Source organism: Devosia sp. (assembly GCF_028290435.1).
Taxonomy (GTDB): Bacteria; Pseudomonadota; Alphaproteobacteria; order Rhizobiales; family Devosiaceae; genus Devosia.
On sequence record NZ_JAQGJV010000027.1, the window covers coordinates 1 to 115,343 of the forward strand.

Consider the following 115,343-nt stretch of genomic DNA (forward strand, 5'->3'; position numbering starts at 1 on the left):
TGGCGCGGCGGCGCAGATTTTCGTCGGCGTCAAACTGCGGCAGGGCGAGGCCGAAAAGCAGGCCATTATCGCCATGCTGCAGGCCAATGGCCATGCGGTGCTCGACATGAGCGACAACGAACTGGCCAAACTGCATGTGCGCTACATGGTGGGCGGACGCGCCAGCCATCTGGGGGACGAGCTGGTCTATCGCTTCCAGTTCCCCGAGCGGCCGGGGGCGCTGCTCAAATTCCTTGAGGGGCTGCGGAACGACTGGAACATCTCGCTGTTTCACTATCGCAACCACGGAGCAGACTATGGCCGCGTTTTGGCCGGCATCCAGGTGCCACAAGCCAATAGGGGGCAATTTCACGAGTATCTTGAAGCTCTCGGCTATCCCTATTGGGATGAGACGCAAAACCCGGCCTACCGGCTATTTCTGGACAGTGACGACGTTTAAAAATGCGTCCTAATTCCGATGTATTGCTGAAACCGAAGCAATTCATGTTCCGTTCAGGACGCCAGAGATAATCGAGCCTCACCTTATTGCATCGGTCTCACCGACTGGTCATCAGTTCGCCGCAACGCGACCGTTTTATAAATTGCCTGCCCCCGACAACAACAACACAAGAATGCCGGAGACGACGATGAAGTCCTTCAAGATTACCCGCCTTGCCCTGCTCGCCAGCGTCGCGAGCGTTGCCCTGCTGCAGCCAGCCTTCGCGCTCGATGCGCAGGCCTTCGTCGATCGTATCCAGGCCGTCTGGGGCCCGCTTGGCTATGAATTCACCCTCAATGATCCCCAGCTCGACGGCGACACCATCACGGTGGAAAACGCAACCATCGGTATCAAGGGTGCCGAAGGCGCCACCGAGCCGACCAGCTTCACCACCTCGCTGACCTTCAGCGGCGTCAAGGAAACCAGCGATGGCGGCTACACGGCCGATACCGTCGCGCTGCCCGACGTCGAATCCGACATGGAAGATGCTGGCGTCAAGGGCCATGTGTCGCTGAGCGATATCAAGTTGACCGGCTTCTACCTGCCGGGCGGCGATACCGTGACGCCGATCCAGTTGCTGCAGCTGGTCGGCGCGATCTCGACCGGCCCGCTTTCGGTCACCCGCAATGGCGAAGAAGTCATCGGCATCGAATCGATGGAATCGGGCTCGACGTTCGAGCCGGCGCAGGGCAGTGCCGACCTGACCAGCCTGAGCTCGACCCTGGCGATCAACGGCATCACCGCTGACCTCTCCACCGTCAAGGAAGAAGATGCGCAGGCGGGCGCCGTCATCGAGGGCCTTGGCCTGACCAATATCGCGGGTGATGTCACCGGCTCGTTCAACTGGTCGATGGCCGATGGCCATATGAGCGTCGATCAGTTCTTGTTCGATTTCGCCGATGTGGGCGCCGTGGACCTGACGTTCGACCTGACCGGCCTGACCCCCGCCCTGCTGACCAAGCTGCAGGAAGCCAACAAGGCTGTCGAAGCCGCTGGCGATCCGACAAGCGAAGCCGCGCAGGCGGCCCAGGCCATGATGGGCATGGAACTGCTGCAGGGCCTGTCGATCGGTGGCGCCAACCTGCGCTATGACGATGCGTCGCTGGCCGGCAAGGCACTCGAATTCTTCGCCAAGGCGCAGGGCATCGACAAGGCCCAGATGGTCGAAGGCCTCAAAGCCATGGTGCCGCAGATGATCGCCGGCATGGGCATTCCCGAGCTGGTCGACCTGGTGGCGCCGCCGGTCTCGACCTTCCTCGATGACCCGAAGAGCCTGGAAGTCGATGTCGCTCCGGCCTCGCCGACGAGCCTGCTGGTGCTGATGGCGGCCGCCTCCAACCCGGCCAGCCTGATCACCGCGCTGGGCGTGACGGTCACCGCCAACGAAGAAGCAAACAACGATTAATCCCCTTGGCGGCGCGCCCCGGCGCGCCGCCATCCTCTTTGCCTTGTCGTACTTGTCAGATGAAACGGCGCGCGTTTTCTGCTAGACTCACGCCATGAATGACCTCACGCCACCGCTTCCCCGTAGCCTGCGCCATGTGACCGACTGGGTGTTCGATCTCGACAACACCCTCTATCCACGCAGCTGCAACCTGTTCGCGCAGATCGACCTGCGCATCACCAATTACGTGATGGACCTGACGCAACTGGACTTCGCCGAAGCCCGGGCGCTGCAGAAAATCTATTACCGCGATTTCGGCACCACGCTGAACGGGCTGATGCAGGCGCACAAGGTCGATCCCGACCACTTCCTCAATACCGTGCACGCCATCGACTATTCACCGGTCGATGCGCATCCAGACCTGGTGGAGGCGATCCGCGCCCTGCCCGGCCGCAAGTTCATCCTGACCAATGGCGATGTGGGCCACGCGCGGGCCGTGCTGAAGCGGCTGGGCGGCAACGAGCTGTTCGAGCATGTCTATGATATTCGGGCCATGACCTATGTGCCCAAGCCGCATCGCGAGGCCTATGACGGTTTTTTCAAGGCGCACGATATCGATCCGAATTATGCGGTGATGTTCGACGACCTGGAAAAGAACCTGCTGGTGCCACACGAAGTGGGCATGAGCACGGTGCAGGTGGTGGCGGGCGAGGACTTTGCCCATGAGCAGGTGGATGCGTGGGAGCTGGGGCGCGGTGGTGCGGCCGCGCATGTGCATCACGTGACCGAGGATTTGGCGCAGTTTTTGCGGGCGTTGCCGTAGAGTTTGTTCACCTCACCCTCGGGGAGAGGTGAACAACGCGCTCACATACTGTTATAATGCAAAATGTTCCCGTCCGGGTCCTTGAGCCAGACCATCTTGAAGTCGCCGGCGACGTGGATATCGCCCTTCAACTCCATGCCGGGATAGTGCTCGAAACTCACGCCCTTGGCCTTGAGATCGGCGGTGATGGCTTCGACTTCGTCGCCGACGCCCCAGACCACCGCATTGGCCTGGTTGGTGCCGGCGAAATCGGATTTGTAGACCACGAGCGTCGTAGCGCCGGTCTTGAACTGCATGACATTGTCGTCGCCACTGATCCTGGCCAGTCCCAGCACGCTTTCATAAAAATGGCGGGCGCGGGCCATATCGGTCACCGCGACGATGGCGGAGGAAGCTTTGTCCTTGAGCATGATCGTTCCCTTTGCGTTGACGAGACCAGACAAACGCCCCGCCGCCGCCAAAGTTCAGGCCGCGGCTTTACAGGGTTTGACCCAGCAAGTATTAGCGCTAAACTCGGACACGGGTAGACGATCGGAAACAGCATGGGCAAAGCGATCGTACGGCTCAAGGATATCGCCGACAAGACCGGGTTTTCAACCAATACGGTGTCGCTGGCGCTGCGCGAAAGTCCGCGCATTCCTGCACCGACCCGCGTGCTGATCCAGCAAGCGGCGGCCGAGCTGCATTACCTGCCCAACCAGATCGCCAAATCGCTGGTGAGCCGTCAGACCATGACCATTGGCCTGGTGCTGACCGATATCACCAACCCGACGCTGACCCATGCCGCCCAGGCGATCGAACTAGCGCTGGCGGCGCGCGGCTATGGCACGCTGTTCGCCACCTCCAACAATACGCTGGAAGAGGAAATCCGCACCGTCGAGATGTTCCGCTCGCGCCAGGTCGACGGCATGCTGATTTATCCGACCAGCCATCGCCAGCTCGACCATATCCGCCCGCTGCGGCGGGCCAATTATCCGGTGGTGTTGCTGGTGGCCGATCCCGATGCGGGGATTGACGCCGTCTGTGTCGACGAGCGGCGCGGGGCGTGGAAGGCAGTGCGCCACCTGATCGAAATGGGTCATCGGCGCATCGGGCTCGTCGACAGTGCCGCCCGGCATGGCAATAGCGAAAAGCGCGAAGGCTATCTCAAGGCACTGACCGAGGCCGGACTTGATTATGACAGCAAATTAGCCGCCGATCCTTCCGGCCACACGTCAAAGCATGGCAGCGCGGGGATGGATGAACTGATGAGCCGCAAGACCGGCGCGACAGCGGTGTTTTGCACCAATGACTCGTTGGCCATCGGCGCGCTGGACTGGTGTCGCCGGCACGGTGTGGCAGTGCCGCGGGACATGGCGATCATGGGCTTTGACGATATCGAGTACGCGGCCTTTGCCGGCGTGCCACTGTCCAGCGTGCGCTATGCGACGCGCGAGGTCTCCGAAATGGCGGTGGAGCGCTTGATGGAACTGATCGCCGCCAAGGACGCACTGCCTCAGGCCCGGGTCAGCCTGATCGACCCGGACCTCATCATTCGCGACAGCACACGGCTGGGCGCGTAGTCGTTTCTAAACCGCGGCCCTCTGGCCGCCTCTACCAAGGATACCAATCATGGAATATCGCCGTTTGGGCAAATCGGGCCTCAAGGTCAGCGAAGTTTCGCTCGGCTCGTGGGTCACGTTTTCAAAGCAGGTCGACGAGAGCAAGGCGCTCAAGCTGATGACCACAGCTTACGACGCGGGCGTCAATTTCTTCGACAATGCCGAAGGCTATGAAGCCGGCGCTTCGGAAGCGCTGATGGGCGCGGCGCTGGAAAAGCTGGGCTTTTCGCGCGACAGCTACGCTGTGTCCTCGAAGGTGTTCTGGGGCGGCGAGAAGCCGACGCAGAAGGGCCTGAGCCGCAAGCACGTGACCGAGGCGGCGCATGCAGCGCTGAAGCGGTTGCGGGTGGATTATCTCGATCTCTATTTCTGCCATCGGCCGGATATCGACACGCCGATCGAGGAAACCGTCTGGGCGATGCACAACCTGATCACCCAGGGCAAGGTGTTGTATTGGGGCACGTCGGAATGGACAGCGCAGCAGCTGACCGAAGCCTGGGCCGTTGCCCGCCGCGAGCACCTGACGCCGCCGACCATGGAGCAGCCGCAATATAACCTGTTCGTGCGCGAAAAGGTCGAAGCCGACTATCTGCCGCTCTATGAAATGGGCCTGGGCACCACCATCTGGTCGCCGCTCGCTTCGGGCGTGCTGACCGGCAAGTACAATGACGGCATCCCCGAGGATAGCCGCATGAACCTGCCCGGCTACGAATGGCTGAAGAAGGAATGGGAGAGCGACGCCGGCAAGGCGAAGCTCGAAAAGGTCAAGGCCCTGGCCAAGCTCGCCAAGGAAGTCGGCCTGCCGATCCATCACCTGGCGCTGCTGTGGTGCCTCAAGAACCCGCATGTATCGACGGTCATCCTGGGGGCTTCCAAGAAGAGCCAGTTGGAAGACAATCTGGATGCGCTCAAGTCCAAGGACAAGCTGACGCCAGAAGTGATCACGGCGATCGAGGCGATCGTGGACAACAAGCCGGCGGCACCGCAGCGGTATTAAGGCCTGGCGTCCAGACGGGCGGTTCCATCGTCCCCTCCCCCCTGAGGGGAGGGCAAGGGTGGGGGGACTATCCGCATGAGTCGCGCCACTCTTGAACGAGCCTCCCCCACCCCTAGCCCCTCCCCTCAAGGGGGAGGGGAATCTGCCCGGTGGCAGTTCTGAATCACCACCCCTATATTCCCATCAATGACCTCCACCGACTCCCCCCGCCGCGGCCCGCCCCCCTCCTCCGAATCCACCGGCAGCTTTCGCGAGCAGTTGGAGAACCTGCGTCACCTCGGCCGGCTCGTTGCCCAGATCTGGCGCACCAGCCGTTGGCTGACGGGGCTGAGCATCGGGCTGCGCCTGATCCGGGCGCTGCAGCCGGTGGTGATGCTCTATGTGGGCAAGCTGATCATCGATGAAGTGGTGCGGCTGACCGGACAGCCGGCGGCGGGGAGCGATTTCGCACAATGGTGGGCCAGTGGAGAATTGACCCGCATTGCCGAACTGCTGGCGATCGAATTTGTGCTGGTGATCGGCACCGACCTGCTCAACCGCTTCACCTCGCTGGTGGATTCGATCCTGGGGGAATTGCATTCCAACACCGTCAGCGTGGAGTTGATGCAGCACGCTGCAAGGCTGGACCTGCGCCATTTCGAATCGGCCGAGTATCAGGACCGGCTGGAGCGGGCGCGGCGGCAGGCGGCCGGGCGCAGTGGGCTGTTGGCGCAATTGCTGGGCCAGGCGCAGGACATGATCACCGTGGTGACGCTGGCGGCGGGGCTGTTCTTTTATGCGCCGTGGCTGATCCTGCTGTTGCCGCTGTCGTTCGTGCCGGCGATCTGGGGCGAGACGCGGTTCAACACGCTCTCCTATTATCTATCGCGCGGCCGCACGCCGGAGCGGCGGCAGCTCGAATATATCCGCCAGATTGGCGCCAGCGCCGAGACGGCCAAGGAGATCAAGCTGTTCGGGCTGGGCGCGTTCCTGGTCGAGCGGTTTCAGACACTGGCGCAGACGATCTTCCTCGAAAACCGGAAGCTCGCCATCGATCGCTCGGTCTGGGGAGCGCTGTTCTCGTCGATTTCGACGCTGACATATTATGGGGCGTATGGGTTCATCGTCTGGAGGACGATTGCGGGGGAGTTCACCATCGGTGACCTGGCGTTTCTGTCGGGGTCGTTCCTGCGGCTGAATGGGCTGTTCCAGAAAATCCTCTTGGGCTTTACCCAGATTGCCGGGCAGTCGCTGTATCTGGATGACCTTTTCTCGTTCTTTGAAATCCAGCCGACGATTTTGCCGCCGGAGCATCCCAAGCCGTTTCCCAAGCCGATCCGGCAGGGCATCGTCTTCGACAATGTCGGCTTCCGCTATCCGGAGACGGACAATTGGGCCATTCGGGGGCTGAGTTTTACGCTGCGGGCGAACGAGACCCTGGCGCTGGTGGGAGAGAATGGGGCGGGCAAGACCACCATCGTCAAGCTGTTGACCCGCCTTTACGACCCTGACGAGGGCCGCATCACCGTCGATGGGATCGACCTGCGCGACATGCTCATCGAGGACATTCACGCCCATATCGGGGTGATTTTTCAGGATTTCATTCGCTACAGCCTGACCGCTGCGGAGAATATCGGCGTCGGCCGGATCGAGGACAGCACCGATATGCCGCGGATTGAGGATTCGGCCGAGCGGAGCCTGGCCGATGCCGTGATTGCCAAGCTGCCGTTGAAGTACGAGCAGCCGTTGGGGCGCCTGTTCAACAAGGGGCGGGATTTGTCCGGGGGCGAGTGGCAGAAGGTGGCGATTGGGCGCGCCTATATGCGCGACGCCGATCTGATCATTCTGGATGAGCCGACGGCGGCGCTGGATGCCAAGGCGGAGGCGGAAGTGTTTGCGCGGTTCAAGAGCCTGGCTACGGCCAAGACGGCGGTCATCATCTCGCACCGGTTTTCGACGGTGCGAATGGCGGATCGGATTTTGGTGCTGGAGAATGGCAAGATTTTGGAGGCCGGCTCGCACGAAGAGCTGCTGGCGCTGAGCGGGCGCTATGCGGAGCTATTTGAGTTGCAGGCGGCGGGGTATCGCTAGAACACCTTGCCTTCCTTAAGGTGGGTGGTGGTGCCGTTGAGGTAGTAATCGCCGACGACGCGGGCCTTGTGCAGGAGCGGATTGTGGTTGAGCACGGTGCGGATGTTGCGCCAGTGGCGATCGAAATTGTACTTGCGCGAGGTGGCCGAACCGCCGCCGATTTCGAACATGCGTTCGGCGCTGCGGGGGCCAAGCGCGCCCAGCACGAGTTGCGTGCGGGCGGTGGTCAAAGCGCTGGCGACCAGCGAGGCTTCGATGGCAGCCTCGTCACCGGTGGCGAAGGTGGCTACGGTGTGGTCGAGCGCCTTGGCGCTTTCGATCAGCAGCGCATCGATGGCCAGGGAATTGGCGGCGATTTCGCCGATGATCTGCTGCACGAAATGATCTTCGCGCGCGGTGGCGGCCGGACTGTGGGCGGCGGCGCGACCCTGCTTGCGCACGTATTCGATAGCGTCGGAGAGCACATTGCGCACGGCCCCGGCTGCGGCGGCGGCAAGATGGAGTTGGCGCAGGGTCGAGGTGTGGCGGCCGACCAGGTTTTCCATGCTGCGCTTGCCCACTTCGCGCGGAAAGACTTCGACATTGTCGAGGATGACGCCGCCGCTGGCGGTGAGGCGCTGACCCATGCCATCCCAGTCGTCGAGAATCTGGATGCCCTTGCGGTCGACCGGCAGCAGGACGTGGGTGAAGTCGCCGTTGTCGTCCATGGCGCTGAAGGACACATAATCGGCAAAGGCGCTGCCGGTGGCGTACCACTTGCGGCCATTGAGACGGTAGACGTCGCCATCGCGGGTCAGCGTGGTGGTCACCTGCCCGGGCTTGGCGGTGCCCTGTTCGGTATGGGCGCCGGCAAACAGCTTGCCCTCGATTACGCGCTCGAGCGAGCCCTCGTCGCGCTCCGACGGACCATTGAGCACCAGGGCTTCGACATAGTTGAAGTGCGAGCGCAGCGCGTGGGCGACGTTGCAATCGGCGGCGCCGAGCGTGGCGATCAGCTCGATATAGTCGGCAACCGAGCCGCCGGGGCCGCCCATTGATATTGGGACGCGCAGGGCGCCGAGACCCGACTCCTTGAACAGCCGAAACGCCTCGAACGGCAGTTCGCGATCGAGGTCGCGCTGCGATGCGCCCTTGGCGATTTCGGCGGCGAGGGCCGGCACGCGGGCCAACAGCGTTGCCAGATCGGGCGAGCGCTGCGTTTCGGGAACGAGCTTGGTGGCAGTTGCGGTCATGGCACTCATCGCTGCTGAAAAGGAGCCGGCCGCATCCAGGAAGGAAACGCGGCCGGCAGGGGTGTTTTAGGAGGCGAGGTAAATATCGGCGCCGTTATAGCCAAAGCCCTCGGCGCCCAGCGTGTGGTTGACCACGCGCTTGTCGAAGATGACGAAGCTGTCGGGGGCGACCAGGTCCAGCGCCGGCAGATCGGTGACCACCTGCTTCTGGAAATCGACGAACAGCGCGAAGCGCTTCTTGGGATCGGGCTCGACCGCAGCGGCTTCCAGCAGTCGATCGGTCTCGGCACTTTCGTAATGGGCGCCATTGGAGAAGGGCACGCCCGGCTTGAAGTTCTTGGACCAGTAGAGGCGTTGGATGCCCACAGTCGGATCGAACAGGTTGCTCATGCCTTCGAGCGCGATATCGAAATCGCGGTCGGTATAGACGCGCTTGACGAAGGTGGCGAAATCCTGCGTGCGCACCGTGGTCTTGATGCCGACCTTGTTGAGCGCCTGGGCGATGTATTCGGCCGATTGCTTATAGGCGCCAGTGGGCTGGGTCGGATCGATATTGAGCTCGAAGCGGACGCCGCCATCGCCGCGCGGAAAGCCAGCTTCGTCGAGCAGGGCTTCGGCCTTGGCCGGATCGAATTCGTATTTGGGCAGGTCATCGCTAAAGAAGGCCGCAAGTCCCGGCGACACCGGGCCGTTCAGCGCCTTGGCGTGGCCCAGATAAATGGTGTTGACGATGAAATTGCGATCGATGGCGTAGGCGATGGCCTGGCGCACCTTAGCGTTGGCCAAGTATTTGTTTTCGAAGTTGAATTCGGCGCGGGTGATCGAATTGGTATAGGTGAAGCCGCGGGTTTCGAAGCCCAAAGCCGGATTGGCTTCCAGCCGGTCGAAATCCGTATAGGGGATATTGATGCCCACCGAGAGCAGCACTTCGCCGGTTTCGATGCTGGCGACGGCGGCGGCCGGATCGCCAATGAAGCGGACCACCAGCTTGTCGAGATAGGGTTTTGGCGCGTCCCAATAGTTGGGGTTGCGCTCATAGAGCACATAGCTGCCGCGCACCCATTCCTTGAACACGAAGGGCCCGGTGCCGATCGGGGCGACGTTGTGCGGATTTTCCGCGATCTTGGTGCCCTCATAGAGATGCTTGGGCACAATGGGGGATTCCGAGCTCGCCAGCGCGGTCAGCAGGTAAGGCGAGGGCTTGTCGAGCAGCAACTCGATTTCGTGCGCGCCCAGCACATTGATCGAGCTGACCTGGGCGAAGGTGGCGCGGCCACGCGGATGGTTTTCCTTGAGCGTCTGGATCGAGAAGGCGACGTCCTCGGCGGTGAAATCGGTGCCGTCGTGGAATTTGACCCCTTCGCGCAGCTTGAACCAGTAGCGCAGGCCGTCCTCGGCCACTTTCCATTCGGTGGCCAGCAGCGGCTTGGGGGTGAAATCGAAATCGTAGGTGAGCAGGCCTTCATTGGTCTTGCTGGATACGTAGACGGCGGCGCCGGCGGTGTGGGCGATCAGCACCAACACAGGCGGCTCGGTGCCGATATTGACGGTGAGCGTGCCGCCCTGCTTGGGCTCGGCACCAAAGCTGATGCCGGGCAGAGTACTGGCCAGGGCGATAACAGCGGTGGACAGCAGGAAGGCGCGGCGCGTTGGCGCCAGAACGCCGCGAGGGTGAGTGATCATGCGAAAAGTCCTCGGTGATGCGGCGGCGCGGACGTGAGGTCCCGATGCACGCTGAATGTGTCGAGCCGGTTCAAACCAACCCTCGGGCATCACCTTACGAAAGCATACTAATCTTATCGAGATACTGGATTTCAAAGCTGGACTGGCTGTTGAAACGCCGGTGCGTGCTTTGGGGCAATCGAGGCATAAATTCTTGCGCCGGTGGAAAGAGAAGCTTGCCCGCGCAAATTCATTCCAAAAAGAGGGTTGGACCGGGCAGTGCTGCCCGGTCCAACAGGGTCGATCAGGCGACGCGCTGCTGGCGGGTCAGCGGGATGATCGCGGCTTCGGGCGCGGCCGAGCGGGCGACGCGGCCTTCGACCGGATGGCCCGGATCGGTGAAGCCGGGCGTCGAGGGATGGCCAGTCGCCACGAGGCTATCGACAAGGGCTTCGTCATCGGCATCGAGCTTGATGTCGAGGGCGCGAAGGTTGCTGTCCCACTGCTCTTCAGTGCGAGGGCCGGCGATGGCGGAGGTGATCAACTTGTTGTTGAGCACCCAGGCTAGCGCGAACTCGCCGGGGGCGATGCCCTTGGCTTGCGCATGGGCGGCGACTTGCTTGGCGATGGCGATGGATTCCTCGCGGAATTCCACGTCGTGCATGCGCTTGTCGCCACGGCCGGCGCGGGTATCGGCAGCGGGCGTCTCGCCCACATTGTATTTGCCGGTCAGAATGCCGCGGGCCAGCGGGCTATAGGAGACATTGCCCAGGCCATTAGCGACGGCGGCGGGAAGCTGCTCGGCCTCGGCAGTGCGGTTGACGATATTGTAGAGCGGCTGGCTGGCCACCGGGCGATCAATGCCGAGCTGGTCGGCGAGATGGGCCACCTCGCTGATGCGCCAGCCGCGGAAGTTGGAGACGCCGAAATAGCGCAGCTTGCCGGCCTTGATCAGATCGGCAATGGCGCGCACCGGCTCTTCCAGCGACGCATCGAACACGGCACGGTGGAAATAGATGATGTCGATATAGTCGGTCTTGAGATTGCGCAGGCTGTTTTCGACCGTCTCGTAGACCCACTTGCGCGAGTAGCCGCCCTTATTGGGCAACGCGCTGCGGGAGTTGACGAACTTGGTGGCCACGACCCAATCGTCGCGATGGGCCTTGATGCCCTGGCCGACGACCTGCTCGGACTTGCCATCGTGATAGACGTCGGCGGTGTCGATGAAGTTGATGCCCTGATCGCGCGCCTTGTCGATGATGCGGAAGGCCACGTCGTCGGGCGTCTGGTTGCCGAACATCATGCTGCCCAGGGTGATGGGGGACACCTTGAGCGCGCTGCGCCCCAGATAGCGATAATCGACCATTATTGTTCTCCGTAAGTTGGTCGTGGAATTAGAGTGCCGCAGCGTGGAGCTGGGGTCGCGGGGCCAGGGGGCGGCCGCCTTTGTCATTGGCCGCGGCGATCAGGGCGCGGGTATAATCGGTCTTTGGCGAGCGCCAGATGGTGCGGTGATCGCTCTCTTCGACGATGCGGGCATCCTTCATCACGATCACCCGGTCCGAGATATATTGCACCACGGCCAGGTCATGGGAAATGAACAGATAGGATAGTCCGAGGCTGGTTTTGAGGTCGACCAGAAGGTTGAGGATCTGCGCCTGGATCGAGACGTCCAGCGCCGAAACCGGCTCGTCGCAGATGACCAGCGAGGGCCGCAGGATCAGCGCGCGGGCGATGCCGATGCGCTGGCGCTGGCCGCCGGAGAATTCGTGGGGATAGCGATCGGCCACCAAGCTGGGCAGGCGTACATGCTCGAAGGTTTCCGCCAGCCGCTGCCGGCGTTCGGCGGGGTTGGACACGCCATGCACGATCAGCGGCGCTTCGAGGATTTCACGGAGGGTCTTGCGCGGATTGAGCGCGCCGAACGGGTCCTGGAAAATCATCTGCAGGTCGCGGCGTACCGGCTGCAATTGCTGCGGGCCAAGCCGGGAAATGTCGCGGCCCTGGAAGACGATGCTGCCTTCCTGGGCGTTGACCAGCCGCATGATCGCCTTGGACAGGGTGGACTTGCCGCTGCCGCTTTCGCCCACGATGCCGAGCGTTTCGCCCTTGGCCAGGCTGAGCGAGGCGCCATCGAGCGCCTTGCTGGCTTTGGAGCCTCCTTGGTAAGTCACGGATAGGTCCTTGACCACGAGCAGTTGTTCCCGGTCGGTGGCGGGAGTGGGCAGTGAGCGACGCTCGGGCTGGCGGACATCGTAGATATTGCGGCCATCGGGGCTGCGGGCGACCTTCACTTCGGCCAGGGTCTGGGCGGTGTAGTGCACTTCCTCGTCCAGCCGGATCGAGGCCTGGGTCAGGCCCTTGGTATAGGGGTGCCGTTCGGGCGCATAGAGGTCGGCGGTAGCCAGCTCTTCCAGCTTGTCGCCGTGATACATGACGACGACGCGGTCGCTCCAGCGCGACACGAGGCCGAGGTCGTGCGTGATGAGCAGCAGGCCCATCGAGAGCTTGCGGCGCAATTCATCGAGCAGTTCGAGGATTTGGGCCTGAATGGTGGCGTCGAGCGCGGTGGTCGGCTCGTCGGCGATCAGCAGCTTGGGTTTGCAGGCCACCGCAATGGCGATCATCACGCGCTGGCGCTGGCCGCCCGATAGCTGGTGCGGATAGTCATCGACGCGCTGGGCCGGGTCGGGAATTTTCACCAGATCGAGCAGTTCGATGGCGCGCTGCCGGGCCGCCTTGCGCGACAGCTTTTCGTGCAGGCGCAGCACTTCCACGATCTGGGCGCCGATGGTGGCCACGGGGTTGAGCGAGGTCATCGGCTCCTGGAAGATCATGGCGATGTCGCGGCCACGGACGGCGCGCATTTGCCGGTCCTTGAGGTCCAGCAGGTTGGTGCCCTCGAAGCGGATACTGCCGTTGGGAATGCGCGCATTGCGCGGCAGCAGGCGCATCAGCGCCAAGGCGCTCAGCGACTTACCGGAGCCCGATTCCCCCACCACTGCCACGGTCTCGCCGCGGTCGATGGAAAAGCTCAGGTGCTTGACCGGATCGGAGGTGCCGAAGCGGATGGTGAGGTCTTCGACTTCAAGCAGGCGATGACCGTTGCCCGGCGCGGGCGTGAAGGCGGCTGGAGTGGCGATCGCGTTCATGACCGTTCCTCGGAAAAGCGGGGATTGAGGGCGTCGTTGAGGCCGTCGCCGATCAGGTTGAGGGCCAGCACGGTGAAAACGATGGCGAGGCCTGGCAGCAGGGTCAGATACCAGGCGGTGCGGACCAGTTCGCGACCGCTGCCGATCATGGAGCCCCAGCTCACGACGTTCGGATCGCCCAGGCCCATGAAGCTGAGCGCCGATTCCATCAGGATGGCCGAGGCCACCATGACCGAGGCGGTCACGATCAATGGCGGCAAGGCATTGGGCAGGATTTCCTGGAAGATGATGCGGGCGCGGCCAAAGCCCAGGCTGCGCGCGGCCATGACGTAATCCTTGGCGCGAATGGCGCGGAATTCGGCACGGGTCAGGCGGGCCACCATGGGCCAGCTGACGATCGCAATGGCCACGGTGACGGTGAGCGCTGAGGGCTGGGCGATGGCGACGAGCACCACCAGCAGCACGAAATTGGGAAGGGTCTGGAAGATTTCGATGATGCGGACCAGCACGTCATCGACCCAGCCGCCGAAATAACCGGCGACCGCACCGACCGTCACGCCAACGGTCAGACCAAGGGCAGTTGCAGCAAGACCGACGAACAGAGAGATACGTGAACCGTGCACAATGCCCGACAGAACATCACGGCCCATGGCATCGGTGCCAAGGGGATAGGCCCAATCCTGACCGGGCCAGAGGAAGGGCGTCGCCACCATACCCAGTGGGTCGCCGGGCGAGATCAGCGGGGCAAACACCGCCATCAGGATCATGATGGAGAGGAAAGTGACGCCGAACAGCGCATTGGGATTGCTGAAGAAGATGCGCAGTTCGCGGCGACCGGGCGGCACTGTCACCGCAGTGGTCAGCGTTGTGCGGGCGTCGGGCGCGCGCACATTGTGCCACTCGGGCGGAGCGCTGGTTTCGGGTCGGGCGGCACCCTGTCGTGCTCCCGCCAGGGCAATGGCCGGCGCGTTGAGGTCGGTGGTGGACATCAGAGCTCTCCAATGCGGGGATCAAGCCAGGTCTGCAGGATATCGACGACCGCATTGGCCAGAATGACCAGCAAGGACGAGAGCAGCAGGATGCCCAGCAGCACGGTGTAATCGCGGCCCATCACGGCCTCGAAGGCGAGCCGGCCGAGACCGGGCCAGCTATAGACAGTCTCCACGACCACGGCGCCGCCCAGCATGCCGCCGACATGCATGCCGGCCATGGTGGTGATGGGGATGAGCGCATTGCGGAGGATATGCTTGACGGTCACGACCGCCGGCGACAGGCCCTTGGCATAGGCGGTGCGCACGAAATCCTGGTTGCGCACTTCGAGCATGGCGGCGCGCGTCAGGCGGGCGTAGATGGCGACGTAGAACAGCGCCAGGGACGTGGCGGGCAGCACCATGTAGCGGGCCTTATCGACGATGCCAGCCCAGCCGCTGAGGTCCGAGCCGATGGTGCCATTGCCGCCGCTGGGCAGCCAGCCGAGGGTAACCGAGAACAGCACGATCAGCATCAGCCCGATCCAGAAGCCCGGGACCGAATAGAACAGCAGCGAGAAGATCGAAATCAGCCGATCCGGCAGGCGGCCGGCAAAGGCCGCCATCAGCGAGCCCAGGGTCAGGCCGATTAGCAGCGCGATGGCCAGCGCCATGGCCATCAGGGTCAGCGTGCCGGGCAGGCGCTGGCCGATCAGATCGGACACTTGCATGCTGTAGCGCGGCGAAAAGCCGAGGCTGAAATGGACGAGGTTGTTGAGATAGGCCAGCAATTGATCGAGCATCGGTAGGTTGAGGCCGAAGCGCGAGCGCATCGCGGCCATGGTCTCTTCGGTGGCCGAACCGGCCTCGCCCGCCATCACGTCAGCGGCGTCGCCGGGGGCCAGCTGCAGCAGGAAGAAATTGAGGATGACGATGCCGATGACGGTCGGGATCGCCTGCAAGACGGTGCGCCGCAGCGCTCGGGCTATCCTGGGCAGACTGGACATAGGCTCGTCTTTCGAATGAGCGGCGGGGCGCCGCCGCGATCCGCCGGACATGTGCTGGGTGGCCCGGGTGATCTCGTAAATTAATGTTGACTAAATTTATAGTGTTTGTCAAACGTGATGGAGCAATTTGATCTCGTCATCCGCCTGTTTCAGGATTTTCAATTCCAGAACGAGCCAAAAAGATGAATCAAAAGCAAGTTTTATCTAATCCGTCGCCTCTTGAGCAATAATGCTCCAAGGCCGATGGGCGGGTTGGAAAACGGTTTTGGCATGCAGAGGAGACGGACGATGACGCTTCAGAACAGCATTTCGGAAATCTGGTATACGCGCTGCCCGGTGCCGACCCCGGTGGGGTTGGCAGTGCAGCTCGGCTATCTGGACGAGACCTTTGCCAAGGAGGGCATCGCGCTCAAGTCGATCATCGATAGCCAGGACCGCGCCATCCGGACCAGCCATTTCGACCACCACCTGAGCTATTCGTTCCGCCATGGCGGCAATGTGCCCCCCATTCGGGCGCGCTCGGACGGCAAGACCACGCGGCTAGTGGGCATCACCTGGACTGACGAGTTCCAGGCGATCATCACCCTGCCCGGCAGCGGCATCAAAACCACGCGTGACGTGGTCGGGCGCCGTTTCGGCATCGCCCGCCGGCCAGCCGGGATTATCGATTTCATGGCGGCCACGGCGCTCAAAGGCTTGGTCTCGGCGCTATCGCTGGAAGGGCTCAGCCACAAACAGGTCGAGATCGTCGATATTGCGCTGACCGATAGCGTGCTCGACGGACGCGAGGGGCCGCAGCTTTATGGCCTGCGCAACCGGCAGGCCTATGGGCCGGAAATCGCAGCGCTGCTGGCCGGCACGGTCGACGCCATTTTCGTCAAGGGCACGGCGGGCATCACTGTCGCCAACCTGTTCGCCACCCATACCGTGGCCGAGTTCGGCTTCCATCCCGATCCGAAAATCCGCATCAACTCCGGTTCGCCCCGCGTTCTGACGGTCGACGAGCGGTTGGCCGAGGATCGTCCGGACCTGGTCAGCAAGCTGATTGCTACGCTGCAGCGCGCCAGCGACTGGGCCGTGGCGCATCCCGATGACGTTCGCCGTTTCGTCGCCAAGGAAGTGGGGGCATCGGAGGAAGTCGTCGCCGCGGCTAATGGGCCGAACCTGCACCATCATTTGGGCATCGGGCTGGAGCCGGAACTGGTAGCGGCGATCGGCCACTACAAGGATTTCCTCTATGAATGGGGCTTCCTCGAGCAGAACTTCGATCTGGATGCCTGGGTCGATCGGCGGCCCTATGACGCGCTGAACCAGCGCGCGGTGGCCTGAGCGATTTACGGCCGCAAACGAAATCGGCCGGGCTTGTGCCCGGCCGATCGTACTTCAGAGGTGAGTGAGGCTTACTTCACTTCGCCGATCGACCAGAAGAAGGTCTCGCCCGAAGAGTCGTCCACACCGTCATTGTCGGTGATGACGAAACCGGTGCCGGCAGCGTCGATGGCGAAGCTTTCGACCTTGTCGGCGATGTAGCCATTGTTGGTGGCCAGGTCCGGAACCAGATCACGTACCAGCTCCTTGGCGACGACAGGCAGTTCGCCATCAAGGGAAGCGCCCTTCAGGTCGGACAGCTTGACGCGGTAGATCGCCTTGAGCTTGGCCTTGAGCGAAGCCTGGTTGTCGCGTTCCACGATATAGGCGTAGTCGCCGTGCACGGTGATTTCCGACAGGCCATTCCAGGTGCCTTCGGCCGGAGCTTCGAGCGGGTAGTGGACCGCCGAGAATTCCTTGGCGGCAATGTTGTAGCCGATCAGCTTGACCTGGCCCTTGGCGTCGTCAGCCCATTCGCGCTGCATCGCAACCCACAGGGTGGCTTCGTCGCCAGTGCCCACTAGCGCGATGCCTTCCGAACCGAAGCGGACGGCACCAGCCATCAGCGCGGCCGGGAACGGCACTTCTTCCAGGATCGCGCCATCGGCGTCGACATGGAACAGGGCCTGGGGGGTCAGCTTGGCAGCATCGCCCTCGGAAGCCAGCCAGAAGCCGCCTTCACCGTCCAGCGTGATGCCTTCCAGATCGAGCTTCTGGGCGGGGTTGCCGCCGCGGGTGACGACGGTCTTCTTGACGATGCGGGCCGGCTTGGCGGTGGCATCGATCTCGTAGATGGCCGGGGCGTTGGTCAGCACGCTGTCGGACACGGCGTAGAGAATGCCGGGCTTTTCGGCATCGGCAACGGCGCCGGAGATGGCGGCCCAGCCGATCGGGTGGCCGTCGGCGTCGAGATCGGAGACGAGCTGGGGATAGGCGGCGGTGCCTTCAGCCAGTTCATATAGCATGACGTGGGAGCCGGCGAGGCCATCGGCGCGCAGATCGTTTTCATTGGCGGTGACCAGCAGGTTGCGCGACGGGATGGCGATCAGGCCTTCAGGACCAATGCCCGAAGCAACGGACTGCAGGTATTCGGGAGCCGCGCCGGTATCCTTGTAGATGGCGATCAAGGAAGAGCGTTCCTCGGCAACGAAGATGTATTGAGTGCCGCCGATGGTGGCGACCTCCAGGCCCTCGGGCTCGACGCCCTTCTTGTTGCGCTTGTCGGGATAGTGGCCCATCTGGGCAGCCATGACGTCGAGCGTATTGCCCGAGTCCCAGTTCACCGAACCATCGCGATTGAAGATGGTGAAGCCGCGCGAGCCGCCGTTCCAGTCGCCCTCATTGGCGACGACGAGGCGGTCGGCGTCGAGCCACTTGATGGCGTCGGGTTCGCGCAGCAAGTCGTCCTTCTTGCCGGTGAAGACGATCTGGCCGTCATTCTTGGTGTCAATGCCCTCGACCGAAGTCGAGCCGGCAGTGAAGCCGCCGGTGACGGTGCCGGTCTTGGCGTCGACAATGGCGATCCAGTTGTTTTCCTGCAGCGTGACGGCGACTTCGTCATTGTCGTTGAAGGCGACGAATTCGACTTCAGCATCTTCCGGAGCAATATCGGACAGGCCGGTCAGCTCGACGCGCTTGATGCCGTCTTCGGTGACCTTGCCGTCGGCCAGGGTCACGAGGACCAGGTAGCCCGAAGGCATCTGCGGGATGGCGCCGTCATTGACGCTCTCGTCACGCTCGTTTTCGATGGCGATGGCCAGGATGGTGTCGGCCTTGTTGTGGGCGATCGAGTCGGGCTGGCCGCCGAGCTGGAATTCACCATCGACGGTCTTGGTGGCGATATCGACCACGACAAGCTTGCCGGACTGGTCGACGAAATCCTTGCTTGTGTTGACGGCCACGTAGGCCTTGGCGCCGATCACGGTCACAGAAGTGGGCTCGCCGCCCATATCCATGTAGCCGGCCGGCTTGGGCGCCTTGGCGTCGGTCACGTCAACGAAGCCGATGCCGCCGTTCGGGCTATCGGAATAGATCAGCATCATGCCGTCATCAGTGGCGGTGATGATTTCGGAAGAGGTGGCTTCGGCGTCGGGCGCGTTGAGCTCGACGGGGAAGCTGGCAATACGGTTGAACACCGGCGCGGCAAAAGCGGGCACGGCAGTCGAGCTGAGCAATGCGGCCGTCAGGACGACGGAGAGATTTTTAATGAGCATGATAAGGCCCCCAGGATCGGTATGAACCGGCCCCGAATACGGACGCAAGAAAACCGGGGGATGACAGCAGCGTGACAGAAAGATGACAATGCCGAAGGGGTGAAACGGCCGCAGGCGGTCAGTCGAGGAACACCGTGACGTCGTCGGAGCGGCCCTCGGAATCCACCACCGAGAGGGTCACGTAGCCGGGGCCATCCGGTTTCCAGGCATTCTGGCGGGCGAAGGCGGAGCGGCCGAACGGCGCCCCGTTGGCGAAGAAGGTGAAGGGCGGCACGCCGTTGCGCACCTTGACGATGAGAGAGAGATCCGCGCCCGAGGCAATGCCCAGATCGACATCGACGCCATCGGTGGGGAAGGCGATTTCGGGGGCGGCGTCGCGATTGACCATATTGTCATCGGGATGGCGGAAGCGCTTGAGCGGGGCGGGCAATTGCGAATTGGAGGCGACCAGCACACCGGCTGGCGCTGCGCGCAGGGGCACTGCCGGCGTGCCGAGGCGGTCGAAGGCCTCGAACAGCACGGGGGCGGCGGCGGTGATGCCGGAAATACCGGGGACGGGTTCACCATCAGGGCGGCCGACCCAGACGCCGATGACGGTCTTGCCGTCATAGCCGATGGCCCAGGCATCACGGTAGCCATAGGAGGTGCCGGTCTTGTAGGCGATGCGACCGGGGGAGCCATTGAGCGGCGGCGGCACGTCGGCGAGAATATCGGAGACGTACCAGGCCGCAGCCGGATCGAGCACCAGGGCCGCATTGGCGGGCTCTGTGACGCGCGGCTTGACGCCGTCATTGAGCATGACCGGCGAGCCGCCGCGAGCGATGGCGGCGTAGATGGAGACGAGATCGCGCAGCGTGACGCCGACGCCGCCCAGGCCGATGGCGAGGCCCGGGGCCGTATTGTCCGGCAGCAGCGGGTTGGCGTTGGCGCGCTTGATGCGCGAGACCAGACGGGCGGTGCCGACGGCGTCGAGCACCACGATGGCGGGGATATTGAGGGACTCGCTGAGGGCCTGGCGGATTGTGACGGTGCCCCGGCTGAAGCCGTCGAAATTGACCGGGACATAGCCGCCGAAGGCGGTGGGGCGATCCTCAATCAGGCTTTCGGGATGAGCTAGGCCCAGTTCGAACGCCAGCCCGTAGATCAGCGGCTTGAGGGTCGAGCCGGGCGAGCGCACGGCTGAAGTCATGTCGACATAGCCGTGGCTCTGTTCAGCGAAGAGGCCGGCCGAGCCGACTGAGGCCAGGATATTGCCGCTTGCCTGATCTGCCACGACGATGGCCACCGAGACTTTGGGGCCGAGTTGGGTTGCCCGCCCTGCCCCGAGCCGCTCCAGCGCGGATTGCAGGCGGCGATCGACGGTGAGTTCGATGCGCCGCGCGGTTGGCTGAGCCACGACCGCCTCCTGCGCCATGTGGGCGGCGAGCATGGGAAAAGGCTTCCGCGCAGTGGGGATAGGCTCGCGCTTGGCGGCGTCCGCCTCTTCCTGGGCAAGGGCGCCTTTCCTGACCAGTCGGTCGAGCACGCGATTGCGGCCGGCTTCCGCGGCCTTGGGATCGCGATCGGGACGGCGCGCTTCGGGAGATTGCGGCAGCGCCACCAGCAGGGCGGACTCCGCCGTGGTAAGGCGCGTCGGCTCCTTGCCGAAATAGGTGAGGCTGGCGGCGCGAATGCCCTCGATATTGCCGCCATAGGGGGCCAGCGTCAGATAGAGCGTGAGGATCTGTTCCTTGGTCAGGTGATGTGCAAGCGCGTCGGCATGCACCAGTTGGCGCACTTTGCCCCAGAGATTGCGTGTCGGTTCGCCCTCGATCAGCCGCGCCACTTGCATGGTGAGGGTGGAGCCGCCCGACACCACATGGCCGCCCGCACCGGCGAACTGGCCGACGGCGCGCAGCATGGCGGACCATTCGATACCGTCATTGGTCTCGAAATTCTGGTCCTCATAGGCGATCAGCATATCGATGAAATGCCGGTCGACCTGCGCCACTGTCACGGGCAGACGCCAGCGCCCGTCGGTGGTGGTGAAGGGGCGCAACAAATCGCCCTGGCGATCCACCACGGCGGTCGAGACGGGGATGGTGGCAATATCGGGGGTCGGCGGAAGCGCTGAACGGAGGTCGCGGATGACGCCGAGGCCGTACCAGGCGCCTCCCGCGCCCAGGCACAGCAGCACGATCAGGCCGGCGGCGAGCAGCCGCCAGATTGGCAGTTTACGCCGGGGCTCGGGGATGAGCTCCGGCGTCGGTTCGATGGCTGTCGCCGCGTCGGTCATGGGCCGGTCGCGGAGATCTCGATGCTGCCCGCCGCGGTATTGGCGCGCAGGTCAGGACGATACATGTCCTCGACCGTCGCGCCGGGGAGCACGAAGGTTCCCGGCGCGGTGGCCCGCACCATGTAGGCGACCTTGAAGGGCGCCTGATCGGTGCCGTACTGGAAGGCGGCGACGAACTGGTCGGTCCGCGACTCCACGTGGCTAGGCTGATCCAGTGCCGGGAGCCAGCTGAGATCGCCAACGCCGGATGCGGACAGGTCGGGGTTTTCGATTTCGAAGCCGGCCGGCAGCGGGTCGGCGACCACATATTGGCCGGAGCCGGTGGTCGAGGCCCGCATGGTCAACACCACGACGAAGCGATCGTTCTGGCTGACCGGGCTGGTCCCAATATCGAAGGCGGTGCCATCGGGCTGGAAGAACTCCCGACGGATGGTGAAGCCTTCGCTGCTGGCTTCCGGCGGAACTGCCGGGATGCCGGTTACGGAGACCTTCGCCTGCGTGGCCTCGGCGCCGTTGTTGACGATGGTCACGGCGGTGCCGCCGTCGAAGTGCTCCTGATCGAAGCGCTGGTAGACAGAGCCGGTCAGGTCCTTACCATCGACGGTGATGGCGCTATCGGCGGTATTCTGGGCGACGGCGGCCGCGGCAACCAGGGTCCAGGCGTCTTCCTGGGTGGAGGTATAGCGGGCGAGGTCTCGCGCCTTGGCGAGGCTTGCCGTCAGGACGGCGATGTCGACGCCCTCCGGCTTGAACTCCGACGCCAGCGCCAGGACGGCGGCGGTGTCGCGCATGCGGCTACCGTAATCGGTGCGGTAGACGTTCTTGGCTTCGGGCTCCTTGAGGGCTTCGACGGCAGCCTGGAAGGCAGTCGCCGCGCGGGTGCCGTCACCATAGAGAGCGAGGGCAGCGCCAAGCTGGGCCTTGGCCAAGGGTGAGCCGAAGGCATCGAGGCGAGCTTCAAGATAGTAACGCAGATCGCCGATGGCGGCACGGCCGGCGCGGGCCATGTCGTAGAGCGCATAGGCCACGTCCTGGCCGCCATTGTCGAAATCGGCGGCGTAGGAGACTTGGTTGCCCAGATTGTCCAGTGCCATGTTCATCGCGAGGTCCGGCACCACATAGCCTGCCGCACGGGCCCGGAGCAGGAAGTCGGTGACGTAGGAGTCCAGCCACAGATCGGAGGTGCTCAGCGGACCCCAGAGGCCGAAACCGCCGGTTGAAGTCTGGTTGGACAGCAGCGAGGTGATGGCATCCTTGAGGCGCTGATCCAGCTCGGCATCGGTGCCCATCTGGATCATCTGCGCCACCTCGTTGAGGTAGAGCAGCGGGATGGCGCGGCTGGTGATCTGCTCGGAGCACCCATAGGGGTAGCGATCGAGCGCCAGCAGCAGTTCGGGAATATCGAGGCGGGCAACCGGCCCGATCCCGAGGGTCATGGATGCCGAATGATCGACGAGGCCGGCGAAGTAGCTGCCGTCGATGGTGACGGTGGCGCCCGGCTCGATGGTCAGCAGCTTGCTGGTGGTCCACGGGCCGCTGGCGGCACGCACACCCAGGGTCAGGTCCTTGACGGTGGCCTTGCCCTCTGGGTCGGTGACGGTCAGCGTCAGCTTCTGGTCGCCGATGGCGGTGCCGGTCAGTCCCAGATTAAGGGACGTGCGGGCGCCGGCGGCGAGATCGACGCTGGTTTCGGCGGCGTCGGTGGAGAGACCTTCGCCGGTGGTCAGGGCAACCTTATAGGCGCCGGCGGGGCCCGAGATATTGTTGATCTCGACCAGCAGGCGCGATGTATCGTCCAGCCGCAGGAAGCGCGGCGGGCTCATGTTGATGACGACCGGATCGCGGACGATGACGTCGGCGGAGCTATGGCCCACCGCATCGGCAGACCAGGCCATGGCCATGACCCGCACGGTGCCCGAGAAGTCCGGCATGTCGAAGCTGACGGTCGCGGTGCCGTCGGCGCCGACTTCCACGATGCCCGAATGCAGAGCAACGAGGACCGAGGTGGGCGGGGGCGTACCGAGACGCGCGGCAGCACCGTCACCGCCGGAGCGCAATGCGCCCGGCAGGCCCTGGGTGGGGTCGATCAACGAGCCGTAAAGATCGCGGACATCCATGCCGAGTTGGCGCTGGCCGAAATACCAGCCATCCGGATCGGGAGTCTGGAAATTGGTCAGGTTGAGAATGCCTAGGTCGACGGCGGCCACGGCCACATAAGCCTTCTGGCCGGCGGTGGCATTGGGGAGGCTGACCTTGACGGTGAAGGGCTGGCGCGGCAGCGACACTTTTGGCACGTCGAGATTGACGGTCAGCTTGGCATCGCCGGGATCAACATCCGCATAGGCCAGGCCCAGCGCGCGGGCCGGCATGCGCTTTTCGGCGACGCTGGCGGGGCGGTAGAGAATGGCGGTCACGTAAGCGCCGGGGCCCCAGTCAGCAGTGACGGGGAGGTCGATGGAGGCGCCTTCAGCCGGAACCGGGACGGCCTTCATGTCGATGATGCGGTCATCGACCACCATCACCAGCACGGTGCCGGCAAACTGCGGATCGAGACGCAGCACGGCGGTGTCGCCGGCCTTGTAGCTCGTCTTGTCGAGCGCGACCTTGAGGGTGTCGGGCGTGTCCGAACCGGCTTCGGGATAATAATAGCCGGCGTAGAATTCGTAGCTGGTCGAGGTCGCGTTCTCGCCGGTGCTCTCGATTTCAAGGCGGTAGAGGCCGTAATTGACGGCGGCGCCAACGGTGACGGGACCACTGGCCAAGGTGTCGACCGAGCCATTGGCCACTTCGCGGGTCGTGGTGATGGATTCCCACTTCCAGGTGCTGCCGTCGCGATACCACTGGTAGGTGCTGTCGACGCGCGACAGGGTCCAGTTGAGGTCGGTATTGTCGATGGTTTCGCCGCCCGGGCCCACGGAGATGACGTCGAAGCTGGCCTGGCTGCCATCGGCAATGCCATTGCCGTCCGCAAACTGCGGCTTGACGCCGATGCGGTTGACGGTGGCGAGGACCGGACGAGACAGCGTGCGCTCGACCGTGCGGCCATTGGTATCAACCAGACGCATGATGACCTGGGCTTCCAGCGGACGCGTGGTCACGCCGGGATCGGGCAGTGTCACGTCGGCGACGACATTGCCGCTTTCATCGGTGACGCCGACTTCGCCCAGGGGCTCGCGGCTGGTTTCGATAGTGTCGTCGAGACGGCCGAAGGTATAGCCGGGATAGTCCTTGAGGGTCGTGACCGGACGCAGCACGGCATCGGCTTCGACGGACAGGTTGGGGGCGGTGGCGCCGTAGAGATATTTGGCGGCGACGTTGATCGGGTTCGGCTCGCCGATCTGCATCGGTGCGTCGGGCGCGGAGATTTCGAAGGCCAGGCGCTCGGGCTCGAAGTCCTCGACGAGGAAGGTGGTGCTGGTCAGCGCCTCGGCTTTTGGATCGGCGTAAAGACGCAGGGTCCAGGCGCCGCGCATGGCATCTGCGACCATGGGCAGGGCGGCGAAGTAGCCGCCGGCGCCGCTATCCTTGAGCAGTTCGGTGGAAGCCAGGACGCCATCGGGACGCTCGACTTGCAGGGTCAGCGGCAGGTCGAGTACCGCCTTGGCGTGCACATCACGCAGCAGCGCGGTGAGGAACACGGTTTCGCCGGGGCGATAGACGCCGCGTTCGGTGGTGGCGAAGGCATCGAGCGGACCCGGCGATGGACGGCCCTCGACACCGCGATCGGTCAAGTCGAACGCGGTCTTGGACATGTCGAGGAAGGCGTAGTCGCCCTCGGTCGTTTCGGCGACCAGCAATTGCGGGGCGCGGCCGCCGGTGCCACGGGCGAGGCCGGGCGCAAACACTGCCTGGCCATCGGCATCGGTGGTGGTTTCGCCCAGGATTTCGTTGTTGACTGCCACGAGGCGGACCTTGGAGCCGACGATCGGCTCGGCGGTGCTCAGCGAGCGCACGAAGGCGTGCACGCCGTCATCGCCCGAAATGGTGGTCAGGCCCATATCGGTGACGATGAACCACTGGGTGGCGAGATCGTCATAGTCTTCGTCGCTGTTGGCGGCGGCCTTGGTGACCTTGCCGGTCACCACATAGGCGCCGGGCGCGATATCGGTCAGCGCTTCGCTCACCGGAATGGCCGTGGTGGTCAATTCGTTCGGCTTGCCCTGGGCCAGGTCGATCTGGCCGGTCCAGATTTGCTCGCCATACTCATTGGCGACGTCGCTGGCCGAATAGCCGCTGAGCGAGCCGGCGAAAATGCCGTTGCGCACGGCAGTGGCGATGGAGCGATCGCCGATGCGGTAGATGGTGATATCGGCGCTTGCGGCATTGACCGAAGTGATCGGCAGGCCGCCGCCGAGACCGGCAGGCATCACATAGGCATTGTTGGCGAAGGCCACGAAGGGCGAGCGGTCCGGGATATAAACATTGAGCACCACGTCCTTGCGGAGGCTCTCATTATCGGCCGACGGCAGGCCGGCACGGACCTTGATATTGTAGCGGCCGCCATGTTCCAGGCCCTGGATACAGATCTGGCTTTCTGCGGTTTCCACCGCGATCTTGGGCGCGTTCTCGACGGTGATATAGCTCGACAGGTCCGTGTTGCTGGTGGGCAGCGGATCGGAGAACACCATGCAGACGCGCGGCGTGGTGGCTTCTGCATCGACTTCGTTGGAGGTGATGCGGAAGCCGTGTTCGGCCACGACTTTGTCGAGATGGGCATCGAGTTCAGCATCGGGCGCCAGGGCCAGACGCGCGCGATAGGTGGCGATGGCTTCGCGCCACATCTGCGCATATTCGAGGCCATGCGCGACGGCGGCGAGAGCGGGCGTCCGCTCCTCGAGGGTCTGGGACTGCAGGAACGCGTTGAGCGCCGCCGACAGGCCGAGTTGGCCGAGATCGGAGCTATTATCGCCTTCGGGCTGGCCGGCAACGGCATCGGCCTGGGTCAGCGCAACCGTTGCCAGCTTTAGCCACACGGCGGGATCATTGTCGTTGACGCCAAGCGCCTGGCGATAGGCCAGCAGGGCCGCGGCGGTGTTGGCGTCCTCGGCGGCCTGATCACCGGCGGCCAGCAGATCGGCGTAAGTGGTCTTGGGGGGCGCCGGGTCGGACTGCGGCAGTGACTGGGCGAAGCTGCGCGCGCTATCGATCACACTCTGCGCGGGGAACGGCAATTCGGACTGGCGCGCCGCGGCGGTAACAGCGGGGATCGGCGACCGGTCGACCCGGCCGGATGTGGCCTTGGCAAACGCCGTCTCGGGACCGACGTCGCCCTTGAGGAAGCACCAATTGGTTTGTTCGTTGAACGTGAAGGCGCGGCAGATGCGATCATCCTTGCACCCGCTCTGGCAGGCATCGAGATCGACGTCCTTGAGGATGGAATAGTCGAAGCCGGGCAGATCGGTGCCCTTCATCAGCGATATTTTTTGAGCAGCGGCGGGAGCCGTCAGGGCCAAGGCGAGGAAAAAAGCCGCACAAAGCCACACGGCGAACGCGAATAGACGCTGCATATCTAACCCCTAGCAAAGCCCCCCGGCTCCTGCGCGCACCATATGGGTCCGACAGCGAGCGGTAAAGGTGTCGTATTACATGCTAATTGTCCCGGGTTGACGACGGCGGTCGGTGCAGGCTCGTTCGGACGAAGGGTGCCGATCACTTTGGGTGCTGCGGTGCCTTGGAACTGTCGGTCTGCGTTCATCGGCGCAATGCTAGTGGGGCTCCCAACGGAGGAGCCGAGATGCGCAGAGCTGGCCTGATCACGTTATCGTTGATGGTATTGAGCCTGCCTTTATGGGCGCAGGCATCGAACGGACAGGAGAAACTGCCCGCGGGCCTCAAGGTCGGCGACAGCCTGGCCTGGGGCTGGGATATCTTCAAGGACTGCACGTCGCAGGTCTTTGCCCTCGACGAGGCCACCGCCCTCGCGATCGAAAAGGACGGGCTCAGCGCCTTCGCCACCATGAGCGGCCCGATCGAGAGCAGCGAGTGGCGCTATGCGCCATGGCAGCAGACGCCGGTGGATTCGGATGCGCAGGCAGACTGGAGCGTGGACGGCTATGTCTGGGGTGGCCTCGCCTGCGGGCTGAGCGCGGAGTGGCAGGCCAAGAGCGCCCACATCGGCACAGAGCCGGGTGCCTATTACAGCTTCGGGCGCGGCGTGCTGCTGCTGGTTGATCCCGGCCAGCGCCTCGTGGTGTTTACACAGCGCGACTCGCTGCACTAGGTGGCGACCGGGCCGTATCGGAACAGTTAGCGGCAAATGCGATGCTTTCGGTCGTGGAACCGCTTCCCTTCCAATTCGTTAACACCATGCAGGTTTGCCCTGCGACCTCCAACTCGTCTTATATTGAGCGATGACCCTGGCCCATGCACACGGCCGGGGTCCCTTCGCATCATCCATGCGGCAGCGCCTATCTGCGTTCGACTATCCAAAAGCGCTGTCCATCGGCGTGGCGCGCGGCGTCCAGGGCCTTCTGGGCATCTGTATACAAATCCCGGCCATTTCCAGACCCAAACACGGCCCCGCCGACGGCGACCTCAAGTTGGGTTATGCCGTCCTGCGTCCAGAACAGCGTATCATCCACGGAATCGCAAATGCGCTGGGCAATCGCGTCCGCCACGGGCTGTGGAGCCCCGCGCAACAGGACCGCAAAGCGGTAACCTTCGACATGGCCCACCAGATCGTCGAACCGCACGGCCTGGCGGATAGCCTGAGCCAGGAGCATCAAAGCCTCATCGGAGGTGTCGGGATTGCCAGAGGTGAGACCATCCGCGCGGTCCGTCATATCTATCAACAACAGGGCGCCGGGCCGCAGCGCCTGCTCGGCCGCCATCATGGCCATGAAACGTTCGCCGCGCAGGGCGCCGGTAAGCGGATCAAGGTCGCCCGGCTGAATGGCGATGGCCGCGGGGCGCTCATTCTGGCGCCGGTCAGCGCGGTCGTTCCGCCGACCTGTCAGTGCCGCCAGCCAATCTTTGAATGTGCCCATCATGTGCCCCTAATTGTTATGCCGCCAGGATGCCATGCAGGTCTCAATCATCGTTGATGAGGCTGTGTGCAATTTTATCAATCACCTAGAAAACAGGATGCGGCATAGCGACACAAAATCCCATAAAATTTTATCGAATTTGTATATCTATAATATACTACGCCGCTTTATGAAGTTTTATGGCGCCATGGATAGTCTCCTGCAAGTAATCAGGAGGCAAAAATGCTCAGAAGAGCAATACTTGTTTTGGCGGCAACCGCAGGGCTCTTTTCCATTGTCCCGGTCACCTCCAGCTTCGGCCGCAACCCCGATATCGGTGGTTTTCAGCTGACCAGCACAGGTGGCATGCCAAGCGTAACCCGCGTGGCCGTCGCCAGCGCGGCGCGGGCTGCCAGCCTGTTTGCAACTCCATCAGTGATTTCAGCACCGACCATCGACCTGGGCGTTTTCGGCTCGGTCGCCATCTCTGCCGCCCGTCTTCCGGCCGCGGAAAAATGGCAGCACGTGTCGCAAGTCGACTTCAGGGCCATGTTCGGGCCCGACTGCGCAAGCAGCGGCCTTGCAGGGTGCAATACCCGCTTTGCCAACACGCTGCGCAGCGTTGCCGGTCAGGCTGATGGCCTAGCCGAAGTGGCGATGCTCAATCTGGTCAATCGGTCGGTCAACGGGGCCATGAAATATCGCGAGGACACCGCGCTGTGGGGCGTTGGCGATTATTGGGCCACGCCATCGGAAATCGCCCGCAAAGGGGCCGGTGACTGCGAGGACTTCGCCATCGCAAAGTTCTGGCTCCTGCGCAGCCTTGGCGTCCCGGCGGACCAGTTGCAACTTGTCGTGCTGCAGGATACGCGCCGGCAGTTGTTCCACGCGGTTCTGGTCGCTCATATGGCGGGCGGCAGCTATGTGCTTGATAATGTCACCAGCCGGCTGAGCCTGGACACGGCCTATGGGCAATACCAGCCCATCATGAGCTTTTCGGCCGGTCGCAATTACATTCACGGCTTTAGCGGCAGCAATACCGCCATGGCAGCAATGCCCAAGGATCTGTCCTCGGTGTCGCCCGGCGAGGGTCTCTGAAAGCGAAACGGCCCGCTCGTGAGCGGGCCGTTGTGCAATTTTGTAGTGAAGCTAGATGATTGGCTGGATATGGGCCAGATCGTCGGCGATTTTGATGTCGACATGGCCGACAGTGCTTGGTTCGATCGTCGCGACAAGCTCCCAACCGCTGCCCGTGCCCCTATCAACCGAGATCGTGTTGTTGGCAGCATTGACCTGGACGTGATTGGCCTTCTGGTCGTTGGCAATCCCGCTCAGCAAGTCGGAAAGATCGACCACATCCTGTCCGAAGACATAGTCCTTGATGGTGTCGGAGTTGGCGGCACCAGCCTCGCTAAACACGAAGGTGTCGTTGCCGGTACCACCGGTGAGGGTGTCGTGACCCAGACCGCCCCACAGGATGTCGTCGCCCTCATTACCAGTCAGGATGTCGTTGCCGCCGCCACCGATGAGCAAGTCATTGCCTTGGCCGCCCGACAGGGTATCGGCAAGATTGCCGCCGAACAGCACGTCGTTTCCGTTGCCGCCCGAACGCGTATTGGAGGCACCCAACTCGCCAGCAAGAAAATCATTCCCACCAGTGCTGCTGTTGTTGCTGGTACCGATCTGATAGTCGCCGGTACCCAGATTGTATCCTTTGTAGGTCGCCCCATCGAAGTTGATGAGTTCAACACGGTCGTCGGTGGCCTTGAAGTGATCTTGGACCGTGATGGACTGGTCGTTGAACTCGATGACCAGGCTACCCTTGTTATTGCCGACAACATTGTCATAGGCGGTGAGTGAGGTGAGTTCCTTGCCGGCCGCAGCGATGACGATCCTATCAGTGCCGCTGCCTTCGTTGATGGTGTCGTGGCCGTCGGTCAGGCCAAAGACATAAGTGTCGTTGCCACTATCGTCCGTGAGCAGATCGTCGCCGGCCCCACCGTAGATCTTGTCGTCGCCACTGCCGGCATAGATTTTGTCGTTGCCGGCATCGCCGTAGAGGACGTCATTGCCGGACTGGCCGTAGATAATGTCGTTACCGGCACCACCCAGAACGATATCGTCTTGGGAGCCGGCATCAATGTAATCGTCGCCGTCTTCGCCGAGGATCACATCGTCGCCGTCTTCGCCATAGATCAGGTCGCCGCCAGCGCCGCCAGCCACGAAGTCGCTTTGCGAGCCGCCATTCAGATAGTCATCGCCGGCCCCGCCATAGAGAGCGTCCTGGTTCTGGTTGCCTTCAATCTGGTTGTTACCAGCATTGCCAATCAGCACATCGACACCAGATTGGCCAAACAACGCTTGGCCTCCATTTTGACCGGGCAGGATCATCTCGTTGTCGCGCTCGTTGCCGAATGTCGTTGAAGTGGCATTATCCGCCAGGGCTGTCAGGGCGACATAGGTGAACGCGGTGGTTCCGTTGGGCGCGGTCGCTATGACCTTGATGATATAAGCGTCAGCATCGCTCGGGCTTGGGTTGCCGGTGATGACGTTCCCATTCCGGCTCAGCCAGCTCCACTTGCCATTGAGTTGGTTGCCGCTCGTTGTGTCCTCGTCCACCCGCACCTTCTCGAACGAGTAGGTGGTACCGGGAGCAGTGCCAACAAACAGCGTCGCCATATCGAGGGTGATGGAGGTCGGCTTGCCAGCCGGTGCCGCGTTGTTTGAGAACGCATAGAACGCGCTCGAATTCGCTATGCCAACCGGACCTTCCTGGATGTCCTTCACCGCGATGGCGAAGTCGGAGGTGCTGATGCCGCCGTGGCCGTCGGAGGCCTGGACGGTAATAGTGTGCTGGGTGGTCGTCTCATAGTCGAGCACGGCGCCAGCCTTGACGGTGACGACACCGGTGTTTTGATCGATGGTGAACCGACCGTTGGCATCGTTGGTGAGGCTGTAGGTTACGGTGGCGTCGTCGACGTCGGTAGAGTGGGCCGTCAGGCCAACAACTGTCCCTGCCGTAGCGTTTTCCGCCACTTCATTGAGGGCATTATTGGTATCGACGGGCGCACTTGGCGCGTCGTTGACTGGCGTGACCGTCAGATTGACGGTCGTTACAGCGGTAGAAATCACCCCGTCGTTCGCCTTGTAGGTGAAGCTATCCGGGCCATTGTAGTTCGCTGACGGCGTGTAGGTGAACGTGCCATCGGGGTTCAACGCCAGAGTGCCGTGCGCGGGGCCAGAGACGAGGATCGCCGACAGAATACTATCCGGATCCGTGTCGTTGGCCAAAACGCCGCCGGCGTTCGCCGTCAACACCTGATCTTCGGCCACAGTATAACTGTCGGCCAACGCGATTGGCGCGTCGTTGACCGGGGTCACATTGACAATGAATGGCTGCGGAACGGGCGCCGAGCCATCCTGGTTGCCATCTTCGACCGCTACGGAGAAGCCGGCGTTACCCTCGGAGCCGTTGTGCACGAAGGTGATGAAGCCGCTGGCCAGTTCGGTTGCGGTGAAGGAGGTCGCTGGCGTGCCGTTGTTGCGGATTTCGCCGCCATTGAGCGCCGAAACCCGGAACACGATGGCGGACGCAGTATTGTCGGGATCGGTGAAGCCCAGTGCGGCAGTCGTCAGAGTGACCACACCACCTTCAACGACCGTGCTGCTGAGCGAGCCGGCCAGAGCGGGCGCGTCATTGAGCGGGATGACCTTGATGTCGACGATCTGCGCAGCGCTGTTGTCATGGCCATCGTTGACGATGACTTCGACACTATGGCCGGTCGCAGCGGGATTGTCGTTGCCGTTGAGGTAAGTCACGCCGCGAAGGATCGTCTGATAGGTCGCAACCGACGCCGTTCCGGTGACCGTCAGGACGCCCAACGCTGAATTATAGGTGACAGTAAGACCGGTAGCAGCAGCCTGGGCTTGCGGGTTCAGCGAGAGCGCCTCATCGACGCCATTGGGGCGACCGGTGAACCTGACCGTCAACGAATTCAACGTCGAGGAGTCTACGTCCGAGAGCGTTGCGGCATTCAGGATATACTGCGGCAGCTGCTCGACGGCGGTTGCGCTGGCATTGTTGCCGGCATCCGCTCCGTTCAGGTCAACGACGGGAGCGTCGTTGACCGGGGTCACATCGATGACGAAGGGCTTTGGGATCGGCACCGAGCCGTCCTGGTTGCCGTCTTCCACCGCCACGGAGAAGCCAGCCAGGCTGGGTTCGGAGCCGTTATGCACGAAGGTGATGATACCGCTGGCAAGTTCGGCTGCCGTGAAGGAAGTCGCCGGCACGCCATTATTGCGGACTTCGCCACCGTTGAGCGCCGTGATGCGGAACACGACGCCGGACGGCGTATTGTCCGGATCGGTGTAGCCCAGCTCGGCGACCGTCAGAGTGACCATACCACCTTCGACGACCGTGCTGTGCAGCGTGCCGCCGAGTACGGGTGCGTCGTTGAGCGGAATGACCTTGATGTCGACGGTGTGCGAGACGCTGTTGTCGAGGCCATCGTTGACGATGACTTCCACGCTATGGCCGGTCACGGTAGGATCGTCGCTATTGTTGACGTAACTCACGCCGCGCAGGATCGTCTGGTAGGTGCTGGCGGATGCAGCACCAGTGATCCTCAACGAACCCAGCGCGGGATCGTACGTCACCGTGAGGCCGGCAGCGGCGGCCTGAGCCGCCGGGTTCAGCGAAAGCACCTCTAATGTGCCATCAGGACGGCCAACGAACCTGACCGTCATTGAGGCCATTTGCGACGAGTCGACATCCGAGAGGGTTGCGGCGGTCAGGATGTATTGCGGGAACTGCTCCACTGCCGTCGCGCTGGCATTGCTGCCGGCGTCCACCCCGTTCAAGTCCACGACCGGCAGGTCATTGGTGCCGATCAGCTTGATCTCGACATCGTGGCTAACATTGCCGCCGTGCCCGTCTGACACCTGGATGGTGTACTTGATGACGGCTTGGGCGCCGGCAGAGAGGAAGTTGAACGCTTCGCTGCCAGAGTTGAAGTTCCAGGCGATATCACCGGACGTGTGGGTGCCATCGATGACGGGACCCGCCCCGATGCTGAAGAAGGCCTTCAGCTGTGCGTCGGTGAAGTTGGCGCCGAGCCCGGTCGCGGTGGCGCCGGTCACGGTTGCGCTCACCACGTCCTTGACGTCGACGTCGATCACGCTGAGCGTGCCATCGGCCTGAAGTCCGGCATTGGTCTCGTTGAGGACAACATGGTCGACATCGCCAGCATCGACGCTGACAACTGGGGTGTCGTTCGTGCCGACTAGCGTGACGGTGATGAGGCGATCGGCAAACGTGCCATGGCCGTCGCTAACGCGAACGGTGAAGGTCTCGATCTTGGTCTCACCGGCCTGCAGCGGATTCAGGGCCGCGTCGCTGACGCTATACAGCCAGGTCACGAAACCATTGCCGTCGCCGGCGGTTTCCTCGCTGACATTGGCAACCAGGCTCCCCAGATAGCCCGCATTGGCGCCCGGAGTGACGCTCACGCTGTGGGTGTCGCCCTGGTCGTCATAAATCCAGAAGCCACCGCCATTGTAGCCGGCATGGCCCACAGGCGCGTCGAACTCGGTGCGGATCGCGGCCGAGCCAGCGTTCGGCAGTCCTTCGGCATATTCGGTGATCGTGCCGCTATCGGGGAAGCCGATGGAGGTGCTGACCTGATCGTTCTGACCGTTGATTGTCAGCTGATAAAGGCCGGTCTTGCTGTCGCCGTCCTGGTCGGTGACCGTATAGGGAATGGTGATCGTGGCGATTTCACCCTGGCTGAGGCCATCGAAGCCCCAACCCGGATTGACGTGGAGCTGACCGGTCACGGGGTCGACCGTGATGGTCGGCTGACCCAGAACGGTGCCGGTCGGTGTGGTGATGACAACGGTCGCAGGATTGACGCTCACGCTGCCGGGACCATCTGCGCCAAAGCTGAAGTGAGCGCCCAGATTGATGGTCGCCGTGCCATTTTCGTCGATCGAACCGCTGATCAGTGGCAGATCGACAGCGCCGGTCGGCGCAAAGCCGATATCGGCGAGATATGTGCCGGTTGAATCGGCGGTGCCCACTTCCTTGAAGGTCAGCACCCCATTGCCATGTGCGTCAGGCAGCAGGCCGCCGATCGTGACGGCGCTCATCGTGCCGGTCACCAGAACCGAAGAGTTCTGAACAAGCTGGCCGTTCCAATATACTTCAAGCTTGGACGATGCCGGGTCCGGAGAACCCATCGCGAAGGTCAAGGTATAGGGCTGACCAACCGTCAGGCCCGAAAGGGCCTGTGAGATGGCGGTGTTGCCTGGGGAAGATCCCAGATCGACCATGCGACCGCCGGCAGGAGCGTGCATGCCGAGATAGCCATCCTGGACAAATTCCAGCTGTACATTGCTCTGCGCAGGCTCGGTGCCGGTGATCTTCCAGCCGACCGCTTCGGTCGCAAAGCCACCGCCCCAGCCAGCACCCGTCCAAGTGCCATCAGCGAAATCGCCATTCGTCAGCAGGTTGAAATCACCGACCGGCGCGCTCAGCGTTGGCACATCGTCGGTCACATTGACGGTGAACGCGCGATCCACATAGTCGCCATCACCGTCATAGACGCGGGCTGTCAGGTTGATCGCCAGCGTATCGCTGCCCGGCGCGTGATCCAGGTTCTGATACAGGGTGGCAACAAAGCTGCCGGGATGAAGAACGCCAACTATGAATACTGGTTGGTCGGCAGTTTCGCCATGCTTGAAGGCGACAATTTCCTGATCGACGCCATTGGTGGCGCGCACAATATAGTCGAGCGCAACGCCATCCGAGGTCAGACCCTGGGGCAGGATGTAGTGGCCCTGGGCATCCTTGGCAATTTCGACATGCGTGTTCTTGTCATCGGCGTTGAGATCAACATGGAGGTTGCCGAACGTCGAACTCACATAAGGCAAGCCGCCTTCCGCCAGAGTGCCGGTGTCGGACTGTCCAACCAGTTCAGGAACAGTGTCTGTCACATCGACGGTGAATGCGCGGTCGACGTAGTCGCCATCGCCGTCAAAGACGCGTGCGGTCAGGTTGATTGCCAGCGTGTTGCTGCCCGGCGCGTGATCCAGGTTTTGGAACAGTGTCGCGGCAAAGTTGCCGGGGTGGACGACAGCCACGATGAACACCGGGCGGTCGACGCCTTCGCCTTGCTTGAAGGCGACGATCTCCTGATCGCCCCCGTTGGTGGTGCGCACGAAGTATTCTAGCGGCACACCGTCGGAGCTCAGGCCCTGCGGCAGGATGTAGTTGCCCTGGGCGTCCTTGGCGATTTCGACATGGGTATTCTTGTCATCGGCATTGATGTCGACGTTGAGACTGCCGTGGATCGAGCTAACCTGTGGCAGTAGGCTTTCGGTAATCGTGCCAGGATCGGCTCCGCCGGCCAGTAATACCGGGACGCTGTCCTTGATATTGACCGAGAAGGTGCCGGTGGCGGTGTCATTGTCCGCGTCGGTGGCCTGAAAGCCGAAGCTCAGCAGCTTGTCGTTGCTGCCGGGGGCATGATCGATATTGTCCTTGAGGACGAAAGAATAAGTACCGTCGCTATTGAGGGTCACGGTGAAGACGTCCCGCGCGCCAGCCGAAGCGGTGAGCACATTGCCGACGACGGTGTAGGCGATTTGCGCGCCGTTGGAGGTCAGGCCGTTTACGGTGCCACTCTGGGTCGTGAACACCAAGCCATCGGCCTTGGCGCCGTCAGCGCCCCAATGGATGTTCAGTGATGCGTTGGCTGGCGTCTGCGGAATGAAGGTGTTCGCGAAGGCGTCCGAGGTAACTTCGCTGACATTCAACTGTGCGATCGGCCCGATTTCCGGGCTGTCGTCGATGACGCGGACGACGAAGTTGCCGGTCCCTTGATCGCCATCGCCATCACGGGCGGTGAAGTTGAACTTCAGCGACAGCACATCTTCGTTATTCGCGCCACTGGCCGCGATGGGATGATCGAGAGTGCCCAGCAGCTTGAAGGTGTAGGAGCCGCTGGTCAACAGGCTGGACTGATCCGATAGCGTGACGCTGAACACGGGCTGGCCGCCAGCCGAGGCAGTGATCACAGTGCCATTGGCCGACAGGGTATAAACCAGCGGCTGGCCATGCGAGGTGAGCGCGACCGCACTATTACCGCTGGTTGCGCTGACGAGGCCCGCAACTTCAGGCGCAGTCAGAACGCGTGACGCGCCGTTGCCCGAGGCAAAGACCACCGAGCGGTCGCCCATGACCTGGGTGCCGTTGTAGCCGCCGTTGACGGCGCTGTTGCCGTTGTCATTGCCCCAGGAAATATTGAGCGAAGCGCCGATCTCGCTACCGATCGGGCCAAGATTGGCGATGACGCCGTCCACTTCTACATTAAGCGGGCTGGCATCGTTATTGCCATGCGGCAATGCTTCTTCCTCGACATAGCGCACGCCTATCGAGCCCACGCTCAAGTGATCGTCGAGCACGTTGACGATAAAGGAAGACGAAGCTGTATCGCCATCAGCATCCGTGGCGATGAAGCCGAAGTCGAGCGCCTTAGTGTCGGTGCCCACGGCGTGATCGATATTGCCATAGAGGCGGAACGTATAGGTGCCAGTACCGGTATCGCTCAGCGACACGGTAAAGACAGTTTCGCCACCAGCCGAAGCAGTCAGCACAGTGTGGTCGGCGTTGTAGCTGTACACAACAGCCTTGCCGTCCGACGTCAGATCAACCGGTGCCACCAAGTTGCCAAAGGCAACGCTGCGATTGGCGGTGCCGCTGTTGTTGTCATCGGCATTCCAGTCGACGTTGAGCTTGCCGGGCTGCACCAACGACTGACTCCCGTCCGGGGAGAGTTCGTCCAGGAAAAAGGGCAGGTCTTGCTCGGAGATGGTTTCGGTTTCCGTAGTTCCAATCGTCGGCACCGAGTCGATCACGTTGACCTTGAAGGTCCCCGTGGCAAAATCGCCGTCCCCGTCGGTCGCCTGGAAGCCGAACGACAGTTCCTTGGTATTGCTGCCCGGAGCGTGATCGATATTGTCCTTGAGGACGAAGGAATACGTGCCGTCGCTATTGAGGGTGACGGTGAAGACCTGGCGAGCACCGGCAGAGGCGGTAAGCACATTGCCAGCGACGGTGTAGGCGATTTGCGTGCCATTGGACGTCAGACCGTTTACCGCGCCGCTGGTGTTGGTGAACACCAGGCCATCGGTCTTGGCGCCGTCGGCACCCCAATGGATGTTCAGCGACACATGGGCGGGCATCTGCGTGAGGAATGTGTTCTGGACGCTGTCCGAGGTAACTTCGCCAACGTTCAACTGTGCGACCGACCCGATTACCGGGCTGTCATCGATGACGCGGACGGTGAAATTGCCGGTGCCCTGATCGCCATCGCCATCCCGAGCGGTGAAGTTGAATTTCAGCGACAGGACGTCCTCATTGTTCGCGCCGCTGGCCGCGACAGGATGATCGAGAGTGCCCAGCAGCTTGAAGTCGTAGGATCCATTAGACTGGTCTGAGAGCGTGACGCTGAACACGTCGTGACCGCCAGCCGAAGCGGTGATCACAGTACCATTGGCCGACAGGGTGTAAACCAGCGGTTGACCATGCGAGGTGAGCGTGGCCGCACCATTGCCGCCCGTTGCGCTGACCAAGCTGGCGACTTCAGGCGCAGTCAGGACGCGTGCAGCACCACTGCCCGAGGCAAAGACGACTGAGCGGTCGCCCATGACCTGAGTGCCGTTGTAGCCGCCGTTGACCGCACTATTGAAATTGTCATTGCCCCAGGAAATATTGAGCGAGGCGCCAATCTGGCTGCCGATCAGGCCGCCATTTGCGAGCACGCCGGACAGTTCTACGCCAAGCGGGCTAGCATCTTCGTTGCCATGCGGCAGTGCTTCTTCCTCGACATAGCGGACGCCTACCGAGCCCAGGCTCAACTGATCGTCGAGCAGGTTGACGGTGAACGAGGACGAGGCGGTATCGCCGTCGGCGTCGGTAGCGACAAAGCCGAAGCTCAGCGCCTTGGTATCGGTGCCCACAGCGTGATCGATATTGCCGTAGAGGCGGAACGTGTAGGTGCCGGTACCAGTATCGCTCAGCGAGACGGTGAAGACAGTTTCGCCACCGGCCGTTGCCGTCAGCACGGTGTGGTCGGCATTGTAGGTATAAACGACGGCCTTGCCGTCCGATGTCAGGTCAACCGGCGCAACGAGGCTGCCAAAGTTGACGCTGCGATTGGCAGTGCCGCTATTGTTGTCATCGGCATTCCAATCGACGTTGAGCTTGCCGGGCTGTACGAGCGAATTGGCCCCGTCCGGGAACAGTTCGTGCAGGCCGAAATAGGGCAGGTTCTGCTCGGCAACGGTTTCGGTTTCGGTGGTGCCGATGGTCGGCACCGAATCGATCACATTGACCTTGAAGGTGCCGGTGGCAAAGTCGCCGTCCCCATCAGTCGCCTTGAAGCCGAACGACAGTTCCTTGGTATCGCTACCCGGAGCGTGATCGATATTGTCCTTTAGAACGAAGGAATAGGTGCCGTCGTTATTGAGGGTGACGGTGAAGACCTGGCGTGCACCGGCCGAGGCGGTCAGCACATTGCCGGCGACGGTGTAGGCGATCGACTCCCCGTTGGAGGACAAGCCGCTCACGGCACCGCTCGTGTTGGTGAACACCAGGCCATCAGTCTTGGCGCCATCGGCACCCCACTGGATGTTCAGCGAGACCTTATCGGGCATTTGCGCGAGAAATGCATTCTGGACGCTGTCCGAAGTGAGCTCGCGGACATCCAGCGGGGCAACCGAACCGACTACCGGGCTGTCGTCGATGACGCGGACGGTGAAATTGCCGACGCCCTGATCGCCGTCGCCATCGCGGGCGGTAAAGTTGAACTTCAGCGACAGGACATCTTCGTTATTCGCGCCGCTGGCCGCGACGGGATGATCGAGCGTGCCCAGCAGCTTGAAGGTGTAAGAGCCGCTAGACTGATCCGAGAGCGTGACGCTGAACACGCTCTGACCACCAGCCGATGCGGTGAGCACGGTGCCATTGGCCGACAGGGTATAGACCAGTGGCTGGCCGTGCGAGGTGAGCGTGGCCGGACCATTGCCGCCCGTTGCGCTGACCAAGCCAGCAACTTCAGGCGCAGTCAGAACGCGTGCAGCGCCGTTGCCCGAGGTGAAGACGACCGAACGGTCACCCATGACCTGGGCGCCGTTGAAGCCGCCATTGACGGCGCTGTTGAAGTTGTCATTGCCCCACGAAATATTGAGCGAAGCGCCAATCTGGCCGCTGATGCCGAGAACACCGCTGAAGAGATTGGCGACGACGCCCTCCACTTCCACGCCAAGCGGGCTGGCGTCTTCATTGCCATGTGGCAAGGCCTCTTCCTCGACATATCGTACACCGACGGTGCCCAGGCTCAACTGGTCGTCCAGCAGGTTGACGGTGAAGGAGGATGAGGCGGTGTCGCCATCGGCGTCAGTGGCGACAAAGCCGAAGTCCAACGCCTTGGTATCGGTGCCCACTGCGTGGTCTATATTGCCATGGAGGCTAAATGTATAAGTGCCGGTGCCGGTATCGCTCAGCGACACGGTGAAGACGGTTTCGCCGCCCGCCGTTGCCGTCAGCACGGTGTGTTCGGCGTTATAGGTATAGACGACGGCCTTGCCGTCAGAGGTCAGGTCGACCGGCGCCACCAAGTTGTCAAAGGCGACGCTGCGATTGGCGGCTATGCCGCTATTATTATCATCGGCGTTCCAGTCGATGTTGAGGTTGCCCGGCTGCACCAACGATTGACTGCCGTCAGGGACCTCGTGTGAGCCGAAGGGCAGGTTGTGCTCGGAAACGGTTTCGGTTTCGGTGGCGCCAATTGTCGGGACCGAGTCGATCACGTTAACCTTGAAGGTCCCCGTTGCGAAATCACCGTCCCCGTCGGTTGCCTTGAAGGCGAACGACAGTTCCTTGGTATCGCTGCCCGGAGCGTGATCGATATTGTCCTTGAGGACGAAGGAATACGTTCCGTCGCTGTTGAGGGTGACGGTGAAGACCTGGCGGTCGCCGGCCGATGCGGTCAGCACATTGCCGGCGACAGTGTAGGCGATTTGCGCGCCGTTGGACGTTAGCCCGCTCACGGCGCCGCTGCCGGTGGTGAACTCCAGACCGTCGGCCTTGGCGCCATCGGCACCCCAATGGACGTTCAGCGATACCTTTTCGGGCATCTGCGTGAGGAATGCGTTCTGGACGCTGTCCGAAGTGACTTCGCCAACGTTCAACTGGCCAATCGGCCCAATCTCCGGGCTGTCGTCTTCGACGATGATGCTGATGGCCGTCGAGGCGCTACCGCCCCGGCCGTCAGTGGCGGTGATGGGCAGGTCAAAGCGGAGTTCGTTTTCCCCGGCGCCAGCAGGATGATCGACCGGCCCGGAAAGGGTGACGGTGAACGCGCCGGAGCCATTGGTGACAACGGCCTGGATTACCAGGGTGTCGCCGGCCCAGCCGGACAGGGTCGTCGTGCCAACGCCGGTCCAGGTCAGGGTGACGCCATGCGAGGTGACGGGCGAGGTCGGCTGGCCAAAACTGAAGGCCAGCGGATCGCCGTTGGGATCGGAGGCATTCAGATTACCGGAATAGACGTAGTCGTTGGTGGTATCGGCATTGCCATCCAGATCGGGATTGCCACCCGCCAGCCCTTCCTCGGAAAGGCGAGCTTCAGTGATCGAGAAGGCAAACCGCGGCGCCAGGTTGTTGTCGAAGCTTTCTTCGTCAGTGGTCTCGGTCGTCGGCAGGTCGGTGCCGTCGAGCAGGCCGCCATAGGTGAACGCCGAGCCGATATCGCCAGCCGGCTGCACTTCGAAATTGCCGCCGGAGCTTGGCGGGCCATTTCCGGCGGGGCCGGCCGCGGTCTGGATGTCACTTGCGGCGAACAATGCTGCCACGGTGAGGGGCGGGATTTCCACGCTGCCCAGCACAATGGTCAGGCCTTCGATAGCACCGTTCGGCACCACCACAACCGATCCATCAGGCTGCACGAATTCAAGATTGGCACCGTTCATGCGGGGCGCATCAATACTTGTGCCCTCGGGCAAAGTCAGTACCGAGCCCTCGCCAACTTCAACCACCAGGCTTGCCTGGTTTTGCACGGGCGCGGCGTCCGGGGGCGTTGCGTCGGTCGCGGTGTTCGCGCCCGTATCCGCCTGAGCCACCAGGATTTCGGCGATCGGCAACGAATTGGTATCCGATGCGGTATCGACGACGAAATCAGAGTTTGAATCGGAACGTTCGGTCATGGTGGCCCCCAGCAGTCTGGTTAATGCTCAATTAACCGAGACTTATACGGGGACGCCAAACCGGCAGCAAATTCCAAATACTGCCAAAGCATAACCCCGTATGGCATTTAGGGGTAAGCTTGGCTTAACCTTAATCGAGAAGCATAACGGCATATGCTGCATGCATTACGCAGGTCAGCGGCCGGTGACGATCTCGTAGCTGCGTGACTGCACGAGGCCCAGGGCGCCAAAAGTAAAGGGGCCAGTAAAGCCGGTGAAACCGAGATCGCTTTGCAGTGTCTTGCTGCTGAACGCTTCGGCGCCTGCCATCTGGTCCAGCACCGCCGCCATCACGACCAGATCGTAGACCACGGCACTGGCCAGGGTTGGCGTGGCGTTGTAGGCGGCCCGAAAACGCGTGACGAAAGCGGTGATGCCGGCGCGCGGCAGCGAGGGATACCAAGAGGTACGGACGGCAGGCGGCAGAGGCTCGGCCAGGGTCCAGCCGGCATTGCCGACGATGGCGATGCCGGCCATCGTGGCGGGATCGGCGAGGGCGATCAGTTCCGCAGCCCGTTGTGGGTCAACTGCGAAAACCAACGCATCGACCTTGCCGGCGGCAAGGGCGGCCGCAAGCTCTGCCTGGAATGCTCCGGGCTTGGCTGCGTCGATGCGGACAACCGCAATAGTTTGCGTGGAGGCAATGTCGGCGACGGCTGTCGCGAAACTGGCGCTGTCTAACCCGGCGCCAGCCACAATACCGAGCCTGCCATAGCCGAGCCTTTTGGCCTCGGTGATGAGGGCAGCGGCCTCCTCCCGGGGCGCGAGACCCGCGCCGTATAACAGGCTTGCGGTGTCGCTGAGCGACGCCAGGGCGATCGTAGGCACCTTACGCGGCGCCATCGCCTTGGCTAGGCCAGCGAGCGCCCGAACCTCGTTGCCGCCGATTGTCAGGCGAACATTGGCCGCCTGGAATGCCTGGGCATCTTTGGCCGCACCGTCGGCCTGCGGACGAATGACCACGCTGACAGGATGCTTGGTAATGGACTGGGCCGCCAGCTTGGCGGCCAGCGCGGTCGAATCTGCAGCGCCGCCGGACCGGTTCAGCGGCTCGGCAAAACTCAATACGCCGATGACCAGTTGGCCGGTGCCGACGGTTTCGGCAACCATCGGGGGCTGGACAGTTGGCGCGGGTGCCAGCCCGACCTGTTGCATGGTGGAGCAGGCGGTGAGCAGCGCTGCCAGGGTCATCGCCTGGCCCAGAATCACCAGGCGGCGCAGCATTGGGGAGGATTTCACGCCAGGATATAGCCGAGGATGACGCTCGCCGGCGCCGGCGGGACCAGCAGCAATCGTGCCGTCGTGCGCCGATCGCGATTGCCGAAGCGAATGGAAATGCCGCACTCGGTCGTCCCCCCTGAAACCAGTTCGTCAAATAGCGCTTCGAGCGGGCGCTCCAATGACAGTTGCGCCGCATCGACGGGCGTTGCGCCGCTGATGGCGCCGCCGACCGAGCGCAGATAGCGCAGAAATTCGGCATTGGCCTGAACCAGCCGCTTGCGCCGGTCGAGCGCAAAGGAGGGTGCGGGGCCGGCCTGCAACAGGCTGATCATGGTGCCGGCATTGGCCAATGGCAGCAGGCGCTGCAGCTCTTCCATCAGCAGGTCCACGGTGGCGCTGCGGATTGCGCCGGTGGCGTTGATGTCCTGCTCGTTTGCTTCTTCGAGGATTTTGGCAACAAAGCGCGACCGCTTTTGGCCGGCGCCAGCGCTCAGCATGCTCAAGGCATTCCAGAACACCTGCTCCAGCCGAACGCCCTTGCGGCCGCCAGGCGTGGTGAGGGTGCGAAATTCGGGGCGGGTCAGTTGAGCAAGCCTGCTACCGCTCTCGGCAGTGTCGTCATTCTCGGCGACCAAGCGCGCGCTATCGCTCACTCAGTGCCTCCAGCCGGGTCTTGTTGATGGGCTTGAGCAGGTACTGCAAAATCGTCCGCTTGCCGGTGAGGATATCGACGCTGGTGACCATGCCGGGCAGCACCGGCAGTTCGCGGCCTCGATATTGCAGCACGGCCTTATCGGCACGGATCTGGACGAGGTAATAGGTTTCGCGGGTGTTGGGATCGACGATGCTGTCGGCCGACACGTTGGTGACTTCGCCGGTCAGCCCGCCAAAAATGGAAAAGTCATAGGCCGTCAGCTTGATGCGCGCCTGCTGCCCGGGAAGGATGAAGGCCACGTCGGAGGGCTTGAGATGGGCCTCGACCAGCAGGGTGTCGGATATCGGCACGATATCGAGCAGGCGGGTGCCCGCGGCCACGACGCCACCAATGGTGTTGACCTCGATGCTGTTGACCACGCCATCCACCGGAGAGCGAATATCGGTGCGCATCACCCGGTCCTCGGCGCCGCGCAGCTGCTGCTGGGCACTGGCGAGTTCGGCGCGGCGCACGGTCAATTCCGCCAGCGCATCCTGACGGAACTGCAGCGTCACCTGGTCGACCTGGAGCTGGGCTTCCTTCAGCGCGGCATCAAGCCGTGCCTTGGATTCGTTGGCGCCGGCGATCTGGCCGGACAGATCGCTGACTTCGCTCTGCATGCTCAGATAGGTGGTTTGCGCAACGAGACCCTTCTGGGCTAGCGGTCCCATCAAGTCTAGGCGCTGCTGTGCCAAGGCAAGATTGCCGCTGAGCCGGTTCTGATTGGCGTTGACCTCACCAAGTTCGCGGCTGCGCTGCTCGACGCGCTGGATCAGCACGTCCTTGCCCTGCGTCAGACTGGCGGCGCGGGTGGTCAACAACTGGATTTCGCTGTCGCAGATTTCCGGCGCCGACGACACTATTTCCGCGGGGCAGATAAACGCGCCAGCGTCCTGCGCCTGGCTTTCCACGGCCAGACGGGTGGTTTGCGCGAGCAACGCCAGGACCCGGGCCTGCACTTCGCCCGCACTCGAGGCCGTATTGGTATCGTCGAGCTGGATCAGTTGCTGACCCTTGCTCACCCGCTCGCCCGAGCGGACCAGGATATCGGTGACAACACCGGCTTCCGCGCTCTGGATGATCTGCGACTTGCCCGAAGGAATGACGCGGCCTTCGGCCCGGCTGATCTCGTCAATCTCGGCCCAGGAGGCCCAGGTCAGCGCAACGATGAAGAACACGCCGATGATGACGACGACGTAAAGCCACCCCTTGGGGGGCGGCTGGGTGCTGAGGAGATTGTGGCCCTGATGCCGCGCGGTGGTGGAAAATGGAGCGTTCATGCCGCACCCCCGCGCGCCTTGAGATGGTTCAGCACATCATCGCGCGGACCATCAGCGACGATACGACCGTTATCGAGCACGATCAGGCGGCTGACGAGCGACAGCACGCTATAGCGATGGGTTGCCACCAGTACGGTCTGGTCGGGGGTCAGGCTGGCCTCGAGATTGGCGATGAGTTGCCGTTCCGTCGCCAGGTCCATGGAGCTGGATGGCTCATCGAGGAACAGTATCTTGGGTTCAACCAGCATGGTGCGAGCCAGGGCGATGGCTTGGCGCTGGCCGCCGGAGAGCAGGATGCCGCGTTCGCCGACCTGCATGTCATAGCCCTGCGGATGGCGCGAGACGAAGTCTTCGACGCCCGCCCGTTGTGCTGCCTGCAGCATGCGCTGCTCACTGGCGCTGGGGTCACCCATCAGGATGTTCTCGCGCACACTGCCGTTGAACAGTTCGGGATCTTGCAGCACCAGGCCGACGCCACGCCGCAGGTCGGCGGGGTGGTACTGCGCGATATCGGCGCCGTCGATCAGGATTTCGCCTTCGCTGGGGGTGTGGAAGCCGACAAGCAGGCGTCCCAAAGTCGTCTTGCCCGAGCCGATGCGGCCGATGATGCCAATTTTCTCGCCAGCCGTTGCGGTAAAGCTGATGCCGTCCAGCACGTAGCTTTTGCTGCCGGGATAGGCGAAGCGCACCTTGTTGAGGACAATACGGCCCTGGTTGACGCTGCGGGCGGAGAACCCGTCCTTGGCGCTGCGCTCGTCGGGCATCTGCATGATGGCGCCGATTGTGCGATAGGCTTCCATGGTGCTGCGCGTGCGCAGCAGCATCGAGGAAATCATGGAAATCGGCGCGATCAGCCGGTTCGACAACATCATCGCCGCAACGATGGCGCCCATGGTGATATTGCCGGCGGCCGCCATGAAGGTACCGCCGATGATGATGCCGGTCATCGACAACTGTGTCAGCGTCGAGGTGACGTTGGTCGAGATCGACTGCAGCCATTTGATGGTATTCTGGGTGTCGGACGAGGCCAGCACCGTCGCCTCCCAGCGGCGCAGCATTTGACCTTCGGCGCGCGAGGCCTTGACCGATTGCGAGCCCGTCAGCGCCTCGACCAGAATTGAATTGCGGGCCGAAGACTCCTTGAGCGCCGACGATACAGCGCGGCCGGATAGCCAGCCGATAGCCAACGTAAAGGCGATGGAAATAACGCCGGCAATCAGCGGGAACAGCACCAGCCATCCCACCAGCAAGGTGATCACATAGGCGAAAATGCCCAGAAACAGCAGGTCGACGAACATGACCAGCGTGCTCGAGGCCAGAAAATCGCGCAGGATTTCATACTGGGCGATGCGATTGACGAAAGCGCCCGTCGAGGCGGGGCGAGCGTCCATCGTCGTATTGAGCACGCGATCGAACAACAGCGACGACAGCCGGAAATCGATGCTGCGGCCAACATGGTCGATGATCGCCCCGCGCGCCAATTTGAGCGCGATATCAAAGATCAACACCAGCAGCAGGCCCAGAGCCAGCACCCAGAGGGTGGAGATCGCCGCGTTTGGCAGCACGCGATCGTAGACGTTGAGGGTGAAAATCGGGAACGCGATGGCAAAGATGTTGATGAATGTCGCGGCGGCCAGCACATAGGCAATACTGCGCCCATGGCCCTTGAAAGCGGACCACAGCCAATGCCCGGACCGGGCAAAGCGCATGCCGGAATTCTCCTGCACCATTTCGTAATTGGGCGTCAGGACCAGCAGGGCCCTCGGCTCCTTGCTGCGCAGGGTCTTGGCGTCGACGATCCGTTCCTCGCCGCGCGAGGCGTCGTAGCAGCGATAGGCCTTGCGCCCTTCCCGCCCCAGGCAGATCAGGAAACGGCCATCGGCACCCTGCATGATGGCGGGCATCTCATAATCCGCCAATCCATGCAGCGACCGCGTCACGCTCGCGGTGACCACGCCAATCCGCGCCATGGCGGGGGCGATCAGTTCCGGCGTCATCCGGTCATTGTTAAGCGGTAGGCCGGCCGTCAGGAACGAACGCGAGTCAGGCTTGCGCCAGAGGCGGGCAAGATACTGAATCGCCGCAAGGATTTGATCGCTGCCCTGGGGTGGGGCTTCCGGCGCCTCGGCGCCCGGCTTGCCCAATTGGGCTTGCGGCAACCCTGCGTCGCCCTCCAAACTGTCGTCAAACTTCATCTCAAAAACACGAGCCCCCCGGGCCGCCCCATACCACACGCCGCTGGGCAAACAACGCGGGATTTAGGATCTCGCCGCGCCACAGCATTAGCACCCGGCAGCAAACCAATCGCGGATAGTATTGCGTTACGGTAAACTGCTGGAGCGCCAGTCAACAATTGAGCCCGGCACCAGTGCCGAGCCCATTCGCGACGTCATTCGCAGCTTGCGGCCCGTCATCGCATCGCAATATCGAACGGCGCTACGGCTTCCGGCCGTAGCGTAGGCTCAATTGACGAAAGACGTCAGGTCGAGCGGCTTGCGCTCGGGCTCGGTGCCATCCCAGGTTTCAACCTTGAGCGCATCGCGCGCATAGGCACCAGCCTGCTTGGGCGCTTCAAGGCCCATAAAGCTGAGCAGATGGCCCGTCGCCGCCATCAGCCGGTATTCGGCAAAATTGACGCCGAAGGCCGAGGTTTCCTGCAAAATCTGAACGTTCACGCGGGTGTTCTGGGCGTCAAGCACATCGAGGAGCGAACGGTCACCGACACCGAACTGCTCGCGATACGCAGAAATCAACTTGGCCGAGGCATCGAGCTGATCACGATAGGTCGCATAGAGCGTTCCCTGGGTCTGCAAACGCAGCCAGGACGTACGCACGGCCTCTTCGACTTCGCGGAAAGCCTGATCCTGAGCATAGATCGCTTCGGACTGGCGGCGCACCTGCTCCTGCACCTGGGCGTCCTTGACGCCACCATCAAAGATGTTCCAGCGCAGCGACAAACGCCCACTCAGGTCCTGGGTGACTTCTTCGGTGCCACCGACATCAAATCCGGTCGAGGCGCGTGCCTCAAACTGCAGCTTTGGACCAAAGGCGCCTTGTGCCTGGGAGACCAGGGCCGCCGACGCGTCGATATCCGCATTGGCGATACGAACCATCGGATTGTTGACGCGCGCGCTTTCGATCGCGGCCACAAGCGTTTTTGGCAGCGATCCACCAACGCGCGGCGGCATCGCAACGGTGTCGGGACGCGTGCCGACAAACAGATCAAACTCGATGCGGGCAGCTTCAAGCTCGACGGCCGCTTCAGTCAAGCGAGCGCGGGCCGCAGCCATGCGCTCGATAACCTGAAAGCGATCGGCCTCAGTCAACTGGCCGCTTTCGATGCTGCTGGAAACGTCCTGCAGCATGGATTCGTGGAAGCCCACATTCTGCTGATTGAGCGCGACAATGCGCTGCTGCAGCAGGACCTGATAGTAAACGCGGGCGATCTGCAATGCGATGAATTCGCTGCGCTCGAGCACGCGGAACGACGCCCCATCGATACGGGCCGCCTGGCGCGACACTTCGGCGTCGCGGAACCCACCGTCCAAAAGATCAAAAGTCGCCACAAGCGCGACCTGGGAGGGATACAGCGCGCTGTCGTCGATCCCTGCGGCGCGACGCGACGGGCTGCTCAGCAATTGAGCACCGGTCGAGGCTTCAAGATCAACGCGCGGCGCATACAAACCGAGGGCCTGGCGCAACTCAAATTCGGTTGCCTCCCGGTTCTGGATTGCCTGCCCGATTTCAGGATTGGATTCGAGAGCAAGCTGCGTGGCGTCTCGCAGCGACATGGCCGACACCGGCACAATAAGCGCGGTGGACAGTGCAGTCCCCAGCGCCAACAGGCGCAAGAAATTCGAAAACATATGGCCCCCAAGCCTATTCAAAATCTACACAGAGAGTACCCGCAAAATACTGCGGACAGGCACGTCTCGTTCGTTGTCGGACCAAACAGCGGCGATGGAGCGCGTCCTGCACCCAGCACCAATTCAGCATCAGCAACGTCATCTCACAGGTTTCACACGCCATCCCGCATGCGAAATCAGTCTAGTTCATATCGTGAGGACAAAAAGAACTGCCGGAAATACGTAGTCTGAAATTGCCGGTCACTGTCACGCAGCGCCTCAGACTCCTTCAGAATCGATACCAGCCGCTATGTCTCCCCCCCACAACAACCAGCGCCGCTTTTTACTGACAACCCGCGCAGCATACAAGTAGAGCCGTCAGCATGCCACGCTTCTATCCACCAAAGGGTAAATTTGCAACAATTGGGCTATACGGATAGCTCGAAAGAGGCACCGCCGCCGCTGACACGGTTACCCGAATGCGTTCAGGCGGCAAAAGTGCGATGGGTGGAGGCGCGGAAATGGGCCTCGATCGCCGCGACGGCGCCCTCAACGTCCCGAGTCTCAAGGCACCTGATCACTTCAAGATGCTCGTCGATGGTCTTGAGCAGAGCGCTGCGGAAGCCCGGGCGGCGATGCACCTGCTGGGCCATGCGAATATTCTCCTGCACGCGATCGTGGGTATCGAGGATGGCGCGGTTGCCCAGCGCCTCGACGATCTCGCGGTGCATGCGCATGTCCAGCCGGGTGAAGCGAAGCAGCGATACCTCGAACGGGCCGCCCTCAGTGAGGTTGAGGCGGGCCTCCTCGTGGCTCTCGCGCATATTGGCGAGCCACTCTTCGGTGACGGTGTCGCCGAAGCTGCGTAGCGCGAACACCTCGATCATGATGCGGAACTGGTAGTTTTCACGAATGAACGCCACCTCCGGATAGACGATCCGGATTCCCGTGCGCGGCTTGATCTCGACCAGCCCGAACTCCTCGAGCAGGACCAGCGTTTCGCGCAGCGGCGACAGCGATAGGCCAAGCAGATCGCACAGCTCGTTCTGCGTCACCACCATGCCCGCTTGTAGCGTGCCGGCCTGCATCGCCTTGCGGAAGCGGCGGTATCCATCATTGTCTTGGCGGGCGTCGGACATCTTTACCTGCGAGGCGATATTGCGGTCTCAGCCTTTGGTATATCTGATGGCAATTTAGAAATCTCACGAAAATGCTAGCATACAAAGGAATTTTGAAACTCAACGGACGCGCGAGAAGCGCAATTCGCCAATCCGTCCGGGCAATTATCCACAGACCCGCTTGACGTGAGATATTATTAGACCGCAATGATATCTCAACGGAGGAAAGCCTATGCGATCGATAGCGCGCTGCGCTTTTTGGGGCCTCTAGATGGCCGAAGTCGAACTCAACAATGTCAGCAAGTCGTTCGGCCCGGTCAGCGTCATCGAGGGCGCCGACCTGACCATCGAAAAGGGTGAGTTCGTGGTGTTTGTCGGCGCCTCGGGCTCCGGCAAGTCGACGCTGCTGCGCATGATCGCGGGCCTCGAGACGGTCAGCGGCGGCGAGATAAGGATCGACGGCAAGGACGTAACGTTCGATGAGCCGGCCGACCGCGGCATTGCCATGGTCTTCCAGTCCTATGCGCTCTACCCGCACATGAATGTCTACGACAACATCGCCTTCAACCTGAAGCTTGCACGGGTTGGCCGCGAGGAGACCGACAAGCGGGTCAAGGAGGCGGCGCGCATCCTGCGGCTTGAGCCATTGCTGAGCCGGTCGCCTGCGCAATTGTCCGGTGGGCAGCGCCAGCGCGTCGCCATCGGCCGCGCCATTGTGCGCAATCCAAAGGTGTTCCTGTTCGACGAGCCGCTATCGAACCTCGATGCGGCGCTGCGAGTGCAGATGCGGCTCGAAATCGAGCGGCTGCACCGCGAACTGGGCACCACCATGGTCTATGTCACTCATGACCAGGTCGAAGCCATGACGCTGGCCGACCGGATCGTGGCGCTCGACAACGGCCGCATCCAGCAGGTCGGGCCACCGCTCGAACTCTATGCCAGGCCCAACAACCTGTTCGTCGCCGGCTTCATCGGCTCACCCAAGATGAACCTGATGGCTGGACGGGTTCTGGAGAAAACAGGCGGCCAGGCGGTTGTAGAACTTGCCGCCAATGCAACACCCCGGCTCGGACTCGCCCTGGCCGACGCCGCCATCGGCGATGCGCTCACGCTCGGCGTGCGGCCCGAAATGCTGGCGATCATGGCGACGGATACGAGCGTGCCAAACGGCATGGCCGTCCTGCCCGCCAAAGTCGAGTCCATTGAGCGGCTCGGCAATATCACCTTTGCGTATCTGGATGCGGGGACGTCCGAGATGCTCACCATGCAGGTGATGGGGCATTCCGATCTCGAGCCGGGAGACACGGTTCGCGTCGGGATCAGGACGCCAGATGTGCATGTTTTCAACGCCGCCGGCGCAGTCATGACGTCGGCAACACAGCGATAACCGGCAAAGTCCGGACATGAGGAGGAGAGACTGATGCATGGTTTTAGGGCCGCCGCACTTATGGGCGGGATGATGCTGGGGGCGACGGCGGGCGTTGCGAGCGCGCAGGATGCGGTGACGCTCAATGTCTGGTCGGACACACCGCGCCTGACGATGTTCGATCTCTATGACAAGACGCACGACGCCGTCACGCTCAACGTCACCACGGTGGCGCCGGCCGACCTGATCGCCAAGATTCAGTTAGCGCTGCAGGCCAAGAGCGAAATCCCGGACGTGATCTTCATGTCCGATATTGGCTACACGGCCCAGCTCTCCACCCGCCGGTCCAACTACCTGCTCGACCTGACCGACAAGGTGCCGCAGGCGCTGCAGGACGAGTTCTACCCCAATGGCAATTCGCCCTGCCACGTCAATGGCAAGCTGCTGTGCCTGCGCAATGACCTCGCGCACATGATCGTCTGGTACGACAAGAGCGCCATGGAGGCGCTGGGCAAGCCCATTCCTACCACTTGGGAAGAGTTCCAGGCGCTTGGCGCCGAGCTTGGCCCGCAGGGCTATGTGCTGGGCAGCGGCGTCGAGTCGGCGGTCCTGCAAAGCTATCTCGTGTCTGACGGATGCGATCTGGTGATGCCGGTCGAGGGCAAGCCGGATACGGTCAAGATCGATCTGACGACCGAAAAGTGCTTGAAGCCGGCGCGCATGGTGGACACCATGATTGCCAATGGGAGCCTGTCCAAGGTCGGCACGTTCGAGCCCGATTTCGTCAACCTCGCCAAGACCGGCAAGGTGCCGCTGATGGTGGGGCCGACATGGTTCGGCGAATATGTCATCAAGCCGACCTACGAACTGCCCGCCGGCAAGCTTGTCGCGGCACTGCCCCTCAAGTGGGACGACCAGAGCCAGCCGCTGACCTGGAGCTGGGGTGGCGGCACCTATGGGGGCTGGAAAGATACCGCTCATCCGTCTGAAGTCGTCGATCTCATCACCTGGATGGCCACCGATGTGGCCAACCAGACCGCGGCGGTGACGCTGCCCGCCCATCGTCCCTCGGCTGAAGCCTGGGGCGCCCGGCTCAAGGCCGACTCCTACTATGCCAGCCCCGATGTGTTCGACGTCGAAGTGGCCGCCGCAGCATTCAGCCATCCCGGTTACACCAGCCTGCGCTTCGTCGTCGCCGACGCTATCGCCAAGGTTGTGGTGCAAGGGTTGAGCGGCGGCGGCACGGTGGAAGGTTCCCTGCCCGCGCTGCAGGCCGAGCTGACCAACCTCGCCAAGCTCAACGGCTACACCGTCGAGTGAGCCAACCACGGGCCGGATGCGCTTTGGCGTTTCCGGCCGCGACGGCAGCAGGGTTTTCATGAGCGCTACGGCGATGACATCAGACGGAAGGCTTGCGGCCAGCGAGCGCGCCCGCAAGGAAAAGCAGAAGGCGCGGCGCGATACCCGCATGTCCTATCTGCTGCTGGCGCCCTATCTGCTGCTGCTCGCCATGTTCGGACTGTTCCCGATCGCCTATGCGTTCGGCCTCAGCTTCTTCGACACCATCGAAATGGTGTTCTGGGGGGTGACGAACTACCAGTTCGTCTTCAACGATTTCCGAGTGCCGGCCAGCGTGCTCAACGTGCTCGGCTTCGTCGGTATCTGGGTCGCCATGACGGTGATCGGGGTCGCGACCTTATCGCTGATGCTCGACAGCGTTGGACGGCGAACCGCCAATGCCTTGCGTACGGTGTATTTCCTTCCCGGCGCGGTGACCTCATCGGCCATAGTCGTGCTGTGGCTATTCGTGCTCGACCCCTCGGTAAGCCCGTTCCAGCCGGTGCTGCACGGGCTGGGCTGGGGCACGCGGGCCCAGGTCATTTCCGGCGTCGGGCTGGCCGGAATTTTTGCCATCATGGCGTATTTCTCGAGTTCCGGCGGCTGGATCGTGGTGTTCGGCGGGGCGCTGTCGAGCCTGCCGGTCGAAGTGATGGAGGCCGCACGGATCGATGGGGCCAACCGGTTCCAACTGGCGCTGCGCATCAAGCTGCCGCTGATCTGGCGCTCACTGGTGCTGATGGCGATCCTGTCGCTGGCGGGCGGGCTGCAGTTGTTCGTCGAGCCGCAATTGATGGGTTTGGCTGGCCCGCAGTTTGCTCAAAACGACTGGTCGCTCAACCAGATGGCGTTCCAATACGCCTTCCGCATGGGCGATTTTGGCGCTTCGGCGGCGCTGAGCACCATGTTGGTCGGCGCGTCCATCGCCATCGCCCTGGTGATCGTCTTCGCCACCAAATTCTACAAGATCGATTGAGGGCAGTATGAGCACGAGAACCGCCCCCATCCGCCTCAACCTTGGCCGCTTCGTCGTCTATGCGACGCTGGCCTTCGCCGTGTGTTTTTACGGCATTCCGTTGCTGTGGCTGTTCATCGCGGGTACGCGCTCGGAGGCGTCGCTGCTCAGCGATCCGCCATTTGCGCTGGGCACCTGGAAGGCGTTCACCCGCACCTGGAATAACCTCACCAGCTACAACAATTTCCAGATCGTCAGCTGGGCGACCAATTCGCTGATCTATTCGGTTGGCGGGGTGCTGCTGTCGCTCGTGGCCTCGATCCCCGGCGGCTATGCGCTGGCGCTGTCGGAGTTTCGCGGACGCAAGCTGATCCTGCTGCTGACGCTGATCGCCATGATCACGCCCAGCACAGCGGTGGTGCTGCCCATATTTCTCGAGATGAACCTGCTGGGCCTGAGCAATACCTACGCGGGCATGATCCTGGCCTCGGGGTTCTTCCCCTTCGGCGTCTACCTGACCTACGTCTATTTCTCGAGCTCGCTGCCGAAGGGCGTGATGGATTCCGCCCGGGTCGATGGCTGCAATCGCTTCCAGCTGTTCACCCGCATCGCGCTGCCTCTGGCGCGGCCGATCATTGCGCTCGTGGCGTTCTTCAGTTTCCTCGCCATCTGGTCGAACTACTTTTTGGCCTTCGTGCTGCTCAGCGACGACAAGCTCTACAACCTGCCGGTTGGGCTGACGGCGCTGGTGAGCGGCTCTGGGGCGCTCAGCAACCTGCCGTCCAATGACGTGCCGATCAAGAAGCCCGAAGTGGTGCTGGCCGCCATTTTGGTCGTACTGCCGGTGCTGCTGATTTTCATGGCGGCGCAACGCTTCGTGCGCTCCGGCATGCTGTCGGGCGCGGAAAAAGGTTAGCGGCCGGCGCGGTCGCAATAGTCATACTGACGGAGGATGCAATGAAGATCACGGGGTTCACGGGTTGGCTGGTCGAGACCGAGCCGGGGCCGAAATTCATCTGGCGCGATGGCCTGCCCGGCTCGCATGGTGACATTCCGCGTGGCACCAAGCCGCGCAAGGCGGTGATCCGCATGGAAACCGATAGCGGGCTCGTGGGCGCCATCGAGGTGGGACGCGGCGATGCCGTGATCGACCTGGTGCGGCGGCGCTACAACTGGTTCATCGGCGAAAATCCGCTGCTGACCGAGCGGATGTGGAACCTGATGTGGGAAATCGACCGCATCGAGGAAGTTCATATGCGCTCGCTCGGCATGCTCGACATGCTGTGCTGGGACGTCAAATCGCAGCAGGCCAAGATGCCGATCTACCAGATGCTGGGCGGCCATGACCGCGTGGTACCGGCCTATGCGTCGACCGTCACCTGGCCGACGATGGACGAGTACGAACGCTACATCAAGATGAGCCGGGACCTCGGTTTCACGGCGTTCAAGCTTCATGCCTGGGGCGACGTGAAGCGCGACATCGCGCTCTCGACCAATTTGCGCAAATGGGTTGGACCCGATGCCGACCTGATGTTCGACGGCTCGGCGGGCTGGGACTATGTCGAGGCGCTGGAGTTCGGCAAGGCGATCCAGGATCTCGGTTTCCTCTGGTACGAGGAGCCGATGCGCGAGTTCTATCTCGGCTCATATGCCAAGCTTTGCGACAAGCTCGATATTCCGATCCTGGCGGCCGAAACCTCCGATGGCGTGCATTGGAACATGGCGAGCTGGATCGAGGCCAAGGCGCTCGACATGACCCGCGTCTCCACCTTCTACAAAGGCGGCTTCACCGGGGCGATGAAGATCGCGCACATGTCGGAAAGCTTTGGCATGCGGGCCCAGGTGCACGGCATGGGGCTGGAAAATGCCCAGCTTTGCGCCGCCATCTCCAACAACGACTATTACGAACAGCTGATCATGAACGAGGAGCAGATCAAGGGCCTCGACAAGCTCGGTCCACTCTCGATCGTGGGTGGCAATCTCACTGTCACCGACGAGCCTGGCCTTGGCTACCACTATGACTGGGACGCGCTCGACAAGGCGGCCCTGACCAAGATCGAGGTCACCGAAAGGCTGGCTTGACCCCAAGAGCAAAAAAGCAAGCAATGCATCACTGAAACCAACAAATGGAGGAGTTATCAATGACGGGTTTCGATAGACGTTCAGTCCTGAAGATGGGCGGAGGGGCGCTGGCCGCCTCGGCCTTGCTGCCGGCGCATGCGTTCGGCCAATCGACCGCGATCAATTACTGGCACACATTCACCAGCCAATCCGAATTTGCCGGGCTCGACGAGGTGATGAAGCTGTTCGCTGCGGCGCATCCCGAAATTACCGTCACGCAGGAGAATATCCCCAATCCCGAATTCATGGCCAAGGTCACCGCGGCTGTGGTCTCGGGCAGCCGTCCGGACACGACCATGGTGGCGTCCGAACGTGTGGCCGATCTTGTTGCCATGGCCGGGCTCACCGACCTGACCGACCGCATCGCCAGTTGGGACCGGCGGGCCGATTTTGACGATGCCCGCTTCAAGTCGATTACCGTGGACGGCAAGGTCTATGGCGTTCCCGCCTTCACCTTTGTGGACTGGATGTATTACCGCAAGGATTGGTTCGACGAGGCGGGCCTGGCGCCACCCACCACCTTTGCGGAATTCCGCGACGCGGCCATCAAGCTGACCGACCCCGCCAAGGGGCGTTACGGTTTCGGCATGCGCGCCGGTGCTGGCGGGCAGGCCTATGTGATCAACGTCATGGAAGGGTTCGGCGCCAAGCTGGTGCAGGACGATGGCACGATTGGCCTCGACCGGGATAAGGCCATCGAAGCCGTGGACTGGTGGGCGGGCCTGTTGACCCGCGACGGGGCGGTGCCGCCCAGCGCGCCCAATGACGGGTTTCGGCAAATCATGGAAGCGTTCCAGACGGGCCAGACGGCCATGGTGTGGCACCACACCGGCTCGTTCCAGGACAATGCCAAGCTGCTCAAGCCGGGCGTTGAGTTCGCCACGGCGGTCATCCCTGCCGGCCCGGTGAATAAGATATCGCGCCTCGGCTACGCCTATAACACCGTGACCAACCCCGACACAATCGATGCCGGTTGGGAGTGGCTCAAGTTCTGGGGCGAGCCGGATGCCGCAATCGCCTTCCTCGAAAAGACCGGCTACTTCCCCGCCTCGACCGCGGCGGCCAAGGACGAGCGCATTTCGGGCAACCCGCTCTACAAGCCGGCCGCCGATACGCTGGCCTTCGGCATTCCGGCGCCGAGTTTTCCCGGTTCTGCGGGTTGGGCCGAGGGGGTCGTGCTGCCTGCCTTCCAACGCGTACTGATCAAGGAAGCGACCCCCGAACAGGCGGTCGATGAGATGATTGACGGCCTTGCGCAGGCCATTGGCTAAATCATGCCTAGGCGGCCGGGGACCCGGCCGCCTCCCCTTTCCGAACACAAGCGAGGCCAGATGATCTCGACTACAGGCCCTGCCTATTCGCCGCCTCGGCGGTCGGCATTTGATCGCTACAATCCATTGCGCTGGATCGGCGAACTCAGCGAGACGCGGTACTGGATGTACCTGCTGCTGCTGCCGAGCGCGCTGCTGATCTGCGCCGTGGTAATTTACCCCACGCTTTACGGCATGCAGATGAGCTTCCACGAGATGCGGCTCAATCGTCCGGGCCTCGGCAATGGCTGGGTCGGGCTGAAGCACTATCAGCGCATGGTGACCGATCCGATCTTCTGGGTCTCGCTGCGCAATACGGCGGTGTGGGTGACGTCGGCCATTGCGCTCGAATTTGTGGTCGGGCTTGTCGCCGCGCTGGCGCTGAACCGCAACCTGCCCGGCAGCAAGATCTTGGCCGTGCTGATCCTGCTCCCCTATTTCCTGCCCAACGTGGTAGCAGGACATATGTGGGCGCTAATGCTCGACCCCCGACTGGGCGTGATCAACGACCTGCTGGTCAAAGTCGGCCTGTTGCAAGGCTACAAGGCCTGGTTCGCCGATCCCACCACCGCCATGGCCGCGGCGATCGTGGTCGAGGCCTGGCACAGTTTTCCGTTTTTCACGCTGCTGCTGCTGGCGGGGCTCAAGGGCATCCCAACGGACCTCTACAAGGCCGCCGATATCGACGGCGCAGGCGCGTTCTCGCAGCTCCGGCTGATTACGCTGCCGATGCTGAAAACCATCATTGCCGCAGCAGTCATCCTGCGGGTCATCGGGCTCGTCAACTCACCCGATCTCCTGCTGATCCTGACCAGCGGCGGCCCCGGCCGCTCGACGCAGGTGCTGTCGCTCTATGCGTTCCAGACCGCCTACAAGGATTTCAATTTCGGCTATGCGGGCGCGCTGTCGGTGGTGATGTTCGTGCTGCTGATGGTGTTTGCCTGGGCCTATGTGCGGCTCTCCAAAGTGAACGAGGACTGACCCATGGCCTCTACCCGCTCACGCTCCAAACTGGTCTGGGACATCATCAGCTATATCGTGCTGATCGGCCTGGCCTTCATCTGCATCGCGCCGATCCTCTGGACCTTCCTGACCTCGCTGAAGGTCGAGAGCGACATCGTCACCCGCACGATGCACTACATCCCGCCGAGCATTACGTTCGACAACTATGTGAAGCTGTGGAACCAGTCGAGCTATCCGACGCTGGTGATCAACAGCCTGATCGTCACGTCAACGACCGTACTGATCTGCCTGCTCACCGGCACCGTCGCCGCCTACGCGTTCTCCCGCTTCCAGTTCAAGGGTCGCACGCAATTGATGCTGGGCTATCTCGTGGTGCGCATGTTCCCGGCCGTGCTGATGATCATCCCGCTGTTCATCGTCATGCGGCAGGTGGGCTTGCTCGACAGCACCTTCGGACTGGCCGTGGCCTATACCAGCTTCCTGTTGCCGTTGTTCGTATGGATGCTGAAAGGCTTTTTCGACGCGGCGCCCAAGGAGCTCGAAAGCGCGGCACGCATCGACGGCACCACACGGCTGGGCGCCATGTTCATGGTGGTCATTCCAATCGCCCGCAACGGCCTTTTGGCCACCTGCGTCTTCGTCGCCATCGCGGCGTGGAACGAATATCTGTTCGCCCTGATGCTGACCACCAGCACCGGTTCGCGCACCTGGCCGGTCGGGCTGCAATTGATGGTCGGCGAATTCCAGCTTCCCTGGGGCATGCTCGCCGCCGGCGGCATGATTTCCATTCTTCCCGTCATCGTCCTGTTTGCCCTGGTGCAGCGGGCGATGGTGGCCGGCCTCACCGCCGGCGCAGTCAAAGGCTAGACCCATGGCAACACTCTCCATCAACTCCGTCCGTAAAAGCTTCGGCACTGTCGAGGTGCTCAGCAATATCGATATCGACGTCGAAGACGGCGGGTTCCTCGTGTTGCTGGGGCCTTCGGGCTGCGGCAAGTCCACTCTGCTGGCGATCATTGCCGGCCTCGAAACCAGTTCGGGCGGCGACATTCTGATCGGCGACCGCAATGTCAACGACGTGCATCCCAAGGACCGCAACATCGCCATGGTGTTCCAGTCCTACGCGCTCTATCCGACCATGCCGGTACGCCGGAATATCGGCTTCGGGCTCGAGATGCGCAAAGTCGACGCCAAGGACCGTGACGCGGCGGTCAACCGTGCGGCCGAGCTGCTGCAGATCGAACACCTACTCGACCGCAAGCCGGGCCAGCTGTCCGGCGGGCAACGCCAGCGTGTGGCCATGGGTCGCGCGATCGTGCGCAATCCGGACCTGTTCCTGTTCGACGAGCCGCTCAGCAATCTCGATGCCAAGCTGCGCGTCGAGATGCGCACCGAGATCAAGCGGCTGCATGAGCGACTGGGCACCACCACGGTCTATGTCACCCACGACCAAGTCGAGGCGCTAACGCTCGGCACCAAGGTTGCGGTGATGAAAGACGGCGTAATCCAGCAATTGGCCGATCCCGAGACCATCTATGAGCGCCCCGCCAACATGTTCGTCGCCAGCTTCATCGGCTCGCCAACGATGAACTTCCTCAAGGGCACGTTGGAGTCGCCGGGTGGCAGCCTCCAACTGCGCTATGACGGCGGGACGCTGGCGCTACCGGACCTGACGCAGGATGTTGCGGGTTTCGTGGGACGCACGGTGGTGGCCGGCATCCGGCCGGAGACCCTGCATGCAGGACCGGGGGCCGCGACCCTGACCGGCGCCGTCGACATCATCGAGCCGACCGGCCCCGACACCATGGTGATCGTCAATGTGGGTGGGCAATTGATCACCGCCCGGCTCGGTCCGAAGGCTCGCCCCGTGTCAGGCCAACCGCTGACCCTTGCGGTGGATAGCGCCGCCATCAACCTTTTCGATCCCGATACCGGCAACCGGATTTGATCTGCGCACGCCATCCATGAGCAAGCACCATGACTGACCTTTCCAAGCTGACCCAAATCGTCGCCACGCGCATCGCCACCATTCCGAAATGGGCGCTGCTGCAACGGCAGATTTTCAGCGTCCTCGACCGGGCCGCGATCGAGTTTGCCGATCGCTATACGCGCGCCGACGGAACGCTGATCTGGCGCGACCGGTGGCCGGGCATGGACGGTTCGGACGATCCCTATGAGGGGTTCATGAACATGCCCCTGTTCTACGCGCTGGGCGGCAGCGAAGAAGTTTATCTACGCTCGCGCACCATCTGGGATGGCATCACCTGGCAGTGGACCGAATATGGCCAGGTCCACCGCGAATACGACGCCTACTACGACTGGATGCACCACGGCGAGAGCAATCTGTTCTTCTACTTCTTCGGCTTGGCCGACCCGAGCGTGCCCAAGGACCGGCAACGCGCGCGCCGCTTTGCGGGCTTCTACAATGGCGAGGACAAGGAAGCGCTCAATTACGATGTGGATAAGCGCCTCATCCGCTCGCCGATCAGCGGTAGCAAGGGGCCGCGCTTCGAGCAGACGGGCGAGGACTGGTCGACCCATCGCGAAATCCTCGACAATTATCTGCCGCCGTTCGAGGATATCCCCGGCATCGATCGCTACGCCACCGAGACTCCGTGGTCGAACGACGCCACCTATGCGGACATCCTGGAGCGCATCAATAGCCGGCAATCGCGCGGGGACGTGCCGCTTAATCTCGGCGCCACATCGCTGATGACCCACGCCTTCGCCTATACGGGCGACGAAAAATACCGAAGCTGGGTCATCGATTATCTCGGCGCCTGGACCGAGCGTACGGCGCGCAATGGCGGTATTACGCCCGACAATATCGGGCTGTCCGGCGAAATTGGCGAATACAATGATGGCAAATGGTGGGGCGGCTATTACGGCTGGCGCTGGCCGCACGGCTCGTTCTCGCTGCTGGAGCCCATGTGCATCGCCGGCGTCAACGCAGCGCTGCTCACCGGCGATATGAGCCACCTCGACCTGCCCCGCTCGCAACTCGACATGCTGTGGGACCTGCGGCGCGAGGAAAACGGCATCCAAGTGGTGCCGAACCGGCACTACGACGCTGGCTGGCGCGACTTCCGCCCGATGCATCCGATGTACGGCACCTATCTGTGGAACGTCTCGATGGCCGAAGAAGATGCCGAGCGGGCCGAACGCGGCTGGGCCGGTCATCTCTTCGACGACGTCAATCCGGCCTATCATGGTTACGGCGCTTCCAATGGCGGCCATATGGGCTTCAACGGCAATACAGCGCAGTGGTTCAAATTCATCCGCGGCGGCAATCCTGACTATCCCGAGGCCCTGCTCGAAGCCAACCTGACGACCATTTCAAATCAGATCGCCGCGTTCCGCGCGCCCGAGAACGATCCCGAAACCATGGATCACTTCCGCGAATCCATGACCATCCACATGTGGCAGCAGCTGACCCCCATGGTGCTCGAAGGCCTAGCGCAGCTCACGCTAGGCGGACCCATGCACGTCTACCACGGCGGGTTGCAACTGGCGCGTTTGCGCTACTTCGACGCCGACGCGCAACGTCCCGGCCTCCCGCCGGGCGTAGCCGCATTGGTGGATAGATTGGCCGACACGAGCGCCGCGCTGACCCTGGTCAACACCGATGCCCTCGCGGCGCGGCGTGTCATTATCCAGGCCGGCGTCTTCGGCGAGCATGTATTCGATGGCGGCTCGCTCGATGGCGAGCGCTTCGATGCCGCCGGCCGCTGGCTCCTCGTCACCCTGCCCCCCGGCGCGACAGCGCAACTGGAGCTTGGCATGCGCCGCTTCGCCAACGCCCCCAACTATGACACCCCATGGCAAAGCGCCGCCTCGGGCCCCGCGCCACTCGTTGGGCGAGAAGTTTAGATCCGAGGAGGAGGATGCCTCCGTGACGTGACAACCGGCCCGGTAGGGAATTGCCCTTAGAAGAGCTGCAAGGGCAATTGCTGGTAGGAGTCCGCCAACCATAGCGCCAGCTTCATGATGGTGAAGGTGGGGTTGGCGCTGCCAGCGGTGGGAAACACCGCGGCGCTGGCCACTGCCACATTGGGCAAAGCATGGCAGCGCAGGTCGGGGCCAACCACCGACGTTGCAGGATTGGTCCCCATACGGGCCGAACCCGAAGGATGGGCGCAGGCCTCCGCCTTGTCGGTGATATGGCCGTAGGGATTGGTTACCGATGGATCCCACACCAGCGGACACAGGTTGTCGAAGCCGGAGCGCTGCCAATAATGCTTCAGGTGCTGCGCGGTGGCGCGAAAGGTCCGCTCGTCGGCGGCGCGGGGCCTCCAGTCAAACCGGGCCTTGGGCATGCCAAGGCGATCCTTTTTGTCCGAAAGGGTGATGCGGTTTTGCGCATGGGGAAGTTGCTCGATCGACGTCATCAGCCGAAAGGCTATGCCTGGGGGCACATAGAGCTGCTTGTGCCACAGCCGCCAGAAGGCGCCTTTGGCTACCAGCTTAAAGTCCCTCATGGCCAAGCCGACCTGCCTGATCTCGACTTTTCGCTGTTGCAGCCCGTGGGCAATGCTCTTGATTGCCGCGAGGCCACTATTGGCCAGGTCCATCGAAACGTAGACGAACGCACTGGAAACGGCCTCGGTTTCCTGGGCGTCGTGCGACAGCTCCAGATGCAGGTCCCGCCGCGTCCCCTTGACGAAGCGATAGCTCAGCAGATGATTGGTGAGCGCCGAGCGGTGACGATCGACCTGCGCCACTTCGGCCTTGAGGTGGTCCTGGAAGTAGCGCCCCAGCGCATCGGTGCCCGCAAAGGCATGCCGGTCGCTGGCTTCGTCGAGCAAGAGCAGCAGGCGCGTGGATTCTATGGTCCCCGCCGCAATGACAAACTGATCCGCCGTCACCTCGATGCGACGCTCCGACAGGCTCTGCGCCTTGAGCGCCAGCAGCCGGCCAGCCTCCCGGTCGAGACCGAAACCCCCAACCGTCGCGTTGAGCCACACGGTAACATACGGGCTCGACCTGAGTTCATCCCCCAGCATGGTGACGATATTGCAGCGCTTGAAGGTCGGGCACTTCGCCCAGCGAGCCTTGAAGTCTTCCTCGTCGGCCCGCAGCAGTCCCGACAGGCCTGGGGTGACTGAATCGATCTCGTCGAAGGAGTCGTGCCCCACTGAAAAGAGCGTCTCCAGTTCCGGCTCATAGCCATCCAGCACGTCTGGGTTGATGGGCCATTCATGCTGGGCGATATGGTGGCGATCGCCGCTATCGGCCGGGCTGATCGGGATCATTCGGCCGCCCCAGCGCGAGGACGAGCCGCCCAACCCGCGATAGCGTCCGGTCAACGCCCGCGAGTAGCGCCGGGCCGGGTCGTCAATTTCATTGAGGGCATGAATTTGCGGATCGAACCGCAGGCTGCCGCTCTCGAGCACGACGACCTTGCGCTTGCGCCGGGCTAACCTGGTGGCCAGCAGCAATCCCGCTATGCCCGCCCCAACCACGCAAAACGAGGCCGTTTCCCCCAGGTCAGGGCCAGCTACCGACAAATCCAGAATGGCCATCAGTTCCCCCATGGCACGCTACGCGCAGACCCTAGGCCGACATCACGGCGAGGTGTTCTGCACATTATGGGACGGTGGCAGCATCAATTCGAGCTATCGCCCAGCCATGATGGGGTTATTGCCGCCCACGGCCCACCGCCACACTCTGACAGGCGAAAACAGCACCAATGCAACGGCGCGTGACCTCGTCCGGCCGCCGATTGCGGGAGAATTGGACCTATGGTTCGGCCGCCCAGAGTTAGCGTCATCATCCCGCACCTGAACGAGCCCGACGATTTGCGGAAATGCCTGCAATCGCTCGATGCGCAGCGGACCCCGGACCTACCCTTCGAGATCATTGTGGTCGATAACGGTTCGCGCACCATGCCCGACTTTGCGGCGACATTCGTTCCTGGCGTGCGGCTGCTGCGCGAAACCACCCCCGGACCGGGCCCCGCGCGCAATCTGGGCGCGGCGATGGCCGCGGCACCAATCCTGGCCTTCATCGATGCGGATTGCGTCGCGGCCAAGGGCTGGCTGGCGGCAATCGTGCGCGGCTTCGACGAGCGTCCCGAGGTCGACTTCGCCGGCGGCGATATTCGCATCCGGCCCGCCGCGGTGGACCAGCTGACCGCAGTCGAGGCCTATGAGAACATCTACAGCTACCGCACGCGGCTTTACGTCGAGCAACTTGGATTTGCCGCCACCGGCAACATGGCGGTCCGCACCGATGTCTTCCGTTCCGTGGGTCCGTTTGGCGGCATCGGCACCATGGAGGATACCGAATGGGGCCAGCGCGCCACGTCCATGGGCTACCTCATCACCTACTTGAAGGATGCTCGGGTCTATACGCCCTCATGCACGTCCTTCGCCGAGCTGGCGCGGCGCTGGGATCGTCACGTCGCTCATGAATTCCGCGAAATCGGCGACGCGAAGTGGGGAAAGCTGCGCTGGCTGGCCAAGAGCGCCGTCATGGCGGCGTCGCCCCCGCTTGAACTGCTGCGCATCTGCAAGTCGGACCGCGTCACCAGCTGGCGCGAGCGCTGGCTGGCGCTGCGCTGCGTCACCCGCGTCCGTCTCTACCGTGCGCGCCGGATGGTGGGACTGGTCTGGCACGACAACGCCGCCGGCATGGTGGACATGTGGAACCGGGAAAACCGCTGAACCGCGGCCGCTGCATCGATCGAGCTAGATCAACCGGTTCGGCACTCCTCCGATCTGCCCGGCCTCCATCGCATGAGCGAAGTGTGCCCCAGGCGGGCTCATGCAACTGTTGGCAGGCAGGCGATCTGCAAATTTGGCATCAAGGCGAGGAAGCAGAATGCTGCAGGATGTGATTGGGCGCTCCAAGTATGACGACTTCGCCGGCGAGGGGGTCGACCGGATCGAAGCTTTGGACCCCAAGCTCGCCTCGGCCCGCGAACGGTTGCCCGAACTGTGCGACCTGGCCGTCAATGGGTTGCGACGCATGGCACTGCCCGATCTGCACTTCCCCCATACCATGCGGGGCGTCGGCAGCCGGAACGGCTCGGGGGTAATTCCTGAAGGCGATAACCTGCGCTACACCATTAACGTGGCGCAAGGGCTGGCTTGGACCACCGAAGCCCAGCAGCGCTCCGTGCTGGATGGCAAGACGGCCGTCGACTTGGCGTTGGCCTGCATCGAGCGGGCGGCAAAGTCCGGCGAGCCGGGCGCCATAGCGCTGGCGGCCTGGGCTGCGGCGGAGACGGCCGGGGTATTTGCCGGCGAGCTGTTCGCGTTACTCGAAACCAGCCTGAGCCATGACAACTCAATTCAGACCGTTTCCTGCGCGTGGGCGTTGACCGCAGCCCTTGCGGCTCGCCATCTCGGCCCGACGGCCGAGGTGCAGCGGCTGGCCAGCCGGCTGCTCCTGCTGCATGCACAGTCGGATAGCGGCCTGTTCCGCCATTTCACGCCGGCGAATGCGGCTGGTTTTGCGCGCGGCCATGTGGGTTGCTTTGCCGATCAGGTCTACCCGATCCAAGCGCTGGCGCGGCTGGGCTACATGGATGGCGACCGGGTGGCGCTGCGCGCCGCCGAGGCATGTGCGGCGCGGATCGTGGCGCTGCAGGGCGAAGCCGGCCAGTGGTGGTGGCATTACGACACGCGCGACGGCAGCGTGGTCGAGGGCTATCCGGTCTATAGCGTGCACCAGCATGCCATGGCGCCGATGGCGCTGCTCGATCTAAACGAGGCCGGCGGCACCGACCATCGCGCGGCCCTGGCCAAGGGCCTGGGCTGGCTCGACCGACGCCCCGAAACCGACGAGCCGATGATCTCTGCCGAAGATGGCGTGATCTGGCGCAAGATTGGTCGCAACGAGCCGCCCAAGCTGGTTCGCTCGGTCGCTGCCGTCACCACCGCGGTCAGCGCCGGCTGGCACTTGCCGGGCCTCGATACCGTGTTTCCGCCGGTCAAAGTCGATCGCGAATGCCGGCCCTATGAGTTCGGCTGGATGCTCTATGCCTGGCGATCACGTGGCGTGGTGCAGGCGCTTCGCCACCAGACGCGCCGATACTGAGATTTGGGGATTGAGAGATTGGGGCCCGGCGTAATCGCCGGGCCCCAAACCTTTTGACCTAGGGTTCACGCAGGCTTTCGTCGAGCCCACGGATCAGCGGATAGAGGAAATAGGATATCACGGTGCGATCGCCGGCATGGATTTCGGCTGAGACAGTCATCCCCGGCAACATCCGGAACGAGGCTGGCACCTGCCGCAACGCGTCCTGCCCCAAGGCAATATGCACCTTGTAGAACGCAGCGCCGCCTTGCGGGTTGTCACCGGCCTGCTTGGCGAAGGAATTCTCGCTGATCGAGATGACCTTGCCCTCGATGGTGCCGTGTTCCTGGAACGGGAAAGCATCGAATTTGATGCGGGCAAGATCGCCGGTGCTCAGATGGCCGATATCGTTGCTGGCGACGGTGACCTCGGCTTCGAGCGGCACATTCAGCGGCACCAGGGTAATCAGCGGTTCGGCGGGCTGCACGACCGAAGCCACCGAGCGCTGCGCCACTTCCAACACCGCCGCATCGGCAGGGGCGGTGATATGGGACATCGCTTCGCGCAGGCTGACCTTGCGCAGTTCCTCGCCCGCGCCGGCCTGCTTGTCCTGCAGGTCCACCAGCGCCTCGAACAGCACGCGGCGATAGTCCGCGATATAATTCTGCCGTTCCGCCCGCGTCTGGTCGAGTTGCTGCTCGGCGGCGTCATATTGCCCGCTCAATCGCGTCAGCGACACCTGGATATCGAGGCTGACGTCCTGCGCCTGCAGATAGGTCAGGCGCGATCCGTTGCCGGTATCGGCGAGGGACGCGTGCATAGTCTGAATTTCCTGCAGGCCCGTGAGGCGCTTGCCCAGCATTGCCTCTTCGGAGCTGGTCGCGTGCAACACCGACTCTCCGTGGGCGATCTGGGCGTCGAAATCGTCGAGCTTGGCCTGGTAGGCGGCAAGGCGCTGCGCCGCCAGCTGCGCCTGCATCAAGGCTTCGGGCGACGCGTCCGCCGGGGGGGCATAGATCGTTCCGGCAAGTTCGGCCTGGAGGCGATCGATCTGCGCGGCAAAACCGGCGAGCTTGGATTGCAACTGCCCCGCATCCGAGGAGCTGAATGTGGGATCGAGCGTCGCCAGCAATTGCCCCTTGGTGACGATGTCGCCGGCCTTGACCAGGATGGAGCGGATGATCGAGGTTTCAAGCGGTTGCATGACGAGGGTTGGCTCGCTGGTTGCAAGCCGGCCCGGCGCGACAACGATTTCGTCGATCTTGGAAACACTGGCCCAATAGATGGCGCAGCCGATCGCCGCGGCCACCAGGTACAGCGTCATCCGCGCCGTGATGGGCGGCTTGCGCTCCTCGAGGGCAATGGCATCGGTCTGGAATTCCATGATGACGGGCTGCTTGGCCGTCGGCACGGGCTTGAGCTGGGGCTTTTTGGTGGGCTCGACCACCTTGAGGGTTTTGGCTGTGGCGTTCATCCGACAAGCTTCATCTGCTGGTTCCACAAGTGCCGGTAGGTCGTGCAACTCGTCACGAGCTGGCTATGAGGGCCGACGTCGACCAGACGGCCACGATCCATGACGATGATCGCATCGGCATCGGTCAGCATGGACAGGCGATGGGAGACGATGACCACCGTGCGTCCCGCCGCGATCCCCTTGATGGAGCGCTTGACGATGGCTTCGCTCTCGGGATCAAGCGCGCTGGTGGCCTCGTCGAGGATGAGAAACTTCGGATCGGTGATCAGGGCCCGCGCAATCGAGAGGCGCTGGCGCTGACCGCCGGAGAAATTCTCGGCGCCCTCCTCGACCAGGGTGTCATAGCCGCGCGGCAGCTGTTCGATAAACTCCACGGCGCCGGCCAACTTCGCCGCCTCCACAACCTGCTCGAAAGTCGCATCGGGCTTGGCCGCGGCGATGTTCTCGCGCACGGTGCCGCGAAACAGGAAGCTGTCCTGCAGCACCACACCCACGCTGCGCCGCAAATGGTTGAGGTCGAGCTCACGCACATCATAGCCGCCGATGCGGATGAGCCCCTGCTGCACGGGATAGAGACCCTGGATCAGCCTCGTCACCGTGCTCTTGCCCGAACCGCTGCGGCCAACCACGCCAACGACGCTGCCGCCGGGGATTTCGAATGACAGATCGTTCAGCGCAAACGCATCGTCGTGCCGGTAGCGGAAGGCGATGTTTTCAAACTCGATGCCGCCGACGAGCTCGGGGCGAAGGCCTTCGGTGCGTCCCGCGCGCTCGACCTTCTGGTTCATCACCTCGCCCAGCATGCGCACCGACAGCGCCACTTCCTGGTATTCGTGCACCATGGTGACAATCGCCACCAACGGGCCCGACACCCGGCCGGCCAGCATGTTGAAGGCGATCAGGACACCGACCGTCATGCTGCCGTCAAACACGTGCAGCGCGCCGATGCCGATGATGGCGACACCCATGAGCTTTTCCAGCAGCCCGGTGACTGCCTGGGCGGTGATCGAGATCGTCTCGACCTTGAAGCGCGTATTGATGGTTTGCGCCGACCGGTCGTCCCACACCCGGCGCTGCAGCGGCTCCATGGCGAGCGACTTCAAGGTGCGGATCCCGTGCACGGTTTCCACCAACAGCCCCTGCCGGGCCCCTTCGGCGGCATAGAGCGCTGCCAGCCGCTTACGGAAAGGCGCGATCAGCAGCGCCACCACGAGGCCAATCAGCACGCTGAAGCCCAGCACGATCAGCGACAGCTCCCAGCTATAGAGCATCAGCACCGGCACGAAGACGAAGAGTGACAGCGCGTCCAGCAGCGTCAGGAACAGCCGCCCGGTGAGGAACTCGCGGATACGGCTCGACTGCTGCATGTGCTTGACCAGCACGCCGGCCGACGCCTGCTCGAAAAAGGTAATCGGCAGGTCCAGCAGATGCCGGAACGTGCGCGTCGACACCCTGATGTCGATGCGGTTGGTGGCGTAGATCAGCAGGTAGCGCCGCAAGAACACGAACACTGCCTCGAACAGCAGCGCCACGCCGACGCCGATGGCGAGCACATAGAGGGTGGAATAGCTTTGGTGCACCAGCACCTTGTCGATCACCAGTTGGAAGAAAATCGGCGTCGCCAGCCCCAGCGCGTAGAGAAACAGGGCCGCAATGGCGACATCAGCAAAGAGGCGCTTCTGGTGCAATATCTCGGGGATGAACCAGCGAAAGCCGAACGGCTGCTCCGGATCGGCTATGGCGTAGCTGCGCTTGGCCAGCAGGACTTCGCCCTTCCAGCGCTTGACGAACTGGTCGAGCGGCACCGCGATCATTCCGCCGGGTGTCTCGGCCAGGGGGTCGTAGAGCCGCACGATGTCGGTGCCCTGCTCGTCCCGTTCAAATCCGAGCACGCTGACCCAGTTGCCGTTTTCAAGGCGCGCCAGCGCAGGATAGGCCGCACCAAGACGCAGCAGACCGCCGCGCTTGATCTTGGTTCGGCGCGCCTTCAAGCCGGCATCGCGCGCCATGCGCAGCATCAGGTCGAAGCCGATGCCCTCATCGCGAATGGCGTATTCGGCGATGAGCCTATCCGCGCTGGTGTCGAGGCCATGATGACGCAACGTGGCCGCGAGACATTCCGGGCCGGTCTGGATAGGGGCCTGCATGGCGATTGGCTACCGGTTCAGTCGAAATTGGGGGACGCGTTGTGGCGCACGCCGTTGCCATTCGGCCGGGGCGCATTGACGGGGATCGCCACATCGTCGGGCACGTTGTTCCGACGGATCGCGCCGGCCTCGATCAGCCCGTTCATGGCGTTTTGCAGCACGTCGAAGCTGTTGGCGAAGCCTTCGAGCGACATGACGATACGCTGGCGATGTTCGGGCACCAATTGCCCGAGATCGTCGCGCATTGTGGTCGACAGGCTGACCAGATCAATGCGGACGATGGTGCCCGTGACGGTGATTTCCCCGATGGCGTCGGCATAAAGTTCCTGCATGATTCTAACTCCTTATTGCGCCGCCCTAAGAGGCAAGCGAACCGTTGAACACGACGTCGACATAGTAGTTGGTGGCGTTGAAGCTGCCGCTGGGGAAGGCGCTGGCACTGCCGTAGGCATAGAGGCCGTTGCCGCCGCTCGAAGCGCTTGATGGCGCAGTGAGGGGACCCGATGTCACCGCCGAGCCAAACCCATTGGCGGTGGCCGAATAGTTGCCGTTGCTATGGTAGGACACCACGTAGCTCGCCCCGGCCGTGATCGCGATCGGCGCGGCGAAGTTGGCGGTTTGCCATCCGCTTGCGGTTTCGTTCTGGAAGGTCAGGGTGCCCAGATTGGCCCCCGCTGCGCTCCACAGCGTGCCGGTATGGGTGCCGGTATTCTGGGCGCCCTTGTAGAACCGAATGCCCGAAATCGTGCCGGCCTGGGAGCTGGTGAACTTCATGCCCAGTTCGACCCCGTTGGGGTCGTTCACGGAGACCGTGGTCGGCGTGTCGGTCGGCGCAAACAGCGACGTAGCGGTCGCTGGGGCCGAAACGGTCAGCGCTGCGTTGGCCGACGCGGTGCCGCCGCGCCCGTCGGAGATCGCATAGCTGAAGCTGGCGGCGCCCACATAGCTGGCCGTGGGGGTGAACGTCACCATATTGGTCTGAGCGTTGAACGACACAGTGCCGTTTGTCGCCGCGCTGACCCCGGTAATCGAGAGGGCGTCGCCATTTGCATCGGTATCGTTTGCCAGCAGCGTGGCTGCGGCGATCTGCACAGACGCATCGCGCTGGACAGCGAGGCCGCTGTCATTGTTGGCGACAGGGGCCACATTGGTCGAGCCCTGGTAGTAGACGTCGACCCAGTAATTGGTGGCGTTGTAGCTGCCCGAGGGGAAGATAGTGCCCGACCCGTAGGCGAAGACGCCATTGCCATTGCCACCCGTGCTTTGCGGCGCAGTGAGCGGGCCATTGGTGGTTGCGGCAGTGCCGAAATACCCACCGGTCGCCGAGTAGTATCCGCCCGGCGCATGGTAGGACACCAGATAGGTCGTCCCGGCCGCCACTGCGATCGGATTGCTGAAGCTGGCAGATTGCCAGCCGCTAGCGGTTTCGTTGGTGAATGTCAGCGTACCAAGTTGCGTGCCTGTGCTGGTCCACAACGTGCCGGTATGTGTGCCGGTGTTCTGCGCGCCCTTGTAAAAGCGCATGCCAGTTACCGTGCCGTTCGACGCAACGGTGAACTTCATACCCAGCTCGACCGAGCCGGTATCGTTGACGCTGGCGGTTGCCGGCGTTGCGTTGGCAGCAAATAGCGTAGTGCCGGCGGGGACGGAGGAGACAGTCAGCGACACGCCGGCCGAGGCGGTGCCGCCGCGCCCGTCGGCTACGGCATAGTTGAAACTGGCGGCCCCCGTATAGCCGGCATTGGGCGTGAAGGTGACGATGTTGGTTTGGGCGTTGAAGGCCACTGTGCCGTTCGTGCCGCCGCTGACACCAGTTATGGTCAGCGCATCGCCATCGGGATCGTTGTCATTGGCCAGCAAGGCTGATGCGGCAATCTGCAGCGCCGCTCCCTGCTGCGTCGTGTAGCCGGTGTCATTGGTGGCGACGGGCGGCCGGTTTGCCGCCGGCGCGACGGTCAATGCAACACTGGCGCTGGCGGTGCCCCCAACGCCGTCGCTGATCGTGTAGACAAAAGAGGCCGCGCCCGAGTAGCCTGCGGTTGGCGTGAACAAGACCGAATTGGTCTGGGCGTTGAAGGCGACTGTACCGTTAACGGGGGTGCCGACGCCGGTAATCGATAGCGAATTGCCATCAGGGTCGGTGTCGTTCGCCAGCAGCGTAGCGGCGGCCAGTGTCAGCGCCGTATTATTGGGGGTGGTATAGCCACTGTCGTTTGCCGCCACAGGCGATTGATTGGCGGCGGCGGTCGAGGTCATCACCACGTCGACCCAGTAGTTGGTCTTGTTGAAGGTGCTGGTCGGCATGATGCTCGTCGCGCCGTAGCTATAAACCCCGTTGCTTGCGCCAGGCGCCGTCAGGAAACCGCTGACCTTGTCGGTGACAAAGTAATTGGTTGTGGAACCGTAGTGGCCGTTGCTGAGATAGCTGGCGACATAAGTGGTTCCGGCGGCGATCTGGACAGGGCTGCTGAAGTTGACGGTTTGCCAGCCGCTGCTGGTCTCGTTGACGAAGGTGGCGCTGGCCAGCAGAACACCGGTACTGCTCCATAGCGAGCCGACGTGAGTGCCGGTATCGCTGGCGCTCTTGTAATACTTTAAGCCGGTGATGGCACCGGCCGCCGATGCGACGAAGCGGACGCCAAGATTGACCCGATTGGTATCAGTGCTCGCCAGCTCGGCCGGGGTATCGGTCGTGGTAAACAGCGAGCTGGTGCTGACGGTGGGGACAATGTCCATGTTGACGAAGGCAGAGCCCGTGCCACCGCGACCATCGGAAATCGAATAGCCGAAGGTGGCTGAACCGAGATATCCGGCATTGGGGGTAAACGTTATGGTCTGCTGCTGCGCATCGAAAACCACCATGCCACCCGAGGGCGCGCCCGCACCGATGACGGTGAGCGTGTCGTTGTTGGGGTCGGTGTCGTTGGCGAGCAATTGCGCAAACGTGAACACTTTTGGCGTGTTTCGGGCAATGACATAGCCGTTGTCGTTATTGCCGGTCGGTGCCTGGTTGGGCGTGGCTGCGTCGCTGAACACCACATCGACCCAGTAATTGTTTCCCGAGGAGGCTGTTGTGGGAAAGGCGTTTTGTGCGGAGTAGGTAAAAAAGCCATTGGTGGCAGTGAGTGCGCCGTTGGTTTGGGGCGTCGAGAAATAGTTGGGCGTTACCGCGTAGCCCTGCATGCCAAAATAGCTCGCCACGTAAGTCGTGCCGGCGTTGATCGAGACCGGGTTGTCGAACACCACGGTCTGCCAGCCGCTAACCGTCTCATTGGTGAAAGTGGCTTTGGCCAACAGCGTACCCGTCGACGTCCAGAGCGAGCCGATATGTTCGCCGGTGTTGCCGGTTCCCTTATAGTAGCGCAGTCCGACGATGCTGCCCGATTGGGAGGATGTGAAGCTCACCCCCAGATTGACGGGACTGGTATCGGCGTCGAAAGGAACAGCGGGAGTGGCGCCCGGCACAAACAAACTGCCCGATCCACCCTGGGCCACGGTGACGGTGACACCCGCGCTCGGCGCTTCGAGGTTAATGCTGTCATCCACCGCCCGCGAGCGAATGGTATAGGTGCCCCCGATGATAGGGGTCCAGCTATAGCTCCAGCTATTATAGCCAGTGGCGCGGTGCCAGGTCGTGCCGCCATCGGTAGATACTTCAACGACGGCGACCAGTCCGCCGCCAGCATCGGCGGCAGTGCCGGTGATGGTATAGGTCTGGGCCGCAGACAGGCTCCCGGTCGCGGTCGGCGACGTAATGACCGTGGTGGGGGCGGCGTGATCGGTACTCTGAGCGGCTGCCGCCAGGCTCTGCATCAGCGTTGCCGGCTGAACGCCCATTTCGGCGAACAGGTTGATCATCGCCTGCTGCACGTTCTTGTCGGTCGGCGTCACCTCGTTGTCGTGGTGGCTGTCCAGGCCCCACGACCAATAGACGGTGCCGGCGCCGAAAACGAGGGCACCGCTCGGTGCACGGTAGAGCGTCAAGGCATGCGAGGCTGTGCCCGCGCCAACCGCGTTGCCATAGTCGAGCAACAGGGAGTTCACGTCGACCGTAGTTGAGGACAGAGGAACAAGCCCGGCGGGCCTGAACCCGTTGTCGAGGTCGGAGTCCCATTCGTAGCCCAGAAGGTTCTGCGTCAGCGTATAGACTTCGCCGGGATTGAGGTCAGCGACGGCCGTATTCGTCCAGAAGCGAAGGTTCGACATGTCGTAAGGAATGTCGATCGAATCCAGGCGATAGCCGTCAACGGTGAAAATCGTTCCGGTCAGCGAGTTTTCAGGCGCGCCAGACCCGAATACCGGATCGCGCCAGGTCGATGTCGTTCCTGCAGTGTCGCTGTTGGCGTTGTCCCAGCGTTCCTTGTAGGAGACCAGCGTCTTGTAGGGGGTGCCGGAGCCATCGATGCTGGCCTCCCAACGGGTTTCCCAATAGACCTCGTTGCCGCTCCAGAACGATAGATTGACACCGGCATCGCGGGCCGCCTCGACATTGTCACGCTGGTCGGCCGACCAATACTCGTCGTGCCCGACCGACAGGAATACCTTGCTGTTGAGCAGTTGAGACGCGTCGCGAGCGCTGTCGATGCCCGAGATGTAGTTGACGTCGTAGCCGTTCTGCTCAAGGAAGCGGATCGCCGAATACTCGGCCCCAAAGATGAAATCCTGCGGGCCAGCCGCGAACCCGCCATCGCGCGTGGTGATCGGGCGATTATAGCTGACGGCGCTGGCGCGACCGGCATGTCCGCCCGCATCGACGCCGCCGTAGAAATTGTATCCACCCCACCAGTTATAGGCTTGCCAGGTGGTGTCCGAAGTCTGGAAGGTGATGTCGCTGGGTGCGTTGTCATCGCGCACGATGAACGGAATGATATTGGCGCCGCCCGAACCGTCGTGCCGCTCCAGGCGCGCAAAATAGACGCCGGACATAGCATCCTGGGGGACGTCCCAGGAGGCGGATACGGACCAGTTGCCAGCATCCACGAGTTTGGTCGTGGGGTCGAACAGCGGTGTCGGTTGAAACTGCGCGACGCCCAGGTCTTTTTCGATCGTGGCGACCTTGCGGGCGCCATCGCCGCCATAATAGCCCAGCCGATAGATCTCGATCGTATAGTCTTTGGAATCGGTATTGATCTTGAAGTCGACGGTATTGCCGTGGTTGAGCGAGAACTGGGCCGCGTAGCCCTCGATTGTGGCGTCGCCCGCCCCGATCATCCACTCGCTTTCGGGCGTCCCCTGCTTCTGGTTTTCCAGCACGATGGCGTTGGTGGCGGTCACGGCCAGGGAGGCCGTCCGACCGGCGAGATCGTTAATCGCTGCGGACGTCGTCAGGGCTGGCGCGATCTTGCTGCTGGTCGGGGCGATTGTCTCTTCGGGCTGGTAGAACATCAGCGTGCGCTGCGAATAGCCGGTCGGTTTGCCATTGACCATTGTCGGCCCGCCTGTGCGCACCGAGCACACTGTGCAAGCTCGGCCAGTGCACGACCCGCATGGGGTTGTGGCCGCAGCCGAGACCCAATTGCCACGCCAATCCGACATGGCTTTGGCGGCCGAAGCGTCCGCTGCTGATGCTGATACCGCTGCCTCGGCGAACGCCACGGTCGCCACGGAGGCCGGCTCCGTTGACGAGGATACGGCCTTGAGCGCGGCGGCAGGCAACGAAGCGGGGACGCTGAAGGATGCAGCCGGCGCCGAGGTGGTCGTGGCCGGTCCTTCGGCGCTGACGGCAACCGGGACTGCAGCAACGGAAGAAAACTGCAGCGGGCCTGGCAGCGACGACGCGGCGGGGGCAAAGCTCAGGACATTGGCGGTTCCACCACCATTGGCATTCAACCTGGCGCTATAGCTCTCTTGGCCCCCGGCCATGATCTGCCGCGCCCGGTCGATGTTTGGTATCGCGGTGATCGGGGTCGAGGCCAAGGTCGCGGCCCACTGAGCGGAGCTGTTCTCGCGGCGAAAACTGGCCGTCAGTTTCGGCTTTGCAGCCAGACGCTGCACCGAAACAGCGGCGCTGCTGGCGAGATCATGGAATTGCGCCGCCTTGCCGCGCACCGAATTTCCGTAGGTTTTCACGTGCGCCCCCTACCTTCATCGCCATCACGATTGCACAGGCGGAGGGGGTATAAAATCAATCGAACGATAGCTAACGAGCTAGTCCGTTAAGGGCTCCGGACGCCTGAACCATCATGGCGAGCGGCAAGGGTCCGGCCGCTTCATCCTTTGCGGACAGCAAGGGCTTCTCGCTGAGCGGCCAGGAAATGCCGATGGCAGGGTCGTCCCAGTGGATAGAGCGCTCAAGGGCCGGCTCATAATATGAGTCCGTCTTGTACAGCACTTCGCAATTGGTCAACGCCAGGAAGCCATGCGCGAATCCGCCCGGAATCCAGAATTGCTTGTGGTTTTCGGCCGACAGCAGCATACCGCACCAGCGCCCGAAAGTCGGCGAATCCGCGCGAATATCGACCGCCACGTCAAAGATTGCGCCGCGCACGGCGCGCACCAGCTTGCCCTGTTCGCGCGGCGCCAGTTGGTAATGCAGACCCCGCAGCACACCGGCAGTCGAGATCGAGTGATTGTCCTGCACGAAGGTGTGGCGTTGGCCGGTAAGATCGGCAAAGCCGTCGGCGTTATAGCTTTCGAAGAAGGCGCCGCGCTCATCGGCGAACAGACGCGGCTCGAGCACCATCAGCCCGTCCAGGGGCATGCTTGTGACTTTCATGACAGTTGTACCTCTGTGGTCAGGTTGCGCAGGTAACGCCCATAGCCGCTGTGTTCGAGCGGGGCCGCCAGCGCCAGCAGCTCGCTCGTGTCGATCCAGCCCTGCCGCCAGGCAATTTCCTCCGGACAGGCGATCTTTTGCCCCTGCCGATGCTCGACGGTGGCGATGAACTGCCCCGCCTCGAGCAGGGAATCGTGCGTGCCGGTATCGAGCCACGCATAGCCCCGCCCCATGACCTGCACATGCAACTGCCCGCGATCGAGGTAGAGACGGTTGAGATCGGTGATTTCGAGCTCGCCGCGCGCCGATGGCTTGAGGCATTTGGCCATTTCCACAACATCGGTGTCGTAGAAATAGAGCCCGGTGACGGCGTAGTTGGACTTGGGTTGGGCCGGCTTCTCCTCGATGCCGATCACCACGCCATTTCGGTCGAACTCGGCAACCCCATACCGCCCCGGATCGTCAACGTGATAAACGAACACCGTCGCCCCATGATTGCCCCGATCGGCATTGCGCAGCAGCGCCTGGAAGTCATGACCAAAGAACAAATTGTCGCCCAGCACGAGCGCGCTGGCGCGGTCTTCGAGAAAGTCTTCGCCAATCAGGAATGCTTGGGCGAGGCCGGCGGGTGTCGCCTGCTCGGCATAGGAAAACGACACGCCCCACTGCTCGCCAGTGCCAAGGAGCCGACGGAACCGCGGCAGGTCTTCGGGAGTGGAAATCACCAGCATTTCGCGAATACCGGCCAGCATCAGGCTGGTCATCGAGTAGTAGATCATCGGCTTGTCGTAGACCGGCAACAGTTGCTTGGACATGGCAAAGGTGGCCGGATGCAGCCGCGTGCCGTTGCCGCCAGCCAGAATGATCCCCCGGCGGCTCATGCTGCCACCAGCTCGGCGACGGTGCGCCCTACCCCATGTTGCCAGTCCGGCAGGCTGAGGCCGAACGCGTCGCGTAGTTTGCGGGTTTCCAGCCGTGAATTGAGGGGTCGGATCGCCGGGGTGGGATAATCTGCCGATGCGATCGGCTCGATGGCCTCGGGCGTCAGCTTCAGCTCGGCTCCCAGCCGACCAGCTTCGGTCACCACATGGCGGGCAATCTGGTGCCAGTTGGTCTCCCCGCCTGCCGCAATGTGATAGGTGCCCGATTGGGCCTCGTTGTGCATTGTTTGCTCCAGTGCCCGTGCGGTGACATCGGCAATCAGTTCGGCGCTGGTGGGGGCGCCGTACTGGTCCGAAACAACTCGCAGGTGATCGCGTTCGCGCGCCAGTTTGAGAATGCTGCGGACGAAGTTGCGGCCCCGGGGTGCATGCACCCATGAGGTCCGCAAAATCAGGTGCTTGCAGCCCGATGCCGCAATGGCCTCGTCTCCCGCCAGCTTGCTGCGCCCATAGGCGTTGAGTGGCCCGGTCGGATTGGTTTCTTCGAACGGGTTGCTGCCGCTGCCGTCGAACACGTAGTCGCTCGAATAATGCACCAGCCAGAACCCCCGATCCGCCGCCAACCGCGCCAGGATATCCACCGCCTTGTGGTTGATCGCGTCGGCCTGCTGGGGATGCGTTTCGGCGTCATCCACCGCCGTATAGGCGGCGGCATTGACGACAGCGTCGGGCTGGCTATCTCCCAGTACCCGCCCGACGCTGCCAGGATCGCAGAGGTCGAGCGCCGGACGCGCTACCACGACAACGTCGCCTAATGGCGCCAGCGACCGCTGCAATTCCCAACCCACCTGACCCGAGCCTCCCAGGATCAAGATTTTCATGTGTACTGCCTCGCGACCCAGTCGCGGTAACTGCCCCCGGTCACCGCGGCGGTCCACTCGCGATGCTCGATGTACCATTGCACCGTTTTGGCGATGCCGCTCTCGAAGGTCTCGAGCGGCTTCCAGCCCAGTTCGGAGCGCAGCTTGGTGCTGTTGATGGCGTAGCGCCGGTCGTGGCCGGGCCGGTCGCGGACGAGCACGATCTGGTCGCTATAGGAGCGGCCGTCGAGCAGGGGCAGATAATCATCCAGCATGGCGCAGACGGTACGCGCGACGGCGATATTCTGCCGCTCCGCATTGCCGCCGATATTGTAGGTCTGGCCCGGCCGGCCATTGGCCAGCACCATGCGCAATGCACGGCAATGATCGGTCACGTAAAGCCAGTCGCGCACCTGTTGGCCGTCGCCGTAAAGCGGCAGGTCCTTGCCTGTCGTGGCGTTGTGAATCAGCAGCGGAATGAGCTTTTCGGGAAAGTGGTAGGGCCCGTAATTGTTCGAGCAATGTGTGGTCAGCACCGGCAGGCCATAGGTCTCCCCATAGGCCCGAACCAAGTGATCCGAGGCCGCCTTGCTGGCCGCATAGGGACTATTGGGCCGGTAGGGGCTGCTTTCCACAAATGCGGGATCGTCGGGCTCCAGCGAGCCAAATACCTCGTCGGTCGAGACATGCAGGAACCGGAAATTGTGATGCTTGCGCCAGTGCTCCAGTGCCGCCTGCAAGAGGTGGGTGGTGCCGACCACATTGGTCTCGACGAAGCTTAACGGCCCGTCGATTGAGCGGTCGACATGGCTTTCGGCGGCAAAATGGACGATGGCGCGGATGTCGAAATTGGCCAGCCAGGCGCCGACCTGGGAATAGTCCGCGATGTCCCCAAGGGCAAAAATATAGCGCGGCGAATCCTCGATATCGCGCAGGTTGTCGAGATTGCCCGCATAGGTGAGCTTGTCGAGATTGATCACCGGCTCATCGCCATGGGCCAGCCATTCGTGGATGAAGTTGGACCCAATAAAGCCGGCACCACCTGTCACGAGTATCGTCATTGCCGTCCCCTTCGCACATCGTCGCGGCCGAGAGCCCCTTAGTGCCTGAAGTAGATCGGGAATTTGGAACGGCGCAATTGCCGGAGTTGCTTAGGCCTTATGGGCTATCCAACCCTATTGGCGCCTCGATGGGGAGCCGGGAACGCCCTGTCGCGGGGTGGCTAGCTCTTTCTAGCAAGCTTGCCGGCAGCTCGCACCAACCAGTTGGTGACGCGCGGCTTCAAGACCGAGGTCAGGCGGTCCGCCTTGACGGGTTCAGCAGACGCAGGGTGCGCTTGACGGCAAGCTTTAGCCAGTTGGCAGACAGACGCGCTTTCGGCGACAGCGAGAGGCCATAGGTCTCGAAGTCGGCCGCGGCCCCCAGGTTGCCTCGGTTGAGGGCCATGCCGGCGTAACGGAGGGCCTCTTTGGCGAGATCCTCGAGCAAATCGCGTTCCAGTTGGCGCGATGGATCGAGCTTCAATGCCCCGTGTGTGAAGAATTCCCGAAGCGCCAATTCGCGAGCCTGAAGATCGGCCGGTCCGTCGTAGGCAATCGACATATTGTTGTCATGCTTACGATAGACGGCCTGATCCGCATTTATGAAGCCCACGGACCCTTCGGCGGCGAGGCGCAGCCACATTTCCATGTCACCGGAATGCGGCAAGCTTTTCAGATAACCGCCAACGCGCTTCTGCATGCTGGTCCGGACCACGGCTGTGGGGGTGGGCACCAGGTTTTTCGGTCCGGATAGACGCGCAAATTGCTCCCCGCCCATGATCAGCTCGGGCCGCGACTGCCGCCCGCTCCGCGAGAAATCCGAGGTCACGGTTTCGGCGCCTGTGGCGTGGCCAAAACAGAACGCGACGGTCCTGTCCCGCTCCATGAGCCCTGCTGCCCGGCCGAGTGCGCCGGGGAGCAGGTAATCGTCGGCGGACAGCAGCAGGAAATAGTCCGCCGCAATAGTCTCGATGCCTTCGTTGAAGGTGGCTATGTGCCTCGCATTGACAAGATGCCGCTTGAAGCTCACCCGCTCGTCGGCGCTCGCCAGGCCTTCAGCGATCGAGGCGGAATCGTCTGTAGATGCGTCATCGATAATCAGGACGTGCACGTCGACGCCAGACTGCTCCAGCACGCTGTGTACGCACTGTTCCAAGAACCGGCCGTAATTGTAGCATGGGACGACGACATCGACGGTTGGCATGGTGCTAGGCCTTCTGAGTGCGCGAAAAGAGCGTTTTTGCAGCCAGGCGCGACGTGCGGCTGAATTGACCCAGGGTTCGGCGGGAGGGGCCCCAGAGTCGCAACAGCCGGTCGATTTGCCTCATCGCGAAGGTTCGCCGGAACAGCGTGCGATCGCGCACCTTGTCGTAAAAACCTGCATTCTGGTTCCAGTAGGCGAAGTTCCACGGCTTCACCCGAGCCGCAAAATGCACGATGCCGGGGCGAAGGTCGTCGGGCGTTCTGGCAAGGTTGATCTTTTCGACGAAGTCCACGGAGTTCCAATGCTTGCCAAGCTCGTTCCACTCCCCGTCGCAGGCGACGTTGAGGGCGTCCTGATCGGCGAAGGGCGTGTTGGGATTGTTCTGCAAATAGGCAAATGCCTTCTCGACAACGCGCCGCTCCCGCCAGCGCGGCAGGTCGATGAGCAACACCCCGGCATTGAAATAATCGGTCACCCGCGGCGCGGCCTTGGTCTCAGGCAACGGCGTCTTGCCGAACTTGAGGTCATTGTCGAAATTGTCCCGCACTGCGCCTAAGGTGTTGTCGCCCAGATCGGCGCGCCAAAGGTCCTCAAGGCTGCCCAGCACCAGAATATCGGCATCCAGATAGAGGGCGCGTTTGTCCTCCGCCGTTACGAACTGCTCGATGAACAGGCGCCCGAACGTCGAGGCCGAAATATGCCGGTTGGTTGGAAACTTGCGGAAGGCCTCAAGCTCGATCCGGTGCCAGCGAATGATCGCCGCTCCCTCGGGGAGTGAAGCCTGGACCTTGCGTGTCCAATCCCCGGAAGCGTCAACCAGCACCCTGATATCCAGCGGCCAATTGGACATATTGGCCTCGGCGAGCGACCGCAACGCCGTCGCGAACGGCGCCGCGTAGCCTTCGTCACAACAGAAAAAGATGGGGCCGAGGCTCATCTTGCGCACCTGGCGGTGGCGCGAAGAGCAGGTCGCTCAAGCTCGATCGGGTTCATACCTTGCTGGCCCGGGAAAGGAGCGGCCGCGTCACGTAGCGCTCCGGCAGCCGTTTGACTGCGGCTGCGGCGCCGGCTCGATGCACGGTCGAGCCGCGCAGGCTGCGCAGGACCTCGCCGGAGAACACCGCCGCGCGGAACAATGCCGTTGAGATCGTGCCGTGATGGCGCGCATAGTCGCGGATGCGGTTGGCCGTGAGTATGGCGTAGAGACGTTCATTGCGACTGTAGTCGCCCCCGATATGAACGACCTCGGCTTGAGGCACATAGGCAATGCGATAGCCCGCCATCCTGATGCGCCGCTGATAGTCGACTTCCTCGCTATAGAGGAAGAATGTCTCGTCCCATTCCCCGACCCTGGCCCGCGCCTCCGCCGATACCGCCAAAGCCGCGCCGCTAGCCCAGTCGACGACGGCCGGCACAGCGTATTGGGCGCTATTGCAGACACATTCGCCCCGGTCGATGCCCGAACCAAGCTTGGTGCCTAGCAGCGCATCGGCCCACGCGGTTTGCAAGGACGGCTCCCGTCGCAGCGAATGAAACAGCCCGCCATCTTCATGCAGTATCCGGGGCACGGCGATGCCGACATTATGTTGCCGCAGCACTGCGACCAGCCGCGCGGCTGCGCCTGATGACAGTCTGATATCCGGGTTGAGGATCAAGACGTCAGCGTCTTCGCCGATCGTGGCGAGCGCTGCGTTAATGCCGACGGAATAGCCGCCGTTCCAACCCGTATGGACGACGCGTGCGCCAATGGGATGGGCTTGGGCTTTAGCGACGCTGGCGTCGACGGAGGCATTGTCGGCGATCACCACTTCGGTGTGGTCAATGCCACGCAGCCCTTCGGCCAAGGTGTCGAGCAGCCCGTCGAGCGTGTCGGCGCTGTTATAGGTAACCACGACAACCGCCAGCGGTCTGGCGTGTTCGCTGCGCGTCGCGCTATTGAGTTTGTTGAGGATTGTCACACGGCGCCCCCGAAATATTCCCGAGAAATTTGCCTTGAGCCGTCGTGCTGGTGAACTAGGGATTTAAGGCTAAGCAGGCGTAGATTTGCTTAGCCCGTAGATAAATATAGGCATGCTGACATTTGGTTTGGCGCCGCCGCCATTACTAGTAGTCACGCCCCGACCCATTCCGATTGATTGTTGGGGCATTGCCCGCCCCCCTAACCTGCCTCCACGCAAACGGGGAGGCTTGGATGGCATTCGAGCTCGGCAGACTAAACAAGCGAACGCTCACGGGGCGTCGGGACCCCCAGCGCAAGCTGCTGTTCGGCCTTAGCCTGGACGGAATTCGGATGGACGAGGCAGTCGACAGGTGCCGGCAGGCCATCCAGTCCCGCAGGCCTGTGCTGATTGGCGTGGTCAACGCCGCCAAGATCGTGAACCTCCGGCGCGATCCGTCCCTGAGGGATGCCCTATTGGATTGCAATATGCTGCTCGCGGACGGGCAATCGGTGGTTTGGGCGAGCCGCCTGCTCGGTCGCCCGCTCCCCGAACGGGTGGCCGGCATTGATCTGTTCGTGGAACTGCTCGATCTGGCGCATCGCCAACAGCGCTCCATTTATCTTCTCGGCGCCAAGCCGGCCATCCTGGCGGCGCTCGAACGGCAGGTCGCCCATCGCTGGCCGGGCCTGCGACTGGCCGGCAGCCACCATGGCTACTTTGGCGAGACCGAAGCCGCAGAAATTGCGGCAGAGATCCGGGCAGCCAGTGCGGATATGCTGTTTTTGGGCATGGCATCGCCAAACAAGGAAATCTTCCTGCGAAGTTTCCAGCACATGCTCAACGTCCCCGTACTGCACGGCGTCGGCGGCTCGTTCGACGTGCTGGCTGGGCTTACCAAACGCGCGCCGCTGGCCTGGCAAAACCTGGGCCTCGAATGGGCCTATCGTTTGCTGCAGGAGCCGCGGCGGCTGTGGAAGCGCTATCTCGTCACCAACTGCGCCTTTGTGGCCCTGACCCTGCGCGAGGCGGTGCGTCCTGCGCCGGCCCTGCAACTGGACGCCTCCTCCCGATCCGAACTTTGACCTCTCACCGCAGGAACCATCATGCTCAACGAAGTTTTTAGCGGCACGATTGCCGTGGTTGGAATGGGCTATATCGGACTGCCTACGGCAACCGTGCTTGCCACTCGCGGCATTCAGGTCATCGGCGTCGATGTCAATCCGCGCATCGTCGAGGCTATCTCGCGCGGTGAGACGCCGTTCATCGAACCGGATCTGGCTGTCGCCGTCAGCGGCGCCGTGGCCATGGGCCGGCTCTCGATGTCCCGCGACATGCCGGAGGCGGACGCCTTCATCATTGCGGTGCCCACCCCGTTCAATCCCGACCATACGGCCGACCTGTCCTATGTGCAGGCCGCAGCCGAAGCCATCGCGACCAAGTTGAAACCCGGCGATATCGTGGTGCTGGAATCAACCAGCCCCCCCGGTACGACCGAAAAGGTCAGCCGCTGGATCGGCGCGGTGCGCTCCGATCTGCGAATGCCCCATGTGGTGGGGGCCAGCGCCGACATCTATGTGGCCCATTGCCCGGAGCGTGTGCTGCCGGGGCGCATCATGATCGAAATGATCACCAACAACCGCGTCGTCGGCGGGCTCACCACCAGTTGCGCCATCAAGGCGGCCAGCATCTATCGGGTGTTCGCGCAGGGCGAGATCCTGCTGACCGACGCGGCCAGCGCGGAAATGGCCAAGCTGGTGGAAAATGCCTATCGGGACGTCAATATCGCGTTTGCCAACGAGCTGTCGCTGATCACGGAATCCCTCCGGCTCGACGTCTGGGAAGTGATCCGCCTCGCCAACCAGCATCCGCGCGTCAACGTGCTGTCGCCCGGGCCAGGCGTCGGAGGCCACTGCATTCCGGTCGATCCCTGGTTCATCGTGGCGGCGGCTCCCGATCTCGCCAAGCTCATCCGCACCGCCCGCGAGGTCAACGACCACAAACCCCATCATGTCGCCGACCAGGTGATCGCCAAGGCCAACCGCTTCCGGTCGCCCTCGATCGCCTGTTTGGGCCTGACCTTCAAAGCCAATGTGGACGACATTCGCGAGAGCCCGGCCATCGAGGTGGTCGAACTGATCGCCAATGCGTTGCCCGAGGTCGAAATCATGGTGGCGGACCCCTATGTGGACGAGCTCCCGCCCAGGCTGAACAGCAATGCCAATCTGCGGCTGGTCAATGCCGGCGACGCAGTGGATCAAGCCGACATCATCGTGCTTCTGGTCGAACACGATGCCTTCAAGGCGCTGCGTCACACCCGGCACAATGGCAAGGTGATCTACGACACGCGCGGCGCCTGGGCCTGAGGGTAACGCAAAGCCCGTGCAGCGCGGGCAGCCGAATAATCTCTCGTCGATTGCATCAATCAAGACAGTCACGGCCGTCGCCCTAGGGGTCGACGGCCTTTACCATTGCGTCGGCTTGCGAGCCGTCAGGCGTGACACCAAGACGAAAATACCTAGATTTTCCTACGACATGGCTGGCGCGGCGGCACGAGCATCACCCAGACTAAATCGTCCCAACTCTTTGGATATGGTTAACGCCGGATGGTCGCTGGGCGGCTTATGGCACTGCGCGTTAGTACTTCGTTAAGCCTATTTTTTCCCCGCGTTCACCCTCGAAAAATCTAGCCGCGCCTCCCAGGGGCTAGGCTTCATGCTACCGGGAGGTTGGGTGTGACCACCTTCTAGCTCACTCGGCTCACTTTTGGCGCTTGGCGGAGCCGGTATCCTCGCAGTTCAACTCTTGAGCGAGGCAGGCCCAAATGCTCGACCACCCGACTAGCGAACATACAGGCACCCGTACAACCTTGGCGCCCGCAAAGCCTCGCGCTCGCCGCGACTTCGGCTTCTATCGGGTCGGCAAGCGATTGATCGATCTTGCGCTGGTGGCGGTCGGCGGCCCCTTCTTCCTGCCCCTTATCATGATCCTGGTGGTTCTGATACGCCTGGATGGCGGCCCGGCCTTGTACCTGCAGCCGCGCATTGGGCGGGACGGCCGCGTCTTCAGGCTGTGGAAATTGCGGTCTATGGTGCCGAACGCCGAGGCGGCGCTGGCCGCCTATCTGGACGCCAATCCCGACGCCCGGGCGGAATGGGACTCGACCCAGAAGCTGCGTCACGACCCCCGCCTGACCGCCATGGGCGGCTTCCTGCGGCGCTATTCGCTGGATGAACTGCCCCAGCTCTGGAATGTGCTGATTGGTGACATGAGCCTGGTCGGCCCCCGGCCGATGATGCCCAGCCAGCGCCTGCTCTATCCTGGCACGGCCTATTACGATCTGCGCCCTGGCCTGACTGGGCTATGGCAGATCAGCGAACGCAATAACTGCACTTTTGCCGAGCGCGCAGCCTACGACAACCGCTACGCACAGACGGTGTCTGCCCGTGTCGACTTCGCCGTGCTGGCGCGGACCCTGGGCGTGGTATTCCGGGGGACGGGCTGCTGAAACGCAGCCCGTAAGCCGCTCAACGCTGCGGGCTGATATCGGCGACGGGTACGGCGGGCAGGCCCATCTGCAATTTTACCCGCACCAGATCTCCCGGCTGCAAAACACTGGCCTCGGTCGCATCCAGGATGGTGGCCTGGCCGTCCTTCTGACGCAGGATGGAATAGACCAAGCTGGTGGTCGTCGTGTGCGCCAGGATCGTGTTCTGGTCGGACTCGACTGACTGCCGCAGCATCCGCATTGTGGCGGTCTGATTTCTGGCCAGCTTCTCTAGAGAAGCCTGTTCGTCCTGCAATTGGCTGGCGAGATCGGACTGCTGCTCGTCCTGTAGCTTGGCGAGATCACGCTCCGACTGGTTGAGGTGTTCGCGCGCCGTCATGGTGGCGATGACATTGTCCAGACGCTGCGAGCGCAGGTCGGCAAGCGCGCGCTCCGCGTCGTTCATCCGCGACACCGTCGCCGAACCCGCCTCCACCAACCCCTTCATGACTTCGACTTGCTTTTCAGACTGGGTGATCTGCTCCTGGACCGCCTCTGCCTTCTGTTGCAACGCGTCGATCTCGGCATTGTAGAGCTCGGCAAGCTGCGTCAACCCAGTTTGCTGGCGGGCCAGCTCATTGGTATGCGCCGTGAAGATCTGCTGTTCCTGCGCGATAATTTCGGCGGTAAGCGGATCTGTCTTGCTGATCTCGGGAGGGAAGACGATCTCGGTGCCGCGAGTATATTCGGCCTTAAGGCGGGCCAGCTTGGCAGACAGGCGAAGCATATCGCTGCCAAAGCTGTCAAGGTCTGCCTGCAGCTTGATGGTTTCGGAAAGGCTGGAGGCGCCATCTGTGCGCGGCTCGCCGCCGGCAAGCGCCAGGACTTGCAAGACGGTCATTCCTGGCTGGAACGTAAATTGTCCGGGCGCCGAAACATTGCCGACGACGTAGATCGGCGGATAGGCCAGGATTTGCACGGATGCATTGGGCGCATCGAGCAGGCCCAGCTTGGCTTGCAGTCGATCGCCGATTTCCGTGCCCAATTGGTCTGCGCTCATGCCGGTCACGTCGATGGAGCCCAGGATCGGCACCGACAGCATACCATCCGGTCCCACATCCATGTCCCCACCGAGTGCGTCCCAGCGCTTATAGTCGCCGCTCACGGCGACAAATTGCACCACGGTCAATCTCAGTTTCGTCAGCGGGGCCAGCCCCACTGTGGCAGCCATCGCGGGTGAAGCGAACCAGACGGTGTTGAGCAGCGCCGCGCAGAGAAGGGCATGACGCGAGACATTTCTGATCTTGAGTACGCTTAACATTTCTCTGAACTGCCGGGTTTGGGAAAGATAATCGCCCTAGAGTACCGCGACCTTGCTCCTTCAAGAACCGCCTACAGCGGCTTAGCTCGACTGGCGTAGTGCGTGTCCTCTCTCACCCGTGTTGGCGATGGAGCACATCCTCGAATCCGCAATATGGTTTGATCTGTGAGATGGGTCAGGGACTTGGGTGAACGATTGTGGACGCATTAGGCAAGATCGATTTTGGTTTCTATCTGTCCCTGTTCCGGCGCCGTCTGCCACTGTTCATGACCGTAGCGATCCTGGCAGGGGCGGGGTTTGTTGCGCTCGCCCTGCTCTGGCCGCCGTCCTACCAGGCCACCGCCAAAATCCTCGTGGAATCCCCGCAGATACCCGTTGATCTGGCCAAGTCCACCGTTCCCACCAGCGCCAGCGAACAGTTCCAGATCATTCAGCAAGACGTCTTGTCGCGCGACAACATCCTGGCTTTGGCCGACCAGTTCGCCGTCTATGCCAATGACGTCACTCTGTCGCCCACTGACAAGTTCGACGACATGAACCGCCGATTGAGCATTGTTCCGGCCGCGGTCTCATCGGGCGACGGTCCCGGAGCGACGGTCTACAGCATCTCTTTCAAGGCCAGCCAACCCAAGCTGGCTGCAGATATTGTCAACGAACTCGTCACCATGATCCTCAACAAGGATGTGCGGTTGCGCACGGAGCGCGCGACCGAAACGGTCACCTTCTTTACGGAGGAGACCCAGAGCCTGGACAGCCAGTTGCGGGCGCTGGACAGCAAGGTCCTAGCGTTCAAAAACGAGCACATCAACGCCCTGCCGGACAGCATTGACTTCCGCCGCAACCAGCAGGTTGCCCAGCAGGGGCGCTTGCTGGCGCTGTCTCAGGAAGAAGCCAGCCTCAGGAAGCGCCAGGCCGACCTCTACGAGCGCCCCTTGGGTGCTTCGAGCGTCGCCTCGAGCCCCGACGAGCAGAACTTGCAAGCCCTGCGCCAAACCTTGTCCCAGCAGCAGTCGCTGTTTGCGGAGGACAGCCCGACCATTGAGGCTCTGCGGCGCCGGATTGCGACGCTGGAAACCGCCATCGCCACGCCGGCTGCCACGGACGCCACGACGCCCTTGAGTTCACGCGACGTCGAGCTGGCCGACATCAAGGATCGCCTGGGTGCCATTGCCGAAGAGCGTGCATCGATTCAGACAGCCATTGGCGATCTGGCGGCCTCGATCGAACAGACACCCGGCAATGAGACCGCCCTCAATTCCATGCAGCGCGACCATCAAAACCTGCAAGCGCAGTACGACTCGGCCATCGGCCGGCTCGCCGAGGCTTCTACCGGCCAGCAGATAGAATTGCTGCTCAAAGGGGAACGCCTGTCGTTGATCGAAAGTGCCTTGCCGCCCCAGGAGCGTCAGGGTCCCAAGCAGAAGCTGCTGCTTCTGGCGAGTGTTGTGGCAGCGCTGCTGCTGGCCCTCGCCGCCGCTTGCGCTCCTGAACTGACCAACCGCCGCATCCGCCGGCCTGCCGAACTGGTGAGCCGCTTGCAGATCGTGCCCTATATCACCGTACCGTTTGTGGAGCGAAATTCATGGCGCGGCAAGCGCCTGGCCATGGGGCTGGGCATGCTGATCGCCGTTCCCGCGCTTCTGTTGGCAATCCAGAGCTACGCGGCTCCAATCAGGGGCCTGATGGCCCTCGCACACGTTAGTCTATCCAACAATATCTCCAAGCTTTAAGGCCCCCATCATGATCGTCGTAACCGAGCCTTCCACCCGGGAAACCATCAACGTTCAGATCCAGCCGGTCGCCCCAAATCCTGCGATATGGTCGGCCATGCCGACGCTGCCGGTTGACCCACGAGTGATGGCCAAGGGCCGCATCGTGTCGTTCCAGCGGCGCCATCCGGCCGCGCTTGCCTTCGACATCATGCGGACCAAATTGCTGAAGGACGCCACCGATCAGCACTGGACCAGCCTGGGCATTACCTCGCCCACCGCCGGCAGCGGCAAGGCGACCGTCGCCGTCAATCTGGCCATCAGCCTGACCAAGCACGCCAAGATCCGCGTCGCCATCGTTGATCTCGACCTGCGCCGCCCGCGCATCGCCGCCATATTTGACCATAGCGGGCGCTACACCACCGCCCAGTTTCTGCAGGGCGAATGCCTCATCGAGGACTTCTTCGTGCGGGTTGGAGACAATCTGGCGATCGGCGCCAGCCCCGACGCCAGCAGCTATCCGGCCGAACTGCTGCACGGCCAGAGCGCAGCCCACATGCTGGGACGCGTGCGGGACGAACTCAAGGCCGACATGATCATCTACAACCTGCCCTCATTGCTCGAAAGCGACGATTGCCTGGGCATGCTGCCCCTGGTGGACGCCACCCTGCTGGTGATTGGCGCCGAATACGACACCGTCAGCGACATCGATGCCTGCGAGCGCGAGTTGCAGCAGCATACCAAACTGCTGGGTGTGGTGCTCAACAAGTGCCGCTACAAGACCGAGCAGAACATCAACTTCCAGATTTGAGCGTTCAGTTCTCGCGGAACGCGTGGCTGAACCGCTGCTCGATCGGTCCCACGAGATAGGACCATACCGTCCGGTCGCCGGTGCGGAAAAAGCTTTCCGCCGGCATGCCGGGCACCAGCGACGCTCCCGCGGGCAATTTGCCAAGCTCACTATCGGCGATGTCCACGCGAACCGAAAAATATTGCGTGCCGGTGGCCACGTCCTGCACCAGGTCCGGGGAGATCGTCCTGACGCTGCCCACCAGGTCCAACGTGGTTTTGGCGTCGTAGTTCAAGAGCCGCACTTCAGCCGCTTGCCCTACGGACAGCTTGCTGATCTCCATGGGGCTGACGCGCATGTCCACCAGCAGATGGTCCTCCTGCGGCACGATGTACATCAGCGTGTCGCCCGGTGCGACGACGCCCCCAACGGTTTGCACCACCGACTCGTGCACGGTCCCGGTCACGGGCGCGCGGATTTCGAGGCGCTTCAATCTGGCCTCCGCCGCAATCATGCGCTGCATCAGTTCCCCCACCGTCTGGGCCACCGTCTGCAATTGCGTCAACGCGTCGGAGCGGAAGTCGCTGACCACCTGGTCGCCCTGCATCTTGAGTTCGGAAATGGAGCTTTCCGTTCCCGTGATCGAGGCTTGGACACCAGCCGCCTGGCCGGCCAGTTCGGCCTCGTTGCGCTTCATTTCATTCAGGCGCTGGGCGGAAATCAGCTCCTGGCTGTGCAGGGTGGTGAGTTGCTTCAATTCATCGCGCACGACAGCGAGCTGGTCATTGTAGGCGCTCAACTGCGCCGTGTAGCCGCCGATGAGCGAGTGCTTTTCTTCGACCAGTTGATCAATCCGCGCCACCTGGTTTTCCATCGACAGCTTGCGCGACTGGCGCAGACGCTGCTGCTGGCCCATCACCACCGACAGGTTTGGATCGGCGGGCCAGTCGGCGGCCACGGAGGGAACGTACATGGCCGTATCGCCGGTGCTTTCGGCGGTCAGCCGCGACTGCGTGCCCAACCCCTCGCGCAATTGGGTCAGTATCACCTCGAGTTCGGCGCGCACCGACACATCATCAAGCGTCAGCAGCACCTGGCCGGCTTCGACATGCTGGTTGTTCTGCACCATGATCTGGCGCACGATACCGCCCTCGGAATGCTGCACCTTGCGCGAGCCGCCCTCGGCAACCACCACGCCATTGGCAATCACCGCGCCCTCGACCTGAGTGGTGGCAGACCAGCCGCCAAGTCCCACGAACAGCGCCAGTATGATGCTCACACCCAGCATCGCATGCCGGTTGAGACTGCGCACATTACGATCGATGCTTTTGGGCCGCAGTGCCAGGCGGCTGTTGAGGTTTACCGCCTTACGCACTTTGTGTCCTGACGATCGTCTGAGGAATAGATATCTGGTGCAATACGGAATCCTTATTGCCGAACGCCACCTGGCGCCCCTCGCGCATGAACAGGAGCTTGTTGATTGCGGCGATCGCACTGGGGCGATGGGCCACCACCACCACGATTGCACCGCGCTTGCGCGCATCGGTGATTGCCTCGGTCAGCGCCTGGTCGCCTTCCATGTCGAGATTGGAATTGGGTTCGTCCAGCACGATCAGGAAGGGGTCGCCATAGAGCGCGCGGGCCAACCCGATGCGCTGCCGCTGCCCCGATGAAAGGTCGGAGCCATTGGTGCCGATGCGGGTTTCATAGCCATTGGGCAGCGTGATGATGAAGTCGTGCACCCGTGCGGCCCTGGCGGCCTTGAGGATCGCCTCGGTCTCGTGCCGCGGACTGAAGCGACCGATATTCTCGGCGATCGTGCCATCCAGCAATTCCACCGCCTGGGGCAAATAGCCGACGGCTCCGCCAAGCTCGACGGGGTCGAAATGGGAGATTTGCGAGCCATCGAGCCGCACGGCGCCGCGCAAAACCGGCCATACACCCACCAGCGCCCGGGCGATCGAGGATTTTCCTGAGCCGGAAAGACCGATAATGCCCAGCCCGTCCCCCGCGACGAGCTCGAAGGAGACATCGAGCACGACCGGCCCGCGTCCCGGATCGACCCCCGTTGCCAGGTCCTCGACGCTCAGCCGGTCCGTCGGCAACGGCAGTTGGGTTGGACGCACCGGCACTTCCGCAAATGCCATGACCTGGGCGAGCCGCGCGACCGCCTGCCGGGCATTGACGAAACCCCGCCACTGCAAGACGACCTGCTCGATCGGTGCCAGAGCGCGCGAGGTCAGGATGGATGCGGCAATCATCAGGCCGCCCGTTGCCTGCCCTTGAATGACAAGATAGGCGCCCAGTGCCAGCACCGCCGATTGCAGCAGGTAGCGGACGCCCTTGGTAATCGAGCCATAAAATGCGGTTCTGTCGGCCGAACGCTGCTGCGTGCGGGCCAGGTTGTCAGCCGCTTGGCCCCAGCGGCGCGTGACGGCGCTCAGCATGCCCATGGCGATGATGGATTCGGCATTGGCCTCAGCATCGCTGGCAAGCGAAGCGCGTTCGCTCGCCGCCGCCGTGGTGGCCAGCGCCGGTCGGCGCGAATGCAATTCGTTGATGACGAGGAGCCCGCCGATCAAGATGCCACCGCCCAGCGCAAAGGCGCCGAGCCAGGGATGCAGCATGAAAGCGAGCCCTATATAGAGTGGCACCCAGGGTACATCGAGCAGCGAGATCGCCCCCGGGCCGGCGATGAACAGTCGCACGATGTCCAGGTCATGGATCGGGCTGGCGCGTCCACCATGGCTGCCGCGCAGCTTCAGCCGCACGGTTGCGGGAAATAGCACTTCGGCGAACCGGTCGTGGATCAGCCCGCCAAGCCGGCCCGCCATACGCGAACGGATCCACTCGATCATCGCATACATACAATAAAGCACCACGATGAGCCCCGTCAGGGCCACAAGGGTCGGTATCGAGCGGCTTGGCAGCACCCGGTCATAGACCTGCAGCATGAAGACCGAGCCGGTCAGCATGAGCAGGTTCGAGGTAACGCTGAGTGCAAAAAGCACGCCGATAGGAACGCGTACCAGGCGAAGCAGATCGCCTACCGGTCTGGCACCGGTTCCATGATGCATGGTATTCAAAGTTGGCCCCTTTAGCGCTGACGCCGCCGCGCCGGACAGGCGCCTTTAAATCCTAAAAGTTGTCTCAATTGAGGACAGTTGCCCCAGAATCGAATTTCCACAATTCGTCTCATTCTGGTGCATCCGCCAGTCGTTTTAACTCCATCAGATGGAACGTTCGATGGATCGGAATACATCGAAAGAGCTATACAGCCCCATGGCGGCATAATTCTTGGCGAGTAACTTCCGGCCACGCCCCAAAAGGGAGGTAACGCCCTAGCTCGATTGGGAAATTGCCGCCATCACTGGCCCTGATAGCTTTGGCCCCACGGCGAAATCAAAGCCCTTCCGCGTAGCGGGAGAGCGGGTCGCCACACTAGGGGAAGCCAATGCTGAAGCGGGTCTCGCTGGGCGAAGGGGTGGTGATACACCAGCCTGAGCTGGTCAATTTGTACGATTGCTCAATCGGCCACGGCAGCCGGATCGGCGCTTTTGTCGAGGTTCAGAAGAACGTCTCGATCGGGCGGAACTGCAAGATTTCCAGCCATAGCTTCATCTGCGAGGGCGTCACCATCGAGGATGGGGTGTTCATCGGCCATGGCGTGATGTTCACCAACGACATCTATCCACGGGCAACCAATGACGATGGCGAATTGCAGGGTAGCGACGACTGGTCGGTCGTGCCCACCATCGTGCGGGCCAATGCCTCGATCGGCAGCAATGCCACCATTCTTCCCGGCCTGACGATTGGCGAGGGCGCCCTCGTGGGTGCCGGTGCCGTGGTCACGCGCGACGTGCCGGCCGGCGCGGTGGTTGCGGGCGTCCCCGCCCGGGTACTCCCCTCCGCCAATTCCCTCCCCATGCAACATGAAAGGGCGCACCAATGATCGGCGTCGGTGTTATCGGCTACGGCTATTGGGGGCCAAACCTGGTCCGCAACTTCTCGGATGTCCCGAATGTCGACCTGCGCTGGGTCTGCGACCTGCAGACCGAGCGGCTGGCCCGGCTGCGCACCCGGTATCCGGCCGTGCAGATCACGGAGGACTTCGAGGCGGTCCTGAACGACCCCAAGGTTCATGCGGTGGCGATCGCTACTCCCGTCTCGACCCATTTCAACCTCGCCATGCGCGCGCTACGTGCCGGCAAGAGCGTGTTCGTGGAAAAGCCGATCACCTCGACAGCAGAACAGGCGGAACGCCTGATTGAGGAAGCCGACCGGCGCGGCTTGACGGTGGCTGTCGACCACACTTTCATCCACACGGGCGCGGTCAAGAAGCTGCGCGAGGTGATCCGCAAGGACCTCGGCGAGGTCTATTATTACGACTCCGTCCGGGTCAATCTGGGCCTGTTCCAGCACGATGTCAGCGTGATGTGGGACTTGGCGGTGCACGACCTGTCGATCATGGATTTCGTGCTTACCGAGCGCCCGCGCGCCGTCTCGGCCATCGGCATGTCGCACGTCGCCGGCTCGCCCGAGAATATCGCCTACCTGAACCTGCATTTCGACTGCAAGCTCATCGCCCATGTGCACGTCAACTGGCTGGCTCCAGTCAAGATCCGGCGCACGCTGGTGGGTGGCAGCAACAAGATGGTCGTCTATGACGATCTCGAGCCCAGCGAAAAGATCAAAATCTACGATAGCGGCATCACGCTCGATCCCATGGCGCCGCAGGCCGGCGAGCGCAAGAACCAGATGCGCATCGGCTATCGCACCGGCGACATGTTCGCGCCTCAGCTCAACGTCACCGAGGCGCTGGGGTCTGAACTTGCCGAATTCATTGACTGCGTCGAGCAGGGCACCCAGCCCACCGCCAATGGTGCTGCCGGTTTGCGCGTCGTGCGCATTCTGGAAGCGGCCACGCGCTCGATGGCCCAGGGCGGCAACCTTGTTGAACTCGCTCAGGAGCGCGTCCTCGCATGATCCCGTTTCTCGATATCAAGGCCCAATACACCACGATCCAGGCGGAGCTTGAGGCTGCCGCGCTCAAGGTGCTCCGGTCTGGCCGCTACGTGCTGGGCGAGGACGTGGCGGCGCTCGAACAAGAGTTCGCCGCCTATTGCGGCACCAGCCACGCCATTGCGGTCAATACCGGCACCAGCGCGCTGCATCTGTCCCTGCTCGCCGCCGGCGTCGGACCCGGGGACGAGGTCATCACCACGCCCTTCACCTTCGTCGCGACCGCCGCCGCTATCAGCTACATCGGCGCAATCCCGGTCTTCGTCGATATCGACCCGGTAACCTTCAACATCGATCCCAACCAGATCGAGCGCGCCATCACGCCGCGTACCCGCGCCATCGTCCCCGTCCATCTCTATGGCCAGATGGCCGACATGGATCCGATCCTGCAGATTGCCGCCAAGCATGGCCTCGTGGTCATCGAGGATGCGTGCCAGGCCCATGGAGCGACCTATGGCGGCCAGCGCGCCGGCAGCTTGGGCGTTTCGGGCTGCTTCAGCTTTTATCCGGGCAAGAATCTGGGGGCATGCGGCGAGGGTGGCATCATTGTCACCAACGACGACAAGCAGGCCCAGCAGATGCGCATGCTGCGCGACTGGGGCCAGGACCGCCGCTACCATCACGTGACGCAGGGCTTCAATTACCGCATGGACGCCATCCAGGGCGCCATTCTGCGGGTCAAGCTGCGCCAGCTTGAAACCTGGACTGAAGCGCGGCGCACGCGGGCGCGGCTCTATACTAGCCTCTTGGTCAATGGGCCCGTTGAGGTTCCGCGCGAGGCGGCAGGTCGCCGCCATGTCTGGCATGTCTTTGCAGTGCGCACGCGCGACCGCGACCAGTTGCAAAAATTCCTGCTGTCCGAGGGCGTCGAGACCGGCCTGCACTATCCCATCCCGGTGCACCTGCAACCCGCCTATGCCCATCTGGGTCATGGACAAGGCGATTTCCCCGCGGCTGAAGCGGCTGCAAACACCGTGCTCTCACTCCCGCTCTATCCGGAACTCAGCCTGCGAGACGTGGAGATCGTTGCCGAACTCGTAAAGCAGAATGCCTATGTCGATTGAATCGATCGAAACCAGCCGCCGGACCACCTCGATCCACGGGCGCCGCGCTGCAGCGGACGATCCGCAATTCGAGCATGGCCTGGCCGACTGGTTGGCCAGCACCTATGGTGCCGACACCCTCGCCGACGTCTATGCCCGCTTTGCTGTCGGCGAGGGCAAGCTTGACGCCTTGATGCGCCGGGCGATCTGGAAGGCCAGCGCCAGATCGTGCGGCTCCGGCCTGCAGGTCGGCAGCCAGGCCAGTTTCCGCAACATCGAAACGTTCGAGATCGGCGCCAATGTCTTCATCGGCACCGGCGCCTACATTCAGGGCCGGCATGATGGCACCTGCATCATTGGCAACCAGGTGTGGATCGGGCCGCACGCCTATCTGGACGCCCGCAACCTTATCCTTGGGGACTATGTGGGCTGGGGCCCGGGCGCCAAGGTGCTGGGTTCCCAGCATACGGGCATGCCTGTCAGCGAACCTGTCATCACCACCGACCTTGAAATCAGGCCGGTCCGCGTCGGCGCGGGTGCCGATATCGGCACCAATGCCACCATCCTGCCCGGCGTCAGCATCGGCGAGGGCGCCATCATCGGCGCCGGGGCCGTGGTGACCACCGATATTCCTGCCTATGCGATCGCGGCCGGGGTTCCCGCCCGTGTGCTGCGCTACCGCAAGGACGCCTAGGTAACACCCTCTTCCTCCACGAAAGGAGCCAAGTCATGCAAGGCAAGCGGATACTTATTACCGGCGGATCGGGCCTGATCGGCTCGCATATCGCTGACCTCGTGGCGGCCCAAGCACCCGCCGAAATCGTCATCTATGACAATTTCGTCCGCGGCCGGCTGGAAAACATTGCCGCGGCCCAGGCCATTGCGCCCATCACGGTCGTCACCGGCGACATCCGCGACCGCGACCTGCTGGCAAAGAGCATGGCTGGCATCGATATCGTTTTCCACCAGGCTGCAATCCGCATCACCCAGTGTGCCGAGGACCCTCGCCTGGCCCATGACGTTCTCGCGACGGGCACGTTCAACGTGTTGGAAGCCGCCGTCGCCGCCAAGGTAAAAAAGCTCGTGGCAGCCTCTTCCGCCTCCGTACTGGGTGCGGCTGACGTGTTCCCCACCACCGAACAGCATCATCCTTACAACAACCGCACCATCTACGGCGCCGCCAAGACCTATAACGAGGCCCTGCTGCGCAGCTTCAACGAGATGTATGGCCTCGATTACGTGGCGCTGCGCTATTTCAATGTTTACGGCCCGCGCATGGACGTCTACGGCGCCTATACGGAAGTGCTGATCCGCTGGATGGAGCGCATCGCTGCGGGCCTGCCGCCCATCATTATGGGTGATGGCACCCAGACCATGGACTTCGTGCATGTCCGCGATATCGCTCGCGCCAACGTGCTGGCTGCTACCTCGGATGCAACCGACGCCGTGTTCAACGTCGCCAGCGGCACCGAGACCAGTCTCAGCGATCTCGCGCGCATCCTGCTCGGCGTCATGGGGTCTTCGCTCGCGCCGATCCACGAAGCCGCCCGCAAGGTCAATCCGGTCGCCCGGCGCCTGGCCTCGACGGAAAATGCCGAGCGCGAGATCGGCTTCCGTTCCCAGATTTCGATCGAGGAGGGCATGGCAGACCTCGTGTCCTGGTGGCGCGCCGAGCGCATGCCGCAGCGGAGCGATGTCGCATGAGCCCGCGCCAGATTCCCGTCGCCAAACCCGTTCTCGACGAGCTCGAAGTGGAGGCTGCCCGCCGGGTGATCCTCTCCGGCTGGGTAACGCAGGGCCCCGAAGTCGCCAAGTTCGAGCAGGAATTCGCCGCCTATGTGGGCGCGCCGTTTGCATGCGCGGTGTCAAACTGCACGACGGCGCTGCATCTGGCGCTGATTGCGGCCGGCGTCGGGCAAGGCGATGAAGTCATCACCGTCAGCCACTCGTTCATCGCCACCGCCAATGCCATCCGTTATTGCGGGGCGACGCCGGTTTTCGTCGATATCGAGTCCACGGGCTTCAATATCGATCCGGACCAGATCGCTGCCGCGATCACGGCGCGGACCAAGGCCATTATCGTCGTCCATCAATTGGGCATGCCGTGTGACCTGGCCCGGATCGTTCCGATCGCCCGCCAGCACGGCATCACGCTGATCGAAGATGCGGCCTGTGCCACAGGCAGCGAAATCCTGTGGGATGGCAATTGGGAGCGCATCGGCGCCCCGCATGCCGACATCGCCTGCTTCTCCTTCCATCCGCGCAAGGTCGTCACCACCGGCGACGGCGGCATGCTGACCACCGCGAACCCCGACTACGACCGCAGGTTCCGCCTGCTGCGCCAACACGGCATGACGGTGCCCGATACCGTGCGGCATGGCTCACGCCAGGTGATTTTCGAAAGCTATGACGAGGTCGGCTACAACTACCGCATGACCGATCTGCAGGCCGCCATCGGCCGCGTCCAGCTTGGCCGCCTGCCTGACATCATCGCTGCCCGGCGCAAGCTTGGCGCGCTTTACGCCTCGCTTTTGTCGCGAATCGATGGCCTGCGTCCGCCAACGGAGCCGAACTGGGCCCGCAGCAATTGGCAAAGCTATTGCGTGACTTTGCCGGCCGGCGCGGACCAGGAAAGTGTCATGCAGGTCCTGCTCGATCGGGGCATTTCGACCCGCCGCGGGGTGATGAATTCTCATCTCGAGCCGGCCTATGCCGAGCCTGGCATGTATCGTGCCGCAGGTTCCCTCGCACGTTCGGAAACGGCCCAACATACGTCGATCATGCTCCCGTTGTTCGTTCAGATGAGCGAAGACGACGTGCAGTATGTGGCGAGCGAATTGGGCCAGGCGCTAGCGTTGCGGCCCGCTGATATCCCGGGACAAGCGCGCGTTTCGGCGCACGCCTGAGTGCCTTCCCGACGTGCCTAGATCGAGCGATACGGGACGCTAAGCCGATCTGGTGATCGTGCCGCCGATGCGCCACCGGTACGGTGTTCCGGTGGACGCGACGCGGACCAGTGGATCGTAGAACAAGGACCGGCATAGTGTCATTGATGTCGACAAGCAGCAGAGGGCGCCGAGGTGTTGGCGATGCAATGACTGCGGCGCTCGCGCGGTCGGGATCACCACGATTGGGGGCGACGCGTTCGCTGGCCCAGACTGCCCCCCAACCCGAAGTGCCGGCGATTGCGGCTGGAAAAGTCAAACGCTGGCCGCCGCTGCCGGTCCTGGCGTTTCTTGTGGCCATGGTCATTCCCTGGCAAATTTACATAGGGTCGGTTCACCTGAGCTGCACGCGCCTGGTGCTGCTTGTCATGCTCGGGCCGGCGATGTGGAAGTGGGTGACCGGCAAGGCCGGCGGCATCCGTATACCCGACATTGCGGTGCTGCTGTTCATCGCGTGGTGCGGCTTCGCTACTGTCCAAATTCATGGCGTAGACTATGCCTTCCAATCTGTCGGCATGCTGTTTATCGAGACCGCGGGGTCCTATTTTCTGGCACGGGCCTATATCCGCACGGAACAAGACTTCTATGCGATGTGCCGGGCGCTGTTCTGGGTCGTAGCGTGCCTGCTGCCATTCGCGGTCGTTGAGGCGGTGACCAAATCATCGGTGCTCCTCAATTTCTTCGAAAAATTTATGCCGAGCTACAGTCCCATCGATGCCGAACTTCGCTGGGACATGCGCCGGGCCCAGGTGGTCTTTCAGCACCCGATCCTCTACGGCGTCTTTTGCGGTATCGCCTTCGCCCCGACCTTCCTGGTGCTGGGATATCGCAAATCGCTCGCGAAACGCTGGTCAAAAACCGCCATCATCGTGGCCGCGACGTTTTTCAGCCTGTCGAGCGGGCCGATGACGGCCCTGGCGCTGCAGGTTGGACTGGTGGGGTGGAATTGGGTGCTCAGGGGCTTTGCCGGCCGCTGGAAGTTGCTGTGGGCAATTCTGGGCTCGATGTATCTTGTCGTCTCATTGTTCTCTCGCCAGTCGCCCGCCCAGCACCTGATCAACCTGGTGGCGTTCGACAAAGGGTCCGCCTGGCAGCGCCTGCTGATCTGGGAGTACGGCTCCGCCTCGATCGCCGCTCACCCGCTGTTCGGGGTTGGCTTCGGCGATTGGCCGCGCATGGACGGACAGACCTCGAGCGTGGACATGTTCTGGATCATTTCCGCTTTGCGGCATGGCCTTCTCGCCGGAATCTTTTTGGGCATAGCCTATTTGGGCGCGACGATCATGATCGGCTTCAAGCGCGGCTTGAGCGATTCACAAATCCAGTGCCGAACCGCCTATCTGATCTGCATGGTCGGCTTCTTCGTCGCGGGTTGGACGGTTGATTTCTGGGGCGAGGTCTACACCGCCTTCTTCTTCATGCTCGGCAGCGGACTCTGGCTGCTGGCCGTCCCCGACAAGGCCGCAATACCGCTACGCGCATCTCGTGTGACATCGACAGAGCCGTCGCCGCGTGCGCCGCGTCAGTTGATCGTCAACCCGAGGCGCGGCGCCTCGGCACCTCGGCGGTGAGCGATCATGCTTGAGCCATCCCGCTCATTGAACTGCCTCACCTTTTGCAGCCTCCCCTATGCGGGGGTCGGCTGGCCACAAAGCTGCGTGAGCATTCTTGCCGGTTTCGCCGGCACACCCGTGGTGCCGACGCTGGTCCTGCCACGCAGCCGGCTACCGCTGCCCTGGCCGATAAAAGCGGAGTTTGCGCTGCCCCGGCCTCTGTCGGCGCTTCCCTGGCGGCTGGTGGCGAATGGGAGCCAAGCCCGCCTGGAGGAGCGGTTTTCCCGGCTCCTGGATGCATCGGACCCCGCGGCGACGGTCGCGTACTTTTGGCCCGGCGCACCGCGCAAGCTGGTGCAGCGCGCAAAAGCGCGCGGCATTCTCACCGTCCGCGAGATGATCAATACGGCGCAGGCGTCGGCGAAGCCGGCGCTCGATGCCGCCTATGCTCGCCTTGGCCTGCCGCCGACCCATACGATCACCACGGCGGCGATCGAGGAAGAACTCGCGGAGCTTGCTCTTTACGACCTGGTTTTCGCCTCGAACGCACCATGCGAGTCTTCGCTGATCGATGCTGGCGTCAGTGCGGACCGGATATTCCCCACCAGCTTCGGTTGGTCCCCCGCGCGCTTTGAACCCGCAAATACTCTGGGTGCCGAGCCCCGTCCGGGTTTGGGCAAGGTCAAGGTTCTGTTCGCCGGCTCGATCAGTGTGCGCAAAGGCGTTCCCACCCTCCTCGAGGCGTGGGCGAAGCTCAAGGCCGATGCCGAACTGACGCTGGTTGGCAGTGTCGAGCCGACGCTGGAGCCGCTACTGGCCAAGGCGGTGGCGGGCGGCTCGGTGCGGGTATTGCCGTTCACCAGGGACATCGGGGCGCTTTACCGATCACACGATGTGTTTGTTTTCCCCACCGTCGAGGAAGGCGGCCCACAGGTAACCATCGAGGCGGGTGGCTGCGGATTGCCGGTTATCACCACGCCAATGGGCGCCGCCCGGCTGGTGAAGGACGGGGTCAATGGCATCATCGTGCCGGCCGGTGCGGTAGAGCAACTGAGCACCGCCATCGCGACCCTGGTATCCAAGCCTGACCTGCGCCAGCTTTATTCCCGGCGCATTGCGGCGGATGCGCAGGCGTTCACCTACGACAGGTTGGGCGCCGAACGGGCGATGGCATTTGTCGAGCGGCTGCAACGCCGGCACAATTGGGAGGTCGCGAGCTATGCATGAAGTCCTGACGCACTTCGAACCGAGCCCGCCGTCCAAGCTGCGAACGGCTTGGGACAAGCTTCGCTGGGGGATGCGCGCAGTCGGTCCGGGCCGGGTTTTGCAGGGAGCCGCGAGGCTCGCTCTGCTTCGTGTGCGCCGCCCAAAGCGCTCAGAGGTCAAATTGCGGTCCGGAACCGTGATGGAATTCGACTATCCGAGCCAGTTTCCCCCAATGCTGGTGATGTTCGGCGATCTGGTTGATCCCGAATTCGCATTCCTGCGCGCCATCGCGCGCCCCGGCTGGACCGTGGTCGACGTGGGGGCCGCGATTGGCCAGTTCACCCTGTTCGCGGCCAGCCTCGGCGCCAAGGTCCATGCGTTCGAGCCGAGCGGCGCGAACGTTGCGACCCTTGGGCGCAACCTCGAACGCAATGGCGTTGCCGGGCGCGTTCGCGTTCATCAGGTCGCGCTGTCCAATACGACCGGGGAGGCACGCTTCCAGACGGATGCACGAACGTGGTTGAGCCGGCTGGATCGCTCCGACGGAGGCGAGCTCGTCCCGGTGCAGCGGCTGAGCGACACCCTGGGGGAGCTCTCCTTGCCCCATGTGTCGGTGCTCAAGATCAACGTATCCGGGTATGAGCCGGCCGTAATGGAGGGCGCGTGGCGCTTCCTTGAAGAGGGCGGAGCGGACATTCTGGTCCTGCTGCTCGGTCTTGAGTCCCTGCCCTGGTACGAAAAGATCGCCGGGCTGGGATACCGCTTCTTCTACTATCATCCCCCCCGCAAAACACTGCACGAGGTCACGGCGTTCGATGCGTCCAGCGTGCTCGATCACCGGCCTTGGCCTGCGCGTCACATTATCGCCGTGCGCTCTGGCGCCATCGATGAGGGCGTGGTTTCCGGTTTGAACATCCGTCCTCTGCAGAATGGGTCCTCCTATGCCCAACGATAATTTTGGCGAGCCGAGTATCCGAAAGAGCCCGGCGACGCCTCATTTCGTTCGCGCCGGCAGATCGATAATCGGACAGGAGGTGTTGCCACAGGTTTCGGTGATCCTGCCGACGTATAATCGACTCCGGACGTTGCCCGACGCGATCGGCAGCGTGCTCGCGCAGTCAGTCAGGGACCTTGAGCTCATCGTGGTCGACGATGCCTCCAGCCAAAATATCGAGGGCCTGGTCCGCAGCATCGGCGATTCCCGCCTCAGATACATACGTCGTCCGATCAATGGTGGTGCCGGTGCCGCCCGCAACACCGGTCTTTCCCATGCCAGGGGCCGATACATTGCCTTCCAGGACAGCGATGATCTGTGGCTGCCCGGCAAGCTGGAGTTTCAGCTCGCCGCCTTCGCTGATCTGCCCGGCGAATTCGGCGCCGTTACCGGCCCCAAAATCCTGCATGGTCGCGGCGACTCCGGCCGTTTTGGCGCCGGCCAGGTATGCGTGACGCCGTCGGCCGCGGGGCGCCTGCCGCGCGATGTCGACCAGGTTGACTGGATTCTGGGCGATAATCGCCTGAGCGTGCAATGCGCCATGTTCAGGTCCGACTGCATGCCGACACGGCAATGGTTCGATCCGGTTGCGGCGGCCAACGAGGACTATGAATTCGCCGTCCGACTGGCACAGCATGCGCGCATTCTGGAATATGCCGAGCCGCTGGTGCTGGGTGCGATATCGGAGGACAGCATCTCGCGATCGCGGCGGCGGCAGACGCTGGGCGACATCCGGATCATGAAAAACAACCGGCAATTGCTCCAACGCTATGCGCCACGCAAGGCCATGCTGATGCGCAACCTTGCCCGGTTTCTCCTCAACGACCGCAAGCCGCGTCTGGCGACGAAATTCCTTCTGGCGAGTGTGGCCCTTGATCCACCGAGCGTATTGACCGTTGTCGACATCGCCATGCGCAAGGTCTTGAGTTCGGTGCGACACCGCGTGGCGACGACGCAGCGTTCAACGGCTTGATATCTGCAGTGGTGGCATGAGCGGCGCGAGGTAGCGGTTATCCCCGGTTCGGCGCCCGCGCGCCGGCGGCCATTCTGCTTGCCTGTTCTTCGCGAACCCGCTGCGCTTCCTCGTCATAGAGGAAAGACAGGAATGCATACCGGGTACCGCTGGTCAGGGGTGTGACCTCATGCAGCAGCGAGCAGGAAAAAACCACCGCGCTGCCGACGCCTGCCCGGTAGGTCTTGGGCCCGAACTCCGGAAAGCTCAGATTGCCCCCCTCATAGGCGTCGTTCAGGTTGAGCGTAACCGCAAATCGCCGATGGGCAACGAGGGGAGCCGTGTTGTCGCGATGGGCGTGGAAATGCCCGCCCTCTGCCGCCTCGTAGCAGCCCACCAGATAGCGCTCGATCCGTGTGGTGCGAAACTGAAAAGCCCGGTGAATCATCGGCAATAGCCGCCGCACCAGCAAGTCCCGGCACTGCTGCACGGTTTGCTCGTTCGATATGTACCAGTCGAGGCGTTTGCGGAATGTAGGGTCGAATTTCTCCACGACCTTTCCGGCATTCTCGACGGCGCCGATCTCGCGTCCACCCTCGGCTTCATAGGTTTCGATCAGGCTCGCGCAGAACGGCGCATCGAACACCCCGGGCACGATGAGCACCGGGGCGTCGTGGATCTGTGGGGGATGCGTCCGCCGAGCTTGGATCAATGGCAAAATGCGAGCAGCAATCTGTTCGACACCGGTGGCGATTTCGAGCACTTGAAGGGTTGGGCTCAGCACAAATGCCGTGCAGGAAAGTAGCTTGGGATCGAGGCCATACCGCTCGGCCACAGCGCCATCCTGGTCGTGTCCGAAATGCCAACCTGTCGTGGCCGCGAATTGCTGAGGAATGCGCTCCGCTGCAGTGCTCAGGCCGATCAAGATCGCATGGCCCGTTGCGAACACGTCGCCATGTCGGGCAAAGTCGTCCAGCGCCTTTTGCGCCGCGGCATCGCTCCAAGAGCCGCAAAACAGCAGGACGATGTCACGTCCGGCCAATTCATCCAGGGCAATTCGCCCTCCGGCACCCGAGCGTGGCACCGAAAACCATGGCGCCGGTTCTCCAACATTGAGGGTCGACATCTCATGCCTCACATGACGGTGGTACGTGGTCGATCTGTCTCCCGAAACCTGGCATTCTATCGTGTCGGGTTTACGGCCCAAATGGCTGAAACCTGCATCGGTGTTTAAGCGCGATCTGCCGCGGGCGCGCTCAGGATAGGCTCGTGCCGCAGCACGGCGCGGATGATCGGGCGCAACTGGTTGGGTATCCATTGCTGCGGCACCAGCCGGACAAGCTGCGCCAGCGAAAACCAGCTCCCGATGGCCGTGCCGATCAGCGCCACCACCAAACCAGGCCAGAATGGGAGCAGTTCAACCGCGAGCAGCACCAGGCCCGTAAGACCCACGAACAGCCCCATGAGCAACAGATATTCTTGCGTCATGCGAAAGCCGCTGATCCGACGCACCAGATAATACATCAGCAGGCCATGCCAGGCGTAGAGGGCCACGAATGCGATGCCGGCGCCGGCCAATCCCACGGTGCGCAGCAGGACCCAGGTTAGTCCGACCTGCAAAACTGCCGCGGCGACCTCGGTCCAGAAGAATATCTTCTGCTTGCCCTTCGCCAGCACGACAAATCCCATTGGCCAGGCGACCACCCGCAGCAGCATGCCCAGGCAAAACCAGCGCAAAAGCGGCACGGCATCGGCGAACTGGGTTGAATAAAACACGGCCATAACCAGTGGCGACAGGGCCAGCGTGGCAAGCAACCCCGGCCCGGCCAACAGGATGCTGACGCGCGACTGCTCGTTGACCATCCGGTTGCAGGCCTCGTCGTCGTTGCTCACCGCCGACAGGCGCGGATAGAAGTCGGTTCCCATGGACTGAAGAATGAAGCCCACATAGATACCGCCGAGCGCCCAGGCCGCCTGATAGTTGCCCGCTGCCTCGACGCCGTTCAGCTGAACAATGAAGACCCGGATCACAAATGCCGAACCGGCGGTGAGAAGGCCGCTCGCCATGAAGGCGAAACCGAGTTGCAGCAATAGACGGGTTTCGGCGGTAAAATCCGACCACGACAGCCTGATCCTTGGCAGTGCGATCTTGCGAGCATACCAGTGGGCGGCTATCCACGAGGTGAGTGCCACGGCGATGAGCGAGGGGACGATCCCGTCCTCGCCCAGAAAATAGACCAACGGAATGGCCGCCACTGTGTTGAGCACGGCGCCCAAAACCGTCATGCGGGCCAGGTCGCCGATGCGCCGGTGGCCTTGGATCAGCGCGCTTGGTGCACCGGCGACAATGCGCAACATCAAGGCGAAGCCAAGCAGCGCGACGCCGGACGCGCGCGCTTCGTTGCCGAATGACAGCGTGGATAGTGGCCTCGCAAAGGCGATCAGCACTCCGGCGCCCAGCGCACCCAGGATCCAGGACGTCAAGCTCAGCACGCGCTCGATCCGCGCCACCTTGGCTTTATCGTCACTCGAGACGGATACGGCAACCTGCCTGACCCCGCTGGATTGAACGCCGAACCCCACCATGCTGGACGTGAGATCCAGCAGAACATTGTAAATCCCGAACAGCGCAATACCGCTGGGACCGAGATAGACGGCCAGCACCTTCAGTCGGATGACCGACATGGCGACATTGACGATCGAGGACGCGCCGATCAGCGACGTGGATTTGATGATATCGCCGTATCGCGAGTCGGAAGTTCCAGACTCGGTAGTGCCTTTGGCCACCACATCCTCGCCATTTTCTTTCAAGGCGTCGAGCCTCTCAAACCTCGGGGCGGTCCACAATCAGCGAAAATGTCTCCTAATAACAAAGACATACACCGAACGATGTAGCCCAGCGCCGGGGTAGTAATCCTTTTGATGTATCGGAGTGGATACTTGTCGAAAAGTGTTGCCCGTTGATCACATTTCCATCGATATCCATAGGATTCTTGGCTTTAGGATAATCTTAACCATAATCATCCAAAAACGAATCGACGCTGTTTTTTCGCGATTCATCAATTACTTGCCCTGGCTTCGCTTTTTCGCTTTCGGAATTGAGGCTGGAATAGGGCGGAAGCGCCGGCCTTTAAGCCTTTCTGGCCTCTCGACAGCCTAATTTTCCGGCCAAACACGGTCCCGTGATAACAACCAAAAGGAAGATCAGATGGCAGTATGGCCAGATGCAACAACCACCGGCGTCCCCGACGGGGTGAAGCTGCTCCCCTCGGGAGACATCGTTGTAACCAAGGCAGGCACCGTTATCTCGGGGCTCAACATCACGGGCAGCGTCTATATCGACGCGGATAATGTCACGATTCAGAACTGCAAGATTTCCTCGAGCAATTTTGCAGTCGTCCAGATCAGGGACGGCAGCGACGGGGCCATCGTCAAAAACTGCGAAATCAACGGACTGAATTCCGGCGGCCAGGGTATTACCGGCTACGGCACTTTTGTCGGCAACGACATCTACGGCGTAGGGGACGGTATCAACGTCACCGGTGACCACGTTCTGATCCAGGACAACTACATCCACGACCTCGGCGGCACTGCGGATTCCCACTTCGACGGTATCCAGATCGATGGCGGCGTCACCGATATCAGGATCGAGCATAACTCGGTTATCAATGATCACGGGCAGACGGCCGCGGTGATGATCGACGACTATTTCGGGCACACCTCGAACGTCGTCGTGAACAACAACCTGCTGACTGGCGGCGGGTACACGATCTACGTCACGGGCCTTGATGGCAACGGTACCGAGAACGTGCAAGTCACCAACAATCATATCGGCAAAGGACAGTGGGGCGAAACGTTCTTCTCCGGCGCCAATCCGGTGTTTACCGGCAACATAAGCGACGGCAATGCGCTAGAGGCACAGCTTGGTAATCAGGGGCCCTCAACGCCGACGACGCCACCTGTCATCACCCCTCCGGTCACGACGCCACCTGTCACGACGCCGCCGGCTCAGACGACCGATGGTGCCGACAAACTCACCGGCGATAACGCGAACAATGTGCTCAGCGGCAAGGGCGGTAACGACACGATCAACGGCATGGGTGGCAATGACACGATCACTGGTGGCGCCGGGTACGACGTGCTCACCGGAGGCGCGGGGAACGACACCTTCGTATTCGGCAGCGCTGCGGATATTGGTGACCACACGGGTGCCCGGGACAGCATTACCGACTTCACCCCGGGGCAGGACAAGATCGACCTGTCGGCAATCGACGCCAATAACACTCTTGCGGGCAATCAGGACTTTTCGTTTATCGCCGCCAACGATGGCAGCTTTACCAAGACTGCGGGCGAACTGGCCTGGCACACAGACGCCGCTACCGGCCAGACCATCGTCCAGGGCGATATCGATGGGGACGGAATCCACGATTTCGAGATTGAACTAAAGGGGCTGCTCAACCTCAAGGCGAGCGACTTTATCGGCGCCGGCTCGACGTCGAGCACGCCGACCCCGCCCGACAGCGGTTCTTCGACGCCTCCCCCAACGACGACACCGCCAGCCACCGGCTCATCCAGCATGACCGGCACGGCAGGCGTAGACCGCCTGACAGGCGATGCGGGTAACAACTACCTCGACGGCAAGGCCGGCAATGACACGCTGAACGGCGGCGCAGGGCATGACACCCTCTATGGTGGGGCCGGGCGCGATGTCATGACCGGCGGCACCGGCAATGACATCTTCCTGTTCAAGGCCGTGTCGGACATGGGCACCACTGCGGCAGCCCGCGACGTGATCAGCGATTTCGTCAAGGGGCAGGACAAGATCGACCTGTCAGGCATAGATGCCAATACCAAGGTTACGGGCGATCAAGGCTTCACCTTCCTTGCCGGCGACGATCAGTCGTTTAGCCACAAGCCGGGCGAGATCGCCTGGCGTATCGATGCTGCCCACAATCAGACAATCGTGCAGGGCGATATCAATGGGGACGGGGTCCACGACTTCGAGATCCAGCTCACCGGGCAAATCCATCTCAGCAGCGGCGACTTTATTCTCTAGTCGCCACTTCTATGAGCGGGGGGCTAGCGAGCCCTCCGCCTCTGCCTAACCCCGAACATGACGGCGACAGCGTAACTATCCCGACCCGGTTCCTTAGCGGTTAGTCCTGATCAATCGTCGGCCGTCATCAATTTGACGGATACTGACTCGGACAGTCAAATCCGAGTATCGAGCGCGAATGCCCCATGCAATTCCGCGTGATCGAACCGCTTTAACCAAATATTCACAAATCTGTCGGCGCCGCTCACCCACCGCCTTTGGCCCCGTCCGTGCCCAGACTCCATTGAAGCGTATCCATCGCCCGCACAGAAGTTGGCGAGCCGAAGCGGACAATTGCTCATCGCGGCTCATCGCTAAAGTCCCGCCCCACCGGGAAATAATGATGATTTACGGGGGCGGCGGGGCCTACCGCATCGTTCGTTCGGACTAGCCAGCAAGGCCCGCGGATGCAGGCAGTCCTCAATACCCAAAAGCTCTAAATCGGCCTAATTCGTCCGAGCGGAGAGTCACGGGCGAGTCACGCAAGCTATGTTCCATTAAAGTGCGGTAGAAATACTTAAGGTAAACAGCCTTATCATACGGGGTCGTAAATGTCTGAAGTAACCAGCCTTAGTACCGAACAGGGAATCTACGCAATTTGGCACACTACTCCTTCTCAGGATGCCGAAGGCCGCGACGGCATTCTCATACTCGCCGATACCGGCGTGACCTTTCAAAGCCTGCTCAAATCTGCTCAGCAGTGCTTCCCCCAAGTTGGCATTACGCTTTCAAGTCAACTGCCGGATGATGATGAAGAAGCCTTCCTGCCGCGCCTTATCCTGTTGGACGCCTTTGCTTTTCGCAACGTTGCCAATGTCATCGCGCAATGCCGCGAGCGCTATCCGAATACTCCGCTAGCCTTGATGGTGGAGAGCGGCTGGAACGAGGATCCGGCATTGCGGGCGGTGGTGGCCGAACGCGCTATCCAGGGCCTCGTGCCTTTTAACCTGCAGATCAATGTATGGCTTGCCACTATTTGGCTGCTGCTTAATGGCGGCGAATACTTTCCAAGCGCTGCAAGTCCAAGATCTGCGGCTCGCGGGTTCCTGACCCGTCGTAGTCAACATACCGGCAGCGACGGCCAACCCGAAGCCGATGGCGCCGGGGTGTTGTCCAGCCGCGAAGCGGAAGTGCTCGAGTTGATGTCCGACGGCCTGCAGAACAAGATCATCGCGGTCAAGATGGAGCTGTCTGAGCACACGGTGAAGGTGCACGTGCACAATATCATCCGCAAGCTCAAGGTTCACAACAGAACCCAGGCCGCCGCCGTGTTCAGGTCTTTCGACCGCCGCCCTAGCTACGCGCCCGGCCAATCGAGCACCAGCATGCCAGTAACAATTCGAGGCGTTTAGCTGGTCAACAAATAAATCTGCCACCGACCGCCGCCGCTCGCAGGGATATAAAGTTGATAAAGCAAAGCTGCTTTAGCTGCATTATGGCGATCCGAAAGAGTTGATCACGGATTCAGTTGAATTCGTTCGCTTTTGGCGGCGATTTTCATTAAATTCCGATTGTGAACTAAGTCGCAGCGTGGCTCTCGCCAATTGGCGCGCGAGCCATGGTGTTGGCTCACGTTCGAGAGTGCGTTGCACAGATTGTCGCCTTGATGATTAAGAGCAGTACACCTACGGCATCTATACTGAGTTTTGGGGATTGCCACGTATCGGTGGGTGGACGCTTGGTCAATCCGCCGGTCAATTTCCTGCGCTTTCTGGTCTATGTACTGCTCGAAGGGCGTGGCAAGCCAGTCTTGCGCCGGCGCGTCGGGGATCTGATCTGGTCGGATGGCGGCTCAGAGCAGGCCAGCGCCGATATCAGGCAGTCCCTTGTTCGTGTTCGCCGTTTTCAGGACGACAATGACCTGCATCTATTGGCGACCGATCCCAACATGGCCTGGCTCACACTAAGTGAGCATATCTACTTCGATCTTGCCGAGTTCGTCGAACTTGCCGCCAATCCAACGCCCAGGGCCTGGGTACAGATGTGCGAAATCTACAATGGTGAGCTGCTGGGGTCGCTGCGCGCGGCGGGCGAAGGCTTTGAGGAGTGGCTGTCCTACAAGCGGTCGGCGCTGCGTTACGATTTCGTCAGCGCCATTTCGCGGGCCGTGCTGCCGGACAGCCCGCTAACGGCTCATCACCGCCTGTTTTGCGCCCAGCGGCTGCTGCAAGTGGATCCCTATCATGAAGGCGCCCATCGGGCCCTGATGTATGATGCGGCCGCCAACGGGCAGTTTTCCTCGTTGCGCCAACTCTATGAGGAATGCGCCCGCCGCTTGCGCAATGAGCTGGGCGTCGATCCCGACGAGGAGACAGTGCGCCTCTATCAGCGCCTGATTACCCGAGCGCCCGCAAACTAGCCGCGGCCTTAAGCGGGCGCATGTTCGGCGGACAACACTCTTTTGGCGATGCGCTCGCCGATTGGCAGCGCCGAAGTAGCCGCGGGCGAAGGCGCATTGCAGACATGCAGCATGCGACCGGCCTCGATGAACAAGAAGTCCTGCACCATCGTCCCGTCCCGCTTGACGGCCTGCGCGCGGATACCAGCCGGCATTGGGGTCAGGTCCTCGATCTCCAGTCCGGGACAATACTTCCGGCACGCCGCCAGGTAGCGCCGGCGCAACAGGCTATTGGCCATCTCTTGGAGACCGGACCCAAGATTGTGACCCAATGTGCGCCAGAAGCCCGGGAAACGGGCCATTTCGGCCATATCGGCAACAGAAAACTGTCCCTTGGCATAGCCCTCCCGCGCCAGCCCGAGTACGGCATTGGGGCCGACGCTGATTCCCCCGTCGATCATCGGCGTCAGGTGAATGCCCAGGAAAGGCAGGCCAGGGTCAGGCACCGGGTAAATCATCGCCCGCACCAGATTATCGCGCCGCGGCGCCAGCCGATAGTATTCGCCCCGGAAGGGCACGATGGCGAAATCGATGTCGAGCCCCGCCAGCCGCGCTACGCGGTCCGATTGCAGCCCCGCACACGCCACCAATTGTCCCGCTTGCACCGAGCCGTCCGACGTATCGATAGTTACGCGGCCGGCCTCCTCGCGTATCCTCGCGGGTGCGACGCCAAAGCGGATTTCTGCTCCTGCTTGCCTGATGTCTTGCGCCAGCGCCTCCAGCACCTGTTTGTAGTCAACGATTGCGGCGCTGGGCACCAATAGGCCGCGCAGGCCCACTATACCTGGTTCATGCATGGCAATGTCGGCGGGCGACAGGGCCTCCGCGGCGATCCCGTTGATGGAAGCTCGCGCTTCGAGTTTGGCCAGCCGCTCGACCTCGAGGGGCGAGGTGGCGACGATCAGTTTGCCACGTTCCTCAAACGCAATGCCGTGGCTGCGGCAATACTGCTTGGTGCGCAGCATGCCTTCGGCACAGAGCAAAGCCTTCAGGCTGCCCGGCGCATAATAGATGCCCGAATGGATCACGCCCGAATTGCGCCCGGTCTGATGCAAGCCAAGCGCGGCCTCTTTTTCCAGCACCACCAGGCTGGCCCCCGGCCGCGCGCGCAACAGCGCGTGCGCCGTCGCCAGCCCCACAATCCCACCGCCAATGATGCAAAATTCATAGCGCAAGTCGGCTTCCCCTATGCCTGAGAATGCAGCCTCAGCCCTGCATTAACCAGCACCCCGCCGTCCCTAAATCGGTGTAGCCCGAACAGCGCATTTGTGCCTTGGGAACTATTGCCATTTGCAGCCGCCCTATCTTACAGCGCGCCAACTGGATGGGGCGGTACGGGCACAGCGGGATGCAGACCGAGCGCCGCGTCAGAACGCGAGATCGGCCTTCTGTGAGGACGCTGACCGCGAATCCCAGACAATCGGACCGCGATACGCTCTCGAACAGATAGATGCACCCGGAGAGATTCGAACTCCCGACCTCCGCCTTCGGAGGGCAGCGCTCTATCCAGCTGAGCTACGGGTGCATCCGTGAGGCGGAGCGGGGCTCCGGCTGAATGGGCGCAACCTAGCCAAAGCCGGGCGGCGGCGCAACTGGGGATGAGCGGCTAAATCGTCTCATTTCAGGTGTGGATTCTTCCAGCATGCTGGATTTCTTGTACGTCAATCGCGAGCCAGTACGATCAGGCGGTCGCCCGCGACATAGTCCATGGCTTTCGACTTTACCGGATTGACCACGATGCCCCCGGCGACGGCGCCGGGACGGGGGCGATGGTAACCCATGGCGACTTCGCCGCGGTCGCGGGCGGCCTGGGTGATGGTATAGAAATTGACCGGCATGCCGAGTGCCACGTAGTCCTCGGCGGGGCGCATGTAGATTTCCGAGCCTTCCTCGTCGAGCAGTTCGTCGAAGATGGCGGCCAGGGAATCGTTTTCCGAGGCCTGGGCCAGCATCAGGCTCACCAGCTTGTTGGACACCACGAAATCGTCGGCGCGGGTGACTTCGGCCAGTTCGCGATTGCGCACGTCGATCATTTCGCTGACGACATTGATGTGGATGCCGGCGGCATCGGCGATCTTGCGCAGGTGCAACAGGGTCACGAGGGTACGGGTGTCGGTGGGTTGGGCGGCCATGTGGTCGGAATAGCCCAGCACCAGCACGTGGTCGTAGCTGGGGATGTCGAGGCCCTCGAGCGCGGTACGGCTGGTGGTGTCGACCCGGCCGTAGGCGACCGAGAGATTGTCACTGGCAATGGCGAGCGCAGCGACTTCGTCGTCGAGATCGGGCGTATCGGCGGCGATGGCGAGCACCGAGCCGGGCGCGACATAACGCGACAGTTCGTAGGCGATGACTTTGGCGCGACGGTTCCAGCCCAGGATCAGGGTGCGCTCGGGCAAAGCCGGCTGGTGTTCGGCAGCGCGGATGGCGGTGATGTCAACGCTGATATTGTCGGTGGCGATGCGGACCGCGGCGTCGTCTTCGGCGATGATGATCGCCTTGGTGCCGGGCAGGATCACGGTGTCCATGGGCGGATTGAGGGTGACGCTGCCATCGGGGGCGCAGAGGCCGATCAGGGTAGAGCCCTCATAGGCCATGAGGCTATCGCCAAAGACGTTGCCGGCGAGGTCGGGCTGTTCCAGCGTGTAAATTTCGCAACCGTCGAAATCGAGCAACTCCGAATAGACGGCGGAAAGACCCGATTGGCGGGAGGAATGCACCACGATGCGGGCGATCAGATCGTCCGCCAGCACCAGTTGGACTTCCTTGCCGCCGACGACGCGGGCGACGTCGGCATTGGCGGCATGCCGGATTTCGGCCGCGATACGATAGGGCTCGGCGCGGCGGCGCGGGTCGTTGACCAGAGCCAGGATGGTCTTGATGACGCGGCTGTCGACATCGTCGGTCTCGTCGTCGCCCTGTTCGGGCGACAGCACGATGATGGAGCGGGCGGTCTGCGGCGAGGTCAGCGTCAGGTCATAGAGATCGGTCGGATCGCCATGACGGCAGATGATGCGGGTATTGCCCAGGTTGGGGACCTTGGCGGCAATCTCGTCTTCCATCTCGACCTTGTCGCGGGTGGACATGATGACGATACGCGGCTTCTTGCGGCTTTTATTGGCCACCACCAGTTCGCCGATGATGTCGAAGATCGACGGGCTCCAGTTGAGAATGATGGTGTGATCGTTTTCCAGCACCTGGCTGCGGCCCTTGCGCAGCTCGTCGAGCTTGGACTCGATACCGGTCGAGAGCACGCCGATCAGGGTGGAGACGATGAAGATGCCCCCAATGGTGACGGCGAGCATGACGATGCGGAAACCCCAGCCGGCATCGCCCCCCATGGTGCCGCTATCGAGCGTGCGCATCAGGGCTTCCCAGGAGGCCTCGATGAAGCCGGGCACTTCGCCGCCCTCGGGGGCGATGCGCAGCAGGGTGATGATGGCGCCGGCCACCAGGATGACCAGCAGCGACAGGATCGCCAGCCAGCCGATCAGGGCGATCGGGCCCGCCGACATGGATTTATCGAACTCGTAGCGCAGTCGGGCGCCCAAGGAATTGCGCTTAGCCATCAAAGCCCCATCCAGATGCGAAGGCACTGCCAGAGGGTCCTTCAAATTTTACTCATAGCCATCCAATCCCGGATGGCAATTGGCAATTGCGTCCACCGCGGAAGCTTCCCAAGGTTTTGCGCCCGCTTTCTGCCATGATAGGGCCGCGATTGTGCCCTATCGCCGCAATGGGGCAAATCGGTTAAGGTGGCGCGACAGATTACGGGACACTGCATGCGACAAACGGCAATCACGGTAGCGGGCGTGGCCCTCCTGGCCCTGGCAGTCTCTGGCTGCTCGATGAGTTCGTTCAAAATGGCGCCCGGTCCGACGGCGGCCCTCGTGGCGCCCAAGCCCGCGCCACAGCCCGAAGCCGCCGAACAGGCGGCCGCAACAGAGGAGCATGACAGCAATCCGCTGGCCGGCCTTCTGGCTTTCGCCTCGCCCAATGCCGCTCCGGTGGTGCAGGCTTCGTTCGCCCCAACGGGGCCGAGCCGTCCGGCCATCGATCCGCTGATTACCAAATATGCGTCGGCCTATAATGTACCCGAGCGGCTGATCCGCCGCGTCATCGTGCGTGAGAGTGGCTACAATCCTGGCGCCCGCAATGGACCCTATTTCGGCTTGATGCAGATCAGCCACGCCACGGCGCGCGGCATGGGCTATAGCGGCAGCCCCGGCGGGTTGCTGGATGCCGATACCAATCTGCGTTACGCGGCCAAGTACCTTGCCGGCGCCTATGTGACGGCGCGCGGCAATGAGGACCAGGCGATGCGGTTCTATGCCAGTGGCTATTATTACGACGCCAAGCGCGCCGGCTTGCTGGAAGAAGCCGGTCTGCGCTAGGACCAATCGATATTCGGGCCGTTATTGCCAGCGGCGCCGCTATTCCAAAATAACGACGGCTTCCACCTCGAAGAGCATGGCATCGATTGCCAGCTTTGGAACCGGAACCAGGGTCTGAGCCGGCAGCGCCTCGCCGAACAACGCCTTGACGTTGCGGGTTAGCACCTCAAGCTTGGCCATGTCGTGATCGACCACGAAAACCGTAAGCTTGGCGACTTGATCCGGCCTGGCACCAATCCCATCAAGGGCTGTCCGAAGATTTGCATAGGCCTGTTCGACCTGGACGGCGAAATCGGGCGACAGGCCTCCCGTGCTGTCGTGGCCGCCCTGCCCGGAAACGTAGGCGACCCGGGCATTGGGCGGCACGATCACCGCCGTGCTGTAGCCATTTGGGCTTGGGTCGCCCAGGGCCTGCGGATTGACGATGGTCAGCTTGGGAGCGG

Annotated in this window: 76 protein-coding genes, 1 tRNA gene and 2 pseudogenes (1 of these 79 running past the window's edge); 40 read left to right on the forward strand and 39 right to left on the reverse strand. The window is 62.4% G+C overall.

What is annotated here, in order from left to right; genetic code table 11:
• The 3 genes and pseudogenes from JWP26_RS07870 to JWP26_RS07880 form a co-directional block, all read left to right on the forward strand.
• Positions 1-439, forward strand: a pseudogene (locus JWP26_RS07870) (threonine ammonia-lyase, biosynthetic); the annotation flags it as partial.
• Positions 440-626: 187 nt separating this feature from the next.
• Positions 627-1,883 (forward strand): hypothetical protein, encoded by a 1,257-nt coding sequence (locus JWP26_RS07875; protein ID WP_299725433.1) that lies wholly within the window; start codon positions 627-629, stop codon positions 1,881-1,883.
• Between the two features lie 94 nt (positions 1,884-1,977).
• Positions 1,978-2,685, forward strand: a complete 708-nt coding sequence (locus tag JWP26_RS07880) for a pyrimidine 5'-nucleotidase (RefSeq protein WP_299725435.1) — start codon at positions 1,978-1,980, stop codon at positions 2,683-2,685.
• Between the two features lie 41 nt (positions 2,686-2,726).
• On the opposite strand, the gene JWP26_RS07885 is transcribed toward JWP26_RS07880, so the two are convergent.
• On the reverse strand, positions 2,727-3,095 hold the full coding sequence (locus JWP26_RS07885) for a VOC family protein (protein ID WP_299725437.1): 369 nt from the start codon (positions 3,093-3,095) through the stop codon (positions 2,727-2,729).
• A gap of 132 nt (positions 3,096-3,227) precedes the next feature.
• On the opposite strand from JWP26_RS07885, the gene JWP26_RS07890 reads away from it, so the two are divergent.
• The 3 genes from JWP26_RS07890 (at position 3,228) to JWP26_RS07900 (ending at position 7,353) form a co-directional block, all read left to right on the forward strand.
• Entirely contained in the window at positions 3,228-4,247 is a 1,020-nt protein-coding gene (locus JWP26_RS07890) for a LacI family DNA-binding transcriptional regulator (protein WP_299725439.1), read from the forward strand.
• Positions 4,248-4,296: 49 nt separating this feature from the next.
• Entirely contained in the window at positions 4,297-5,283 is a 987-nt protein-coding gene (locus tag JWP26_RS07895; protein WP_299725441.1) for an aldo/keto reductase, read from the forward strand.
• Between the two features lie 186 nt (positions 5,284-5,469).
• A complete protein-coding gene (locus tag JWP26_RS07900) occupies positions 5,470-7,353 on the forward strand; it encodes an ABC transporter ATP-binding protein (RefSeq protein WP_299725443.1) in 1,884 nt (627 codons plus the stop codon).
• Here JWP26_RS07900 and JWP26_RS07905 read toward each other — a convergent pair.
• The 6 genes from JWP26_RS07905 to JWP26_RS07930 form a co-directional block, all read right to left on the reverse strand.
• Positions 7,350-8,585, reverse strand: a complete 1,236-nt coding sequence (locus JWP26_RS07905; protein ID WP_299725445.1) for an acyl-CoA dehydrogenase family protein — start codon at positions 8,583-8,585, stop codon at positions 7,350-7,352. The genes JWP26_RS07900 and JWP26_RS07905 overlap by 4 nt on opposite strands.
• Positions 8,586-8,651: 66 nt before the next feature.
• A complete protein-coding gene (locus JWP26_RS07910; protein WP_299725448.1) occupies positions 8,652-10,268 on the reverse strand; it encodes an ABC transporter substrate-binding protein in 1,617 nt (538 codons plus the stop codon).
• Between the two features lie 283 nt (positions 10,269-10,551).
• Complete coding sequence (locus JWP26_RS07915) at positions 10,552-11,613, reverse strand: aldo/keto reductase (protein WP_299725450.1); 1,062 nt, start codon at positions 11,611-11,613, stop codon at positions 10,552-10,554.
• Between the two features lie 28 nt (positions 11,614-11,641).
• The gene (locus JWP26_RS07920; RefSeq protein ID WP_299725452.1) at positions 11,642-13,399 is read right to left on the reverse strand and encodes an ABC transporter ATP-binding protein; all 1,758 of its coding nucleotides are present in this window, start codon (positions 13,397-13,399) and stop codon (positions 11,642-11,644) included.
• Positions 13,396-14,388 (reverse strand): ABC transporter permease, encoded by a 993-nt coding sequence (locus JWP26_RS07925; RefSeq protein ID WP_299725454.1) that lies wholly within the window; start codon positions 14,386-14,388, stop codon positions 13,396-13,398. Before JWP26_RS07925 ends, JWP26_RS07920 begins: the two co-directional genes overlap by 4 nt.
• Positions 14,388-15,374: an ABC transporter permease gene (locus tag JWP26_RS07930; protein WP_299725457.1), complete on the reverse strand. Its 987-nt coding sequence runs from the start codon at positions 15,372-15,374 to the stop codon at positions 14,388-14,390. The genes JWP26_RS07925 and JWP26_RS07930 overlap by 1 nt, the downstream gene beginning before the upstream one ends.
• Positions 15,375-15,662: 288 nt before the next feature.
• Between JWP26_RS07930 and JWP26_RS07935 the strand changes: the two genes are divergently transcribed.
• Positions 15,663-16,703: an ABC transporter substrate-binding protein gene (locus JWP26_RS07935; protein ID WP_299725459.1), complete on the forward strand. Its 1,041-nt coding sequence runs from the start codon at positions 15,663-15,665 to the stop codon at positions 16,701-16,703.
• Positions 16,704-16,774: 71 nt separating this feature from the next.
• Here the strand turns inward: JWP26_RS07935 and JWP26_RS07940 are convergent, their stop codons facing one another.
• The 3 genes from JWP26_RS07940 to JWP26_RS07950 form a co-directional block, all read right to left on the reverse strand.
• Positions 16,775-18,955: an esterase-like activity of phytase family protein gene (locus JWP26_RS07940; protein WP_299725461.1), complete on the reverse strand. Its 2,181-nt coding sequence runs from the start codon at positions 18,953-18,955 to the stop codon at positions 16,775-16,777.
• A 118-nt stretch (positions 18,956-19,073) separates the two neighbouring features.
• A complete protein-coding gene (gene pbpC / locus JWP26_RS07945) occupies positions 19,074-21,230 on the reverse strand; it encodes a penicillin-binding protein 1C (RefSeq protein WP_299725463.1) in 2,157 nt (718 codons plus the stop codon).
• The gene (locus tag JWP26_RS07950) at positions 21,227-26,737 is read right to left on the reverse strand and encodes an alpha-2-macroglobulin family protein (protein ID WP_299725465.1); all 5,511 of its coding nucleotides are present in this window, start codon (positions 26,735-26,737) and stop codon (positions 21,227-21,229) included. Before JWP26_RS07950 ends, pbpC begins: the two co-directional genes overlap by 4 nt.
• Positions 26,738-26,964: 227 nt before the next feature.
• Between JWP26_RS07950 and JWP26_RS07955 the strand changes: the two genes are divergently transcribed.
• On the forward strand, positions 26,965-27,450 hold the full coding sequence (locus JWP26_RS07955; RefSeq protein WP_299725468.1) for a hypothetical protein: 486 nt from the start codon (positions 26,965-26,967) through the stop codon (positions 27,448-27,450).
• A 187-nt stretch (positions 27,451-27,637) separates the two neighbouring features.
• Here JWP26_RS07955 and JWP26_RS07960 read toward each other — a convergent pair whose 3' ends face one another.
• Positions 27,638-28,216, reverse strand: a complete 579-nt coding sequence (locus JWP26_RS07960; protein ID WP_299725471.1) for a diguanylate cyclase — start codon at positions 28,214-28,216, stop codon at positions 27,638-27,640.
• 222 nt (positions 28,217-28,438) lie between these two features.
• On the opposite strand from JWP26_RS07960, the gene JWP26_RS07965 reads away from it, so the two are divergent.
• On the forward strand, positions 28,439-29,293 hold the full coding sequence (locus JWP26_RS07965) for a transglutaminase-like cysteine peptidase (protein WP_299725474.1): 855 nt from the start codon (positions 28,439-28,441) through the stop codon (positions 29,291-29,293).
• 51 nt (positions 29,294-29,344) lie between these two features.
• On the opposite strand, the gene JWP26_RS07970 is transcribed toward JWP26_RS07965, so the two are convergent.
• The 7 genes from JWP26_RS07970 to JWP26_RS08000 all read right to left on the reverse strand — a co-directional run bounded on the left by JWP26_RS07970 (position 29,345) and on the right by JWP26_RS08000 (position 49,682).
• Positions 29,345-41,464, reverse strand: a complete 12,120-nt coding sequence (locus tag JWP26_RS07970; RefSeq protein WP_299725477.1) for a cadherin-like domain-containing protein — start codon at positions 41,462-41,464, stop codon at positions 29,345-29,347.
• A gap of 174 nt (positions 41,465-41,638) precedes the next feature.
• Positions 41,639-42,742 carry a hypothetical protein gene (locus JWP26_RS07975; protein ID WP_299725479.1) on the reverse strand — a complete coding sequence of 368 codons (1,104 nt, stop codon included), beginning with the start codon at positions 42,740-42,742 and terminating at the stop codon, positions 41,639-41,641.
• On the reverse strand, positions 42,739-43,377 hold the full coding sequence (locus JWP26_RS07980) for a ribbon-helix-helix domain-containing protein (RefSeq protein WP_299725481.1): 639 nt from the start codon (positions 43,375-43,377) through the stop codon (positions 42,739-42,741). The genes JWP26_RS07975 and JWP26_RS07980 overlap by 4 nt, the downstream gene beginning before the upstream one ends.
• Positions 43,367-44,698, reverse strand: a complete 1,332-nt coding sequence (locus JWP26_RS07985) for an HlyD family type I secretion periplasmic adaptor subunit (RefSeq protein ID WP_299725483.1) — start codon at positions 44,696-44,698, stop codon at positions 43,367-43,369. The genes JWP26_RS07980 and JWP26_RS07985 overlap by 11 nt, the downstream gene beginning before the upstream one ends.
• A complete protein-coding gene (locus JWP26_RS07990) occupies positions 44,695-46,893 on the reverse strand; it encodes a type I secretion system permease/ATPase (protein ID WP_299725485.1) in 2,199 nt (732 codons plus the stop codon). The genes JWP26_RS07985 and JWP26_RS07990 overlap by 4 nt, the downstream gene beginning before the upstream one ends.
• Before the next feature lie 267 nt (positions 46,894-47,160).
• Positions 47,161-48,564 carry a TolC family protein gene (locus tag JWP26_RS07995; protein WP_299725487.1) on the reverse strand — a complete coding sequence of 468 codons (1,404 nt, stop codon included), beginning with the start codon at positions 48,562-48,564 and terminating at the stop codon, positions 47,161-47,163.
• A 464-nt stretch (positions 48,565-49,028) separates the two neighbouring features.
• The gene (locus JWP26_RS08000) at positions 49,029-49,682 is read right to left on the reverse strand and encodes a GntR family transcriptional regulator (RefSeq protein WP_299725489.1); all 654 of its coding nucleotides are present in this window, start codon (positions 49,680-49,682) and stop codon (positions 49,029-49,031) included.
• A 250-nt stretch (positions 49,683-49,932) separates the two neighbouring features.
• Here JWP26_RS08000 and JWP26_RS08005 point away from each other — a divergent pair, with 250 nt between their 5' ends.
• The 10 genes from JWP26_RS08005 to JWP26_RS08050 are packed head-to-tail and all read left to right on the forward strand — an operon-like array spanning position 49,933 to position 61,584.
• Positions 49,933-51,048, forward strand: coding sequence for an ABC transporter ATP-binding protein (locus JWP26_RS08005; protein ID WP_299725491.1), 1,116 nt, complete (start codon positions 49,933-49,935; stop codon positions 51,046-51,048).
• A 33-nt stretch (positions 51,049-51,081) separates the two neighbouring features.
• Complete coding sequence (locus JWP26_RS08010; RefSeq protein WP_299725494.1) at positions 51,082-52,347, forward strand: extracellular solute-binding protein; 1,266 nt, start codon at positions 51,082-51,084, stop codon at positions 52,345-52,347.
• A 58-nt stretch (positions 52,348-52,405) separates the two neighbouring features.
• Positions 52,406-53,341, forward strand: a complete 936-nt coding sequence (locus JWP26_RS08015; protein WP_299725497.1) for a carbohydrate ABC transporter permease — start codon at positions 52,406-52,408, stop codon at positions 53,339-53,341.
• 7 nt (positions 53,342-53,348) lie between these two features.
• Complete coding sequence (locus JWP26_RS08020; RefSeq protein ID WP_299725500.1) at positions 53,349-54,236, forward strand: carbohydrate ABC transporter permease; 888 nt, start codon at positions 53,349-53,351, stop codon at positions 54,234-54,236.
• Between the two features lie 41 nt (positions 54,237-54,277).
• Complete coding sequence (locus JWP26_RS08025; RefSeq protein ID WP_299725503.1) at positions 54,278-55,402, forward strand: enolase C-terminal domain-like protein; 1,125 nt, start codon at positions 54,278-54,280, stop codon at positions 55,400-55,402.
• Between the two features lie 59 nt (positions 55,403-55,461).
• Positions 55,462-56,712 carry an extracellular solute-binding protein gene (locus JWP26_RS08030; RefSeq protein ID WP_299725506.1) on the forward strand — a complete coding sequence of 417 codons (1,251 nt, stop codon included), beginning with the start codon at positions 55,462-55,464 and terminating at the stop codon, positions 56,710-56,712.
• Between the two features lie 60 nt (positions 56,713-56,772).
• On the forward strand, positions 56,773-57,732 hold the full coding sequence (locus tag JWP26_RS08035; RefSeq protein WP_299725509.1) for a carbohydrate ABC transporter permease: 960 nt from the start codon (positions 56,773-56,775) through the stop codon (positions 57,730-57,732).
• 3 nt (positions 57,733-57,735) lie between these two features.
• Complete coding sequence (locus JWP26_RS08040) at positions 57,736-58,581, forward strand: carbohydrate ABC transporter permease (RefSeq protein ID WP_299725511.1); 846 nt, start codon at positions 57,736-57,738, stop codon at positions 58,579-58,581.
• A gap of 4 nt (positions 58,582-58,585) precedes the next feature.
• Positions 58,586-59,662, forward strand: coding sequence for an ABC transporter ATP-binding protein (locus JWP26_RS08045; protein WP_299725513.1), 1,077 nt, complete (start codon positions 58,586-58,588; stop codon positions 59,660-59,662).
• 29 nt (positions 59,663-59,691) lie between these two features.
• Entirely contained in the window at positions 59,692-61,584 is a 1,893-nt protein-coding gene (locus JWP26_RS08050) for a hypothetical protein (protein ID WP_299725516.1), read from the forward strand.
• 56 nt (positions 61,585-61,640) lie between these two features.
• Here JWP26_RS08050 and JWP26_RS08055 read toward each other — a convergent pair whose 3' ends face one another.
• On the reverse strand, positions 61,641-63,236 hold the full coding sequence (locus JWP26_RS08055) for a GMC family oxidoreductase (protein WP_299725519.1): 1,596 nt from the start codon (positions 63,234-63,236) through the stop codon (positions 61,641-61,643).
• A 219-nt stretch (positions 63,237-63,455) separates the two neighbouring features.
• Between JWP26_RS08055 and JWP26_RS08060 the strand changes: the two genes are divergently transcribed.
• Both JWP26_RS08060 and JWP26_RS08065 read left to right on the forward strand, forming a co-directional pair.
• A complete protein-coding gene (locus JWP26_RS08060; protein WP_299725522.1) occupies positions 63,456-64,379 on the forward strand; it encodes a glycosyltransferase family 2 protein in 924 nt (307 codons plus the stop codon).
• A 157-nt stretch (positions 64,380-64,536) separates the two neighbouring features.
• Complete coding sequence (locus JWP26_RS08065; RefSeq protein ID WP_299725525.1) at positions 64,537-65,757, forward strand: hypothetical protein; 1,221 nt, start codon at positions 64,537-64,539, stop codon at positions 65,755-65,757.
• 58 nt (positions 65,758-65,815) lie between these two features.
• Here the strand turns inward: JWP26_RS08065 and JWP26_RS08070 are convergent, their stop codons facing one another.
• The 11 genes from JWP26_RS08070 to JWP26_RS08120 form a co-directional block, all read right to left on the reverse strand.
• Positions 65,816-67,210 carry an HlyD family type I secretion periplasmic adaptor subunit gene (locus JWP26_RS08070; RefSeq protein ID WP_299725528.1) on the reverse strand — a complete coding sequence of 465 codons (1,395 nt, stop codon included), beginning with the start codon at positions 67,208-67,210 and terminating at the stop codon, positions 65,816-65,818.
• The gene (locus JWP26_RS08075; protein ID WP_299725531.1) at positions 67,207-69,357 is read right to left on the reverse strand and encodes a peptidase domain-containing ABC transporter; all 2,151 of its coding nucleotides are present in this window, start codon (positions 69,355-69,357) and stop codon (positions 67,207-67,209) included. Before JWP26_RS08075 ends, JWP26_RS08070 begins: the two co-directional genes overlap by 4 nt.
• Before the next feature lie 17 nt (positions 69,358-69,374).
• Positions 69,375-69,692, reverse strand: a complete 318-nt coding sequence (locus JWP26_RS08080) for a hypothetical protein (protein WP_299725634.1) — start codon at positions 69,690-69,692, stop codon at positions 69,375-69,377.
• Between the two features lie 22 nt (positions 69,693-69,714).
• On the reverse strand, positions 69,715-75,426 hold the full coding sequence (locus JWP26_RS08085; protein ID WP_299725534.1) for a DUF4082 domain-containing protein: 5,712 nt from the start codon (positions 75,424-75,426) through the stop codon (positions 69,715-69,717).
• Between the two features lie 70 nt (positions 75,427-75,496).
• Positions 75,497-76,072, reverse strand: coding sequence for a dTDP-4-dehydrorhamnose 3,5-epimerase (gene rfbC / locus JWP26_RS08090; protein WP_299725536.1), 576 nt, complete (start codon positions 76,070-76,072; stop codon positions 75,497-75,499).
• Positions 76,069-76,953 carry a glucose-1-phosphate thymidylyltransferase RfbA gene (gene rfbA, locus JWP26_RS08095; protein WP_299725539.1) on the reverse strand — a complete coding sequence of 295 codons (885 nt, stop codon included), beginning with the start codon at positions 76,951-76,953 and terminating at the stop codon, positions 76,069-76,071. Before rfbA ends, rfbC begins: the two co-directional genes overlap by 4 nt.
• A complete protein-coding gene (gene rfbD / locus JWP26_RS08100; RefSeq protein ID WP_299725542.1) occupies positions 76,950-77,834 on the reverse strand; it encodes a dTDP-4-dehydrorhamnose reductase in 885 nt (294 codons plus the stop codon). The genes rfbA and rfbD overlap by 4 nt, the downstream gene beginning before the upstream one ends.
• Positions 77,831-78,874 carry a dTDP-glucose 4,6-dehydratase gene (rfbB, locus tag JWP26_RS08105; RefSeq protein WP_299725544.1) on the reverse strand — a complete coding sequence of 348 codons (1,044 nt, stop codon included), beginning with the start codon at positions 78,872-78,874 and terminating at the stop codon, positions 77,831-77,833. The genes rfbD and rfbB overlap by 4 nt, the downstream gene beginning before the upstream one ends.
• Positions 78,875-79,106: 232 nt before the next feature.
• Positions 79,107-80,057, reverse strand: coding sequence for a glycosyltransferase family A protein (locus JWP26_RS08110; RefSeq protein ID WP_299725546.1), 951 nt, complete (start codon positions 80,055-80,057; stop codon positions 79,107-79,109).
• A gap of 4 nt (positions 80,058-80,061) precedes the next feature.
• Positions 80,062-80,994 carry a glycosyltransferase family 8 protein gene (locus tag JWP26_RS08115; RefSeq protein WP_299725549.1) on the reverse strand — a complete coding sequence of 311 codons (933 nt, stop codon included), beginning with the start codon at positions 80,992-80,994 and terminating at the stop codon, positions 80,062-80,064.
• 52 nt (positions 80,995-81,046) lie between these two features.
• A complete protein-coding gene (locus JWP26_RS08120) occupies positions 81,047-82,015 on the reverse strand; it encodes a glycosyltransferase family 2 protein (RefSeq protein ID WP_299725552.1) in 969 nt (322 codons plus the stop codon).
• A gap of 233 nt (positions 82,016-82,248) precedes the next feature.
• Between JWP26_RS08120 and JWP26_RS08125 the strand changes: the two genes are divergently transcribed.
• The 3 genes from JWP26_RS08125 (at position 82,249) to JWP26_RS08135 (ending at position 85,502) form a co-directional block, all read left to right on the forward strand.
• Positions 82,249-83,079 carry a WecB/TagA/CpsF family glycosyltransferase gene (locus tag JWP26_RS08125; protein ID WP_299725554.1) on the forward strand — a complete coding sequence of 277 codons (831 nt, stop codon included), beginning with the start codon at positions 82,249-82,251 and terminating at the stop codon, positions 83,077-83,079.
• 21 nt (positions 83,080-83,100) lie between these two features.
• Positions 83,101-84,360, forward strand: a complete 1,260-nt coding sequence (gene wecC, locus JWP26_RS08130) for a UDP-N-acetyl-D-mannosamine dehydrogenase (RefSeq protein WP_299725557.1) — start codon at positions 83,101-83,103, stop codon at positions 84,358-84,360.
• Between the two features lie 563 nt (positions 84,361-84,923).
• Positions 84,924-85,502: a sugar transferase gene (locus tag JWP26_RS08135; protein WP_299725560.1), complete on the forward strand. Its 579-nt coding sequence runs from the start codon at positions 84,924-84,926 to the stop codon at positions 85,500-85,502.
• Positions 85,503-85,521: 19 nt separating this feature from the next.
• On the opposite strand, the gene JWP26_RS08140 is transcribed toward JWP26_RS08135, so the two are convergent.
• Positions 85,522-86,802 (reverse strand): polysaccharide biosynthesis/export family protein, encoded by a 1,281-nt coding sequence (locus JWP26_RS08140; RefSeq protein WP_299725563.1) that lies wholly within the window; start codon positions 86,800-86,802, stop codon positions 85,522-85,524.
• A 197-nt stretch (positions 86,803-86,999) separates the two neighbouring features.
• Between JWP26_RS08140 and JWP26_RS08145 the strand changes: the two genes are divergently transcribed.
• Entirely contained in the window at positions 87,000-88,532 is a 1,533-nt protein-coding gene (locus tag JWP26_RS08145) for a Wzz/FepE/Etk N-terminal domain-containing protein (RefSeq protein ID WP_299725566.1), read from the forward strand.
• Between the two features lie 10 nt (positions 88,533-88,542).
• Positions 88,543-89,322: a CpsD/CapB family tyrosine-protein kinase gene (locus JWP26_RS08150; RefSeq protein WP_299725567.1), complete on the forward strand. Its 780-nt coding sequence runs from the start codon at positions 88,543-88,545 to the stop codon at positions 89,320-89,322.
• A gap of 4 nt (positions 89,323-89,326) precedes the next feature.
• Here the strand turns inward: JWP26_RS08150 and JWP26_RS08155 are convergent, their stop codons facing one another.
• Positions 89,327-90,676, reverse strand: coding sequence for an HlyD family type I secretion periplasmic adaptor subunit (locus JWP26_RS08155; RefSeq protein ID WP_299725569.1), 1,350 nt, complete (start codon positions 90,674-90,676; stop codon positions 89,327-89,329).
• Positions 90,669-92,312: a type I secretion system permease/ATPase gene (locus tag JWP26_RS08160; RefSeq protein ID WP_299725571.1), complete on the reverse strand. Its 1,644-nt coding sequence runs from the start codon at positions 92,310-92,312 to the stop codon at positions 90,669-90,671. The genes JWP26_RS08155 and JWP26_RS08160 overlap by 8 nt, the downstream gene beginning before the upstream one ends.
• Before the next feature lie 443 nt (positions 92,313-92,755).
• On the opposite strand from JWP26_RS08160, the gene JWP26_RS08165 reads away from it, so the two are divergent.
• From JWP26_RS08165 to JWP26_RS08210, 10 genes are all read left to right on the forward strand, one after another.
• The gene (locus JWP26_RS08165) at positions 92,756-93,253 is read left to right on the forward strand and encodes an acyltransferase (RefSeq protein ID WP_299725573.1); all 498 of its coding nucleotides are present in this window, start codon (positions 92,756-92,758) and stop codon (positions 93,251-93,253) included.
• Positions 93,250-94,287, forward strand: coding sequence for a Gfo/Idh/MocA family oxidoreductase (locus JWP26_RS08170; RefSeq protein WP_299725575.1), 1,038 nt, complete (start codon positions 93,250-93,252; stop codon positions 94,285-94,287). Before JWP26_RS08165 ends, JWP26_RS08170 begins: the two co-directional genes overlap by 4 nt.
• Positions 94,284-95,387 (forward strand): DegT/DnrJ/EryC1/StrS aminotransferase family protein, encoded by a 1,104-nt coding sequence (locus JWP26_RS08175; RefSeq protein ID WP_299725577.1) that lies wholly within the window; start codon positions 94,284-94,286, stop codon positions 95,385-95,387. The genes JWP26_RS08170 and JWP26_RS08175 overlap by 4 nt, the downstream gene beginning before the upstream one ends.
• On the forward strand, positions 95,377-96,060 hold the full coding sequence (locus tag JWP26_RS08180) for an acyltransferase (protein ID WP_299725580.1): 684 nt from the start codon (positions 95,377-95,379) through the stop codon (positions 96,058-96,060). Before JWP26_RS08175 ends, JWP26_RS08180 begins: the two co-directional genes overlap by 11 nt.
• A 35-nt stretch (positions 96,061-96,095) precedes the next feature.
• Complete coding sequence (locus JWP26_RS08185) at positions 96,096-97,070, forward strand: NAD-dependent epimerase/dehydratase family protein (protein ID WP_299725583.1); 975 nt, start codon at positions 96,096-96,098, stop codon at positions 97,068-97,070.
• A complete protein-coding gene (locus JWP26_RS08190) occupies positions 97,067-98,272 on the forward strand; it encodes a DegT/DnrJ/EryC1/StrS aminotransferase family protein (protein WP_299725586.1) in 1,206 nt (401 codons plus the stop codon). The genes JWP26_RS08185 and JWP26_RS08190 overlap by 4 nt, the downstream gene beginning before the upstream one ends.
• Before the next feature lie 137 nt (positions 98,273-98,409).
• A complete protein-coding gene (locus tag JWP26_RS08195) occupies positions 98,410-99,882 on the forward strand; it encodes an O-antigen ligase domain-containing protein (RefSeq protein WP_299725589.1) in 1,473 nt (490 codons plus the stop codon).
• 6 nt (positions 99,883-99,888) lie between these two features.
• On the forward strand, positions 99,889-101,091 hold the full coding sequence (locus JWP26_RS08200; RefSeq protein WP_299725592.1) for a glycosyltransferase: 1,203 nt from the start codon (positions 99,889-99,891) through the stop codon (positions 101,089-101,091).
• Positions 101,092-101,269: 178 nt separating this feature from the next.
• Positions 101,270-102,025 carry an FkbM family methyltransferase gene (locus tag JWP26_RS08205; protein ID WP_299725595.1) on the forward strand — a complete coding sequence of 252 codons (756 nt, stop codon included), beginning with the start codon at positions 101,270-101,272 and terminating at the stop codon, positions 102,023-102,025.
• Positions 102,012-103,037: a glycosyltransferase family 2 protein gene (locus tag JWP26_RS08210; protein WP_299725598.1), complete on the forward strand. Its 1,026-nt coding sequence runs from the start codon at positions 102,012-102,014 to the stop codon at positions 103,035-103,037. Before JWP26_RS08205 ends, JWP26_RS08210 begins: the two co-directional genes overlap by 14 nt.
• 37 nt (positions 103,038-103,074) lie before the next feature.
• On the opposite strand, the gene JWP26_RS08215 is transcribed toward JWP26_RS08210, so the two are convergent.
• Together JWP26_RS08215 and JWP26_RS08220 are read right to left on the reverse strand one after the other, a co-directional pair.
• Positions 103,075-104,334, reverse strand: coding sequence for a 2OG-Fe(II) oxygenase (locus tag JWP26_RS08215; RefSeq protein WP_299725601.1), 1,260 nt, complete (start codon positions 104,332-104,334; stop codon positions 103,075-103,077).
• The gene (locus tag JWP26_RS08220; protein ID WP_299725604.1) at positions 104,247-105,863 is read right to left on the reverse strand and encodes an O-antigen translocase; all 1,617 of its coding nucleotides are present in this window, start codon (positions 105,861-105,863) and stop codon (positions 104,247-104,249) included. Before JWP26_RS08220 ends, JWP26_RS08215 begins: the two co-directional genes overlap by 88 nt.
• A 361-nt stretch (positions 105,864-106,224) precedes the next feature.
• Here JWP26_RS08220 and JWP26_RS08225 point away from each other — a divergent pair, with 361 nt between their 5' ends.
• The 3 genes from JWP26_RS08225 (at position 106,225) to JWP26_RS08235 (ending at position 110,470) form a co-directional block, all read left to right on the forward strand.
• A complete protein-coding gene (locus tag JWP26_RS08225; protein WP_299725607.1) occupies positions 106,225-108,072 on the forward strand; it encodes a M10 family metallopeptidase C-terminal domain-containing protein in 1,848 nt (615 codons plus the stop codon).
• Positions 108,073-108,662: 590 nt separating this feature from the next.
• A complete protein-coding gene (locus tag JWP26_RS08230) occupies positions 108,663-109,463 on the forward strand; it encodes a response regulator transcription factor (protein ID WP_299725610.1) in 801 nt (266 codons plus the stop codon).
• A gap of 326 nt (positions 109,464-109,789) precedes the next feature.
• Complete coding sequence (locus JWP26_RS08235) at positions 109,790-110,470, forward strand: BTAD domain-containing putative transcriptional regulator (RefSeq protein ID WP_299725613.1); 681 nt, start codon at positions 109,790-109,792, stop codon at positions 110,468-110,470.
• 8 nt (positions 110,471-110,478) lie between these two features.
• Here JWP26_RS08235 and lhgO read toward each other — a convergent pair whose 3' ends face one another.
• The 3 genes from lhgO to JWP26_RS08250 all read right to left on the reverse strand — a co-directional run bounded on the left by lhgO (position 110,479) and on the right by JWP26_RS08250 (position 114,075).
• Positions 110,479-111,684: an L-2-hydroxyglutarate oxidase gene (gene lhgO / locus JWP26_RS08240; protein WP_299725616.1), complete on the reverse strand. Its 1,206-nt coding sequence runs from the start codon at positions 111,682-111,684 to the stop codon at positions 110,479-110,481.
• A 276-nt stretch (positions 111,685-111,960) separates the two neighbouring features.
• Positions 111,961-112,034, reverse strand: a tRNA-Arg gene (locus JWP26_RS08245).
• A gap of 136 nt (positions 112,035-112,170) precedes the next feature.
• Positions 112,171-114,075 (reverse strand): hypothetical protein, encoded by a 1,905-nt coding sequence (locus JWP26_RS08250; RefSeq protein ID WP_299725619.1) that lies wholly within the window; start codon positions 114,073-114,075, stop codon positions 112,171-112,173.
• Positions 114,076-114,471: 396 nt separating this feature from the next.
• Between JWP26_RS08250 and JWP26_RS08255 the strand changes: the two are divergent.
• Positions 114,472-114,894, forward strand: a pseudogene (locus tag JWP26_RS08255) (transglycosylase SLT domain-containing protein); the annotation flags it as partial.
• 45 nt (positions 114,895-114,939) lie between these two features.
• Here the strand turns inward: JWP26_RS08255 and JWP26_RS08260 are convergent.
• Positions 114,940-115,343, reverse strand: the 3' portion of a protein-coding gene (locus JWP26_RS08260; protein ID WP_299725622.1) for a RidA family protein. The gene runs 85 nt beyond the window's last position; only the last 404 of its 489 coding nucleotides appear in the window; its start codon lies off the right edge, out of view — the gene reads right to left on this strand; its stop codon occupies positions 114,940-114,942.

Excerpts from the sequence above, each read along its gene's own strand:
- JWP26_RS07935 (WP_299725459.1), top strand. The coding sequence starts at position 15,663 with ATGACGCTTCAGAACAGCATTTCGGAAATCTGGTATACGCGCTGCCCG.
- JWP26_RS08210 (WP_299725598.1), top strand. The coding sequence starts at position 102,012 with ATGCCCAACGATAATTTTGGCGAGCCGAGTATCCGAAAGAGCCCGGCG.
- JWP26_RS08225 (WP_299725607.1), top strand. The coding sequence starts at position 106,225 with ATGGCAGTATGGCCAGATGCAACAACCACCGGCGTCCCCGACGGGGTG.
- JWP26_RS08140 (WP_299725563.1), bottom strand. The coding sequence starts at position 86,802 with ATGTTAAGCGTACTCAAGATCAGAAATGTCTCGCGTCATGCCCTTCTC.
- JWP26_RS07955 (WP_299725468.1), top strand. The coding sequence starts at position 26,965 with ATGCGCAGAGCTGGCCTGATCACGTTATCGTTGATGGTATTGAGCCTG.
- JWP26_RS08015 (WP_299725497.1), top strand. The coding sequence starts at position 52,406 with ATGAGCGCTACGGCGATGACATCAGACGGAAGGCTTGCGGCCAGCGAG.
- wecC (WP_299725557.1), top strand. The coding sequence starts at position 83,101 with ATGCTCAACGAAGTTTTTAGCGGCACGATTGCCGTGGTTGGAATGGGC.
- JWP26_RS08215 (WP_299725601.1), bottom strand. The coding sequence starts at position 104,334 with ATGGATACCCAACCAGTTGCGCCCGATCATCCGCGCCGTGCTGCGGCA.
- JWP26_RS08055 (WP_299725519.1), bottom strand. The coding sequence starts at position 63,236 with ATGGCCATTCTGGATTTGTCGGTAGCTGGCCCTGACCTGGGGGAAACG.
- rfbC (WP_299725536.1), bottom strand. The coding sequence starts at position 76,072 with ATGAAAGTCACAAGCATGCCCCTGGACGGGCTGATGGTGCTCGAGCCG.
- JWP26_RS07875 (WP_299725433.1), top strand. The coding sequence starts at position 627 with ATGAAGTCCTTCAAGATTACCCGCCTTGCCCTGCTCGCCAGCGTCGCG.
- JWP26_RS07990 (WP_299725485.1), bottom strand. The coding sequence starts at position 46,893 with ATGAAGTTTGACGACAGTTTGGAGGGCGACGCAGGGTTGCCGCAAGCC.
- JWP26_RS08050 (WP_299725516.1), top strand. The coding sequence starts at position 59,692 with ATGACTGACCTTTCCAAGCTGACCCAAATCGTCGCCACGCGCATCGCC.
- JWP26_RS08025 (WP_299725503.1), top strand. The coding sequence starts at position 54,278 with ATGAAGATCACGGGGTTCACGGGTTGGCTGGTCGAGACCGAGCCGGGG.
- JWP26_RS07950 (WP_299725465.1), bottom strand. The coding sequence starts at position 26,737 with ATGCAGCGTCTATTCGCGTTCGCCGTGTGGCTTTGTGCGGCTTTTTTC.
- JWP26_RS08070 (WP_299725528.1), bottom strand. The coding sequence starts at position 67,210 with ATGAACGCCACAGCCAAAACCCTCAAGGTGGTCGAGCCCACCAAAAAG.
- pbpC (WP_299725463.1), bottom strand. The coding sequence starts at position 21,230 with ATGACCGACGCGGCGACAGCCATCGAACCGACGCCGGAGCTCATCCCC.
- JWP26_RS08110 (WP_299725546.1), bottom strand. The coding sequence starts at position 80,057 with ATGCCAACCGTCGATGTCGTCGTCCCATGCTACAATTACGGCCGGTTC.
- JWP26_RS07910 (WP_299725448.1), bottom strand. The coding sequence starts at position 10,268 with ATGATCACTCACCCTCGCGGCGTTCTGGCGCCAACGCGCCGCGCCTTC.
- JWP26_RS07930 (WP_299725457.1), bottom strand. The coding sequence starts at position 15,374 with ATGTCCAGTCTGCCCAGGATAGCCCGAGCGCTGCGGCGCACCGTCTTG.
- JWP26_RS07895 (WP_299725441.1), top strand. The coding sequence starts at position 4,297 with ATGGAATATCGCCGTTTGGGCAAATCGGGCCTCAAGGTCAGCGAAGTT.
- JWP26_RS08190 (WP_299725586.1), top strand. The coding sequence starts at position 97,067 with ATGAGCCCGCGCCAGATTCCCGTCGCCAAACCCGTTCTCGACGAGCTC.
- JWP26_RS08200 (WP_299725592.1), top strand. The coding sequence starts at position 99,889 with ATGCTTGAGCCATCCCGCTCATTGAACTGCCTCACCTTTTGCAGCCTC.
- JWP26_RS08020 (WP_299725500.1), top strand. The coding sequence starts at position 53,349 with ATGAGCACGAGAACCGCCCCCATCCGCCTCAACCTTGGCCGCTTCGTC.
- JWP26_RS08125 (WP_299725554.1), top strand. The coding sequence starts at position 82,249 with ATGGCATTCGAGCTCGGCAGACTAAACAAGCGAACGCTCACGGGGCGT.
- JWP26_RS08165 (WP_299725573.1), top strand. The coding sequence starts at position 92,756 with ATGCTGAAGCGGGTCTCGCTGGGCGAAGGGGTGGTGATACACCAGCCT.
- JWP26_RS08035 (WP_299725509.1), top strand. The coding sequence starts at position 56,773 with ATGATCTCGACTACAGGCCCTGCCTATTCGCCGCCTCGGCGGTCGGCA.
- JWP26_RS07960 (WP_299725471.1), bottom strand. The coding sequence starts at position 28,216 with ATGGGCACATTCAAAGATTGGCTGGCGGCACTGACAGGTCGGCGGAAC.
- JWP26_RS07995 (WP_299725487.1), bottom strand. The coding sequence starts at position 48,564 with ATGTTTTCGAATTTCTTGCGCCTGTTGGCGCTGGGGACTGCACTGTCC.
- JWP26_RS07890 (WP_299725439.1), top strand. The coding sequence starts at position 3,228 with ATGGGCAAAGCGATCGTACGGCTCAAGGATATCGCCGACAAGACCGGG.
- JWP26_RS07905 (WP_299725445.1), bottom strand. The coding sequence starts at position 8,585 with ATGACCGCAACTGCCACCAAGCTCGTTCCCGAAACGCAGCGCTCGCCC.
- JWP26_RS08010 (WP_299725494.1), top strand. The coding sequence starts at position 51,082 with ATGCATGGTTTTAGGGCCGCCGCACTTATGGGCGGGATGATGCTGGGG.
- JWP26_RS08065 (WP_299725525.1), top strand. The coding sequence starts at position 64,537 with ATGCTGCAGGATGTGATTGGGCGCTCCAAGTATGACGACTTCGCCGGC.
- JWP26_RS08230 (WP_299725610.1), top strand. The coding sequence starts at position 108,663 with ATGTCTGAAGTAACCAGCCTTAGTACCGAACAGGGAATCTACGCAATT.
- JWP26_RS08150 (WP_299725567.1), top strand. The coding sequence starts at position 88,543 with ATGATCGTCGTAACCGAGCCTTCCACCCGGGAAACCATCAACGTTCAG.
- JWP26_RS08175 (WP_299725577.1), top strand. The coding sequence starts at position 94,284 with ATGATCCCGTTTCTCGATATCAAGGCCCAATACACCACGATCCAGGCG.
- JWP26_RS08040 (WP_299725511.1), top strand. The coding sequence starts at position 57,736 with ATGGCCTCTACCCGCTCACGCTCCAAACTGGTCTGGGACATCATCAGC.
- JWP26_RS08205 (WP_299725595.1), top strand. The coding sequence starts at position 101,270 with ATGGAATTCGACTATCCGAGCCAGTTTCCCCCAATGCTGGTGATGTTC.
- rfbD (WP_299725542.1), bottom strand. The coding sequence starts at position 77,834 with ATGAAAATCTTGATCCTGGGAGGCTCGGGTCAGGTGGGTTGGGAATTG.
- JWP26_RS08005 (WP_299725491.1), top strand. The coding sequence starts at position 49,933 with ATGGCCGAAGTCGAACTCAACAATGTCAGCAAGTCGTTCGGCCCGGTC.
- rfbB (WP_299725544.1), bottom strand. The coding sequence starts at position 78,874 with ATGACGATACTCGTGACAGGTGGTGCCGGCTTTATTGGGTCCAACTTC.
- JWP26_RS07965 (WP_299725474.1), top strand. The coding sequence starts at position 28,439 with ATGCTCAGAAGAGCAATACTTGTTTTGGCGGCAACCGCAGGGCTCTTT.
- JWP26_RS07940 (WP_299725461.1), bottom strand. The coding sequence starts at position 18,955 with ATGCTCATTAAAAATCTCTCCGTCGTCCTGACGGCCGCATTGCTCAGC.
- JWP26_RS08045 (WP_299725513.1), top strand. The coding sequence starts at position 58,586 with ATGGCAACACTCTCCATCAACTCCGTCCGTAAAAGCTTCGGCACTGTC.
- JWP26_RS07915 (WP_299725450.1), bottom strand. The coding sequence starts at position 11,613 with ATGGTCGATTATCGCTATCTGGGGCGCAGCGCGCTCAAGGTGTCCCCC.
- rfbA (WP_299725539.1), bottom strand. The coding sequence starts at position 76,953 with ATGAGCCGCCGGGGGATCATTCTGGCTGGCGGCAACGGCACGCGGCTG.
- JWP26_RS07985 (WP_299725483.1), bottom strand. The coding sequence starts at position 44,698 with ATGAACGCTCCATTTTCCACCACCGCGCGGCATCAGGGCCACAATCTC.
- JWP26_RS08250 (WP_299725619.1), bottom strand. The coding sequence starts at position 114,075 with ATGGCTAAGCGCAATTCCTTGGGCGCCCGACTGCGCTACGAGTTCGAT.
- JWP26_RS08075 (WP_299725531.1), bottom strand. The coding sequence starts at position 69,357 with ATGCAGGCCCCTATCCAGACCGGCCCGGAATGTCTCGCGGCCACGTTG.
- JWP26_RS07900 (WP_299725443.1), top strand. The coding sequence starts at position 5,470 with ATGACCTCCACCGACTCCCCCCGCCGCGGCCCGCCCCCCTCCTCCGAA.
- JWP26_RS07925 (WP_299725454.1), bottom strand. The coding sequence starts at position 14,388 with ATGTCCACCACCGACCTCAACGCGCCGGCCATTGCCCTGGCGGGAGCA.
- JWP26_RS07880 (WP_299725435.1), top strand. The coding sequence starts at position 1,978 with ATGAATGACCTCACGCCACCGCTTCCCCGTAGCCTGCGCCATGTGACC.
- JWP26_RS08185 (WP_299725583.1), top strand. The coding sequence starts at position 96,096 with ATGCAAGGCAAGCGGATACTTATTACCGGCGGATCGGGCCTGATCGGC.
- JWP26_RS08115 (WP_299725549.1), bottom strand. The coding sequence starts at position 80,994 with ATGAGCCTCGGCCCCATCTTTTTCTGTTGTGACGAAGGCTACGCGGCG.
- JWP26_RS08060 (WP_299725522.1), top strand. The coding sequence starts at position 63,456 with ATGGTTCGGCCGCCCAGAGTTAGCGTCATCATCCCGCACCTGAACGAG.
- JWP26_RS08180 (WP_299725580.1), top strand. The coding sequence starts at position 95,377 with ATGTCGATTGAATCGATCGAAACCAGCCGCCGGACCACCTCGATCCAC.
- JWP26_RS07920 (WP_299725452.1), bottom strand. The coding sequence starts at position 13,399 with ATGAACGCGATCGCCACTCCAGCCGCCTTCACGCCCGCGCCGGGCAAC.
- JWP26_RS08030 (WP_299725506.1), top strand. The coding sequence starts at position 55,462 with ATGACGGGTTTCGATAGACGTTCAGTCCTGAAGATGGGCGGAGGGGCG.
- JWP26_RS07970 (WP_299725477.1), bottom strand. The coding sequence starts at position 41,464 with ATGACCGAACGTTCCGATTCAAACTCTGATTTCGTCGTCGATACCGCA.
- JWP26_RS07885 (WP_299725437.1), bottom strand. The coding sequence starts at position 3,095 with ATGCTCAAGGACAAAGCTTCCTCCGCCATCGTCGCGGTGACCGATATG.
- JWP26_RS08000 (WP_299725489.1), bottom strand. The coding sequence starts at position 49,682 with ATGTCCGACGCCCGCCAAGACAATGATGGATACCGCCGCTTCCGCAAG.
- JWP26_RS08170 (WP_299725575.1), top strand. The coding sequence starts at position 93,250 with ATGATCGGCGTCGGTGTTATCGGCTACGGCTATTGGGGGCCAAACCTG.